The sequence below is a fragment of the Marinomonas aquiplantarum genome, from assembly GCF_003314975.1.
Lineage (GTDB): Bacteria > Pseudomonadota > Gammaproteobacteria > Pseudomonadales > Marinomonadaceae > Marinomonas > Marinomonas aquiplantarum.
In genome coordinates this window covers 57,672-173,014 of record NZ_QNRF01000004.1, presented here as the reverse complement: position 1 = coordinate 173,014, position 115,343 = coordinate 57,672, and the positions used below count along the sequence as shown (strand labels likewise).

Below are 115,343 nucleotides of genomic sequence, written 5' to 3'. Positions count from 1 at the left end.
CATTCTGGGCTCCGTCTCATTGGACATGTTTGCCGTATTATTAGGAGGCGCAACCGCACTGTTACCGATTGTTGCCAAAGACATACTAGAAACCGGGCCATGGGGACTTGGTCTACTACGTTGCTCACCCGCACTAGGTGCCTTGCTCATGTCTATTTACTTGGCCAGACATCCGCTAACTCAAAGTGTTGGCAAAATCATGTTTGCTGCCGTCGGCGTATTTGGGGTGGCGACCATTCTGTTTGGCTTATCAGATCAACTCATCCTTTCCATGTTTGCACTGGTGTTATTGGGTGCTTCCGATATGATCAGCGTGGTGATTCGTTCAACACTGGTGCAATTAGAAACACCAGATGAAATGAGGGGACGAGTCAGTGCCGCCAACTCTATTTTTATTGGCAGTTCTAACCAACTTGGTGAATTTGAGTCTGGCGTCACTGCCGCGTGGTTTGGTGTCGTTCCAGCCATTATTGTAGGTGGTGTCGGTACTCTTGCTGTGGTTGGCATCTGGATGTACTTGTTTCCGACACTCGTGCAAAGAAATACATTGGAAGAAGAAAGCAAATAAAGCGTTTTTCAGGGAGAATCACAAGCGAACGAACGTCAGTTCGCTCGCTTAATAATGACCATAAATAAGATCAGTAACGCCGCGGCATAAACGAAAAAGCTTAAGCTGACAAACATCAAACCAAACTGCTCACCGATTAAACCACTTAAAAATGGCAAGGTCATGGCGCCCATTACGGCGGCACTCATTTGAAACCCAATCGCATAAGTGGCCATCCTTTTACCAACGCGAATCGCGGTTTGAGAAATCATACAAGGAAAAATTGGCGCTGCACAAAAGCCCATTAATGCCAGACCAAAATAGCTAAAATAGGCGTGCATACTATTAGTAAATGACAAAGCGCCTAACACCAAGCCCAGCAAACACAAGCCCAATAATCGATCGATGGAAAACCTTTCTACCAAAAAACCAAAGATGGCTCGACCAAAAGCTAAGGCTCCCCAGTACACAGCTACCCAAGTGCCAGCACTGGCAATGGAAATACCTCTGGTCTCCGTCATAAGCGTAAATGCCCACTGTCCAACTCCGACTTCAACGCCAGTATAGAGTAAAAAAAAGGCAATTTGGAAACGGACAATGGGGTGTTTTAGAGCTTGCCATTGGGTAATGTTTAGATCATCTTCTTGCACCTCTTCAATCGAGGTTTTCGATGCATGTTGGCCGCTTCGCCATAAATGACGACTGAAGAAAAAGACCAATGCCATTAACAACAGAATGCTGCCAATCACCGCATAGGCCAGTCGCCAATGCTGTGAAAAATGCAGTAGTACACTGGTGACAATAATAGGGCCAGCCGTTGCACCAACACCAAACGCGGCATGTAACCAGTTCATGTGCTTAGTGGAAAAATGCTCTGCAGCATAAGCATTGAGGCCTGCATCGATTGCGCCAGACCCTAAACCAATGACCATGGCATACAAAACAAAAATCGTGAAATTGGCACTTATGTAGAAGCCAAATAAGCCAAAACTTACTAAGCCACTGCTCAGCACAAGCAGCCAGCCTACGCCCAATCTGGACAATAGCCAGCCCACAGAAAAACTCGAAATTAAATAGCCAATCCCACCGCCAGCAATCACCAGCCCCAACCACCCTGTTGGAACATGAAACGCTGCCCTGACAAAGGGCCAGTTAATACCGTGTGCCGCATCTGGCAAACCGAGACTTATAAAGCCCAAATAAGCAATCAGTAACAAAATGCCAGAAGTTCGCATGAATACATCCTTTTAAAAGCAAATAATTGTATTTTCTGACAGTTTAAATCATTAATCTGCAATTAAAATCTTTAAATTTACTTAAACCACTTACGTTTTTCTTTTTCAATTGGCTTCCACTTCCAGCTTGGTGGTTCGCCCTTTAAATAGCAAATCAAGATCAAAACTAAGGTGTTACAGGCCACCCAAAAAGCCCATGTCATTAAGGCTTCTTTAGGGTCTACTAGAATGGAAATCAGACACAAGACAAACAAATATAATGACAAGACCAACCAGCCTTGCCAAGTAGTCGGCTTTCCCCATCCCAATCCATTTTCTTTGGCAGGGAACCACGTCTCTTTATCTTTCATGTGAAAAGCCTTTCGTATTAGGTCGATAGAAAGGCACACTTTGCCTGAATTTCAGGCATAAAAAAAGAGCCAATCTTAAAGTATCCCCACAAAGGGTGAAGACTTCAATTTCAGCTCTTTTCGTTTGCTAATGACAACTATTTATTGCGCGAGGAATTCACCACGAGTCTTGTCACTGCGCTTGAACAAACCGCCTAAAGCCGTTGTTTGAGTGGAAGAACTAGCATCCATCACGCCACGCGCTTTCACACAGTAATGCACTGCGCTGATGCTCACAGCCACGTTGTCAGTTTCCAACAGTGCTTGCAAGGTCACCAAAATTTGCTGGGTTAGACGCTCTTGCACTTGTGGACGCTGAGCGAAGAAACGCACAATGCGATTGATCTTCGACAAGCCAATGATCTTATTTTTAGGCAAATAAGCGACCTTTGCCATGCCATCAATGGTGACAAAATGGTGTTCGCAAGTACTGGTAAAGCTGATGTCACTGACTTTCACCATTTCATCGACTTTCATTTTGTTTTCAATCACAGTAATTTTTGGGAACTGTGTGTAATCTAAACCCGAAAAAATCTCTTTGACGTACATTTTAGCAATACGATGAGGCGTCTCGGCCAAACTGTCATCGGTTAAATCCAAACCCAGTGTACTGACCACATCTTCAAAAGCCGTTTTGATACGTTGATATTTTTCTTCCGTGGTCAGACCATTATCAATCATAGGGGTTTCTAACCCACTTTTGATTAGAGCGTCACGAACTTGCTTAGCCTCGTCTGAAAGAAAAGCATGATTTACTGTCGAGTTTTCCGCTATGTTAGCTTTCATATCTTTGTCCTACGTTGCTGTCTCCTGCCTTTCGACTGGAGGCTGTGCTAAAAGAAGTCCCCATTTGGTTACACCAAATGTCTGCCTCCATCCAGAGACAAGGTCCGACCTGTCAAGTAGCCGCTTTCTAATACATACTTAACTGCGAGTACGCCTTCCTGCTCTCCCGGCTCCTTTTGTAACAGTGACTTATTTAACGCTTTCTGTCGGTAGTCATCGTCGTCACTGTCATTAAACATCAATAATGATGGGGCAATGGCATTCACCTTGATCTGAGGTGAATAACGTTTAGCAAAAGAGCAAGTTAAATTTGCCAAACCGGCTTTGCTGGCGGCATAAGCTATGTGTTTATCACTGCCCTTTTCGGCGACATAATCCGTCATATGAATGATGTCGGCGACCCCATCGTCTTTAAAACCTGCACATAATAATCCTTCGAAGGCCAGATTTATACGATAAGGTGCAAATACGTGAACTTGCCACATTTTTTCCATCAATAACGTCGTATCTGAGCAATTTTTCTCCGCTTCCCATTCGGAGGCATTATGAATGATGCCACCAAGGGCATCATAATCTCTGGTTACTTTCTCAATAAAGGCCTCAACACCATCTGATGTTGAAAAGTCAGCCTGCAAACATTGAATTCCAGACGCTTCTATCGTATTAATTTCTTCGCGGTGCCGGCGATATGTAATAATCACCTGATAACCTTGCTCGTGTAACGCTTGAGCGCAGGCTAATCCTAGTCGCTGGCCACCTCCTGTAATAATGATGGGCGATTTTCGCATCATTTACATCCTATCCTTTTTAATGTTTCTGCAAGAATGACAAGCTTTTAAGTATGTAACAAGCCTGAATATGAGACAGCGGCTGACATTTAAGGCTCTGTCTAACATTAGGGTACGCACTTAAACATCGAGACTTTATATACGAGTGTAAACCAAATTTAGATCAATTTTGGCAAATCCCTAAACACCACTAGCATAAAAATTGAACTATCCTGTTCATTACCACTCAAAGATAGGCGTTTTAATGACTGAACTAACCGTTACCTAAAGAAGTGATGAACAAGCCCCATTGGCGTCATCAGGCTTATTAGCCTCTTCTTTAACATTCACTCGACTGAAGAGAAGGAATTGTAATGAATCAAGCAGCTGAAAAAACCACCCCGCAAGTCTCATCTATTCCCCAAGAAGCGTTCGACTGGTATGACGAATACGCTCATGGTGACATCGACCGACGCACCTTCTTATCAAGATTAGGCACACTTGGTGTTACTGGCTTATCTTTGTCAGTCATTGCCAAATCTCTCACCCCAAACTACGCCTTAGCGGAGCAAGTGTCGTTTAATGACCCTGAGATAACCGCATCTTATTTGGAGCTTGAAAGCCCTAGTGGTCATGGCACTGGTCGAGGCTATCTGGTGTTACCAAAAGGGGTTAGTGCGAGTAACAAAGCACCTGCTGTACTGGTTGCCCATGAAAACCGAGGATTGAACCCTTACATCAAAGATGTGGCGAGACGATTGGCAAAAGCAGGATTCATTGCCTTTGCACCAGATGCTTTATTTCCTCTTGGAGGATACCCTGGTAATGATGATGAAGGTCGTGCCATGCAGAAAAGCCTTGATGGCGCGAAAATTGAAGAGGATTTCATGGCGGCCGCACGCTTACTGAAAAGTCATGAACTAAGTAGCGGAAAAGTGGGCATGGTTGGTTTCTGCTTTGGTGGCTATTTAACCAATTCTTTAGCCGCCAATTTGCCTGATGTTATTGATGCTGGAGCCCCTTATTACGGCACGCCTGCTAAAGGCAATATTGATCAAATCAAAGCGCCGCTTCAACTCCATTTTGCGGAGCTCGACAAACGCGTCAATGCCACTTGGCCCGCTTATGAAAATGCGCTAAAGAGCAATCAAGTCACCTATACGGCCTTCACTTATGAAAAAGCCAATCATGGTTTTCACAACGACTCAACTGCACGATATCAAGAGCAAAATGCTGAACTCGCTTGGCAAAGAACGTTAGACTTCTTCAAGACCAATTTATCAGCTTAAAGCGTTGGAAAAACGTGCGACAGTTTATACTGTCGCACGTTTCATTGGACGAGACTTTACCGTTTTTTTCGGCGTGTTGTCGCTAAAATTGATGTTTTTCAGATTAGGAACCTGTTGCCATAATTGGTCACACAAATCCGATAAACTGGAATCATCATTTGTCTGCAACCAACTTACAACGGCCTTCGCGACATTGGGATAGCTGATCTGAACCACTCGACTGCTTTCAAGCCAATCTCGAATGACCTCAGGGTTCAATTCCTGACAGGTTTTAGCAATGTCCAAATACTCTAATGCAATGGCATTGGAATGCTGTTCAATTTGCCCCTGCATTGGCTTGGCTAAAATACGACGCCCTAAATGTAGCGCCTCCGAATTCAATTCAAACCCCGCATTACACAATACCGACTCACACTCACTGAGGTTCTTCTGGAATTGATCTCGGCTGAAAGGAAACACTTCAACATTGCCATACACACCCGGCTCAATGTCTTTGCAATGCAGTCTAAAATGATAGTCTGGAACGGCTTCTAACCAATCTAATACCGCTTCACTGTTCTCAAACGGTAAGTACACTAAAACTTGATTCGGTTGAGGATTATTAGGAGCATCGTGGTTATGGATCAAAGGCGGTAAAATATCATGACCAAAGTGATGCCAATGGGCACCAAGCTGGGTAGCTGCAGGCGCAAAATTAGACATAATCCACTGTGCTATCCAATTTTTCTTGTAGCGTGGAATATCGTACTTAAACGCATATTGATGACCAAAGCCGACACAAGGCACACCTTGATGTTTAGCAGCCCACGCGACAATCGGTTCATAATCCGTAATCACCAGATCATAACCACGCGTGTCTACCGTTTGAATATCACGATACAGTGTATAAAAATTCGCTTTACGAAAGGTCGCATACAAGTCTAATTTGCCATTACGAGCGACAAAGCTTAACCCCTGAAAGGTTCGATAATTGCCGAACACTTCCATGTCAAAATACTCTTCTTCTGGGCGTCCAGAAAACACGAAATCTACTTGAATACCAGCGACATTCATTTCTGCGGCCATGGCCCGAGCGCGAGTAATGTGACCATTGCCTGTGCCTTGAACACCATACAAAATTTTCATGCTAGCACTCCAATCATCGTTGCGGCACAGGCACTTCCTAATAAAGCACCAATCACAGTATCCGTTGGGAAATGCACCCCTAAAAAGATTCGTGACAGCCCCACATTCATCGCCCAAAAATACAACATCATATTCAAGCCTGGGAACCACTCACTTAAACAGTAAGCCATGAAAAAGGCCCCGGAAGTATGGCCTGATGGAAAAGAAAATTGATCAGAAGGAATAATGAAACTATTAAAGTTATCCAAGGCATCCGCAGGACGATTACGTTTAAAACCACGCTTTAAAATCAGATATAAAATTCGCTCAAGGGTAAAACCAAGCACCATGATCATGACTAGAATGTGGTAACCGGTAAACCACAAAATCATTGCCAGTGCGGCATACAATGGTCCATCCGCCGTAAAGGAAACAGCTCGTCCCATGCTAGTCAACTTTGCCCTATGTTTTCGAGCCATACACCAAGAGAAAGTCTGTACATCAAATGCATGAATATTCTGAAGTATGTTCATAGGTGTTCACCTCTCATTTCATCTTACCTTTAAAATAGAACAGTAAAATGTCAGTAAGGTGGCGTTTCGATGACAACTTGATGACAAGCCCAGTGGTACAGATGAGAGGCTTTAAGTGAGAAAGGCGTACAATGATTAAGCAAAAAAATACCCCGCTAAATAGCGGGGTATTCTAATAATTTGACTTTAAAGTATTGGGATTACTTCATGTCATTCATTTTGTGGAACTTAGCAATCATTGCATCTGGACGAACTTTCTTGTTGCTGCTGTTTAGAGCGTATACAACCGTTTCGCCTTTAGGACCTGCACCGATCTCAGTGTAACGTAATGGCACTTCACCGACGACGCGTGCCGTGTTCATCTCTTCTAAAGAACCGAACACATAAATACGACCTTCAGCACGCATTTCACCGTAGAAGTCCTCAGATGCTTCTAGTGAACCGTCATACATATCAACTGATGCGATACCAGACATTTTCTTTTTGTCTTCGTTCGTTAGACCGAATACAAGTGTTTCACCTTTAGGACCAGCACCAATGCGAACTTTACGGAAAGACGTCTCACCAACAGTTAGGAAGTCTTCATACACATCGCGATCATCAAAAATATAGATACGACCTTCATGATGCACTTCATACAAATCATTATTATTCATAGCGGATGATTCTGCCATTGTCTCAGCAGAACCCTTTTTCGCCATTTCACCGCCACAAGCAGTTAGAAGAGTGATTGCCATTAAACCGGTTGCGATTGGAATTAATTTCATTGTTGTACTCCTAGGTTGAATTAACACCTACCTTAAAAGCAAAAAATGACAAAACCATGACACTTGCATGACGATAAGATGTCAATCGTCATGCAATAAGGAAAACTTAAAGCCAATTACTTAGCATGACACCAATCCCCAGCGACTGGGTTTGATGATTGTAATCCAGCAATGACTGTCCATAACCGTTGAAATACTGAATGTAGCCGCGGGTTTTACCCCATAACGGGAAATTGAAGCCCACTTGGATGGCGCCACGATTATTAGACATATCCAGGTTATTTCGAATCATCACATCGATACTGTAATCATCAATCACATGAATCATGCTAAATTCGCCGTAGCCATAATAATCTTCAATATCCGGATTATCGTCTACATCTGAACTTTCAGGAAAACGGTACCAAGGTTTAATGGAAAAGGCGGTATTTTCTGTTTCAAACAAAAAATCGATGTAAAAGCGGTTCCATGAACGCGATAAATCACCAGATTGCCCATTAGACTGATGATTCAATCCATAGGTTACGTAACTGGGTTTAATGCCAAACCAAGCTTCTTTTGGTTTAACCACGATGAAGGCTTCTGGCTCATGGTTGGTGTCTCGAAATGGCGCGGAAATATGGCTGTTATAAGCTTGCCAATAGGCTTGCTGAGTATAGGCAAACCAAAGACTACTATTACGTCCAACAACACCATAAGCCACGGGAAACTTAACGCTTAATTGAAATTTAAATTCCACACTCTGAAGGCTTTCAGAATCACTTTCGTCCCCTAAAAAAGCGCGATCATTTGGGTTCGAGGTATACGCAATAGGCAAGAAATAGTTTGGTCTATGAGGTGTAATCACAAATGGATTATCAACCGTTGCACTTTCTCGAATTTCCCGTTGTTGAAATAATCCATTGGCCTCTTTTGCTCGCTGGCTAATAGATTCAGGAACTTCGGGCTCCTCGGCTTGAAAATAAGACTCACTTTCTTGCTCGGTCTCGACTGGCACTGGCTCCGCCTCCTGAGCCATCAACATACTTGGCAATAATGCCAGACAACACAATAACCGCTTCATTTTTTAAACCTATTTAATACTCATTCATCAAGAAGACAATACAACCTTCTTGCTGTACGTCTCTCGGTCCATGTCACATACCTCGACGGTAAAACTAACATCTTTTAATAAAAACTGTATTAATGCATCCAGCACTAATTGCGAAACTTGCTGTTTTTGCGCTTCTGTTCGCCCAGATAGCATCCGTAACGTCACATGAATAAAAGCATCTTCTTTCCCCGCGGTCAGAAAGCTTTTATAGGGCATAGCCCGTAACTTAATGTCTTCCTGAGTAAACAAGTTAGACGCTATAGTGGCATCTCGAACGGCTTCTAATAAATCCATTGGAGGTAACTCTTGGGCTAAATTCTGGCTAAATTCGACGATACAATGAGGCATGCGTTTCTCCTTTTTAGATTTATTGGTTGCCAACAAAATGAAGACGTATGTTAAAAAAGCTACGAATAAGACAGAAAACAGCGGACTTATTCGTACTTTACTTAATAGCCACGAGTCATGTCGACCGCTGTCGGTATTTGACCTGTCTCGTGATAATAATTGATATTTTTTGCCACTACCTGACAAGCACTCGTCATATGTGTTGGTGCTGAAATATGAGGCAATACGGTCACATTATGCCTTCCCCAATAATCATTATCACTGGCTAAAGGCTCTTGCTGGAACACATCCAATACAGCGTGTGCTAGGTGACCTTGATCAAGTTTTAATTTTAACGCTGAATCATCGATTATCGCGCCGCGAGCAAAATTAATTAAGCAGGCACCAGCGGGTAGTAAGGATAAGGTCTGTTCATTCAATAAGGATTGCGTTGCCGCGGTTAAAGGTAATAAGCAAATTAAAATATCAGAAGATTCCAACAATTGCTGCATACCTTGCTCACCGTGCAAACAGGTTACACCGGAGATCTGCTTTGCTTGGCGACTCCAGCCCGATACATTAAAACCATTTTCGACCAAGCGTAACGCACTGACTTTGCCTAACTCACCTAACCCAAGAATGCCAACACGTCGTTCAACCGCACGCACCATTGATCTAGGTTGCCAAGTCGCTTGTGCTTGCTGGCGAGCATAATATGGCATGTCTCGATGCAAAAACAATGTCCACGCCAATACCGCCTCAGACATGGTCTCTGCTAAATGAGGATCTACTAATCGGACAATTTTAAAGCCAGCTTCAGGGAAAGCCGCAACCATACGTTCCACCCCTGCCCATAAGCTTTGTACCCACTTTAAATTTGGTAAATCCGCAAGCTCATTCGGATCAGGGTTAGCCACAATAGCAAACTCACATGCGGACTTTTGTGCTTGGCTTAACTCAGAAAATAGCCCAAAAGACAGCTCAGGCATGTGTTTTGATAAACTGGCTAACCAAGCTTTTTGTTCCGCTTCCGTTAAAGTTGACACCAAAGGAATCATGACGCGTATACCTGAGTCAGATCTTTAAACCCTTTAAGCTCAATGGCGTTACCACTTGGGTCTTTAAAAAATAAGGTCCACTGCTCACCCGCTTCACCCTCAAAACGAACACTCGGCGCTAAATCAAATGTCACCCCTGCGTGCTCCAAACGATCGGCGATGTTACGCCAATCCTCATAAGCTAGGATTAACCCAAAGTGCGGCATGGGCACTAGATGATCACCTACCTTACCGGTAAGACTGGTGGGTGACGGAGTGCCCAAATGCAAGGAAAGTTGATGACCATAAAAATCAAAATCCACCCAAGTCTCTGTATGACGCCCTTCTTTACAGCCCAACACACGAGTATAGAAATCTCTTGTCTCTGCTAAGGACGTGACATGATATGCGTAATGAAACAGTGCCATTTCCGTAACTCCCTCTCGTCATTTAATACGGCTAACATACCGTACAGCCAGAAAAATAAACAGGGATAGCGAATATCAAGTCTAGAAATGTCTATTGTAAAGGAGTGCCTTCACGGCCTTCTTGTGCAACAAAATTCAGGTATTCCGTTTTCACTTCAGGCAACGGATTTACTTCTGAAAATAACTGGGAGCGACTTTGATTTTCAATGATTCTTACGTGCGAACGGTTCAGCTCTCTAGGTTCTTTGACACCACAGGAATGAGCGATTAAGCCAATACCATGCAATAATTCTTGCGCATAATTTGCCACTCGCTCGGACTTTTCAGTGGCCACCAAACCTTTTTGCAGCTCAGGATTGTGTGTGGTGATGCCAGTTGGACAGGTATTTTTGTTGCACTGCAAGGCTTGAATACAACCAAGCGAAAATAAGAAACCACGGGCAGACACCACAAAATCCGCACCAGCACTTAATGCCCATGCGGCTTTGCCCGGCACAATCAATTTACCCGATGCAATCACCTTGATATAAGGGCGTAAGCCATGTGAAGTAATCGCATTCACGACCAAAGGCAAACTTTCTCTTAACTGCATCCCCACATAATCCATTAAGGATTGCGGTGCCGCCCCAGTACCACCATCTGCACTATCAATGGTAATAAAATCAGGACAATAATCGAGGCCTTTTTTGTGTATCCGTTCACACATTTTATCAAAAAATGAGACATCACCGACCACCATTTTGAAGCCCACAGGCTTACCTGTGACCTTACGGACATGATGAATCATATCCAGTAAATCATCGATTGATTTGATGTCCGTATGACCATTGGGACTAATCGAATCGGCACCAACAGGAATACCGCGAGTATGGGCAATTTCCTCCGTCACTTTAGCACCTGGTAACATTCCTCCTTTACCCGGCTTGGCCCCTTGGCTCATTTTGATTTCAAACATGCGCACATTGTCATGAGCGGCAATGGCTTTTAATCTATCGTCACTCAAATGACCTTGTGCGTTTCGTACACCGTATTTGGCGGTACCGATTTGAAACACTAGATCACAGCCACCTTCTAGGTGATAAGGTGATAACCCCCCTTCCCCAGTGTTTAACCAGATCCCTGCTTTTCGGGCACCATGTGACAATGCCTGAACAGCGGGCTTCGACAAAGCACCAAAACTCATGCCAGAAATATTCACCACAGAACGGGTTCGAAATGGCGAGACAGATGTATGCTCGCCAATACAGACCTCTTTAGGTTGGGCCGCATCTTCTTCCAACGTTGGGAAAGCACAATTAAGAAAGTAGATATCCCCTTGAGTATCTAATGATCGAGTAGAACCAAAAGCGATGGTGGTATCCACTTTTTTCGCCGCTCGATAAGCCCAAGAGCGTTCCGCGCGATCAAAAGGGCGCTCTTCTCGGTCTAAAGCAAAAAAGTATTGACGAAAAAATTCACCGAGATGCTCAAACCAATAACGGAAGCGACCCACGATGGGGTAATTACGACGAATAGTATGGGCCGTTTGATGCGTATCTACCCAATACATCACGACCAATGCCACTAGTAACGCAAAACACAGAACCACAAAAAACAATGCGGCCCAATGAATAGTCACACTCGTGACCGACCATAAAAAATCCATATTTCACCCTTGCCCAGTAAAACGTTTAAACAACTGACTCAATGTCTTTACATGATCATAAATCAAAAACTGGGGGCAATGTCGGGCGAATCATGAACAAAAGAAGCAATAAATTGGTCTGCAGGGGCGGGGCGACCAAAATAGTAGCCTTGATAAAAGAAACACTCGCATTCTTTCAATCGATCAAAATGCGGCAAGGTCTCTACACCTTCTGCTAAGACATTTATTTTTAATGCTTTTGCCATGGCGATCACCGCATGTACTATGGCTTCATCACTGTGATCCGTGAGCAAATCTCGCACAAAAGATTGATCAATTTTCAATCTATCGATTGGTAGGGATTTAAGATATTTCAACGACGAATATCCAGTGCCAAAATCATCAATGGACAAATACACGCCCAAGTCTTTTATTGCCTGCATCTTGGTTAGGCTGGTTGCCCAATCATTCAACAAGGTATTCTCTGTAATTTCTAAATCCACGCACGAAGCGGGCACATGATGTTTTTCCAACTGAGCTTTTAACGTTGGCAAAAAGCTCGCTTGCTGAAACTGTATGGGGCTAACATTGATCGACATGCGCCATGATGGCTGCCATTTTCCCTGCTCTAGCCAAGTTGCTACTTGTGACAAGGCTTCATCCAGAACCCATGTACCAATGTCGACAATAAGACCTATCTCTTCCGCTAAAGGAATAAATTCCGCTGGCGAAATAAAGCCTTTATCAGCATCCCGCCACCTTAATAGTGCTTCGGCTCCAATTAACTCACCTTCAGCATTATTTTGTGGCTGATAATAGAGTTCAAATAATTTGTTTTCAGTCGCATGATGTAGGGCTTTTTCCATTTCCAAACGTGCATCAGAAGCCGCCTGCATTTCTGGACGATACATAGCATAAGTATTTCTGCCTGACTCTTTTGCTCGATACAAAGCCGTATCTGCTTGCTTTAAGATCACCTCAGCACACTGCTCACTTGATTGAAAAACACTCGCGCCCAAACTCGCGGTAATATGAACTTCATGATGTCCTGCTGTTTTCACTTGCTGGCAAGCTAACATGACACGACAAATTAAATCGTCTACTTGCGCTTCGGCTGCCGCTAAATCTTGCCCTAGTGTCGGCAAAAGAAAGGCAAACTCGTCCCCGCCCATACGAGCAAATAACACAGGGTCGGATACGAGAACGGACAAATGCTTAGACACACAACGCAAAAGTTGATCGCCGACGTTGTGCCCTAAAGAGTCATTAATGACTTTAAAGCGATCAATGTCCATGAAAACCACAGCCGAATAGTCACTATCCGTATTACTGGCCTGCAGCCTTTCATTCAACTTATCCGTTAAGTATTGTCGATTAGGTAGATCCGTAACAGGATCATAGTAGGCGAGGTGGTGAATATGATCCTGAGCCTGCTTACGTTCACTGACATCACGCATCAACATCAGGGTTTCCACATTGGATTGCACTTGATACTTCACCAAGCGCACTTCGACAGGCAATGTCTGCCCGTCAATGTAATATTGACTTTCTATAGTGGTTGGATGGTTTAGCGGTAAAGCACTGACTAAATCGACGAAATAAGGCCAATCAGACTCTTCATAGAATGCTTCCAAGGACGTATCAGGCAAATCCTCTTTGTCCAATTTAAGCATGCTTTTGGCAGTGGTGTTGGCAATGCGGATTTGTTGCTGATCATCCAACAATATAATGCCATCTGCTGCGTGTTCAATCATGGCTTTGGTGTGACTGTTACTGCGCTCCAAATCACTCAGGGCAGTATTCAAATTGTCCCATAAATGACTGAAGGTTGCGTGTAACTGTCCTAGCTCATCCGCTTGATGACGACGGTAAAAAGCCCCAAATAGGGGCAGCTTTCGTACTCGTCCTAACTTAGCAAGCGAGCGAGTAAGACGAACCAGAGGATAAGTCACTAGAAAATAAAAAATCAGTGATACAAGGCAAGCAAGCAGAATGTCTTTTGATAAATTAAACAATAAGAGGGGAACATGGGTCGCCAGCAAATTGTCCATTAAATAACGAGTTTCCGGCACCACAGTGAGCAAGCCAGAATTAAAGCTAGGCTGTAATAAAATCAGAGGGCGTTGAAAGGAAGTAAAATCACCAAATAACCAATCTGCCAAAGCTTGTGATGAAGAAAATACTCGGTGCGGCGCACTGGCAGCAACAAACAATTTGCCATTTTCATCGCTGACTTCCACTTTCGCAATGGAGGGCGAATTTAGCAGGCTCTCGACTTGTTGCTTCGCAACAGGGTAATCCAAACGAAACACCGCGCTTGCCAAAGGCTGCTCAACCACACCAAGCAATTGATTGAAGTTGTTTTCAATCATCTTTTTTTGCTGGGTTATACCATCCAGCAATTGAATACTATTGCTTATCAAGCTCAAACTAATCGCTAACAACAAGGTTAATATAGCTTGCTTCACAAACAACGATTTAGAAAAGACCAGACTCATTCATACCTTCTTTGGGCTATCATCCGTTTATGCTTTATCACTAGGAAACTTTGGGTCTGTAAGGAAAACGAACAAAACTGAATATCTGCTCTTATCTTCCTTGAATTTCCGATGAAGTATAATGAAATATTATACATTCATACATTGCTAGTTATGAATATCATGATATGCGTCACAACTAAAGTCTTCAGAACAAAAGAAAATCTAATCTGTCTTTACAACGAAAAAGGCCAACATACTTTCGCATGCTGGCCTGTATTCGCTTTTATCGTACTGGTTACACGATAGCACGACCATCTTCACGTGTGATAGCAATCACACTAGAAAGCGGTGTAGCGCCTGTTGGCCAAGTACCACCTGGGTGCTGAATGCTGACAAACATCGTTGAGTAATCAGAACTCCAAGCCGCGCCAGTCACTTCACACTTAGTTGGGCCGACCATGAAACGTTTGATTTCACCCGTCTCTGTATCACCAACCAACATTTGGTTGTTACCCTGACCAGCAAACTCCCCTTCGTTCGAGTAATTACCATCGGTTTGAATCCACAACAAGCCGTTGCGGTCAAATTTCAAACCATCTGGTGAGTTAAACATGTTGTCTTTGTTCACGTTCGCAGAACCCGCATAAGCATCGTCAAAGACGGCTGGGTTACCCGCCATCACAAACAAATCCCATTTAAAGTCATTCGCTGTGTGGTCTTCGTTGCTTGGTTCCCAACGTACGATCTGACCAAAGTTGTTCTTAACTCGTGGGTTTGGACCTTCTGCTGGTGTCGCATCGCCACCCGCATTTGGTTTCACACCACGGTTTTTGTTGTTGGTTAGACAGCAGTAGGCTTCTACTTTGTTTGGATTGGCAGCGACCCACTCAGGACGGTCCATGGTGGTTGCACCAACTTTAGATGCCGCCTGACGAGTGTGAATGGCAATTTCTGCCTCTGTCATGCCAGTGGTTGCAGGCGTAAGTGCCAACCACTCACCACGATTATTGTCATGGAATTTAGCAACGTACAAAGTACCTTCTGCAAGCAAGTCTGAGTTGTCAGCACCTACTTGGTATTTGCCTTTAGAAACAAAGCGGTAAAGGAATTCGCCACGCTCATCATCGCCTAGGTAAACAACAACATGACCGTTTGCCGCGATCGCGACTTCGGCATTTTCGTGTTTGAAACGACCCAGAGCGGTACGTTTTTTAGGACGAGAGTTTGGATTCATTGGATCAATTTCAACCACATAACCAAAGCGATTTGGCTCATTTGGTTCTTTGGCAAGGTCAAAACGATCGTCTGCCATTTCCCACTTGTAGCGACCTTCAGAAGTGCTCACACCATAACGCTTAAGTTCATCAGGAAGCTGATAGCTGTCATCAGAAGCCGCGAAATAACTGTTGAAGTTCTCTTCACAAGTCAGATAAGTTCCCCAAGGTGTTTGACCTTGACCACAGTTGTTCCAAGTGCCTTTTGCTAATACACCACGAGGATCCGCTGAGGTTTTCATCAAATCGTGACCACGTGCTGGACCAGTGATTTCCATTTCAGTATCTGCAGTGATGCGACGGTTGAATTTAGAGTCTTTAATGATGCTCCACTTACCATCGTATTTAGCCACTTCCATAATGGACACACCGTGTGCAGCTTTGTTCTTGCGCACATCATCTGCCGTCATGGTTTCACCGCCTTCGCGGTTGGCATTTAAGGTTTTTGGATTAACGTATTCGTTGTTAACGGCCAATACAAACACGCCATTGTGATTAAAGAAGGCTAAACCATCGTTATTATCACCAAAAGCCATTTCTTGAGAAGCGCCTGTACCGCCAGTATTAGTATCTAAAGGCACGCCTTTTGACCACAATGGATCCCCCCAAGAAGCTACCACTTGCCAAGTGTAACCTTTTGGCAGGGTAATAGTGTCAGCAGTCGTGGCTTTCACCATATCAAACGCTAAACGAGAAGGTTGATGATGAGCAGCCATAGCCTGAGCAGCACCAAAGGTTGATCCCATCACGAATGCGCTGGCACCGACCGCTGCACCACCACTTAGAAAGCCACGACGCGATACCATCTTGTTCGCTACTTTCTCAAATTCCACCACTTCCGGTGCTGGACGCACTAACTCATCTAGTTCATCAAAGCTCAAATCTTGTTTGCATTCAATTGTCATAATACTGCCCTATCAATAGTGATTTCTTACTGACGAAAATAAGTCAAAACCGCCACCTGTTTTCACTTCTTATAGATGGTGCTCTAACCTGCTGTTTGAGATATTAGAAACGCAGCCTTCCCATGATTGTCGTTTCTAACCTCCCCTGCTTAAGAGAAGTTGACAATTAATCTATAGACAAAAAGTTACACAGAAATGACAGTTAAATGGCATTATTGAATTGTTTAATAAAAAAGGATAAAACTAGTAAGCAGGAAGCAAAATCACTTATAGACAATAATAAAAATAACGCAGATTCCCGAGAGGATACCGCTATGATAGACACCTTAAGAAAAATCCCTATTAAGCACAGATTAATCAGTCTGGTGACTTTTTTTTCCATTGGCTTAATTTTAGTGATTTCGCTTTCGCTTAGTGAGAACAAAACCTCACTCCTTAATGAAAAATACGCGCAAACGAAACACGTTGTTGAAACAGCCACAGGTGTTTTAACCCATTTTCAATCACTCGAGCAATCAGGCGAACTGAGTCGAGATCAGGCTCAGAAATACGCAATGGATACCATTAAAGGCATTCGCTATGCCGGTGCTGAATACTTTTGGATCAATGATTACAATGCCGTCATGGTTATGCATTCAGTTAAACCCAGTCTGGATGGAAAAAACTTAGCAAACCTTGAAGATCCTAACGGAAAAAAACTGTTTTCAGAATTCGTCAAGGTGGTCAAAGCACAACAAGCAGGGTTTGTTGATTACCTATGGCCAAAACCTGGCAGCGAACAACCCGTTGAAAAAATTTCCTATGTACAAGGCTTTGCCCCATGGGGTTGGATTATTGGTTCTGGGATCTACTTAGACGATGTTGATCAGCAGTTTAAACAAGAAATCATCAAATTAGGTAGCATCAGTGCGGCCATTATTCTTTTTGCTCTGTTTATTTCCGTGATTATTCTAAGGTCTATCCTCACACCAATACGTCAAATTAAAACCGCCTTAGAAGATATTTCCCACGGCTCTGGTGATTTAACCGCTCGTCTTCCTGAATCTGGAAACGACCAGTTAACTAAGATCGCCATCTCCTACAATACCTTTGTACAAAGACTTAGCGATACCTTGAACAAAGCAGTATTACTTAACCAAGAAGTGGAATCTAAGAGTAAAGAGCTGAAAATTGCTTCCGCTAAAACCAGAGAAATTAGCCAAGAAAGAGAAGGCAAATTCACTGAAATGACACAAGCTATTGCTGAAGTCGACAGCTTCAAAGATGAAGTTATTGAAAGCACGCAATCGACATTAGATTCCGCTAAAACAACCGTCGAAAAAACCCGTACAGGGCAAGATTCAATACAACAAACCGTTGATTCACTAGATAAACTCTCCAGTGAATTGGAATCAGGGTTGAACACCGTCATTCAACTTGCTGAACAATCTCAAACCATTGGAACAGTATTGGATGTCATCAGTGAAATCGCTGAACAAACTAACTTGCTGGCATTGAATGCGGCTATTGAGGCAGCTCGAGCCGGTGAGCAAGGACGTGGATTCGCCGTCGTAGCAGATGAGGTGCGTGGCTTAGCCAGTCGTACTCAAGCCTCAACAGATGAAATTCAAGCCATGATTAACAAGCTACAGAGTGGCGCAAAAGAAGCGGAAAGCAAAATCACGGAAAGTCATCAGCAATCACAAAAAACCACTCAAGAAATGAGTATGACTGCGCAATATCTTGAAGACATTGCCAGCTCAGCCGAAGGCATTAATCGTGCTAGTAATTCGGTACTACAAAGTGTCACCCTGCAAAGCGATGTAGTACAAAGACTCAATGAGTTAAATGAAAAAGTCGTTGAACTATCTGCCCAGGCAAGTTTGCAAGTTCAGCAGAACAACCAAACGAGTGAATCTCTGGCTCAAACGTCAGAACAGACACAACAGGTCATGTCGGCCTTCAAACTTTAGCCTCTAGGAAATCGATCACGCCAACAAGATGTCCTTCTTGTTGGCGTTTTTTATATCTAACACGCTCTCTTTAGAGCACTTAGCACTCTTGGATATCGCTCCCATAGACGGCGATTTCGCCATGTCGCAACACCAACCCTTCTCTTAAAGATTTTTTCATGCCTTTCACAACCAGAGCATAGGAGTGATCAATCAAACGCTCAATTTCCCCATCTGGCAAACTTCCTTCATACATTACAGAATTCCAATGTCGCTTATTCATATGATAGGCAGGTATCACCTCGTCAAACACATCCCTCAGCTCAATAGCATGATCCGGCTGACATTTCAGATTCAGCAAACCTTTTGCTTGGTAGCGAGTCAGTAGAGCAAACATTTTTCCCTGTACTTTGAACACAGCAGTACGGTTATCAAAAGGATACACTTCCACCGCTTCAGGCTTGGACAATAAATAGGATTTTACACGATCTAGTTGCAAACCAACCTCGCCTCAAAATGTGGGACACAAAGAAACCATCAATAACGTAGCGCAATCGCTTGCTGCAACAATGGCCAAGCTAATAACGCTTGTTGATAGTGTTTAGCCTTATCTGACAGGGGCAGATCATAATCGGCAATACGATAGGCTAAAATGCCGTAAAAAGCATCCACAGCACCAGGACTATCGAACATAAAAGGCCCTTTTGCCTGACAAAAAATTTCATCAACTCTGTTTAGTTCGTGACGTAAATCACTGGATATCTCAGTTAACGGTGTCACAGGCTGTAGTGAAAATGGACATTCTTGACGCAAGGTTACAAAGCCCGCATGAAGCTCGGCACATAAACTTCTCGCCACCGCCTTCTCAAGCGCTGATAATGGATACAAAGCACCATCTGAGAAGTCGTTAAAATATTCCGCGATAGCCAAAGAGTCATGCACGACTATGTCACCAATTAGCAGAGCGGGCACCAAGCCTGTTGGCGACAATTTTCTTAGCTCGGCTTTGTCACTTTCTGATTGCAAATCAATCCCTTGTAACTTAACGTTAGCTCCCGCTAATTGACTGCATAACCAAGCCCGTAAAGACCAAGTTGATAAGGTTCCAACCACTAGTTTCATCACTGCCTCCAAACGCAATGGTTTCCATCACACTGTTTCTGAAAAACTGTTAAAATAGAGTCGGTTAATACTATCAATGAATGACGTCCTCAAAAGGAAGACCATGATCATCACCCTAACGACTCCCGCTATGTTGTTTCCCGCCGTTTCCCTTTTATTGCTGGCCTATACCAACCGCTTCGTGACCCTCGCCTCCATTATTCGGACCTTTGATCCAAAACAAGAAGACGATAACACCACTGAACAAATCGTTAACTTAAGAAAACGCATTTATCTCATTCGACGAATGCAAGAAGCGGGCGTGATAAGCTTTTTTCTCTGCGTCATGTCCATGCTGGCCATCTATCTAGAATACCAACAGGTAGGCAGTTATATTTTCGCTGCTAGCCTAGTTTGCCTTATGTATTCTTTGTACCTATCTGTTCGTGAAATTACCATTTCTTGCGATGCCTTAGAACTTCATTTAAAACACTTTAACGCAGACCTAACACGCAAAAAATCGGTAAAAAAGTCCTACAAGCGAATCGACTGAAGATTAAAACCTTGCAAAGATGAAGACGCATCATACTGAGCAAAGTAGTCGATAAAATCCTCATCCACTACTTTTTGATGCGTCACACTGGCATGGCGAAGAATCAGACGACCATTTTGTCTTAGCACGAATCCTTGATGCGACACATTTAAATTGGTACCTATCCATTTCTTCAGCGCCCAATCAGGACGTACCATATTAATCACACTCCCTGACGGAATGCGATCGAGCAAAGCCTGATTCACTTGTTTATCTGGCCCCACAAATACGGCGGTTAACGGAACATAGGGAATGTCAGCTTGGACCACTTGAAAGTGCTGTCCGGTCCCGTGCAATTTTTCCAAGATCGGTTCACAGCCCTGCTCACAAGCGATGCTTTTCGCACTTAAATGACGATACCAAGCCGCGCGATCAATTTGCGTACTGGCTTGCTGAAATTGTGTTGGAGCGACTTGATCCGTGATGTCTTGCAATATTTCGCGGTTATTCGGCAACCAATCCAAACTGGGAAAATGGTTACGCTGCACAAAATTTACTTGACCATGCTGATAACGAATGTCGATTAAGTTGTCTTTAAAGCTTGCAGCTGAAACGGACTGTATTCCAGCCAACACCGTCTCAACATAGGTCGTGCAATCAAACACATCGAAGCGTATCAGGGGATCTTTATCGAATTGACCACTTTGCCCTTCTCCAGCATTGCCGCCAACATAAGGCACTCCCATAAACAGATGACTTAGTCGCGCGACACGCGTTGCCACCGCCATCGAATCGACTTGAGTGGTTATAGATTGATAAAACACTTGCTCTATTGCTGGGTCATAGATGTACTCGGAATCACTCCCGTTGGCATGGTTATACAAACTACCCACTAAGAGACAGCAGCCTAGCCAATGTTTTTTCATCATCACCTCGTTTGCAATACATCACAAAAATGAACAAAACCCTCACTCACAGCCTAACATCATGTTGCTAAAATACCATGCACAGAAAGAGAGGTTTGCCCATGAAGATACAAAGTCCACCTTTTTTATATGGCCAACAGGGCTTACAACAAAGCCAACGAAACCTTGAACAGGCCAATCAAGAAGTAGCGCAAATGGCTACGCAAACCTTTGATCGAGTGCAGCCCAAAGAACTCGATGCACAGCAGGGTTCTATCGAAGAAAGCTTAATGGAAGCGAGACAAGCCACTCGCAATGCCCAATCAAATGCACAGGTCATTGATGGCTCAAACAAAGCCATTGGTAGCTTAATTGATATTACGGTTTAGGCATTAGAATTTAATCTAGGGTTTTAAGGAAGGTGCGAATTACTGGCTTTTATTCATTGACTGAGGCAAGAGGAGTTGTTCGTACCATCCATAAGTAGACCGTTAGCTTGATTTAAGTCTTCAAGACAAGTAACTCTGACCCAGCGACCAATTTCATGGCCATTTTTTAGTAAAATCAGACTCGGCCATAATTTCACGCCAAACTGGCGCCCCAACCTTTTTCCTTTGCCATCAAACACCTTAACATGAGGCAGAGTCGGATAGGGTTTCATGAAGCATTCAATCACTGGCATAGCGGCTTGACAATGAGTGCACCAAGGCGCACCAAACTCAACCAAGGCATACCCCGTCAGTTGATCTAAAGCCTCTTTGTCAGGCGCTTCTTCTGAGTAATGCTTATTATAGCCAAGCGTCATCGCTAACATATGGAACACCTTATTTAATTTTCCTTAATCCATTCTAAGCTGAGCAAGACCAAAAAGAAAACCGCCCAGTAAAGCGGCTTTCTGACACACATTATCTGACCTTAAAGAAAGCACAGCACTACCTAGGGAAGGTGCGAATAAGTCTTCTGAACATCAGTCTTATCAGAGAAACGGTCTATCAAGGCAAGAGTGAGCAGGAATGTTAATACCTTTCAATCACTCTTAACACAGAGAGGCCGTTTCTCTGAAAGACCCGAAGGGCGTGGTCTAAGCTCTCTTTATTCTTTGTTAAGCTTCTTGCCAATATGCTCAATATTGGACGGCGAAACTTGCCTTGAATAAAAGAGAGTTATCCACACGCTGAAGTCAGTGGACTTGTTCGTACCTTCCCTAGTTCAGGAAATGAGATGCTCTAAACTTTAAATTTCACCACGAGATCATTAAGCTCAACAGCTAAACGAGTCAATTCCGCCGCACTGGCGCTCGTTTGATTCGCACCGACAACGGTTTGTGCTGCTAAATCACTTATATTAGTAATATTCCCATCCACTTCCTTCGCGGTATTTGATTGCTCTTCTGCGGCACTAGCAATCACATGATTACTGTCACTAATTGCGGCAATACGGCGAGTAATCTGCTCTAAAGCCAAAGCAGCTTCTGCCACTACCTGCTTAGCCATGCTGGTTTTTTGACTGGTACTTTCCATAGAAGATACCGCTGCATTAGCGGATGTCTGAACGTCTTTCACCATGGTTTCGATTTCTTCGGTAGACTCTTGTGTTCTATGAGCAAGACTACGGACCTCATCCGCAACTACCGCAAATCCTCGTCCTGCCTCACCCGCACGAGCGGCTTCGATTGCTGCATTCAAAGCCAGTAAATTGGTCTGCTCTGATACAGCACGTATCACATCCAAAATCTGTCCAATAGAAGAAATCTGACTGGCCAGCTGGTTAATCACATTGGTACTGGTTTGCATTTCTTGGTTCATATCCGTAATGACTAAGGTCGTTTCATCCACTTTGCCTTTACCTTCTGACGCCAAACGAGACGATTCATGTGAATCTTGAGAAGTAGTCTGAGCCGTTTTTGCCACTTCATCAATCGCAGAGCTCATTTGTGTAATGGCGGTAGCCGCTTGTTGAATTTCATCACTTTGTAGCTGCAATCCATGGGTTGAACTTTCAGTCACAGAATTAAGTTCTTCTGCTGCTGAAGCCAACTGGCTCGAAGATTCACCAATATGAACGATGGCTTCTCTAAGGTTATTTTGCATAGTGTCTAAGGCCATGGCCAAACGAGTCACTTCATCTTTGCCATCCACCTTCAATGCTTGCGTTAAATCCCCCTGAGCAATTCGTTCAGCCGAATGCATGGCAGCTTGCAGTGGTTGATTAATACTCTTCGCCAAATAAATGGCAATAAAGACAGCAAATATCGCAGCGCCCACAACAATCACACTGATTGCCACCAAACTATTATTATATTCCTGTTTTGAGGCTTCACTCGTTTGATCGGCAATCCTACGATTCTCCTCAACAATGTTATGCAGTGCTTTCACCATCTGATCAGCTGCCTGGTTCATTTTTGGCGTCAGAGCCATAAGCTGAGCGCTATCTTGCTTTAATACTGCTTCTGTCACTTGAGTCTGTAAGCCAAAATAGGTTTTCTCATGCTGCAAAAAACGTTCAAAAAGCTGACGTTCACTCGCGACTTCAATGTGTGATTCATAAGCTTGTTGGTATTGCAGCACTTGCTGTTTTATAGCCTGCAAAGTCGCCAGTGTTTTTTGATTCTGTTCAGAGTCTTCGTTTAATAAGCGCAACGTAAAAATTCGCACTCTCATTAAATTACTGTTCATGTCCCCAAGGCTGGAAATGGCTGGCAGTATGTTCTCCTCGATTTTCTGCGAGTTAGAACGGATATCTTGCATGGTTTTAACCCCACCCCCACCAAGTATTATTAACAACAGCAAAATCACGGAAAACGCGGCAAAAAGACGCGCTCTAATATTCATCTTTCGTAACATATTCGTACCCTTAATTAATAGTAACGTTACTTCTTAAGTGACATATTAACTCGACGTATAACCCCAAGAAGGAACTAAACGGCGAGAGTGGAACGTCAAGCCAGCACTCATACGGACTCAGGACAGGCACACTCAGCTTGTTTCAAACAAACCTTTTTTTATGGCATCCTAAACTTAAGAATTGGAGATTCTCACCTTCATCCACTGCTCAAATTCAGTCGAAGACAAAGGTGGAGAATAGAGAAAACCCTGCATGACGCGATAACCCATCTCAGTTAGCAAAGACAACTGACTTTGCGTTTCCACACCTTCAGCGATAGCTAGAAGGTCAAGCTCTTGCGACATGTTAAAAATAATGCGGCTCAAATGAACGGCCATCTTATGTGGAAATTCATGTACAAAAAAACGGTCTAACTTTAAATGAGATATGGGAAACTTTAGCAACCTCTTGAGGTTAGAATGCTCGGTTCCAAAATCATCTAACGACACTTTCACTCCCATAAAATAAAGCTCAGCTATTTTATCGGCGATATTGATGTCACAAGGAAATGGCGTACGTTCAGTTATTTCAATAATTAAATGGTCAAATGGAATATCTAATTTCGTCAACATGGTTTTTATATGATTCGTAATATTAGAATCACAAAAACTCATGACAGAAAAATTAACGGAAATGTGCGGAATCGATATACCATTTTCTCGCCAATGTACAAATTGTAGGCAGGCTTTATTGAATACCAGTAAATCTAACTCGGAAATAAGTGAATAGCTTTCAGCAATTTTAACAAACACATCTGGGGAGACATCACCAAACTCATCAGAAGACCACCTTGCTAATGCCTCAACACCATAAAGCGTATTATTTGTTACATTAACTTGTGGTTGATAAACCACAGACAGTTTTTCAGCAAATAAATCTTGACGAAGTGAACAAGCCATAAAATCGGTTGATAATTCATTGCTTACGCTTCCCACTTCTTGCTGGCGAAAAATCAAACCAAGGTATTCTTTACCATCAAGAGAAAACGGATCTACCGACACCGTCACTAGAAAAGGCGTCGCTTTTTCTGGTCGATACAATAAGGAAAGTGTCGTACCTGAATATTTTTTAAACTCTTTTAAGAAAAAAGTCCCTTGTTTTTCAAGTGACCAAAAACAATCATCAGGAAATGTGATAGTCTTGTTAGAACAATTAGTTAGGAAAAGTTTCTGAGCACGAGCATTACATGAAACGAGCGTACTTTCAGCATCCAGAACAAGTAAACTGGCACCAAATAGTTCAGATTCACGCCATTCAAGCTTTGTGTTCCAAGCGTCTATTTCCACGAGCAAGTCCTTGCTTTGCATGTTGAAGACAATGGTATTTCGACATCATTATTTGTCATATAGACAAAATGACATACAAATATTGCCTAATAGGCAAATTGAGTCAAGCAAATTGCCTCATAGGTTTTGTCGTACTAGTCTGTCAAAAAGGATAATCTCGTCATGAAGATAGGACAGGTTATCAAAGTCTTGCGCCTACAACGTAAGATGACACAAGAACAAATTGCACTGGAAGCAGATATGGCCACCAGCAATGTGTCTCGCATTGAGAAAGGCCTAAGACAACCCTCTCAAAAGGTCTTATGGAAATTGGCTAAAGCACTGAATACCACGCCCTCTGTTATTTATGCTGCGAGTGAACAGCCTGACGGCAATATTTTAGATTTTCTAGAACAAGTTAAATATGATGGGAAAGGAGATTCACCACTTAATAAAAGCAAAAAAATTGGCAGTTCTATCATTAGTAAAGATGCTCAACTTATATTAAAACTCTACAGCGAACTCTCTCCAAAGAATAAATCTTTATTATTAGAACAACTTAAAACCCTTCATAAATGGCAAGAAAAACCCATCTAAAGCATTTAGGAAGAACACACTTCTGGCGCCACATATTCCAACTTCAATAAGTCAAAATAATTTTGCCCTAATGCAATATTGCGAAATGCTTCATCACTCAGAAATTGATGAATTCGGCCTGTCACTCTCAGCTCTTCTTGATACACAGCAAAACGATTATTACGAAAAGCGACAAAATCCGAACCAGGCAAGATGCGCTTAGAGTATTGATTAAAGAAAGCTACGTACTTTTCTTGATTGCCCCATTGACTAAAATAATAGTCGTCTAAAATGCGCCATGAGGCATCTAACATCAGGTTAGGATACTTATCTAACATCGCGGACAATATAGCGATATGATGCTCCGCTTTCATGTTAGTCAATTCATAGGACATCCCCATGTGCGCCCAAATAATTTTATTGTTTGGGTATAAAGACAATACCTGCTCCATTAATGGAACATATAACCTTGGGTCACTATTATTTCCTAAGTCGGAATGAATGGTAATGGGATAACCTCGCACCTCCAACTCATTCATAAAGCCAGCCCACTGACGAATATCCTGAGGCGTTGCTGGCTCATGACGATTAGCAAACTGAGCTTGCTTAACTAAGTTAACTTCCCCCATCCAGCGAAACATGTCTGGGTACTCTTTTTCATAGAGCGCCATAATAGCCAAGGTGGATTGCGGGTTGGCTAAGTCCGTAAAGGTCATCGATAAAGTTAAATGCAAATCATCTGGGGCATGCTCCAACATATTTGCCGCATTAACAAAATCATTTCGAGTTGTCGGAGAGACTGGTGTACCGGGGCATTTTAAATAATTGGAGCAGCTAGAGTTGGCCGGTAACATTTGCCCAATACCGTACACATTTGCAAAGCGAACGCTGGTTTGGCGCAGAAAGTCATTTACCTGTTGAAACGGTATCGCACGCCCATCAAATGGCCGATAATGAAGATGGCTATCAACTACCGCTGTGTAAGGTTCATTCGCTCGGTCATAACACGCCGCCCCCGCCTTAAAAGACGCTAATGGACGTGATTCGCTTTTAGAGTCATGTGCACACCCCACCAATAAGGAACAAAGCGCAACCGTGACCATCAAAGGATGACAAGACATTAGAATGAATCCTCTTTGTTAAAACAAAAACTTTGACGCTTGCTCATCTAACACGTTATTTTTAAGGTGTTTTTGCTCGTCTACTAATAGGAAAGACCTTACCATGTCCACGCCACACTATCATCATTTACAACAGTACTTTAGTGACCTGATCGCAAGTCAACAGCTGGTCCCTGGAAGTAAGTTGCCATCTGAAAGAAAAATTGGCGAGCAATTTAAACTGACACGAGTCACCATTCGACAAGCCCTTAAAAACCTTGAAGCCGAAGGCCTTATCTATCGACAAAATAGACGCGGCTGGTTTGTTTCACCAGCCGCCGTGATCTACCACCCCGCCAGTCACTTAAGCTTTAATCTATATGTGACAGAACAAGGCTTTTCACCAAGCACTGAGAAATTGGCGCAACAAATTGAACCCGCTAACGAGCGCATTGCACAGTTAATGAACATTCCTGTTGGCAACCCAGTCCTCTATTTGCACCGTCGCCGCTATATTGACCAGCGCCCTGTGCTGATCGAGAAAATGTACATCAATCAAAATTTATTACCTGGTATAGAAGAGGAAGATTTAACTGAATCATTGAGCCAGATTCTTAAACGAAAATATCAGCAAGAATATCGGGACATGGATCTTTCTTTCAAATCGACTTCCCTTCCAGCCCATGCAGCCAACGATCTAGGCATTGCCGCTGGTCAACCAGGGTTGCAGATTGAGCGCATCAACTACACCAGCCACAAGCAAGTTCTTGAGGTCGACTATGAGTTTTGGCGTCATGATGCCGTCACCATTAATATTGCCATTCGAGACTAACCCTTCTCCCGAAACGCTACCAAATTTTTTTTCTATTCCCTTAAAAAGCCGTCAATAACGCCATTTTTCGTGCGCCCTATTAAAAGAATTGTCACATCAATGACATATTTGGCTGTTATTTTGCATTACACAATCTGGTATATACCAGTTGACCAACCTGATGCATGGAGAAGAGAAATGACACATAAGACCCTACTTAAACGTCTGGCTGTTTTAGCAGGCATCACCACGGTTTCAATGGCTGCTCACGCCGCAAAAACAGAACTTACTGTCTACACTGCGATTGAAGCAGAAGACCTTAAGAAATATGCCGCTCGCTTTAACGAAGAGCATCCTGAAATCAAAATCAACTGGGTACGAGATTCAACTGGCATAGTAACGGCCAAATTACTGGCAGAAAAAAACAACCCACAAGCCGATGTCGTTTGGGGCTTAGCCGCCACCAGCTTAATGTTGCTTAAAAGCGAAGACATGCTGCAAACCTATCAACCAGCAGGCTCTGAAAAACTGTCACCAAAATTCAAAGACATGAGCAACAACCCGGTTTGGACTGGTATGGACGCTTGGATGGCGGCCGTCTGCTACAACACGGTAGAAGCAAAGAAGCTAGGATTACCGAAACCTACTTCTTGGGCTGACTTAACCAAGCCGGTTTATCAAGGCCACATCATCATGCCAAATCCAAATTCATCCGGTACAGGTTTTCTAGACGTCAGTAGCTGGTTGCAGATTTTTGGCGAAAAAGAAGGCTGGGCTTACATGGACGGCTTACATCAGAACATTAATCGCTACACACACTCAGGTTCTAAACCTTGTAAGTTAGCCGCCGCAGGGGAGATTCCGATTGGTATTTCATTCGCCTTTCGAGCTGCAAAATCGAAAAAAATGGGCGCCCCACTCGACATTGTCTTTCCAACTGAAGGGTTAGGCTGGGACATGGAAGCGACCGCCATTATCAAAGGGACTGACAAGCTAGCCGCAGCGAAGACTTTGGTTGACTGGACAGCATCACAAAAAGCCAATGAAATGTATAACGAAGGTTATGCGGTTGTCGCCATGCCAGGCATAGCCAAACCTGTAGAGTACTTCCCGGCCAACGCAGAAGCACTAATGATCAATAACGATTTCGAATGGTCTGCCAATAATCGCAGCCAAATTCTCGCTGAATGGCAAAAACGCTACGATAGCAAAAGCGACCCTAAATAGTATCTTACACGGGGAATAGGCATGCCGATTCCCCGTGTTTTTTCATTCAACAGACGTATTCTGCATTAGCCGATTTTTAGCCTGTTTTGTCATATCCACTTACTCTACTTTGCTTTGTGAGTTTAAGAGATGATGACAAAACAGACTCTTATTCAAGGAGAGGATTCTATGTCCAACCAAGCCTACTTAGAACTACAAAACATTCATCAGATGTTTGGCTCACATCAAGCCTTAAAAGACGTTTCCCTTAACATTCAAGAAGGCGAATTTGTCTGCTTTCTAGGCCCATCAGGTTGCGGCAAGACTAGTCTATTACGCATTATTGCTGGGTTGGACACACCGAGTTCCGGCGAGCTTTTTCAAGCGGGCCAAAACATCACACAAACCCCAATCAAACATAGGGATTTTGGCATTGTGTTTCAGTCATACGCCCTATTCCCAAATTTATCTGTTGCTGACAACATTGCTTACGGCTTGGTATCAAAGCAGTTTAGTCAACGTGATAAACAGGCTCGTGTGAGCGAACTGTTAGCCACCGTTGGACTGTCTGGCAGTGAAACCAAGTACCCAGCTCAATTATCTGGAGGTCAACAACAAAGGGTCGCCTTAGCACGAGCCTTGGCCACGTCTCCAGGGCTACTGTTATTGGACGAGCCACTCTCTGCGCTGGACGCTCGTGTAAGAGCGCACCTTCGCCAAGAGATCAAGCAACTACAAGAAAAGCTCGGTGTCACGACTATCATGGTAACGCATGACCAAGAAGAAGCCTTAACCATGGCCGATAAAATCGTCGTCATGAATCAAGGCGTTATTGAACAAATTGGTACGCCACAAGAAGTCTACACACACCCAAATACACCATTTGTCGCAGAATTCGTGGGCGAGATGAACTTCATTGAAGCCAAAAACAGTGGCGATGGTTTAATGCAATCAGGCACTCTGATGTTGCAGTGCGAACCAAGTAGCGAAAGCATGTTTGGAGAAAATGTGAAACTGGCGATTCGCCCTGAAGACATTCGTTTTAATGGTCATGAGGATGATAAAAACAGCCTCAATGCCCAAGTGCTTCATCTAGAGTTCCTTGGTTCTCGAGTGCGCTCTTTATTGCAAATCGATGATCATGAGACACCTCTTATTGCCGACATTTCAATGAACGAAATGTCTGGCTTAAACCTAGCTCAAGGTCAATCCGTACGCTGCCAACTACCAGCTGATCGTCTGCATATTTTCGGAGGTCACGCATGAACCAATCCAGCCTCGCAACAGTTGACCAACCTAAAATCAAAACGTCTCAAGGCAAAGGGTCAAAATGGCTTAGTCACCGCAGTTTGGATGAATGGTCACTTGGTGCTGTGCTCATGATTGGGGTCTTAGCCCTCTTCATATGTGTTGTGCTACCAATCTATACCCTGTTATCAAAAAGTATTGAAAACAAAGCGGGAGAGTTCGTTGGGTTAGCGAATTTCAGCCATTTTTTCGCCACGCCCAGTCTTTATAACGCCATCAATAACTCATTGTTGATCGCTTTCTTGTCGACATTCATTGTCACTACTCTGTCCTTTTTGACCGCTTATGGCATCAGCCGCACACGCATTCCGTTTAAAGGCCTGTTTCGCACTATTCTTGTGTTACCTATATTGGCACCATCACTTCTGCCAGCCATCAGTTTGGTTTACCTCTTTGGTAACCAAGGCATCATTAAAGAATTACTTATGGGCGAAAGCATCTATGGCCCTATAGGGATTGTTATTGGATCCTGCTTTTGGACTTTTCCTCACGCCTTAATGATCATGCTAACCGCCTTAGCCAACACCGATGCTCGTCTTTACGAATCCGCAGAAGTACTGGGTGCGTCCCCAATACGCACTTTTTTTACCGTGACATTTCCAGCCGCAAAATATGGCATTATCAGTGTTGCCTTTGTCGTCTTCACATTGGTTATTACCGATTTCGGTGTTCCAAAAGTCATTGGCGGCCAATTCAATGTCTTGGCAACAGACATATACAAACAGGTTATTGGCCAGCAAAACTTTGAAATGGGCGCGACGGTTAGCGTTATCTTGCTTTTGCCCGCCATTCTTACCTTTATTACAGATCGTTGGTTACAACGTCGACAATCTGCTTTATTGACGTCGAAAGCCGTTCCTTGGGTAGCACCAAAACGCCTTTGGTTAGATCGCACGTTTTTTGCTCTTATGGTGCTGGTTTCTGTGGTGATTGTCGGCATCATACTGATGGCAGTTTATGCGTCACTGGTCACCTTTTGGCCCTACAATCTAAGCCTATCCTTTAACAACTATAACTTTGACCTAATGGATGGTGGCGGCTGGGACTCCTATTGGAACTCCATTCAAATGGCCACCTTTACCGCTCTGATTGGTACAGGTTTTATCTTCTTCCAGTCCTATTTGGTCGCGAAACTAAAAGGCTTCCAATTACTAAAATGGTGCTTTCACCTATTTGCTATCTTGCCGTTAGCCGTGCCTGGTCTGGTACTGGGTTTAGCTTACATTTTCTTCTTTAACGCGCCCAACAACCCACTTAATGGCATCTATGGCACCATGACCATCTTAGTGGTTTGTACTATTAGCCACTTTTATACCGTGTGCCACCTGACCGCAACAACGGCCCTAAAACAGATTGATGCTGAATTTGAATCCGTATCAGCTTCATTAAAAGTGCCGCAAATTAAAACCTTCTGGCGCGTCACCTTGCCAGTGTGTATGCCTGCGGTGTTAGACATTGCCAGTTATTTATTTGTCAACGCCATGACCACAGTATCAGCAGTGGTCTTCCTTTATTCTTACCACACCAGCTTAGCCTCTGTGGCGGTATTGAATATGGACGATGCTGGTGACATTGCGCCGGCTGCCGCGATGGCGGTAATGATTATGTTGACCTGTATGGTGGCACGCTTAGTTCACTGGTTGTTAGGCAACGTATTGCTTAAACACACCCAGTCTTGGCGCCAGAAGTAGGAAACGAACGAAATGAGCCTGACCGCCATTGCTTTAGTTATCATATCGACCTTCATGCATGCGGGCTGGAACTTTTTTGGCAAAAAGACCAGCCCAACATTGGCTTTCTTTTTCCTGACCATGGTCGCTGGCGCGTTGATCTTTTCACCTTTTGTGATGCTTCACGGGTCACTCATTCTCGCGTTCAACCAAGAAATATTGATACTGCTCTTACTGACGGGACTATGCCAATCCATATACCTATGGGGATTAGCCGAAGCTTATAACGCAGGGGATATGTCCATTGCCTATCCAATTGCTCGTTCCTCGCCTTTAATCATTGTGGGCATTTCCACCTTTGTCCTCGGGCAACAAGAAGCGGTTTCACTGCAAGCGGTTATTGGCATGACGTTGATTATACTTGGCTGTCTGTTCATTCCATTACCCAGTTTTAGTGAATTCAAACTGGCTAATTACCGAAATCGGACGACTTTTTTTGCCCTTGTTGCGGCCTTTGCTACAGCCGGTTATTCCTTGGTTGATAACAAAGCCACGCAATTAATGAGGGGGTTAACCGACGCTTCGGGAAATCTGCTCGCTAGCCCAAGTGAAGTTGCCTTGGTCTACGTGACCTTGCAAAGCGCTTTTGCCGTCATCTGGATGATTTGGTTTGTGATTAGCACTCAAACACAACGTCGTGAATGTGCCGAGCTGGTTCGTCATCAATGGCAAGCCGCCCTGCTAACTGGTGGCCTGATGCTGGGAACCTATTCGCTGGTCATTCTCAGTATGGCGTTTGTCGATAATGTCAGTTATGTCGTGGCATTTAGGCAATTGAGCATTCCGTTGGGCGTTCTGTTTGCCGTAATTGGTTTTGGTGAATCTTTAAAGGGCCCGAAAATTCTCGGGGTTCTTATGACGTTTATCGGTTTAATCGCCGTGGCGCTGGGTTAAATCCAAGCGCATCTTTTAACATTACAAGGAGCCAGAATGGCACTCGCATTTTTTGATCTTGATAACACGTTAGTCGCGGGTGATACCGCGCAAGCATTCTCTGAATACATTGCTGCTCACAATAATATTCCCACACCAGACGATTTTCTCGCCCAAAACCTCGCTTATATGGAAGAGTATGACGCAGGCACTTTGGATCTAGCGACTTATATGCGATACACCTTATCCCCACTACGCCACTTAACATTTGATCAAGTCGACACACTGATCCAAGCTTTCATCCAGGATGTCATTATCACTATGGCGTTACCAAAAGCCCGAATGTTATTACAGAAACACCATGATGCAGGCGATCAAGTCATCATCATTTCGGCCACAGGCATTCATTTGGTCGCACCTATTGCTCGCTATCTTGGGGTGAAACATGCCTTAGGAGTCGACATCGACGTTCAAGATGGAAAAATTACCGGTGAAATCATCGGTACACCAACCTTCCGCGAAGGAAAAGTCACACGCGCTCAGGCATGGGCTGAGCAACACGGCGAATCCATGTCAGGGAGCTATTTCTATAGTGATTCTCACAATGACCTTCCGTTACTGGAAAAAGTAGGTCACCCCATTGCCGTTGATCCAGATCCAATACTTACCAATATTGCCCAACAACGCCAGTGGAAGACCCTCAGCCTGAGATGATTCCTTAGGGCGCTTATCTCACTGTTTTTAAGCGCCTTTTTCTTTTTAAAAGCCAAAAATTCGCACCAAAAACACGCACAAACAGAAGCATTGCAAGAAAAATGCACCAAATTTAAACATTTTTTATCCATTTTAACTTGCCTATTTTTTTTTAGACGCTAGTCTTGCTGCCTTTTACAGAATAGTGACTCTAAAAGAATCACTCTTTATTAGACTTTATTGAAGTCTTTCCCCCACCCTAATAATGAAAAACATAAATTTGGGAGTGCCACATGGCGACTATTATTGACTCGTTAAATACCCTATTTTGGGGCTATATTCTAATCTACGGCTTACTGGCTGTTGGTATTTTCTTCACCATTCGTCTTGGCTTTATACAGATACGCCAATTCCCTGAGTTTGTTCGCACCGTTTTCAAGGCACCTCAACATGATCGAGGCGGCATTACTCCCTTTCAGGCACTTTGCACCAGTTTGGCTTCCCGTGTCGGCACAGGAAACATGGCAGGTGTCGCCGTTGCACTGGCTCTAGGTGGTGCGGGCGCGATCTTCTGGATGTGGGTGGTGGCTTTAATAGGCATGGCGACCGCTTACGCTGAAAGCACACTTGCTCAGGTTTATAAAGTCAGAGATCAACATGGTCAATTACGAGGTGGGCCAGCGTTTTACATCAGCAAAGGTCTAAAAGCACCTTGGGCTGGCGCGATTTTTTCTCTGTCTTTGATCTTAGCGTTTGGCTTAGTCTTCAATGCTGTGCAGGCCAACTCAATTGCAGGTGCTGTCGAAGGTGCATTTGGTGTGCCTAAACTCACCACGGGCTTAGTGATTATGGCATTGGCTGCCATCGTTATTTTTGGTGGCATCCGTAAAATCGCTCGTTTTGCTGAAATCGTTGTCCCTTTCATGGCCATCGTATATCTGCTTTTGGCATTTTACATCATCGCCATGAATATCAGCGATGTACCTGCCGCCTTTGCCATGATCTTCAAAAGCGCTTTTGGCTTTGAACAAGCCGCTGGCGGTGTTGCCGGTGCCATGCTAAATGGTATCAAGCGTGGTCTTTTCTCAAACGAAGCGGGTATGGGGTCGGCACCAAACATTGCCGCAGTCGCTACTCCGAATCCACATCACCCATCGTCACAGGGCATGGTTCAGTCATTAGGCGTCTTTATTGACACCTTGCTAATCTGTACAGCCACAGCTCTCATGATTTTGCTTTCTGGTGTAATGGGCAATGGCGAGTCTGGTATCGTTCTAACGCAAACCGCCATGTCTCATCATATTGGTGGTTTTGGTCATTATTTCGTAGCGATCGCTATTTTCTTCTTTGCTTTCACCTCCATCATTGGTAACTACAGCTACGCGGAAAATGCATTAACCTACCTAAAATGGGCTAATAAACCAGGCATTTTCATTTTACGAGTTCTGGCTCTGGCGATGATACCTTGGGGTGCATACGAAAGCGTAGCAATGGTCTTTAACGCTGCAGACGCGGCAATGGGCTTGATGGCAACCATTAACTTAATTGCCATTACACTGCTTTCTGGCTTAGTGGTTAAGCTCACAAAAGACTATATAAAACAGAACAAAACTCATACTCCTATCTTTAACTCAGATGATTACCCTGAGTTGAAAAAGGACATCGACTTGTCTGTTTGGGATGAAAAAACCGAACAAAAATAATCCATACTTATGGATTAAATGAATCCATAAAATGGCATGAGAATACAATTTTTCATGCCATTTTTTTATGCCTAGTACTCTATTAAAATCTAGCTTTCTAAACAGCTTGACTCATATTGTAAAATCCCTTCCTATATCGGGCTGGTTTACGTCGCTTATCAAACTGCCAGCGCGCTACAATCCAAGTTTAAAGTCGCATGCAGGTCCAATCTTAATACGCTGTTTTTGAGGATATAAAAAAGCATGAAAATCGGTATTCTTGCTGCTGGTATCACACCAGAACCATTAAGGGAACATTACCCAACCTACGCGCAAATGTTTGCGGATCAAATGGGTCACATTGATCCGCAGCTCGAATTTGAGATATTTGATGTTCGATTAGATCAATTTCCTGATAACACAGAAATCTGTGATGCTTGGCTAATCACTGGATCAAAGTCCGATGCCTACGGAGACGAGCCTTGGATATTACGATTATGCGACTTTATTCGAGACATCGATGCACGAGGTCAGGTGCTAGTAGGTATTTGCTTTGGTCATCAAATCATCGCCTTGGCACTCGGCGGCAGCGTTACCAAGTTTGAGGGCGGATGGGGTGTAGGCGTTCATCATTATCAAGTACAGGGGACTATTCCTACCCTTCCCAACCAAACTGAAATTGCATTCTGTGCTTTTCACCAAGATCAGGTCATCCATAAGCCAGACAAAATGGCGGTTTTTCTGAGTTCGGAATTTTGTCCCTATGCGGGATTAATCTATCAAGATCGCATTATCACCTTCCAAGGCCATCCGGAATTTTCCAAGGCTTACGAAGCTGATCTGATCACCCTATATGAAGCCACAACACTGTCACCAAACGTGGTGACAGCAGCACGTCAAAGTTTGTCGGAAAGCGATATTCAAAACCAAGCTTTAATGGTCTGGATAACGCAATTTTTGCAATCTTCATAACTTTTAGTGAGACTCTGTTCCAATAAACAGAGTCTTTTTACGACACTAAGGTCGATTCTTATTATGATCTAGGCTAGCATTATATCTTTAGCTTTAGAGTCCAATTCCATGAAAGCCCTGTTTGCACTGATCCTCTGCGTTTTCAGTAGTTTCGTGCTATCCGCTGAGTTAAGCCCTTACCGACAAACACTCCCTATTCCTGATCAAGCTCAAGAATATAGCTTAACCATAAACGGCAAACATTATGGATATGCGGACCTAACGAAATTCCCATTATACCAATCGAATTTTTCGACCATTTGGCGTGCATCTGGCAACTTTATTGGCCCTAAATTAAGCGACCTTTTGCACGATGCAGGGCTTGCAGATTTTCAACAACTTTATCTCGTTGCTAGCGATGATTATGCCGTTATTATGAATGCCGATGCAGTAGAATTACAAACGGCTATGTTAGCCATTGCGTTAGATGGGAAAGCCTTTGAAATCAATGACAAGGGACCGTATTGGTTAGTTTGGCCAGATCGTGAAGAAATGCTAAAACTTGGTATGAATGAAGGTGACCTATGGGTCTGGAGCCTTCACCAAATAGTAAAGGTCAAATAAGTGCAATTGCTAAAGTCCAACCCGATTAAATTCGTTGTTATACCGATCGTCATCTCGGCCTTGGTACTGTTAACCATTGGTTTATGGCGCTTCCAACAAGACATCAAAGACATACACAGACACATAGGCATTACGCCTCATGAAATCCGCTATCAACTCCAACAGAGTAACCTACAAGTAGCCTTAATCGATCAAGAAATCAATTTCACCAAGCAATATCAAGTTCAAAATGATAAACAAGACGTCATTAACCGAGCAGAACAGCTAAAGTATCGTATCGAAAATATTCGTGTCGTTTGGGGAACCCTCAAGTCAGATCTCGACAAAACCGACCTACAAGAAGAGTTAAACACTTTCGAAAGCCACTTAGATGCGTTGATTCAATTACTGAGAATAGGTGACCTCAGTTCGTCTGAGCATCTCGACAAAATATTTGCCGAATTACTGCAAGTGAAAATTTTCAGTGCCGCCATGTACACTCATGGTAGTGCTTTTATCCGAGAGCATACCGATAGATACGTTCAAAAGCTGTCTAAAATAAGTATGGCTATCAACACGTTAATTCTTATTTTCATCTTGTTGTTAGCGGTTCTGTCCTATGCTCTAACACTGATTTTCAAACAGAAGAATGACCTGAATAAACTCTCTATCGAAGACCCACTAACAGGCCTATACAATCGCCGCCAATTCAACCTTCATCTCACTCACGATGTCAGAGAATACAAAGCACAACAAAGCCCTCTTTCACTGATGATTTTCGACATCGACTACTTCAAATTGTTTAACGACCATCTGGGCCACATTGCTGGAGACCATGCCTTACAGCTTATTTCAGAGCACCTAAAAGCCTTGAAAAAAGCCAACAGCAATATTGAGTTCTACCGAGTGGGTGGTGAAGAGTTTGCTTGCCTTTGCCATGAACAAGATTATAACAAGACGCTGGCTATTGCTGAGAAGATTCGTGCTTCCATCGAAGCACTCAATATCGAACACGCGATGAGTAAAGTAGCCGACAACCTAACTATTTCCATTGGTATTGCCTTCGCCGAATCACTCGAAGAATTAAATTCTGACAGTATTTATTCAGCAGCAGACCAAGCCTTGTACGAGGCCAAAAAGCGTGGCCGCAATCAGGCTTATGGCTGTCCTAAAGAGTCTTAGTCCCGCCGCACGGTGGGGCTACCTCCTTCTGAATTAAGCGTGCCTATATCTCAGCAAGGTGCGGACAAATCCTCTGCCTAAGCATGTGTATAAAAGCCTGTTATTCGTATTTTCCTTAACGTCAGCCTATTCCATAAACTGACAACAAACTATTCCTTAAAAAGAAATAAAGCCTTTCAAAAACGACCATTTATTTAATATGGGATAACTTTTAGAGTGACCTTATTCTTTAAGGAAAAATAAACATGACTTCCATCGTAATTCAAAGCCCCTCATCCCCATCACACTTGTTTTTATTATTTCACGGCGTTGGCGCATCTCCTCTGAGTATGGAGCCGCTTGGTAAACTGATTGCCGAACATCAACCTAATGCTGCTGTTGTGTCTGTGGTCGCCCCACAAGCATCAGATTTAGGACAAGGGCTCCAATGGTTCTCCGTACGAGGCGTGACGGAGGAAAATCGTCTGGAAAGAGTTACTGCAGCCTTACCTTCCTTTATTGATTGTGTGCAATCTTGGCAAACCAAATATCAAATGCCTTTTCAGAACACCAGTTTAATTGGTTTTTCTCAAGGGGCCATTATGTCCCTATCAACGACGCAACTTGCTGAACCTATTCTGGCGTCCAGAGTCATCTCTTTATCTGGACGTTTTGCCGCCTTACCGCAAATCGCCCCGCCACAAACTCAAATTGCTTTTTTCCATGGGGAAGCAGATGAAGTCATCCATGTGCAATATGCTAGAGAGGCTTACCAAGCACTCAACGCCTTAGGCGCAGACACCTCATTACAGACTATTGCGCAACTGGGTCATAGCATTAATCAAGCGGAAGCCGCAAAGCTATTATCATTGGTTAAAAACGGATAGCTCGAACAGCAAAACGTACGAAAACGAAAAGCACAAAAAAGGGCATCAACAGATGCCCTTTTTACTTGCGGAAAACACAATCACCTTAGATTGTACCGCCTAAAGACCCTTCTAATTGCGCCAGCTCTTGGCCACCCGCCATTAAATCTTGCAGCTCATCAGAAGTGATTTCACCACGTGCTGCAGTTCCTAAGGTTTGACCTCGATTTAGCACCGTAAAGCGATCTCCCACGGCCAAAGCATGTCGAACGTTGTGACTAATGAATACCACACCGACGCCCTGTTCACGTACTTTGTCTATGGTCGCCAACACATTAGAGGTTTGACGTACCCCTAGCGCAGAAGTCGGCTCATCGAGAATCAATACTTTTGCACCAAAATACACAGCACGAGCGATGGCAACGGTTTGACGCTCACCACCCGACAATGTACCTACGGCTTGATCAGCGCTGCGTAAGTTGATCCCCATTTTTTTCATTTCGGTCATGGTGATTTCATCAGCGTGCTCAGTATCGAATCGTTTCCAAAGAAACTTACCTTTTGTTGGCTCACGTCCCATGAAGAAGTTACGTGCTACCGACATCAGCGGAATCATCGCTAGATCTTGATACACACAGGCAATACCCGCCGCCATAGCATCACGAGGGCTACCGAATTGTACTGGTTTGCCACCCATGTAGATTTGTCCTTGGCTAGGGCGGTAAACACCTGACATGGTTTTAATGAAGGTCGACTTACCTGCCCCGTTATCACCTAACAAACAATGACATTCACCAGGTTTAACATCAAAACTAACACCGTTTAACGCAATGACATTACCAAAATGCTTTTCAATGTTATCCATATGAAGAATTGATTCAGACATATTAGCGCTCCCCTGTCACACGTTTACGAATAGCGTTATTGAAAATAACCGCCAACAACAACATTGACCCTAGGAATACTTGGAACCAATCTTGGTCGATATTGGTGTAAGTCAAACCAATCACCACCATACCGAAGATAATAGAGCCAAAGAAGGCACCAATTGCCGAGCCGTAACCACCGGTTAATAAGCAGCCACCAATTACCGCGGCAATAATGGCTTCAAACTCTTTCATAAAACCACGACGAGCATCGGTACTACCTGCGTCCAGTACTTGAGTAATAGCAAGCAATGCGGCACAAGAAGCCGTTAGCATAAACAATGCAATTTTCACTTTACGAACTGGCACACCAGAGTTAGAGGCAGCTGTTTTGTCACCACCCGCAGCAAAGATCCAGTTACCAGCAGGGGTTTTAAGCAGAACGTACGTTGCCACACCAGCTAAAACGATGAACCAAATAATCTCTACAGGTATACCTGGCACTTTTGGCAAACCGCTGCGGAAAGTGTCAATCCAACCCATAGAAGCAGCCCATTGGAAGAAACCTTGGAAGGCATCGCCACTAAAGAAAGGCGCTAATGGATCACCTTCTACCGCATCACGCACACCGCGAAGTTGAGTAGAGCCACCTGTTGCCGCTTTCAAGCCAACTAGCGACAAACCACGTAGAATAAAGAGAAAAGCCAGTGTCACGATAAAAGATGGTAAGCCAGTTCGAAGAACAATTTGTCCATTAACCGCACCTACACCAGCACAGAAAATTAAGGTAATTGGAATGGCTAAAATCAAAGGCAAATCAAAATTGACCACACAAAAACCGAAAACTAAACCGGCAAATGCCACCATAGAACCGATAGAAAGGTCGAACTCACCGCCTATCATCAGTAAGGCGGCAGCAATAGCCAAGATACCTAATTGAGCTGCTGGCGATAGAATGTTTATGATCCCAGATAAGGTGAACATAGAGCCATCAGCGGTAAACATAAAAAAGATGGCAACAAGTAAAGCTCCCGCCACGGCACCAAGCTCAGGTCTTTTCATTAGACGAGCTACGCGGCTTTCTTCCTTCAATCGCTCATCAACTGTCGAGTCATTCTCTAGTGACATAAATCCTCCGGAACGCATTCAGTAAAACTGAAACGGAATACATTAGGGTGTGAAATAGGAAGGCCTTTCGGCCTTCCTGATTTTATAGAAGTATTAGCGAATACCTTTCGCAGATAGGTCGATTACTTGCGCGGCTTTTTCCGCTGTAATCAGGTTTGGACCAGAGGGTACGTTACCACCAGGCATTAAGCCGTAGTCAGCGTTAAGTGCTAGGAAGTCAACCGCCATGTAACCTTGCAAAAATTGTTGCTGGTCAATCGCAAAGGTTGCATCGCCATCTACAATGGCTTTTAGGAAGTCTGCCGAAAGATCAAAAGACGCGACTCTCACATCACCTGATAGGCCAAGAGATTTCACTGCCGCAACCGTTGGTTCACCCGCTGTAGAAGCACCCAATGCCATGATAGTGTCTACGTCTGGGTTAGAATCCAATGCGGCACGAACTTTAGACTCTATTTCGGAGGGATCATTCGTCGTTGGTAGAATGGCCACATTACCACCAAAACCTTCTGTGAAACCGGCACAGCGTTGGTCTAGGGATACGTTACCCACTTCTTGGTTAACACAAATACCTTTTTTGCCGCCCATTGCTTTTAGTTTCTCACCCGCGACTTTACCTGCATCGTACTCTTCTTGACCGATGTGTAATAAAGCACCAAGAGATTTGGAAACATCTGAACCTGCGTTAATGGAAATAACAGGAATACCTGCATTCACAGCACGACGAATAGAGGGTCCTAATGCATCTGCATCAGGGATAGACACCACCAAACCGTCTGGTTCTTGGTTCACTGCTGCATCAATTAACTGTGACATAGCGACCATATCAAAGGTCTCAGGGGCACGGTAATCAACGTCTGCGCCAGTGTGCTCTGCTGCCATTTCCACACCATTCTTCACCACAGACCAGAACGGATCGTTCGCTTGTCCATGTGAAACCACAATGATGTTGGCTGATAAAGCGATACTGGAGCATAACCCAGCTGAAGTAGCCAATAGACCTTTTATTATTTTTTTCATTCTCTAGCTCCTCTTAGGATAGTAGTTGGACGGCAAATAGCATTCGCCGTTAACCTTGGTAGTCACACCAAAAGTTAATATCTAGTTTAGCCAACTAAGAAAAAAAAGCTATAGAAAATAGAACAAAAATTGCAAAAAAATTAAAAGATGGAATAATTCGTTCAAAATTCAGATATTTAGCGTCCTAATCATCACTTTGATACTTTTTACAACCATCATAAAAATTAATAAAATCCTTATTATTCAATAATTTAGCTGTCAAAAACTCACCAATCGGTCAGATAAAAATTACGGCTAATATGACTATTTGAAATGAAACATGATCTGAAAAATGCCATGTAATGCCAGACAAAGCGCTTGCTAAAGCCACATTTTTGGCAAAGTTTCGCACAAAAAAGTGTCATTTATCACCTTTGAAACAAGTATTTTATGGCACTGGAATTGGCGTTTTACAAACACACTGTTAGCTTGCTCGGAGAACAAATAAGAAAAGAAAAACAATCGAGTACTGAGCACTCGATGCACTATTATTTTTACTTTTTGAAAGGTGAACCTGACCGTAATTGCGGATGAATTCGCCCAATATGAAGCAAACTTACTAATTTAATGGCGGGTTTGATCAAGAGTTGGGCACTGCCTAAAATAAACAACCAAGTGCCATCCTCAACTAAGGCATCACTCAAAAAGAAAAAGCTGCCAATAAGAAACCAAATACCAATCAATAAATCATTGAGAGCGCCGATCGCTTCATACCGCCGTTGTACAATAAGATGTTTTTGACCTAGCTGAATATCAAATTGATTAACCTGTTTAGATTCGGACATTATGGGTTACGTACCTTATTCTGTGGTTGAATTGTGATTCCGTTGCCCAAGTGTATCACTTACTAACGTCACTTCTTCTGATATCCCATAGGGTTATCTCACGGTCTGTAGACACCAACAAAAGAAGGCGCTTCAAAAAAATCTCACCCAGCCAACCAAGACACTGGCCTGCCATTAAGAATCGAAACTGGCTTTTGCTTTGTACTGCGGACGATTCGTCTACATCTCCTCCTCCGCAATACCTTGATTCAATTCACGATACAGGGTTGACAGAGAAAGCTTGATCCAGAGACAACAAAGACACTCGGGAAGACAGCCCATTCAATGCAATATTGTGGATCATTTCATCAACCGTGGTACAAGCTTCAGCAATAACAGACACCTGGTAGGGTTCAGCTGCTTTAGACAAGGCAGTATGAGTGACACAGTTTTGTGTCATCATGCCACACAAAAGGATGGATTCGACGTGCAGATCACTCAACAAACTTTGCAGATTGGTCTGCTCGAAACTGTCGGCATAATGCTTAATGACTAAGTGTGATGAGTCGAGCAAATCCGTTAATGCCGAATGAACCTCAACGCCTTTTGTTCCTTCATTAAAAAAAGGCGCAATGCCTTTTTCAGCCTTAACCACATGCTGAATAAAAATGATTGGCATCCCTTGTTGTTGTGCTTTCGTCATCGCAGCTTGAACCTTTTGCAATGTCTCTTCCGCCTGCCATAAGGGGTAATGCCCACCTGGGAAATAATCATTTTGTAGATCAATAACCAATAATGCTGTGTTCGCCATGATGCGTCTCCAGTCGTGTTTAAAAGAGACAAGAGTATGGCAAAATGCTCTGCATTCACTTAGAGTCAAAAATGACAGTTTTAAGGCAAAAAAAGACAACCCAATATGACACACATTCAAATCGGCATTTGCCAGCACTCAGTGGCGCTAAAATCAGCGGTGTATGGATTAGAAGAATTATTCCTGCTAGCCAACCGAATTTGTGAAGAGCATCAGCTCAACACAAGGTTTTCTCCGAGCCTAGTCACAGACCAACGAACAGACGAAAAAGCCTATGACATCATTATTTTACCACCTTGTATGGCTGGCCAAAGCGAGCCAACTGATGAACACTTAATCCAATGGTTAGTCCATCAACACCAACAAGGTAGCATTCTTGCTTCCGTCTGCGTTGGCGCATTCACCTTAGCCGCAACGGGTTTACTAGGTCATCGCACTGTCACCACTCACTGGTCATTTGAAGACGCTTTCCGTCAGCAATTCCCAGATCAAGCAATTGATGTCCAGCAGATCTTAATTGATCATGGCGACATCATCAGTGCTGGCGGAGTAATGTCATGGTTGGATTTAGGACTGGCACTGATTACGAAATACTCATCGCCCTTTGTCCGCAGACAAATAGGCAAGACACTTGTCATCGACACCATGTCTCGAGAACAAAGCTTCTATCAACAATTCTCGCCCTCTTTCAGTCATGGTGATCAAGTGGTGATCCAAGCACAACAATGGCTTGCACTCCATTACTCAGAAGACGTATCAATAAAAGCACTAGCGCAACATAGCAACTTAACAGAACGCACCTTGCTGCGCCGTTTTGTCAAAGCAACTCGACTCACTCCAAACCAATATCTACAACGACTCCGTATCCAAATGGCTTGCAATCTACTTGAAAGTACTCGCCAACCATTTGAATCCATTGCTTATCAAGTCGGCTACCTAGACAGCAGCGCTTGTCGTAAAGTGTTTGTGAAAATTATGGGGTTAACCCCCACCGACTACCGAAAAAGATTTTAATACGGCACATCTCAATGGATCACCCCCCTTAGCTAACCTCGACTAGAATAATACTCATCCCATGCGCTGTTGAGCTTTCAGCCGTACGCTCTTATCAAACTTTTCTACTGACCAATCTGCCGTTATCGCGTGCAACATCAGTTGTTGAAAAGTCTCAGGGGACAAGCCATTTAAAGGAGGATCTTGGTCCAAATTAGTTGGGAAAGCATAGCCTTCTGCTGTCGCTTGAATCACCGCTTGAACCTCAGACAAGGTTAACTGCTTAGCATGCCAGGCTGATAAAAGAGCAGGATAAATCGCCAGCATCATGCTATTTCTATCCACTGCTTCCATTGCCCGCCCAAATGCCGAAGAGATTTGCAGTAAATTCGCTACCCTGTGTTTATCATCTGTTATGTTGCTTCCCGCTGCATGAAACAAAGCAGGATTAAAAAATAACATATCGCCTTTTTCTAAAGGCAATTGAACCGCATGCGTTTCAAAGAATTGTTTAACGTCTTGTTCTCGATACGCTAAATAACCAGCCTCATATTGCTGTGAATAGGGTAATAACAGAGTTGGACCCGTTTCAATCGGCATATCAGTATGAGCTACAGCACCTTGCAATGTTAAATAGCCAGATAAGAAATGAACTATTTTTGGATAGGCCTGAACGGTTTCATTACTTTGAAAGCCTAGGTGATAATCTCGATGGACCTGTTGCGCTTGGCTGCCAGGAGGCACGCTATTCACTTGCGAAGTTAGCTGCCACCCAGGCCCCAACCAAGCTTCTGCAGCCAAGCCAATTAATTCATTGGAATAATAAGACACATAACTTTTCGGATCATACAAAGCGCATTTTTGCAGGGCATTCCAAATTCTACCGTTTGCTCCCGCTGCCGCAAAATGATCCGCCCCCCCAAGTGTCGAGGATTCACTTTCTAATAGTGTTTGATAAATGGACGTCTGTTCATCAATCACAGCAATATTTGTCATCGCCTGCTTTATGACAAACACACCGGGCCCTGAGCTTAAAGCATGATGTAGCTCCGACATAATTTGCTGACGGTTTTGTTTTGCAGCCTTTGTCAAAACATCGGCTTGGTAAATAAGCACTTGCTCTTTCACACCTGCTGCAAAAGGGTATTTAGCCAGATCGGTTTTTCTACTCACGACCTTTCGTAATAACTCGATGTCATGAGATTGAAGGCCTAGATAGGTTTTATTTTGATAATTCATAACGGACGTCTCACTTGAATACGATGCAACTCATCAACTATGCCTTTTCCTGTTGCACGGTTTCCTCTTCTAATGATTATTTTTTAGAAAGCCTTTATCGAACAGCTCACCTCTCGCTTGCGTTCAACACAATTGATGCTAGCATCTAGATTGACTCAAAAAAGCACAAAAAGACCTCAAAAAGACCTCAAGAAAGCATGAAAAAATTCTCAGTAAAACAAATTGCAACTCAGGCAGGCGTCAGTAAAGCAACAGTAGACCGGGTTTTACATGGGCGAAATCATGTTCACCATCAAACGCAAAAACGCGTGCAACAAGCCATTAAAGAACTAGAAATACAGGAGGCTTATAGTCTTGCCGTCGGTCAAACCTTCCATTTTGATGTCATAATGCATGCCCCAAAGCGCTTTAGCTTGGCGGTACAAGAGGCCATCAACTCTCAAATTGGTAACCTTGGACCATTCCGAATTCATATGCGGTTTCACCTCTTTGAAGAGATTTCCTTAACAGAAATCCAATCACTGATGCAACAAGCCATGTGTAATGGCAGCCAAGGTGTCATCCTAAAAGCCGCCAATGAACCCATTATTCAGCAGACCATTAACCAACTCTCAGAAAATAGAATACCCGTCATTACCCTGGTCACTGACGTCCCGCAAAGCCAACGTATTGCCTATGTTGGTATAGACAATGTTATGGCAGGAAGAACCGCCGCTTATTTGAGTCATCTTGCTCTTAGAAGCCACTCTTTAGTTGGTGTGGTGCTAAGCAGTGAACGCTTTCAAGGAGAGGAGGAAAGAGAATTAGGGTTTCGTATGTGGATTAAAGAACGGGCCCCAGCAATCACTAGTCTGACCATTAGCGGTGGTTTCGGCATTTACGATCATACCCTAGCGCTCATCAAAGACACGCTAAAAGCACAGCCTAATTTAAACGCGATATACAGTGTCGGTGGCGGAAATCGTGCCATTGTCGAGGCGTTTCAACAACTTAATCGCCCTCTAGACCTGTTCATAGGTCATGATCTAGACCGAGAAAATAGACAACTACTAGCAGAAGAAAAAATAAACATGGTACTCAGTCATGACCTCGCCATTGATGCATACCATACCTTGCTACATCTATTGCAGTTTCATAGACAAAAACCAAAAACCTTTCTCCCCCCATCTCAAGTTCAAGTCATTACGCCATTTAACTTAAGATAAAATGTCTTTAAAAATTAGGCATTAAAGTGCCCTTGTTGCGCTCCCCACTTAAACAAAATAATAGGCTAAAAGCGCACCACACAAGGCCATAAAAATGGTCTCGCTTACCAATAGAACGAGAGGGGCCATACCCACTTCTTTGAGCTTATTAAGCTGTGTACGCATGCCAATGGCAGCAATAGCAAACACCAAACTCCAGCGAGATAAATCCGCCAAAATATTCACCATCAGCGCAGGAAGCCAGTTCATCGTATTCATGACAACCAGAGCAATAAAAACAAGTAAAAATGGTGGAATAGGGAACCTCATTGCAGCCCCCTGCCCTTTGTTTTTACGAGCCAACATAAGCGCTAAAACAAATACGATAGGAGCTAACATAGCCACACGAAACAGTTTCACCACGGTAGCATTGTCGCCAGCATAGTCAGATACCCCGTAGCCAGCCCCCACTACTTGAGCCACATCATGGATAGTGGCACCAAGGAAGAAGCCTGTTTGGCGTTCGTCTAATCCCAGCCAGTTGGCAAACATGGGATAGACTATCATGGCCGCGGTACTCATCGCGGTAATCCCGACTATGGTAAACACCACAGAGCGGTTGGTGTTTTGATTTTTCGGTAGTTTCAGCAGTCGACCTGCCAACACACCAGTCATAATCACGCTTAAAATCAAAGCCGCCGTCAGCAGGAGAGTCGGCCAGCCGAAGTCCGTTAATGAACTAATAGTGATACGAGCCCCAAGTAAGGCTACCCCAATGCGTAGTAATGACGTTGCGCTGAACTCTAGCCCTTGACCGGTTTTTTCCGAATCAGACATGAAGTTAAAACTCATTCCCAGTAGCAAAGCCATCAGCATAACCGGAGCACCATAGTGCTCACTTAGGAAGGCAGCAGACAGCCCCATGACCATGGCAAGCATGATTCCGGGGACATTAGGCGCAAAGGTTTTCACTGGGTTAAACATGACGTACCCATATCCGTTCATTCAGCAGTAAGAGAGGAAAGGGACGGAGAGTTCCGTCCCTTTGATTAGAGTCGCCCTAGGGCTTATTTCAAATCCGCGTCATATTCCGCTTGGATTTTTTGTTCAGCGGCTTTCGCGGCGTCATTAAGTCGCTTGTACCACTTTTCGCCGTCTTGGATGTTTTCTTGGAACCAAGCGTAAACTGGTTCAGCGGCTTTAGCGAACTGCTGTTTCTCTGCAGGAGAAGGCACGTATAGTTCGCCACCCGCTTCATTGAAGGCTTGGTATGCAGCAATAGACTTACGTTTCGGCGAAGCAAAAGTGGCTTGCTGCAGAGCGGAGAAGCCATCGACCACTACGCGACGCAAGTCTTCTGGCATATCCATAAAGACCTCATTGTTCATGTACCACAAAGCTGACATATAAGCGTGGCCGTCTAGAGTCACGTGTTTTAAGCCTGCATCGGTAAACTTCATGCCCATAATGTCAGTGATGCCGTTTTTAGAGCCTTCTACTACGCCTGTTTGGAATGAGGTAAACAAGTCACCCCATGGAATTGGCGTTGGACTCGCGCCTAACGAACGCACCAGTTCCTGTGGTAGATCAGACACTACGGTACGAATTTTCAAACCTTCTAGGTCTTCAGGTGTTTTCACTGTGCGCTTAGTGTTAGCAAAGTTACGCCAGCCACCTGTGTTACCAATGGTCATCAAGCGAACCGTGTCTCCTGAATCGGCTAAGATTTGCTCACGAAGCTGACGAGTGAAGTCCCCAGTGAACACTTCTTCCGCAACACGGTCATCACGCAATACATAAGGCAAATCCAGCACCTGTACGTATGGATACATGGCTGAAGCACCGCCTGAGGTGGAAATATAAATATCCACCGAACCGTACTCAACCGCTTCAAGACACTCAACACCATTGCCACAAAGCTGGGTTCCCATGAAGATATCCACGGCGATTTTGCCGTTTGAATGGGATTCTACAAAGTCCTTAAAGACCACTAAGCCATCATAGTCTTCATCGTTCTCGTTGGAGTTTGCTACGGCGCGCAGATTAAAATCCGCTGCTTGTGCCAAGCCACTTAACATGACTCCAGCACCGATTAACGTCGCGGCAATTACACTATTTATTTTTTTTTTCGTGAACATGTAACAGTCCTCTTTAATGGTTTTGCTTTGCGTTTGCACCTATCCAGCCACCAGCCCGAGCATGCGCGGTAAGGTCATGGATAGAGATGGGAAAAAGGTCACCAAGAAGATCACTAAGACCTCCACGGCTAAGAAGGGCAAGATCGCCTTGGAAATGGTTTCGATGCGCTCGCCAGACACACTGGACGCCACGAACAAGACTAGCCCCATGGGCGGTGTCGCCAGCCCTACGGTCAAGTTAACACTCATGATGATGGCGAAATGTACTGGGTCGATGCCTAAGTTGATAAAAATTGGTCCTAAGATTGGCCCTAAGATAATAATGGCTGGGCCTGCATCTAAGAACATACCCACCACAAATAACAGTAGGTTAATCAAGAACAGCAGCATCAATGGATTCTCACTGATGGTCAGTACCCAGTCAGCCAAGATTTCAGCACTGTGGGACAAGCTCACCACTGTCTTAAAGGCAATGGCAGAGCCAACCAACAAGAGCACCACAGCCGAAGCTTGTGCGCCCTTGATGAAAATGTCTGGCAGATCTCTCAATTTAACGGTTTTCATCACCCAAACACTGATGATCAAGGCATAAGCGGTTGCAATGGCAGAGGCTTCGGTTGGCGTAAAAATCCCCCCTATGATGCCTCCCAAGATGATCACAGGGGCAAACAGCGGAAAAATCGCATTACGCGTCGCTGTGCCGCGCTGCTGCCAAGTGGATTTAGGGCCAGCCACAGGGAAATCATATTTCTTCGCCATCAGCGCGATCATGATCATCAAACCGCCACCAACCATGATGCCCGGCACAATACCCGCCGCAAACAAAGCGGCCACAGACACTTCCATGGTATAAGCATAAATAATCATAATGCCAGACGGCGGAATAATCGGGCCAATGACAGAAGACGCCGCGGTAATCGCAGCAGCGAACTTACGGCTGTAGCCATTCTTCTCCATGGCAGGAATCATCATGGAGCCAATGGCAGAGGTATCCGCTACCGCCGAGCCTGAGAGGCCCGCAAACAACATACTGGAAAGCACATTTACATGAGCCAAACCACCACGCACATGACCGATAAACGCTTGTGAGAACTGCACTAAATTCATGGTGATGCCACCACGGTTCATTAGCTCACCGGCCAACATGAAGAATGGAATGGCCATCAAAGGAAAGGAATCAATGCCATTATAAATATTTCGGAACAGCAAAGAAATGTCTCGCTCCATGCCCGTCACATAAAGCATGGCACCGGGTGCTGCCAACATGGCGAAAAACACCGGCATACCGATCAACAGCAAGATTAAAAATAAAGGTAAAAACAGAGCTAACATAATGTGCGTCTCTTGTTATTATTGTTCTAAATAAGCGCCGTCAAACTGCGACCTGACTATTCGGCGGGGGCATCCGCACGAACTTCCGTGGGCAGGGCAAAATGCTTATGGCCGAGCAAGCAGCCAATTTCCCGCAGACATAACTCGATGTTTGCCAACAACATAGTGAAAAAACACACTGGCATTGCGAGGTAAATCCACGCCCGAGAAATATGAATCGACGCTGCTCGAGAACGGAAACCTCGATCAAAGAAATCGATACCCAAAAAAGTTAATTTCACCAGCACGGCCCCTGCGACCAGCAACAAGATCAATTTCAGTACACTTGACGCTCGTTCAGGTAACGCGCTTAAGAACATATCAATAGCAACGAATGAACCACGTCGGTAAGCTTCTCCAGCCACCACGGCCATCATCCAAATCATCAAAGCACGCGCCGCTTCTTCTGGCCACGGCAGGGCATTGCCCAGCACATAACGACAGAAGACTTGCAGCAAAATCACACTGATCATCAATGTCACCAACACCCAAGCGATGTTTCGCCCGATGCGGTTGAGCAGCATATTGATGGCGGTAAAGCAGGACACTAGCATTCTAAGAATGGCCATGTGTTACTCCCTCAAAAACCTATTGTTATTATTATCGTCTATTATCGTTTAAGGGACTTCATGTCCGGCTGCCGCGGTCCAAAGTTCAAACCAAGTTTCGCGGTCAATTTGAATATCCAAGATATTTGAAAGATCTTTGATACGCTCAGGATTATTGGTTCCTACTACAGGCAAGATGTTAGCTGGATGCGCTAATAACCAAGCTAGAGCCACATGATCAGAAGATGCCCCCTGCTCTTTTGCCAAACGTTCAAACAAAGGTGACAAACGGCGAGTTTCAGGCGTATCAGCAAACAAGGCACCGCCACCTAAAGGCGACCATGCCATAGGCGTAAGTTGATCTAACTGCATGGCACTCAAGCTACCATTGGTAAAAGCATCTCGCTGCAGTAGGCTTAATTCCACTTGGTTAACCACCAGCGGATGACGCATATTGGCTTGCAGTAAACGCCAATCCCAAACGTCAAAGTTAGACACGCCCACCGCGCGAACTTTACCGTTATCAATTAAAGCATCTAACGCCGCGCCAGTTTCGGCGGCATTCATCAGGGGATCAGGACGGTGGATCAATAATAAGTCGAGATAGTCCGTGTGAAGATTGTTAAGGCTCTGTTCAACACTGGCTGTAACGTATTCAGCACTGGTGTCGTAAAACTTCACTCGACGATCAGGGAATTTTTCTGACATCAGGGCAATGTCACATTTTGAAATAAGCTGCATTTTAGAACGCAAGCTAGGGTCTTGGGCTAAGGCTTGACCGAATAGTTTTTCACATTCGTAATCGCCATAGATATCTGCGTGGTCGAAGGTGGTAATGCCTTGCGAAAGGCATAGGTCAATCTTCTGTCTGACATGGGCGAGGGACACATCACTAGCGTCTGCTAAACGCCAAACACCGTACACTAAACGGCTAAACTCAAGGTCAGATTTGCCAATTTGAACCATTCGCATTGTTTTTCTCTCCGAATTTTGAGCGCTACTGGCTGCCATAGGACGCTCAGAATTTTTGTTTTTATTTTGTACTCCTCGTAATGGCAGCTGGTCAAAACCGCTGCCATTACGAGAGGTTGTATATTTACACTAACAGTGTATTCTTATGATGTAAATCAATAGTGAATGAATTTTCTCAAATATTTCTTTCCTCTTTCCAAACCTTGCTTGGCTTGGTGAGCGCATACTCTGCGAAGTCAGTCAGTTAGAGCAGTTTAGCTACTTACATTTGCTCGTTTGACTTGTAAGATAAGGATACACATTGCGCAGGATTAGGTGAAAAAGTGGAAAAGAAAAATAACACTAAACAGTTACCGCTCTATATCCAAATTAGCGAATTATTGAATCGCGAGATTGCAGCGGGACATTGGTTACCGGGCGACCGACTGCCTATCGAAGCCGAGCTTGCTGCCAAATTAGGCGTGGCCATTGGCACCCTTCGTAAGGCATTAAAGAAGCTTGAAGAAGATGGTTTTTTAGAGCGTCGCCAAGGCTCAGGTAACTATGTTAAACGCGCGCCTGGCGGTCGCGCTATTTATCAGTTTTTCCACCTAGAAACCTTATCAGGTGGTGGTGTGCCAACGGCTGATATTTTGTCTATCACAGTTGATGAGGATGAGTTTGTAAAACAGCAGTTAAATGTCGAAGCAGATGGCAAGCTTTGGTGTATCAAACGCGCTCGCTATCTCAATCGTGAACTGGTCGCCATGGAACAGATTTGGTTTAAACATGCTCATGCACCAAGTCTCAAACCCAAAGATTTGCACGAGTCACTTTACCTTCACTATCGGGATCACTTTTCCTTTTGGATCAGCCGAGTGGAAGACGAAGTGGATTGTGCCCCCGCACCTAAGTGGGTGACGGATAACCTGGAGTTGGCTCCAGAAACAACTATGCCAAAGGTGCATCGTAGAAGTTGGTCAAACGAAGGCGTTATCGAAGAGTTTTCGTTTACGTGGTATAACCCGGCCAAATGTCGTTACGTTGCTCGGTGGCACTAACATTTAATAAAAACAAGAGGTTAGAAAAAATGGGCAAGTCGGTACGATATGGCATCCTAGGCTGTGGAATGATGGGGCAAGAACACCTCAGAAACTTAGCCTTGATCGATGGCGCTCAGGTGGTCGCGATCACTGAACCCAATCAAGACATGCAAAAACGCTGCGCAGAGCTCGTACCTGATGCGGAGTTTTTCAACAATCTGGATGACATGCTTAACGCTGACCTCAGTCTCGAAGCCCTTGTCATCGCCACCCCCAATTACCAACACGCCGATCAATTACTTGAGCTATTTGAGCGCACCACTCTACCTATCTTGGTAGAAAAACCCGTAGTCAGTGATATTAGCCAAGTGGCTAAAATTCGCGATGCCGCAGCCAAACACCCTGCGCCTGTATGGGTTGCCATGGAGTACCGCTACATGCCTCCGGTTGCTCAGTTTCGTAAACAACTTTTAGAAGGGGATATTGGCGACCTAAAAATGCTTAACATTCGTGAGCATCGTTTCCCATTTCTAGAAAAGGTGAATGATTGGAACCGTTTTAATCACCAAACCGGTGGCACTTTAGTCGAAAAATGCTGTCACTTTTTTGATCTGATGCGCCTATTAATGCAAGGAGAAGTAAAACGCGTTTACGCCTCCACTGGGCAAGATTACAACCATCTGGAAGAGCGTTATAACGGAGAAGTACCAGACATCATCGACAATGCTTTTGTCGTAGTGGACTTTGAAAATGGCCAACGCGCCTGCTTGGATCTCAACATGTTTGCAGAAGGCTCCCGTTATCAAGAAGAAATCTGCGCCATTGGCCCGCAAGCCAAACTGGAATGTTTCGTGCCTGGGCCAGGACGCTTCTGGCCAACAGACACCCTAGGCGCAGCCCCAATTCCGAAAGTGGTTCTTAGCCCACGTGATCCAAAAGGCCCAATCGAATCAGATATTTCAGTAGATCCGACGTTACTCGATGCGGGCGATCATAATGGCTCTACTTTCTACCAACACCTAGGCTTCTTCAAAGCCATCACAGAAAAGGCGCCAGTAGACGTCACGATAGAAGATGGTTTGAAAGCAGTCGTGATAGGTTTAGCCGCTCAACACTCGGCACAAACCGGTCAAGCAGTCACCATCACAGATTCCGGTTACGCTTTCGCGTAAATTAATTCCACAAAACAAAATCAAGCAAATCAATAAGTAATGAATTATTAAGGCGTTTCACAAAGAAAATTCATTTACTATTGATTTACTTTTAAAGCTCATATGATTAGAGTAAATTAAATTCATTCACCATTGATACACATCAATATATGAGTCTATGACAACACCATGACCTAAATCGGGAGTAAATATGAGTGTGGTAATTTCCAAACTAGAAGAACAAAAACAAGTAAATGGGTTGGATTTTCCATTGCTAGTAACGCCTCACAATGCGGATGTTCAAAGCAATAAAACAACTTTTTTCAACTGGGTTGAAGACAACAAAGCTGAGCTGCATGACTTATTAATTAAACACGGCGCGGTACTATTCCGTGGTTTTCCAGTCGAAAACTCCGACGAATTCGAGAAGATGCTCGATCAAACAAACTACCAGAACATGCCTTACGTAGGTGGCGCTGCGCCCCGTGCTCAGGTTACCGCATCGCGCATAGTGACTGCCAACGAGTCGCCTGCATCAGAGACAATTCCCTTTCACCACGAAATGGCGCAAGTACCAACGCCTCCAGGCTACATTTTCTTTTACTGCGAAACCTCAGCCGCAAAAGGCGGTGCGACGTCTATTCTGCACTCTGGCGAAATCTGTAAAAAGTTTTTTGAGATCGCGCCAGATTTTGCCAAAAAAGTCGAGGAACAAGGCGTGCGCTATGTTCGCGTGATGCCAGAAATCACTGACAACACTTCTGCCATAGGGCGCTCTTGGAAAGACACCTTCCACGTTGCTACTCGCGAGGAAGCAGAAGAAAAAATGCGCGAAGCCGGTATGGATTGGCAATGGTTAGACAATGGCGATGTGCGCACAGAAACTCGCGTGTTGCCAGGCATTCGCTTTGATGATGAAACCCAACAAAAAACCTTCTTTAACTCCATTGTGGCGGTATTCACCGGCTGGAACGATTCCCGCAATCAAGGAGAAAAAGCCGTCACCACAGCAGATGGTGAGCCAATGGACGCAGACGCGCTTGCACAGCTCGTTAAAGCCATGGACGAATTATGTGTGAACTTTAAATGGCAGTCAGGCGACGTACTATGGATCAATAACCATACGGTATTGCATGCTCGCCAACCGTTTGAAGGCGAACGCCGCATCTTGGCGTCTATCTCTTTTAAATAAACGATTCTATCTCAGTAAAGCGCAAATAAGCTCTTTGAAAGAGCTGCCTTATCAGAGATAAAGGTCTATCAAGGGATAATCCCCTCCGAAAATTCGAATTTGGGCTGATATTAATTTTCGGGGGGGGGACATATCGACACTTCAAACTTTTTAGCGTATTCACCAAGCCAATAAGCATAGGCTTTCATGTCTTCATCGCAGGCAAAAATGGGCTGGCGGTTATTACCACACTGGATGATATGCTCGGCATAACCTGGAATAGAAACTCTCGAACGACGTGGCATGGAGACTCCTTCCTCTCATACTTTGAGTATAAAAAAGGATAGCACGAAGAAGGATTCTCTAGAGAGTTAGTTTAATTTTACTCTGACCCCAATTATCGACCCCAATTATCGACCCCAATTATCGCAAATAAATCTGTGCGGACAAAAATAAAGAAAAAAACCATATTTTTAAAATATATAAATTATTCACCATTTACTTCCCTATTTATATCAGACCAAGAGTTACTACTATCCATTTTACCGTGATCTCCTATAAGTTCACCCCATATATATGCACCTGTACAGCCTGTGGCACAAGATCTTGAAGAGGAGGTGTACTTTCAACTTCTATTTCTATGTCAGTGAAAGCTCCCAAATCATTAGATGACCCCTTGAACAATGCCCCTAAATCATCGACTAATTCTGATCGATCATAAGCATTTTAGCCGGAGCGTCCATATATGGACTAATAAGCTCGCCCCCAATTATCCAGTTATCCTTAAACTCTTCTATAAACTTCTTCGCCACCTAACCTCCCAGTAAATTATATGAAAAAAAACTAGCGGAAAAAATAGTTCCGGAACTCCAAAAATCGGAGGAAAAACTGATAGAAAATAAAAAACATCAACCTTATATCCTCCCAAAAAACCTTTTAAAAAAAAGGATAATAAATTACAAAAAAACACATATAAAAAGTTAATAGCATATAGAAAAACAAAAAAAATAATAACTATAACAGCTAACCACTTATTTTCACCCTCAAGGAAGTTTTTATACAAAACCATTCCAAAAAAAACACCCAGACATGATATTAAATCAAAAGTTAAATTGAGATCTTTAAGAAATAAAACCTTCACCTACTCACCTCCAACCAAACCTCTTTGCTATCCATATTAGAATGATCATCAAAAAACTCAGCTTTTAAATAATTAATAGGATATTTAACAACATCCATAATAGATTTTATTTTAATGTCATTTTTTACTTCTAGAATAATTGGGGTCAGAGTAAAATTAAATCAATACGACTATTCATCATCACAATGGTTACGCCAACCCTCTTTTCTTCCGCGCTTTAGTTCAGTTTGCCGTTGTCCTGTTAGTAACGCTATTTGCTCTTTGAATTTATCATTTCCTAACGCCAACCCTTTATTTGCCGTTAAACGAATATCTTCTAATAATTTATCATCTACCTGATACTGAAACATATCTCGATAAACATTACACCGCTCTTCTTTTGTTCTTCCCAGTGACTGGTAGAGTTGATGTGGTGTCAGTAAATCACTACTCGCACCTAAACCGTTGCACTGGTAACTCGTAATAATTGGGGTCAGAGTAAAATTAAATCCTTACAATTATTAGTCATCACGATGTTTACGCCAACCCTTTTTTCTTCCCCGCTTTGCCTGCGTTTGCCGTTGTCCTGTTAATAAGGCTATTTGCTCTTTGAATTTATCATTTCCTAACGCCAACCCTTTATTTGCCGTTAAACGAATATCTTCTAATAATTTATCATCTACCTGATACTGAAACATATCTCGATAAACATTACATCGCTCTTCTTTTGTTTTTCCCAGTGACTGGTAAAGTTGATGCGGTGTCAGTAAATCACTACTCGCACCTAAACCGTTGCACTGGTAACTCGACCAAGAATAATCTGCTGGATCTTTCACCATATCTGCTCTAACTGGGTTCAGCTCAATATAACGGTACAAATGAAAAAGGTAACTTTGGTCTTGTACCAAACAAGACTTAAAACGCCCTTCCCATAAAGTACCTGTACGTTGATAGGTATAATTGAAATATCGAACGTATTGTCTGCCCAGCGACTGCATCATGCTTGAAATACTTGCTGGGTTACTGGGTGTACACAATAAATGAACATGGTTGGTCATAAATACCCAAGCATGTATCGACACTTCAAACTTTTTAGCGTATTCACCAAGCCAATAAGCATAGGCTTTCATGTCTTCATCGCAGGCAAAAATGGGCTGGCGGTTATTACCTCGCTGAATAATGTGTTCGGCATAACCTGGAATAGAAACTCTCGGACGACGTGGCATGGAGACTCCTTTCTCTCATACTTTAAGATAAAAAGGATAGCACGAAGAAGAATTCGTCAGAGAGTAAATTTAATTTTACTCTGCCCCCAATTATTTAAATTTAATTTTACTCTGACCCCAATTATTAAGGCTCGCACGGCCAAGTAGGTGTCCGCATAGGCGTTTTTCACACCCACGGTTAAGGTCTTGGTTTTGGTGATGCTGTCTTAGCTTTTGAGGAGAGTAGTCATAGGAGCCTTACCGACCGCCAATGACCCTCTTAACTTATTGGAAAAATAAATATTTAAGATAGATGTCTTGTTACATTCTCTTGATAATGCACCATGATTATAGTTCGATGTAGATCTCTTCACGTTACAGATGTAGTATAGCAATTTATTCAAATAGAAATATTGAGGCGCTTGGTCAAATAGCATGATAGAGAGTATTACCGAAATCACTAGCACTGGATACAAATTGGAAGAAGGAGAAAAAAACCTACTTCTTGCCAATTTAAGCTTTCAAGAACGCTTAGATAAAAATAGAGAGATAGGTAAGACTATTCAGCTAAAATGGACATCTGAAAACTTAGAAAGAAGCATCAGCTTCAGCCAACCAATAGATTCATTTTGTCTTTCAGACAGCAGAGGTTACATCGCCGTTTCATTAGAATCAGGTATATTTCTATATTCCAGAAGCGGCGAATTAATAGACTCAATCAGCTATCCATTTACCTTCGGAAAAATCGACATTAAAAAAGGAAAGATAAGATTAAAAAAAGCAAATGAAAGCTTTCTAAAGTTCAAAGTCATAACAGATGAGCACGATTTTTTTACTATATACTCTTTGAGCGATAAAGTGATAAGAAGTATCGAATGGATGCGGTAAAATTAACAATATCACTAATAGAAAGGTAATCCCACCAAAAATTCTCCGTTTTATAACTTTTAAATGGCAGCTCAACCTTTTCTGCAGGAACCTCTTTAATACCCTGTTTCGCTAATGCCTGACGATGATGTCCATCTACTAAGTGTTTTTCCCGTTCCGTCCAACATAATTCAGTGATTCTGTAATTTCTCCGACTTCATCAATTTCATTACTAAGTCGTTTCATCTGCTTTCTTGATTTAGTTAACAGCTGCGTTGATATTAAATCGTTAGGGATAGAGAACATAACGAATTATGTTCGTATAAAAGCGATCCGAACTTTATCGCACCATTGACACCGGCTGACTTATGGGTAACCCCTTTGATTTTGCTGTGGTTAAATAATTAGACCGCGGATGCGGGCTACAATTCAGCTAGATCAGTTACCTTGGGCAGAAACCTTTATATCTTCACACGGTATATTTAAGTTAATCCAATCGCCATCTTTAACTTTCGAATCACCCGAATCAATCATTATTAGGCAATCTTGGGATAAGCGTATATAGGCCATGCCATCTTCTTCAACAAATTCAACCTCACCATTCATAATCGTAGAGTCATCCCCAATGGACATTGAATATCGCCCCTCGTTGTTATTTTTGCTACTTTTCACCTGGTCTATAGATTTCTCAATGTCAATTTCAACATCGTACTCATAGTTTTTAACAGGTTCTTTTGCACCAACCCACGTAGCGACACCATTCCCCACACTTGAATTAAAATTTACAACCACATTTCCATCGACGGTTTCAAAACTGGTTATTCTAATTTTCACTGGGGAATCCTCAGTAATACATTTTCTACTTTATCTTCATGCCAAGTTTCTTGATGGTAATGAAGTTTATTTGGCTTACTATTCATTTCATGTTCACCAAACCTAATGCTTCTCTTACCATCTGCCGACCAAATTCGATCTGGGTCTGGCAGTCCATCTCTAGGATCTATATTTGTTTGCTTATCACCTAAAAAATTATCCCACTCATCAGTCGCGTTTTTCTGCTTTACAGCCTTGCCACTCCTAGTTTCTAATTCAGTGCGGTCATAAGACAATTGGGGTCAGAGTAAAATTAAATCTCTACGACTGTTCATCACCACGATGTTTACGCCGCTCCTTTTTTCTTTCACGTGTTCCATCCTAAAATAGAAATCGAATTACATTCCAATTATCTTCTTCAATATCTAATTTTTAGCTTCCATTACTTTCTTTATTAAGCGTTTTAATTCCACTCTTTTCTCGAGCCTCTTAACCTTCTGCACAGCATCTTTTAATCCTTGTTCTGCAGAAAGTTGATACCAATAATAAGCTCGCTCTTCGTCTTTTGGTACAGAGTAGCCAAATTCATAGAATATCCCTAGGTTAAACTGACCTTGTTCATCGCCCTGTTCAGCGGCTTTTACATACCATGAAAACGCAGTAGCTAGGTTTTTCTCAACCCCCAAGCCATTTTCAAAGGCATAACCAACATTGACTTGTGCCGCAGGGTAATCTTGTTGAGCGGCTTTAAGATACCAATCGAATGCTATCTGATGATTGATTACAACACTTCGACCATCACTGTAAAAGTTACCTAACTTATATTGTGCATAACGGTAACCTTGCTTTGCCGCCTGCAAATACCAATCAAAGGCTTGTTTGTCATTTTGCTCTACACCTAAGCCCTTTTCATAGCTATAAGCCAAATTGTATTGCGCTCTGTCGTAGCCCTGTTGGGCTGCCTTATTATTCCAATAAACCGATGCTTGGTAATTTTGCTCTACTCCCAAACCATCATCGTATAAATCGGCAAGATTGGCTTGTGCGTACATGTAGCCTGCATCAGCGGCTTTTTGATACCAGTCTTTTGCTTGTTGGTAACTCTGTTCTACGCCCAAGCCATCTTCATATAAATAGGCAAGGTTATTCTGTGCTCGAAGGTTGCCTTGCTCCGCCGCTAGACGATACCAGTACGCAGCCTTACTATTGTCCTGAACAACCCCCATGCCCTTTTGATACACATAACCTAAATTCACTTGCGCTTGCGCATTACCCTTTTTGGCTGCCTCATCATACAAAGCAGCGGCTTTAACAAGGTCCTTTGCTACACCTAATCCTTGCTCATACAAATAACCAAGATTGACCATAGCTCGACCGTCGCCCAACGCACTGGCTTTTTGGTACCAATGAAGCGCCTTGGCATAACTCTGCTCTACGCCAATGCCCTCTTCGTACAAATACCCTAAATTCGTCTGAGCATAAGCATAGTCACGTGCTGCGGCTTGTTCATACCAATGAATGGCTTGTTGATAGTCTTGTTCAACGGCGAAACCTTTTTCGTAAAAATAGCCTAAATTCGCCTGCGCTTTTACTTCTCCAGCATCGGCCGCCAATCGAAACCATTTCTCAGCTTCTTGATAATCCTGCGTTATCCCCAAGCCATCACGTAATAAATAGCCATAATTGGTTTGAGAGGAAGCATGCCCTTTCTGCGCGGCGAGCAAATACCATTTCGCTGCCTGTTCATAGCTTTGCTCTACGCCTGTACCTTCTTCGTACATCACCCCCAAATTATTCTGCGCATGGAGATTGCCTTGATCTGCCGCTAGCCGATACCAAGAGACGGCTTTTTCATCATCTTCTGCAACGCCTACACCGTCATCATAGAGATACCCCATAACATTTTGTGCTGGTGCGTAACCTTGTTGTGCCGCTTTCAAATACCACTCACGAGCTATGTCATAGTCCTGCACAACCCCTAAACCTTTGCGGTACAAGCTCGCCAAACTGTATTGGCCACTCATATCCCCTTGATCGGCGGCTTGACGGTATAACTCTTGCGCTTTGCTATAATCTTGTTCAACACCCAAGCCATATTCATAAAGATAACCAAGGTTTACTTGTGCTCGGGGAAAATTACGCTCTGCAGCTTGCTGATACCAAAATACCGCCTTGGTGTAATCTTGCTCCACACCGTTACCTTCTTCATACAGGTAACCGAGATTGGTTTGCGAATAATAATCCCCTTCTTGTGCCGCAATGCGATAAAAATCGGCGGCTTTGGCAAAATTCTGTTCAACCCCCAAACCGTTTTCATAGAGATAGCCTAAGTTGGCATTCGCCATGTACTCTTGGTGCTCTACCGCTTTTTGAAACCAGGAAATGGCCTGTTGATAGTCCACTGGCACTCCCATGCCATATTGATGTAAATAGGCCAAATTAAATTCTGCACTGCCATAACCCTGCGCCGCTGCCAGCTCATACCAGTGTTTTGCAACTCCATAATCTTGTTCAACTTTTAAGGCGTCTTCATACCACCAACCAAGATTATTTTGCGCTTCCGCCAATCCCGACTCAGCAGCCAAGGTCATCCACTTAAGCGCCAAGCCCATATCCTCAGGCACCTGCTTTTCACCAAAAAACAATCTACCTAAATACATTTGAGCCTTTGCATCGCCTTGCTCGGCGGCGGCCTGACAAAAAGCTAGAGCCTCAATATAAGCGTCACTGTCGTAGAGGAAATAGCATTGCCCTGACTGGGATACCAACATCTGATCTGCCACCATTTCCTGCGTTATTTCAGGAAGAGGCTCAATCACAGGCTGCGGTGATTTACTGACACAAGCACTCAACACTATTAGACAAATAGAAGAAAAAAGACAAACATAGAAAAAACGTAGCACCAAGTGCAGTTTGAAGTGAAGCATTAGATATCCTTGCTGATCCGACTCATACTTCCATGAAAAGAAGCCCAAACATACTTAAAAAAGAAATTGTTTACTAAGCATCATGTTTTACTAAACCCACGCGCCAGTGCGCAAGTGGCTTTGGTGTTTTTTCTCTTGTTTACTACAAGCTCAGGGGAAGCGTTGGAGGCGTTTTGTGCGGCAAGTAGCGCAGCGGATTCGGCCACGCCGTAGACGCCGACAGTATTGAAAACGTATTCCGAGCGGGTGCTGAGCAGGGGTTCCATAGCCATTAGTGCATCCGCAGAATAGGTATGGAAAGGCCATTGGTATTTTTGTGCCAAGGCGATCAGTTGGGTTTCATCGGCTTTGATGTCGATGCTGTTTAAGGAAGCAATATCGTTGGGCGTCAGTCCTTTTTGTTGCAAGGTTTCCAGCATTATGTCTTCTAGATAAGACAAAGGACAGTTCCGCTCGCAGCCCATACCCAGAGTATAAACAGGGTTAAGGTAGTCTTTGGCGGTGGTCATGACCAGTTGCGCTTGGATTTTTTTCGCGATTTGCGCAGCCCATTCGTTCGCACCACCTTCGTGGCCCGACAACAAAGGGATCACAAATTGCCCTAGTTCATCCATTACCAATATCGGTGGGTCTTGGTATTTATCTTGTAGAACTGGCGCTAAAGTACGCATCACAATGCCAGTAGCACAGATAAAAATCATCGGCTCTTGTGCAATGAAAGCCGCTTGTACTTGCTCTGCAAAAGGTTTGGGCTTGTAATCCAATGTGCCATTAGGGTAATGCTGCAAAATCCGCTCAGCCAGTGCTTTACCCGCCGATGTTAAAGCGATGATGCGCATCAGCGAGTACCTCGCTCCGTTTTGGTAACAACAAATAGGGAGAAATACGGCCCGGCTTTGTCTTCCAACTGACTCACGTCTTCGACAATTCTCTCGTTATCACGACCTATGTATTCCAAATACTTTGCTTCTTCTAGGCGCTGGGTTTTGCGCAATGCGGTGAGGATTTTTGGTCGTGCACGGCCCGCTTTCATGATCACCACAGTATCGTGCTCCGCCAACGCCGTATCGATCTGTTTAGCAGAGTGACGCCCACTGACTACGGCAAAGGATTCTTTTAGCACCGTTAATGGATGACGAAGCGCAGAAGCCGCCGCATTAATGGAGGACACTCCTGGCACCACCTGACATTCAAATGAATCGGTAATGCGCTCTAAAAGATACGCAAATGAGCCAAAAAACAGCGGATCGCCTTCACATAAAAACACCACATCTAGCCCTTTTTCTAAGGCTTGGGTAATGCGCTTAGCACCATCATCATAAGCTTGATTGGCTAACTCTCTGTCGGTGGACATGGGCATATTGATGGCAATTTCTTGCTGCGGGTGCTGCACCGCTGAAAACGCTTCCCGAGCAATACTTTTTGCCTGAGATGTGCCTTGATCATTCGCCAGAAAACTCACTACCTGGGCGTTTTGAATCAAACGTAAGGCTTTCAGAGTAATCAGCTCTGGGTCCCCAGGTCCAACACCGACACCAATAAAACGGCCTTGGTTGGTTGACTTAGGGTTGTGAATAACAGTGCTCATTAACTCTTTCCTATTTTAGAAAATACAACTCAATAAGGTCACTCAAGAGCACAATAAGGCTTTCGGGAAAAGGTGAACTTACGCTTTCGTAGGATTGACATCATTTGCAGAAACAATCCACTGTAAAAAAGCGATGGCAGGATCTGACAAAGCTTGCTGATTTGGTGTGACCATATAATACCCGCGTTCGGAAGCCACAGCAAAATCCTCTAACGCCACTAACACACCACTTTTGATAAAATCATCGAGTAATGGTGACCATCCCAATCCAACGCCTTGCCCAGAAATGACGGCTTGTACCAATAAAGTGTAGTTATCAAACTCCATCACTGGTTCTGGCGGCGCCATATTCGAGTTGTTAAGGCGAAATACCGTTGCCCAATCCATCCACTGCTGCCCCGCTTCCAAGTTCAATTTTAGCAAAGGCAAAGCCGACAATTCCTTAAATGTGCCCACAGGATCTTTGCCGTCTAATAACTTTGGGCTGCACACAGGGTAAACACGTTCCGCTAGCAGCTTCTCACTGCGATACCCTTGGTAATGGCCATCACCAAACAAAATGGCAATATCCGCTTCTGTAGAGGCCAAGTCCACTTCCGACTGTGATGCCTGAATGCGAATATCAATATTAGGGTACTGTTTGCGGAACTCGGGTAACCTCGGCATAAGTCTAAAAGCGGCAAAGGCGAAATCCGTTGCGACATTAATCCGTGGATGGCGATTTTTTTGTTTCATTTTTTGCAACGCATCACGTAATTCTTTGAGATGCTTTTGGGTCATCTTCAGTAAACTGTGACCCTCATCTGTGAGTCTCACACCACGATAAATGCGTTCAAACAGCGTTACCCCTAATGCCAGCTCAACACTACGTATTTGCTGGCTTACTGCAGGTTGCGTCATGTTTAATTCTTTTGCCGCCGCCGTAAAACTGAGCAAGCGAGCCGCAGTTTCAAATACGACAAGGGATTGCAACGGGGGTAACTCATCACGCTCTAACATAAGTAGAACTAATCCTATCCATAACTTTATAGCCAGTTTACAGGCTAATTGAATGGGTGCAATCCTATAAAGACTCAGAAGCGCCTCTAATCACATTAAAACAACTTATTTTATTTTGTATAGGAATTGCTCTTTATGTCACAGCAAAGTACGCCTTCAAACTCGCCTAATATTCTCTTTATCATGGCGGACCAATTGGCCGCTTCGGCTTTATCCGCTTATGGTCATACCGTCACTAAAACCCCTAATTTAGACAAATTGGCCAAACAGGGTGTGGTGTTTGATTCCGCTTACTGCAACAGCCCCTTATGTGCCCCTTCTCGTTATGTACTGATGACAGGCCAACTGCCGAGCAAAATTGGCGCCTTTGATAATGCGGCGGACTTTCCAGCGGACATTCCAACCTTTGCCCATTATTTACGCGCACAAAACTACAAAACCGCTTTGTCTGGAAAAATGCACTTTTGCGGACCTGACCAACTTCATGGCTTCGAGGAACGTCTGACGACAGATATTTACCCAGCCGATTATGGCTGGTTCCCCAATTGGGATGACCCAGATACTCGCCCTACTTGGTACCACAATATGTCGTCTGTTACCCAAGCAGGTCCTTGTGTGCGCAGTAACCAACTCGACTTTGACGATGAAGTGGTGTTCCATGCGCAGCGATATCTGTACGACTATGTTCGACGTGAGCAGGATCGCCCCTTCTGTTTAACCGTCTCTATGACTCATCCCCATGACCCTTATGCGATTCCCCAAGAATACTGGGATAGATATCAAGACGAAGACATCGATCTACCGAAAGTGACCATAGCTAAAGAAGATCAAGACCCCCATTCAGCAAGGTTACAAGAGGTCTATGCCTACTACGATCAAGAACTAAGTGAACAACAGGTTCGTAATGCTCGTCGAGCCTACTATGGCGCCATTAGCTACGTGGATGATAAAATTGGCTTATTACTCAAGGCGTTAGAAGAAACAGGCTTAGATGAAAATACCATCATTGTGTTTTCTGGTGATCACGGAGACATGCTAGGAGAACGCAATTTATGGTACAAAATGTCCTTCTTTGAAGGCTCAGCTCGGGTGCCTATGATTGTTCACGCACCAGAGCGCTTTGACCCCAAACGCATCAAGCAATCGGTTTCCACCATGGATTTGTTGCCCACCTTTTTAGACATGGCTTGCGCTGATCACAACACGGAATTTGCCATGCCTATTCAAGGACGAAGTTTATTACCACACCTCACAGGTAAAAACGATGGTCATGACGAAGTCATTGGCGAGTACTTTGGCGAAGGCACACTAGCGCCTCTGTTTATGATTCGCCGCAAACAATACAAATACGTTTGCTGTACCCTCGATCCAGAGCAGTTATTTGATCTAGAAAAAGACCCTCTGGAACTTAACAATTTAGCAGAACAAACAGAATACCAAGAGATATTGATGGCGTTCCGCAAGGAAGCCGCTAGTCGCTGGAATTCAGATGCACTAAGCCAGCAAGTAATCATCAGCCAACGCCGAAGACGCCTGATTGTAAAAGCATTAAACAAAGGCAAAAAAGTCGCTTGGGATCATCAACCTATATTCGATAGCAGTGAGATGTATATGAGAAATCATATTGATTTGGACGACCTAGAAAGTCGCTCTCGCTTCCCTAAAGTGAGTTAACCAATATTTCATTGCCGAACATAAACACTTATTAATCAAAAGGAGCATCATCGTGAGCAAGTTTTTCACATCCAAAAATGGCTTAAAAACACTTGGCGCCACCGCTGTTATTGCCTACAGCGGTATGGCTTTAGCAGGTGATCCCGCTAGTTGTCAAAACGTTACCTTTAGCGATCCAGGCTGGTCAGACATTGGCGTCACCAATGCCATCACCACCAGCTTGCTTAATGCCATGGGTTACGAAACGAATGTACAACTACTGAGCGTGCCAATTGGTTATGAAAGCATCAAAAACGGTGGTGTGGATGTGTTTATGGGCAACTGGATGCCTGCCCAAAAACACTTTATCAATCAGTACAAAGACAACTTAGATGTGGTGAAAACCAATCTCACTGGCGTGAAGTTTACCCTTGCGGTGCCCAGCTATGTTTATGATGCAGGGGTAAAAGACTTCAAAGATCTGGAAGCCCACGCAGGTGATTTTAACTATCGAATTTATGGTATTGCAGCCGGTTCCCCTGCTAATGAAAATCTGCAATCCATGGTCGACAAAAATGACTTTGACCTAGGCGATTGGAAAGTGGTTGCGTCCAGTGAACAAGGCATGTTGTCGCAAGTATCTCGTGCGGTGAAACGCGATAAGTTCATCGTTTTCTTAGGCTGGGAACCACATCCAATGAACGTCAAGTTTGATATGAAATACCTCAGCGGCGGCGATGACTATTTCGGCCCTAACTACGGCGGTGCCACCATTCATACCGTGACTCGTAAAGGCTATTCAGAGGCGTGCCCCAATGTGGCTAAATTGTTGACCAATTTAGAATTCAGCCTAGACATGGAAAACAGCATCATGACCACCGCCACCGACAAAGGTGAGCCCATCGCAAAAGCGGCCACTGATTGGCTGATGGCAAACCCTCAAGCTTTGGACAACTGGTTAGAAGGCGTGACGACCTTATCTGGTCAGCCCGCGTTAGGCGTGGTGAAAGAGAAAATGGGCTTATAGTCGTTTAACAAACTGCCATAAAGTCACCGGCAAGTTAGGTCGATAGAGGGTTTGTCCCGCCAAAGACTGCGCTTTAGACACAGCCATTTCTATGCTGGTTTGATGTGCGTCTTGGGCCTGCTCTCTTTGTTTTGCGAAGGCACTGACTTGCCACTTGGTGTCTTCCGTCACCGCACTCACCACCAGCACGCCATTCTCAGGTAACAATGACCAAGCTTGATTCAAGAGTGCATCTAACTCCCCATCACTACCGCCAATAAACACCTTATTGGGCGTGGGTAAATCCTTCAAAATGTCAGGCGCTCGTCCATTAACGAGATGCAGGTTTTGCATGACACCAAACTTTTGCTGATTGGCTTGCAAGCAAGCCCAACGAACATCATGATGCTCCACTGCATAAATATCAGCATCAGGATGCCAATAGGCCAACTCGACACTGACCCCACCGCAACCTGCACCAATATCCCAAACCACATCTTTCGCCGCCAATTGCAGATAAGACAAAATCATCAAACGCACTTCTCGCTTGGTGATCATGCCTTTGCCTTCTTCTTTGTCGGTCACGAACAAAGCATCGGCAATGCCAACCGAAGCAGGATAAAGGCTCGTTTGAGCAGAGATTTCCAACACCACCACATTTAGAGGATCAAAGGTTTGCTGAGATTGACTGAGTTCATCCGCAGCAAAAGAGGTGATTTTTTCGTGCGGATAACCCAAGGCTTCACAGACAGTGATTCTGCTTTTGTCCAAGCCTGCCTGTACGCATTCTTGCGCAATGGCGGCGGGATGACTTTGCCCATCGGTCAACAAAATCAGAGTTTTATTGGCCTGTAAATGACGACGTAATGACGGCAAAGGCCGACCATGCACACTCACCACCTGCACCTGTTGCAGCGACATTCCCAAACGGTGGCACGCCACCTGTACACTGGACACATTAGGGTAAAAAATCACTTTATTGGTAGCAAAGTGTTTTACCAACCAAGTGCCAATGCCATAAAACAATGGATCACCGGATGCCAATACAACGACAGTATTAGTGCCTTGCGATTGCCATTGATCAAACTCAGCAGACAACTGCGACAGCTTTGGCAAGACTTTCCTTTGCCCTGACGTCACATATTCCGCGACGGTTTCTTGTTGCCTTGGAGATCCTAGTATCACATCTTGCTCGCCCAAGGAGGCAAAAACAGACTGAGCTTTAGCATCCAAATTCGCCTGTTCATTAACGCCTAAGCCTATTACATGAATTTGCATCAGTAATACTCACCTATATTACAACGCAATAAGGCATTACAACTGGCCGAGGTCACCGCGCTGCCGCCCATTCGCCCCAGTAAAGTAATGCATTCGACTCCCAAATCTCGATGCGCTTGCCACAAAGCGTCTTTGGATTCCGCGGCGCCGACAAAACCCACCGGCATGCCGATGATTAAAGCGGGTTTTGGTGCGCCTTGAGCAATCATTTCTAAGAGTCGAAACAGAGCCGTCGGCGCATTACCAATCAAGACCACACTACCAGCAAGATGATCTTGCCAAAGGGACAGAGCCGCCATAGAACGAGTCTCGCCTTTTTGCTTGGCCAGCTCAGCCATTTTTGGGTGATTTAAGAAACACAAGGGCTCTTGCTCTATCATGCGCTTGGTCACCCCTTGCTTAACCATTTCTACATCACAAAGAATGGCGGCATGTTTCGCTAAAGCATCTCGCCCAGCTTGCGTGGCGTGTTCACTAAAACGCACCTGCTCAGCCACTTCTGGCAAGCCCAAACTATGCACAATACGCATCACCACTTGCTGTTGATCCAGATCCCAAGCTGACAAGTCCGTTAATGCGCGAATCTGACGAAAGCTGTCTTGCTCAATCGCTTTGGGATCTGGCTGGTAGTGAAAATGGTAATCTGAAGAAGGTGGTGTTTTTTGCATACTATAAGGGTCTTTATTCCAATCTATTGTTATGATGAATGGCAAAGCAAAAGGCCATCAATTTGCCCAAGCTTGTTGGCAAGCCTGTAAGCAGACTGCTAGGTCATCAAACTCTTTGTCTGCGGGCGATAACTCCGGCCGCGCCTGTAAATACACAGGCAAATTCAGTTTCCGCGCGGCAACAAGCTTAGCATAGGTTGCTTTACCGCCGCTGTTTTTACTGACGATCACATCAATCTTATGCTCTGTTAATAACGCTAGTTCGTCCTCATAAGCAAAAGGACCAATGGCTTTTAACCACACCACTTTGTCCGGTAAGGGAAACTTGGCAGTCACAGCGGTGCGCCAGATTATATTGTCCATTTGGGGGTGAGCCGCTAAGGTCTGCAGCCATTCTTGTGTCATTTGTCCGGCACTTAACAATGGACGCTGGTAGTTAGCGAATGCAGACAACAAATCCTCTTCGCTTTGATAGAAATGCCAATCATCCCCCGTTTCCTGTTGCCATGCGGGGCGATGAAAACGCCAACAGGGTATGCCAACTTGCTGCGCCGCCAAGACGGCTTTGCTGCTCATGGTTTGCGCGTAAGGGTGAGTCACATCGACAATAGCATCTATGGCTTTACCTTGCTCTGCTTGGCTTTGTAAGTAGTTTACTAGACCGCCAAACTGGCTGAAGCCACCGACCAAAAGTTCACAATCCACTTGAGGAATCCGCACCAATCCCGCCAAACTGTAAATCACCTGAATACCGGATTGGTGTAAAGCATCGGCCAAGCGCCGCGCATCGGCGGTGCCGCCTAATAATAAGATACGCTTCATTCAGGCTTATCCTTAGCATCGTCCTTAGCAAAGCCCACAAACTGACCTTTTCGATCAATGGCCCACACTTCCAATGCAATGTGCTGGGGAATATAACGACGTGCAAAGTCCACCGCTTGAGCACACACTGCATCGGCTAAAGGTAGCTTCTCTTGCTGAGCAAAACTCAAGGCTTCAACACTGGTGTTGGCCCTTCGCATACGCTCTTGCAATTCTTCACTTGCCCCTAAAGTGGCTGCCAAAGCCGCCAACGCAGGTAAATCAATACTAGAAACACGACTGTTGAGATCCATATGCTGTTGCGCCAGTTTACTGATTTTGCCAAAACCGCCGCATAAACTCAGCTTAGTCAATTGTGGCTGTTGCGAATTTTCTACCTTACGAAGGTGTTTTAGCACGGCCCCAACAAAATCCCCCATTTCCAACAAAGCCATGTCGTCTAAGCCATAATACTGTTTGATGGCAGTTTCACTGGCATTACCTGTGGTGGCGGCCAGATGGGTCAAGCTATTGGCACGTGCTACATCGATGCCCTGATGAATAGACGCAATATAAGCTGCACAGGAAAAAGGTCGCACTATGCCAGTGGTGCCTAAAATGGACAACCCACCCTGAATGCCCAAACGCGGATTCATGGTTTTCAAGGCAATGGCGGCACCGTTTTCAATACCAACCGCCACCTTAAAGCCACCTTGATACTGGTAAGTCTCAGCAAAGCCCAATAAATGCTCCGTCATCATTTGACGTGGCACGGGATTAATCGCTGGCTCCCCAACCGCCAAGACCAATCCGGTTCGCGTCACTGTGCCGACACCATCTGCCGCGTAAAAATGCACACCGGGATCAGCGCACAAAGTCAGCTCCACAAAAATTCTCGCACCGTGGGTCACATCAGGGTCATCCCCTGCGTCTTTTATGGTACTGGTGCGAACACCATTGGCTATGACTTGATAAGATTCAATCACCAAATCAACCGATTTACCTTTGGGTAGCACAATACTGACCGTTTCATCTTGGCGCTGAGCAAATACGTATTGCGCCGCCGCCACGCAACAAGCGGTGGCGCAACTGCCTGTCGTCAGGCCAGTGCGCAGTGGTGCATTGTCTTCACCGCTTTCAGGCCACACTTTAGCAAGCCTCGTCCATGCTTGCCGAAGTGCCAAGAAAAACGTGCGCGATGGCTTCTGGATTAGATGGAAAGAACAAATGCAAATAGCTCGCCGTGAGTCCGCGCGTTTGGTAAATCGCCTCACCAGGGGCTGGGTGTCGTTGACGACGACCGTGAGCCACAGGCTCTGGTGTATTGGCGCTACGAGATCTGTGATGCGCATGGGCTCGCACTTCCCCTTGTGGCAACACAGCGGTTTGCATGCCTTGGCAACCTCGCTTACCGCGCATGGCACCTTGGCCGCTTAAAATCCCCAACATAGAATAAGTGTTCTCTTCTAAATCCGTCAGACTTTCCAAGCTATACAGCATACCGCCACATTCCGCTAAGATGCCTTTGCCCGATTGGAAAAAGGCTTGAATCGCCACCAGCATACTTTGATTCTCTGCTAACGCTTGCGCATGAAGTTCTGGGTATCCGCCTGGTAACCAAAGAGCATCGGCAGCGGGTAAGTCTTGATCATGCAAAGGCGAAAAGAACACATAATTAGCGCCTAACGAGGTTAGCGTCACCAAGTTGGCATCGTAAATAAAGCTGAAGGCTTCGTCTTTCGCAATGGCAATGGTTTTGCCTTGTAAAGATTGCGTTACCGAACGGGTCGAAAGACTTTTTTCACTGGGCGAAAACGCCACGGCTTTAGGTAAAGACAGCAAGGCATTATCTTCTGAAGACTCAAGCCATGACACGGCAGCATTAAATTTCTCTTCCAGCTCATGTGAGACTTCATGAGCCTGCACCAAGCCCAAATGGCGCTCAGGCAAGGTAACTTCTTCATCGCGCTTTAAACTGGCCAATAAAGGCAGATCACTGGGTAAGGCATCACGAATCAGTTGCGCGTGGCGTTCACTGCCACAACGGTTGGCAATCAAACCGGCGACCGTCACATCTTGACGAAAATGAGCCAAGCCGGTTGCCAATGCGGCTGCGGTTTGCGCCATGCCTTTTACATCCATCACGATGACCATAGGCAAACCAAAACGGGCAGCCAAATCCGCACTCGATGGCTCGCCATCAAACATGCCCATGGCGCCTTCAACCAAAATCAAATCCGCTTCTAAAGCCGCTTGATACAGTTTGTCTTGGCAGTAGTCTTCCCCTGCCATCCAGATATCTAACTGCTCGACAGGGTGCTGTGAAGCTTGCGCCAAGATTTGCGGATCCAAATAATCTGGCCCGGTTTTAAACACACGAACACGCTTACCTTGCTGAGTAAAATAACGTGCTAAGGCCGCGGTAATGGTGGTTTTGCCTTGATTTGACGCCGGTGCAGTCAAAAATAAAGCGGGGCAATGTGCCACAGAAGTTGTCATAGTTCGGTCTCAAACAAGGAATCTAAAGAAACATAATGGGCATTCAAGGATTGGGCAATGTCGCCACCTCGGCCGCGTTTAATCGCAGAGGCTTCGGTATCAATCAGGGCTAACGCTCCGGGTAAAATGACATCAGCCACGTCCGCTTGAGTGCGTCCATCGGTTAATAAATAGGTCTGGCTGTAAAGCTCAGGCTCTCTTCTATATTGTTGTTGTAAATAACTCTGCGCTTGCAGTAATGCATCTCGAAATGGCGTACCGCCACCAGCGGGCACCTCATCTAACCATTTAGCAATGTCTTTTGGTGCGCGGCCTCTGGACATCAGCTCACTGACACCGTCTTGCCCAAAACCCAAAACGGTTAAATGTTCACGGGCCAAATAGGCTTGTTGCGCTATGTCCAAAATCACCGCTTTGGCCTTAGCCAAGGTATTCTCTTGCAAGGTTGACGCTGAAGTGTCCAATAACACCAAATGCAGTACTGTTTGTCCGGTCTTCGCCGTTTTGAAACTCAAACTCTCAGGCGGCCATTGTTGTGGCTGACGAGCCACGCTGCGAAACCAATCCACACTTTGCGAAGTTTGCTGCGCATCATGACGATAACCGCCACGATGCGACCCTTTAGACTTTCCCGGCGTTACCTCGCGCAGGCTGTGACGGCTAGGATTCGTGACCTGCTTTGATGCGGACATAGGCACTCGAATGGCCTGATCCGCCGCCAGACTTTGTGGTGGCATACTGCCCCATTCTCCTTGGGCTTGTTCTGGATTGTCATCTTGTTCAGGCGCTTTATTTTGCTGAGATGACGATTGACCTTGGGAGGAATCAAGTTGTGGCGGTTTACTGGCTTCTGGGCGTCGTGAAGGCGGTGGTGTTGGCGCACTGACATCCTGACGACGATGAGCCAAGACTAATTCGGCTACCGCTTGTACATCTTCTAAAGTGACACTTTGTCGATTACGCCAAGCCGCATGAGTCATGGCCGCCCGAACCCAAACAATGTCTCCACGAACCCCATCAATATTGGCTTGCTGGCAAAGTTCAGCGATGTTAAAGCGCATTTCATCTGTACAACGTACTTGCTGTAACTTTTCTCGCGCCTGCAAAATACTCTGCTTTAGATTGCGTTGTTTGTATTTAAAGGCTTCACAAAATGCGCTTGGGTCTTGGTCAAATTCATCACGCAAACGCACAATTTGCACACGTTCTTCAATGCTGTATTGGTTACTAAGATTGACCATAAAACCAAATCTGTCTTTTAGCTGTGGACGCAATTCCCCTTCATCAGGGTTCATGGTGCCAACCAACAGAAATTTGGCTTCATGCTGATGACTCAAACCGTCACGCTCTACTCGATTGACGCCACTGGCCGACACGTCCAGTAATTGATCCACCAAATGATCCGCCAGCAGATTCACTTCATCCACATACAAGACGCCACCATGAGCTTCGCTTAACAAGCCTGGCTGAAAAGAAACTTGCTTGTCTTGCAACACTTGCTCTAAGTTCAGAGCCCCCAACAATCTGTCTTCGCTTGCGCCTAAGGGCAAAGTGGCAAATGGTACATCTCCTTCAGTAATAAAGGCTGGCATCACCCCCGCTAAACCTCGCGCTAACGTTGATTTAGCCGAACCTCGTGGACCGCTGATTAAGACACCACCAATCAAGGGGTTCACTGCATTGAGAAGCAAAGCCAATTTAAGTCGCTCTTGTCCAGCAATCGCGGTAAAAGGGAAGTCAGGTGTGCTATTTGATCTCATTCAACAGTCCGTGGGTTAGTGCAAGATTGTTACCTTGGTTGACCTTATCCGCAGGGTCAATTCCTGTCAAACGCAAAGCACTCAGTCGAGGGTGAAAATTCTACATCTAAGGGCATTTTACTGGTCGCTTTGGTAACGCTTAACCAGTTGCTCTACTAAACCAAAATCAAAGGCGTTAATCGCTTGCTGAAGACGGCGATAATCTTCGTCGATTAACTGGCCCTGTAATGCCACAAATGCAGCCTCGGCAGCCTCTACATCACCATTTTGCGCGGCGACTAATAATGGCTGCCAATCCGTCTCTTGCAACGCCTTTAAGTCGAATGATTGATCTGCTGTTACGACATGATTATCGGTTTTATTTGAATCCCTATAATGGCCATCAAATTGTGAAACGAACTGCACTTTCAAATGACGGGTTAAGGCGCGATAAATGTCTTCTATTTGATAAGGTTTGGCCACCACTTCCCAAAAGCCTTGATCTAACAACGCTCGTTGCTCATGTTCTAATGTCGATGCCGTGACAGCAATCACAGGGATGGCTTCTGCTCCCTCTTCTTGCTGTATTAAAGACAACAAATCCACTCCCGACTTTTTCGGCATGCGGATGTCTGTCATAACAATATCTGGTCGATGCAATCGAAAAGCTTGAATGGCTTCTTCACCATCTTCTGCCTCCATGATCTGGCAACCGGCTTTTTCAAGTAAAGACACCAAGATGTCACGTGACCAATCATCGTCCTCGGCGACCAATACCCTAATCGGATCATTGAGCCTCATTCCCATTGAAAACTCATCCGTTGGCAACTCATCATCAAGGGCATCTTCCACTAATAACAATGGCAAATCGACTAATATTTGCGTCCCCGCTCCAACGTTACTTTTGACACTAAGCTTGCCATCCATTAGCTTTATCAAGGTAGTAGATAACGTCAATCCAAGGCCAGTACCGCCGGATAACTCACCCGCCTTACCTTGCACAAAGGGCGTAAACAGATGCTCCATTAACTCTGGCTCAATCCCAGGGCCAGAATCTTCTATCAAAATATGAATACGTTCATGCTGGATAGCGACAGAGACACGGACATAGCCTTGTTGGGTAAATTTCACTGCGTTACCAACTAAGTTAGTCAGTATTTGGTGAAATTTAATCGGATCAGACCACACCATTTGCCGTTCCTGTAAGTCACAGGTCACTTGGAACGTCAGCCCCTTCGATTCAGCTTGGCCTTGCAGTAACTTACCAACTTGCTTGACCTCTTTACACAAGTCCATCTTTTGCTCTTGTAATACCAAACGGCCTGATTCAATTCGAGCAATGTCCAAAATATCATTAATGAGGTTTAATAAACGTTCTCCCGCGGAGGCAATCGCCACAAAACGATTTCGCGAGACACCTGTGAGGGCATTTTCTTCACTGATCAACTGCGCGTATCCAATGATGGCATTTAGCGGAGTTCGAATCTCATGACTCATGTTCGCCAAGAAATGACTCTTCGCTTGATTCGCCTGTTCCGCGGCTTCTTTTGCTTGCTCAAGTTGTTGTGAGACTTGTTTTTGCGTCGTAATATCACTCATGATGTTACCGACAAAAATCGAATCTCCCTGCTCATCTTTCAGAATAAAATAGATTTCATAAGTTGGGAAAACACGACCATCTAAGCTTTTCGCTCGCAACTCACCTTGCCACACCCCGTGCTCTCTCACATAAGGAATCACAGTTGTCTCAATATATTCGTGGATGGATTGCGGATAAAAATCCAGGTAATGGAATTGGCTCAGCTGTTTGTCGGTGATGTCTTCAGCCACTCCCAGCAGAGCACGAATGTATTTATTAAAGTAGCTTACTTGCCCTTCCAAACTGCCCATGGCAAAACCTTGCGCTGAGTTGTCTGCAAAGCTTTTGAACAGTTTAAGCTGATTGATCAGATCATGACGTTCTGTAATGTCTCGAGCAATACTCAAGGTGCCACGAAAATTAATTGCGGGCTCGATGACCGGCACACGATGAATTTCAAACAGTCTGTCTTCCTGTAAAGATTCCGAGTATCCCCAAGATTGATCTTGAATGGTTTGCCCTGACACTAAGGCCGATTGATCTCGCTGATGGTATATTTCACCAATATCATCAAGATTCAATTGAATATCGGTTTTACCCTGAACGTCCTCCGCTGGCATGCGATGAAAGTCAAAGAAAGCCTGATTACAATTCAAATAACGGCCTGCTTCGTCCTTATACCACACCACATCCGGCATATTATTCAATAACGTAGATAAAGTAAGCTCGCGCTGTTGTGCTTGCTCACGTGCCGCAATCAGCTCATTTTCTGTGTCCACCCAATAACCAATGTCTTCCATAATGCCCGCAATACTTTTGACGCCATAACGTGCATCACGACGTGCTACACGGCCACGAATTTCAATCCAGTATCGCTGCTGTATTGGGTTCAGCAACTGTAATCTGAGGGTAAATACTTTATGACTATCTGGGCCATTCTCGAGCATACGTTTTTGCCAATCCGTGAAGGTACACTTATCTTCCTCAGATAAGAGATCCAACCACTCTGACAGCCGTTTAGGTGTCTGGCTTTCCGCAAAACCCAATTGCAAGAAGAACTCGGAAGACATATACAGACGGTTGGTCGCAGGAAACCATTCCCACACACCACCTTTGGTGGCTAACACGGCTCTGGAATAACGGCGCTGCAGATGCTTAAAACGCAGTAAAGTAATGAGTTGAAAAATGGCAAACACCAGCAAGGTAGCCAAGAAGGCCGCTGCCAACAGGTAAAACAGCTCAGCGAATCCCATTAACGCGACTCTCCTTAGCAAATGCTTAAATAGATCTATGGATCACAGCTTTTCAGGCTTATGAAAATGGTAACCTTGGCCCCATTCCACACCCAATGAGGTCAATTGATCAACAATGGTTTGGTTTTCAACAAACTCTGCTACTACAGGTTTATTGAGCATTTTTGCCAGTTTGACGATGGAGTCTACCATACCAAAATGAATGTCATTGACGTGCATATCCTTAATGAACATGCCATCAATTTTGATCAAATCAAAAGGTAAGTCCATCAGGTAAGCGAAGGAGGAAAAGCCAGTCCCAAAATCGTCTAAGGCAATGCTGCAACCCTGTTCGTGCAATTTAGACATGAAGCGACGAGTGTCCGTGAAGTTATTCAACGCTTCCGTTTCCGTCACTTCAAAACAAAATTTACGTCCGTCTAATTGATATGTGTCTAACTGCTCAAGTATAAAATCTGAGAAATCCGCCTGACGAACAGACAAAGCAGACACATTAAGCGCCACTTGATCTACTTCATCCCATAGTTCGGTGCGTTCAGACAACTCTGCCATAGTATGTTGAATAACCCATCGATCAATCTTAGAGATGATGCCAAAGCGCTCAGCAGCACGAATAAAATCGTTCGGATAAATTAAGTTACCGCTCGCTTCGTCTCTTAAGCGCACCAAAATTTCGATTTTCTTTTTAGGTGCTTGCTGAACTAACGAGCACACTTGTTGGAAGTGCACTTCGAATAAGTCTTTTTCAAGGCCGTCAATAATACGCAGCCCCCAATTTAAATTGCCTCTGTGCTCTTCGTAAGCCAAATCTTGAGCATTGCGAATGACCCGAGAATGAATACCCGCTTTTTTACTGGAGTAGCAAACTTCATCTGCTAACATGACGACTTGCTCAAAAGACACCATATCCTCGGTGATCGGCATGGCAACCTGAGTCACGCTCATACGGAAATGACGATCGTCCCAAATAAACACAAAGTCTTCTAGCAATTGATTAAAGGCACGGAAAAACGACTCGACAGCAGGTACGCCACCATCACGTAAAACAATGACAAATTTATCGCCACTCAAACGGGCACCAAAATCGCTTTTAGGATCAATTACCCCGGTAATTAAGGCCGCTATTTGGTGTAACAATTCATCACCAGCGATGCAACCGCAAGAGTCATTAATCAAGCGAAATTCATTCACATCAATCATTATAAAGTACGGTACTTGTGTGGTTTGATCTGATTGCACGGTGGAAATTAACAGCGACACGTGCTCATCTAGAGCATCGCGGTTGTAGAGTTGAGTAACGAAGTCATGTTTAGCCAGGTACTTTAAGCGGTCCTGCATATAGCGACGCTCATTAACCTCTTTGCGTAAATTCCGATTAACTAGGTTCAAGTCCGCCGTACGTTCACGAACTTTGTCTTCAAGACTAGTGGTTAAGGCTTTCAGCTCATTAAGGAGTTGAAACTTTTCTAACTGGTGAGAGACCCGCGCACGCACTTCTTCCACTCGAAATGGTTTGCTAATGTAATCGTGGCCGCCGGCCTCAAAGCCTCGACTAATTTCGTCAGCTAAAGCCGTCACAAAAATGACAGGAAGATCTTTACCATTGGGAAGAGCTCGTATTCGTCGACAGGTTTCAAAACCATCGATACCACCCATCATGACATCCAACAGCACTAGACAGGGCTGGGTTCTTTCCAGCAATTCAAGCGCCCGCTCTCCTGAGTTAGCCACCAGCAACTGACAATCCAATGAAGAAATTACGTCTTTTAAAATACGTAAATTTTCCGGTACATCATCTACTATCAAAACCGTCGGAACAAAATCATCCATTAAAGACGCCACCTAGTCTGTCCAAAAAACCATCGATTTAAGTTACAAATAATACTCTTCTTCAATGTCCAATATCTACAGAAGTTACCAATCGAAACATGAAAGTAGCGTTGCATAAAAATATGAAATTAATACGAATTGCCTGCTTTATTCACGAAATTGCAAATTAATTCACCATTTACCTAAAACTCCCATACGCACAAAGTATGATTTCAGTTTATGATTAGACATCATCAGAATGGAATGGAATAAAAGCTAAGGAAGCTGATGCAACACTCTATTTTCACTTCTTTCGTTTTTCTGAATGCAATAAACACAAGGTGCCCCTTTACGAATGAGAATCACACTGAGACAGCTACAAATTTTTGAAGCCGTTGTCCATACCGGTTCAGTCACCGCGGCAGCGGATATGGTGTCAATCAGCCAACCTGCTGCCAGCCAAGCGTTGAGAGAGTTAGAAGCGTTACTTGGTCGACCTTTATTTCGTCGTCATGGTAAACGCCTGCAAATCACCCCTCAAGCAAGGCACCTTTTGCCACAAGCCAGGTCAGTGTTGAGTCAGATAGAACAAATTGAAAGCATGGGAAATGAAGATGAATTAAGTGGCTCTCTTCACTTAGCAGCCAGCGTCAGCGTCGGTAATTATTTATTACCAAAGCAGATGTCGAGCTTTAAGCAACAGCATCCGAACATTCGTTTCAATCTCGATATTGGCAATACGCAAAGCGTCATTCAACAGCTGTTAACAGGGAAGGCCGAAGTCGGCTTCATTGAAGGGTATTGCCAGCACGCTGAGCTAATGACTCAAGTCTGGTTACAAGACGAACTTGTGGTGTTTGGCTCTACCAAAGAAGATCGCCCGGAAATGCTTTCGTGGGACGATTTGAAACAAGCAAATTGGGTGATGCGTGAGTCCGGCTCAGGCACACGCAATATTCTCGAACAAGCCACTGGCGCGGAAATTCCGCAATTAAATGTGGTGCTATCCTTGGCGCACATGGAAGCAGTAAAACAAGCGGTGATTCATCAAATGGGCTTAGGCTGTTTGTCTCGTATGGCAATTTCGCAAGAATTAAACGCAGGTTTAATCAGGCTGTACCAAACCCCATTAAAATTAAATCGCAATTTATTAATCGTTACCCCAAGAAATACGGCGTTAACGCAAAATGCACAACGTTTTATTGACCTTTGTCGCGCCATTCCAGCGCTAACAAATGTGTAACAGCCATAACAACGGATTCAATAATTAAACTCCTATGAATATTAATAAGATCGACCTGAACCTGCTGATTTACCTCGATGTACTATTAAGAGAATGCAATGTGACAAGGTCAGCCAACAAGCTCAATATTACTCAGCCAGCCATGAGTAATGGTCTTAAACGTCTTCGTGATTTATTAAATGACCCATTATTGGTGCGCACTAGCGAAGGCATGAAGCCGACCGAAAAAGCGTTACGACTTCAACCCATCGTCCGCAAAGTTTTACTGGACTTAGAAGAAGCCTTACAGCCTGAAGCCGACTTCAACGAAAGCACCAGTACCCGCGTCTTTCGCATTATGGCAAGTGACTATGCTGCCTCTACTGTTATCCCACGTTTGCTCAACCGCCTACGTGAATATGCGCCAGGTATTACACTCGATATCATGACTCCAAGCGATGTGACCTTTCACGACGTAGAAGCCGGCAAAATAGACATGGCTATCAACCGCTTTGAAGAATTACCACAATCCTTCCACCAAAAAAGCGTTTGGCTCGATACTTTCGTTTGTATGATGAGTGTAGACAACCCGATTAAAGACGAATTCGACTTGGAGGCTTACTTAAAAGCCCAGCACATTTGGGTGAGTAAAACGGGCTTTGGTATTGGCGTCGGCATGGACCCAACCGATGTACAGAAACTGGGTTGGGTTGACGAAGCCTTACAAGCCATTGAACGTAAACGCAGTATTCGTGTCTTTACTCGCAGTTATCACACGGCGATGCACCTTGCTCTAGAACAAGACTTGATTGCTACGTTGCCGAAAAAAGTCGCCATGGTGAACAAGAAAAACCCAGATTTGGTGATTTTAGAGCCACCCTTCGATATCCCCAAAATCGAGCTAAAAATGATATGGAGCCCATTATTGCATCATGATGCAAGTCACATATGGTTTAGACGGCAGGTGATTGATGTGGCCAATGAATTTAACGCTCAAGCCAGTAAAAAATAAACGCCAAAGTAATATGCAGAAAGTACCCTATGCTTAAATTGTCAAACATTCATCATGTTGCCATCATCTGTTCAGATTATGCTGTTTCTAAACACTTTTATCATCAGATATTAGGTCTAAAGATTATTCGTGAAACCTACCGAGAAAATCGCCAGTCTTACAAGCTTGATCTGGCAATTAATGACAGCTCGCAAATCGAACTTTTTTCCTTTCCTAATCCGCCTGCTCGCCCCTCAAGGCCAGAAGCCCAAGGCTTACGTCATTTGGCCTTTGCCGTAGAAAACTTAGACGACAGCATCGATTACTTACAGCAACAAGGTGTCGCAACAGAACCGGTTCGAGTCGATGAACTGACCGGTAAACGCTTCACTTTTTTTGCCGATCCAGACGAGCTACCGCTTGAACTCTACGAAGTCATCTAAGCTAAGCCTCAGGCAATAAAAAAGCGCACATCAAATGATGTACGCTTTTATTAGATTATCGCTTTATACAAGCACAATCTTATAGAGATTTAGCACTCTCAGCTAGGTAAGAAGCCACACCTTCTGGTGATGTTTCCATGCCTTTATCGCCTTTATTCCAACCTGCAGGGCAAACTTGACCATTTTCTTCAAAGAATTGAAGCGCATCAACAACACGAACAAGCTCATCCATGTTACGACCGATAGGCTCATCGTTTACAACCTGTGAACGCACAATGCCTTTTTGGTCAATTACGAAAGACGCACGCATTGCTACGCCTGCAGGGTAGTAAGAGTCACCACCTTCAGATTCGATACCGTATGCTTTGGCAATTTCGTGATCCATATCCGCAGCAAGGGTGTACTCGACAGCACCAATACCACCCTGATCTACAGGTGTGTTACGCCAAGCGTTGTGAGTGAAATGTGAATCGATAGACACACCAATCACTTCTACACCCATTTCACGGAATTTTTCCATACGGTGAGACATAGCAATGATTTCAGACGGGCAAACGAATGTGAAATCCAATGGGTAGAAGAATACGATCGCGTATTTACCCTTGATGGTTTCTGCTAAGTTGAAAGAATCAACGATCTGGCCATCCGCAAGTACGGCTGGAACAGTAAAATCTGGTGCTTTTTTTCCGACTAAAATAGACATGTTAAGCGTCTCCTTTGATTTGCTTAGTTTGAATCTTTATTTGGTATTCTCTGAATATAGGTGCTTATTCTTCAGACTCACCAACAGCATTTTTGATTAATTCTTGTAACTCACCATTACCGGCCATCTCAACGATAATGTCACAACCGCCAACCAGCTCGCCTTTTACCCATAATTGAGGGAATGTTGGCCAATTCGCGAATTTTGGTAACTCAGCGCGAATGTCTGGATTGTCTAGAATGTTCACAAAAGCAAAACGCTCGCCACAAGACATCAGGGCTTGAACCGCTTGTGAGGAAAAACCACACTGTGGTGCACGAGGATTCCCCTTCATGTACAACAAAATATCGTTATTGCTAATCTGCTCTTTAATTGTTTCGATTGTGTTACTCACGCTAAAAACCTCGCTTTTTTGCTATACCAATCGGGACTTTAATTTGGCTCAATGAAGCGGCCGATAAAAGTCGTTGTCGATTGCTCTTTAAAGTTGCATCAGTTTATGAGGTCTAATAGGCAATTTACAACCCCATAATCCGGCTTTCGTTACACATTATCCCATCAAAGCCCCTTTACTCACATAGTCTAGTGTATTAAATTGGTCGATTCCCTTTTCAAAAGACAATTAAGGAGTCATCACGTGTCGCCAAGACATTTTCTTACTCTGAAGGATCTATCCTCCGATGAGTTAAAACAATTACTATTACGGGCTTCTGAGCTTAAGAAAATTCATCGTGAAGGCACTTTATTTCAACCCTTAAAAAACCGTGTATTGGCGATGATCTTTGAAAAGTCATCGACTCGAACTCGAGTATCTTTTGAAGCTGGTATGGCGCAATTTGGTGGCCACGCCCTGTTCTTGTCACCAAGAGATACCCAATTGGGTCGTGGTGAACCGGTAGAAGACAGCGCACGGGTTATCTCCAGTATGGTTGATGCGGTCATGATTCGTACATTTGATCACAAGACAGTAGAAACCTTCGCTAAATACTCTTCCGTTCCTGTGATCAACGCATTAACGGATGATTACCACCCTTGCCAGCTATTGGCCGACATGCAAACCTACCAAGAACATCGAGGCTCAATCGAAGGTAAGAAAGTCGTTTGGGTTGGCGATGGCAACAATATGTGTAACTCCTACATAAACGCCGCCGCTTTATTAGACTTTCAACTGGTTGTCGCTTGCCCTAAAGGTTACGAGCCTAGCGCAGAATTGGTGGCAGAGCATCAGGATCGCGTCACTATTCTTCATGACGCACACCAAGCAGCCACCGATGCTGATTTGATCGTGACCGATGTGTTTGCTTCTATGGGGCAAGAAGACGAGCAAGAGCAACGCTTAAAAGATTTCGATGGCTTTCAGGTCAACGCGGATTTGATGTCAAAAGCGAACTCAGATGCCCTTTTCATGCATTGTTTACCAGCTCATAGAGGCGAAGAAGTCTCAGCTGAAGTCTTAGACCATCCAGACTCAGTTGTTTGGGATGAGGCTGAAAATCGACTGCATGCTCAAAAAGCATTACTTGAATTTTTAATCCGTCACTAAGACAATAGACAAGCTCGTTCCCATATTGATGTGAACGGGCTTTTTTACATTTCAAGTATTGAATAAAACTCATCTATAGTGAACTACCATGAGCATCATTGAAGTTAGGCATTTAAAAACACTCACCGCACTGAGAGAAACAGGCAGCTTAGTGGAAGCCGCAGAGCGAGTTCATTTAACTCAATCCGCTCTCTCACATCAGTTAAAAGACCTAGAAGAAAAGCTTGGATGCCCACTTTTTATTCGTAAAACCAAACCGGTTCGCTTTACCAGCGCAGGTCTGCGCTTGCTGCAATTGGCAGACGATGTATTGGTATCATTCCGTTCTGCTCAACGCGACATTCAACGCTTTGCCGAAGGTGAAAGCGGCCGTTTGCACATCGCGATCGAATGTCATAGTTGCTATGAATGGTTAATGCCAACCATTGATCACTTCCGCGAACACTGGCCAGATGTGGAACTTGATTTGTCCACAGCATTTGGTTTTATGCCGCTGCCTGCGCTCGCACGTGGGGATTTGGATTTGGTTGTCACCTCTGATCCACAAGACCTACCCAATATCGAATACATTCCTTTGTTTCAATACGAATCTCAAGTCGCCTTGTCACGTCATCACGCTCTTGCTAAAAAAGACTTTCTAGTGCCAGAAGACTTTCTCGAGGAAACACTGATTAGCTACCCTGTTGAGTCTGAGAGATTGGACATATTCAAGCATTTCCTCAACCCAGCAGGAATGGCACCGGCGAAGATACGCCACAGTGAATTGACCTTAATGATGATGCAATTAGTCGCCAGCGGTCGAGGCGTATGCTGTTTACCAAACTGGGCTCTAACCGAATACACCAATCGTCAGTACGTAATCACTAAGTCGCTGGGCGAAGAAGGTGTTTGGTGCAAACTCTATTTGGCAATCCGTAAAGATCAAAGAGAAAACGCCTACATGGAAGATTTAATTAATACGGCTTCTAAGACATGCTTTAAGAATTTGAAAGGCATTTTAGCGCCAGAGCTATAACAACCAAGCAACAATGGGGAAGTCAGCATTAAGACAAGGTTGTTTGATGCTGACTGCGTGACCAGATTAAACTGAATTTTGCACCGCCTGATTCACTGGCATCAATCAATACTGCGCCACCATGCCAAAATGCAATACGCTGTACAATAGCTAAACCAAGTCCGTAACCACCAGAAGCGCGCGTTCGGCTGTTGTCCAAACGCTGAAATGGAATAAACACTTTATCTCTGTCTTCAAACGCGATTCCTGGGCCATCATCTTCAATGTCAACTTGCCAACGTTCAGAGTCTTGCGAAAAGGTGATGGTGATCTTACCTGCTGCGTATTTGGCTGCATTCAAAATCAAGTTTTGTAGCGCTCGATTCAAATGGTGCTCGTCCGCTACCACAAGGTCATTTTCATCCATTCGGACTTCTACTTCCAAGTGTTTTAATAATGGATTGTTATGCTGCAAAATTCCGTCAATAAGGTCCGTCATGGCAATTTCATTGAAGTTTAATGCCAACGAGCCGTCTTCCAACTTACCATAAGTTAACACCTCATCAACCAATGTGTTTAGCTCTTCCACATCCCCTTCTAAGGCTTCAACGGTGGTGGCAACGTCTTCATCCACTTCATCTTTCATCACTTCTAACCCAAAACGAAGACGAGCAATCGGCGTTCTTAACTCATGAGAAATGGCATTAATCATTTCACGCTGAACTTTTAACAGGCGCTGAATATGAGAAGACATGGAGTCAAAGGAATAAGCTAGCTCTTTTAAAGTACCACTGCTATCAGGAATGCCTTTTGGTAAACCGCTGCGACCACGAGCAATTTGCCGTGTAATACTTTCAAAGGTTTTCCGCTTAAAATCGAGAGTCAGTAACTCACGCCAAATCAGCACCAGCATAATAGCCATACCAATGCCAGAAACAGCGACAACCGTAAAAGTTAAAGAAATATAATCTCTGTCTGCCGCCGATAAATACACAGGCTCTGGGGCTTCTGCATCCTTCCAGATAAAGCCGTATTCGCTGTAAATACCATGAATTCGTGCCACACCAGTAAGCTCAGCAGTCACTTGCTGCGTTGAAGGCACCATGGAGACACTAGACATGCTTTCGAATAGGGCTTTTTTGTCTTGATAAGAAAACAGATCCGCAAAAATAAACTGGTCCAGCAAAGGCTCAATTCTGAAGATAAACGGCCCTGCTTTCGTGCGACCAATGAGAAGAGGTGTTTCAACAGGACCAAGCGCGACTTGGTAGCTACCATCAGGCAATTTCAACCAGCTTTTGCTTTTAAGTAAAGACGTGATTTCATCAACGCTAAAGCGTTCGGAAGGCCGTACTGTCCAGTCAAAGCGAGAACTGGGTAGATCTCGACTTACACCGGACAGGAAGAGTACCGCACTGAGCTCTGCATCCACAGAAAGTAGCTGCTCAGTCCGCGTGGTCTCGTAACGAATTTGCGTGAATTCCATGACAGCAAAACAAGCTGCTACGACCAAGACACCACCAATAATGAGGTGTCGATAAAGTCGCCACATTTCTTCACGCATAAAAGCCTTATACTTCTTTTACGAATAAATAACCTTTACTACGAATGGTCTTTATTCGGCGGGGATGAATCGGGTCATCACCAATTTTTGAACGAATACGTGAAATACGAACATCGACTGAGCGATCTTGGCCATCGTATTCAATACCACGTAATTCACCGAAGATTTCCTCACGACTCAGGATTCGACCAGCACTGCTCGCCAATAACCAAAGGAGATCAAATTCCGCACTGGTGAGTTCCACTTCTTCATTCGACAACCAAGCTTCACGACGAGAGTTATCAATTTTCAGTGGACCAAAAACCAGATTCTGCTCTTCTTTCGTGGCATCAATGGTCAGATCAACATCTTGCGTGCTTCGACGAAGCAAAGATTGGACTCGTGCTAGTAAGACACGCGGCTTCGCTGGCTTGGATACGTAATCATCTGCGCCAATTTCTAAGCCAAGAATCTGATCCACATCGTCACTGCGTGCGGTCAACATCAAAATTGGCCCCTTGTATTCATTACGAACACTACGGCATACCGTAAAACCGTCTGCACCTGGTAGCATCAAATCCAAAATAACAAGGGAAGGTTGTTCATTCACAATTCGACTAATGGCTTTACGGCCATCAGGCTCAACGCTCACATTAAAACCATTTTTTTGTAAATATTCTTGGGTGAGCGAGGCCAAGCGCTCATCATCCTCAACAATCAGAATTGTTTGGTCTTCATTCACACTCATGGGCAGTCCTCGTCCAATTTCTGCTTTAGTTTTAATTACTTATAAATCAACAAGCTTAACTTCAATCTACTAGAAGATCTTGAATTTGTCTAACTCTGTCACGATTAATTCCAAAATCAGAATAACCAACACGTGATGCCGATCGAATATGTACAACACTGTCGCTTTTCGGTAAATAAAACTCAACATCATCAATATAGCCGACAATGTCACTTTCTACCTCAAAGTGCGCATAACCTAGCGAATGATCAACTAATTTAGCACCTTGTCGCAGCATATAAGCTTCAATTCTTAGCTGCACATCTTGACGACGACCGGAATACACCAGAGGCTCTGCAAAGTGAGCCTCATCGGTTTGGTCTGCTTGGGTGGAAACACAATTTGGAGCGCCGGAACAAAGCTTCAACTGTCCATTTGTAACGCCTAATCCTTCTGGCATCTGATTGTTCATTTTGACGTAAACAAAAAAGCCTGCGAGCAATACTACTACCAACAAAATCATCCAGCGAACCATGCTTATTCTATCTCCAACCGTGACGGGTATTTATCGAAATGATCTTTTGCCAGGCTTTTTCGGCTTAAACTCTGGTTTTTCACTTGATTGCCAATCAAAGCCTTTGGCACGACGAGCACCACCTGCCGTCGCTTTATTCTTGTTACGCTTCATGTCCAGCTTTTGCTGCTGAGTCTTAGGCTGAGTTGATGTAGATGGTAAATCGACCAGATCGCATAACGCGTTCACTTCATCGTTTTCCATCTCAACCCAACGACCAACCTTTGCTTTCGACGGTAAGAAAACCGGACCAAAACGAACACGTTTCAAACGGTTTACTTTCACACCTTGAGACTCCCAAAGGCGACGAACCTCTCGGTTACGACCTTCCATCAGGCAAACATAAAACCAATGGTTAATGCCTTCACCACCACCGTCGACGATATCGGTGAATTTTGCCGGACCATCTTCAAGGTTCACACCTTTTTTAAGATTGTCTAAATTTTCATCCGTCACCTCTCCCATCACTCGCACCAAGTATTCTCGGTCGATTTCAGTGGAAGGGTGCATCAAGCGATTGGCCAACTCGCCATCCGTTGTAAACAACAACAGACCAGAAGTATTAATGTCTAATCGGCCAACGGCAATCCAGCGCTCACCACGTAATTTAGGCAGCTTTTCAAATACGGTTGTGCGACCTTCTGGATCTTTACGGGTACAAACTTCGCCTTCTGGTTTGTTGTAAATGATGACTCGACGATTAGCACCGGCTTCTGTCGCCACAATGGCATAACCATCAATAGTAATAGAATCCGTGATACTGACGCGATCACCCAGAGTCGCGACTTCGCCATTGACCATGACGCGACCTTCGCGAATACGATTTTCCATTTCACGTCGAGAACCTTGTCCTGCACGCGCTAATACTTTCTGTAACTTTTCGTCCATTACGAACCTCTTTTGGGGAATGCTTCTCAGCAACCTATGTCAACAAAATTCAATACTTAATACCCTGTATTATAGGCCAGACAAACAGGGCCTAACAGCTGAAAATACAACAATTTACGTAAATGGTGCTGGATCACCTGCTCCGACTCGAATGACCTCAATATTATCGGCCTCCATTGCTACCACTGTGGTTGGTTGGAAGCCACAAAAACCACCATCAATCACTAAATCTAGAGCATGTTCCAAAGTATCGCGAATATCATACGGATCCGTCATAGGGTCCGTTTCACCAGGTAAGATCAAAGACGAGCTCATAATCGGCTCACCCAATTCCTCTAACAAAGCAGAGACAATGCGATTATTTGGTACACGAATACCAATGGTTTTACGTTTTGGATGCAATAAACGTCTTGGCACTTCGGAAGTTGCCGAAAAAATAAAGGTGTAAGGGCCTGGCGTATTACTTTTTAGCAATCGATATAAACGATTATCAAAACGAGCATAGGTCGAAATTTCAGATAAATCTCGACACACTAGGGTAAAGTTGTGTTTGTCGTCTAAGCGCCGAATGGCACGTATTCTGTCCAACGCCGATTTATCTCCTAGGTGACAACCCAAGGAGTAGCCACAATCCGTTGGATACGCAATCACACCACCTTGACGAATCACTTCTGCCGCTTGTTTTATCAAGCGAACTTGTGGATTCTCTGGATGTATTTGAAAAAATTGACTCATACTTCTCTCCACCTCAAATAAGAGGTTGTGCTGCCCTGATAATGCTCAATGCCAATGCTGCCAAACCAAATCCACCTGACTTTCATGAATTTGAGTAAACTTACCGACCTGCATCCAAGGACCAAAAGGCCCATGATAGTCACTGCCTGCAGAGGCTTTTAAACCAAAGGTTGTGGATAAGGATTCTAATAGACGAACATGATCCGGACGTTCATTCCCGGAAGCCACTTCTATACCAGTTCCCCCCCACTTACTAAAATCCCCTAATAAGCGTCGTAACTTGGTGACTGTTAATGGGTAACGTTTTGGATGCGCCAAGATCAGCTCCATCCCCTGTTCAGCCAACGCCCCTAAGACATCCTCAAGTTCTGGCCAAACATCCCTTAATTTGCCTAAACGCTTATTACCTAAATAACGATCAAACGCTTTATTGGCGTCCTTCACAAGCCCTTTTTCCACCAACAACTGAGCAAAATGCGGCCGCCCTAATTGGCTCTCTCCTGCAAGCGTGCTCGCTTCATCAAATAAGTCCGGCAAGCCTTGTTTTACCAACAAATCCGCAATGCGTCGTGCTCTGTCCAAGCGAATGCTTTGATTTTGTTTCACTATCGCTTGTAACGCTGAATTATCATCACTGAAATTTAAAGCCACCATGTGTAAGGGAATGCCATTCCACTGGGTCGATAATTCCACACCATTGATAAAGCTTAGCTCATGCTCTGCCGCTCGTTGGCGCGCTTCACTTAAACCATCTAAGGTGTCGTGATCAGTCAACGCAAATAAACTCACTTTTTGCTCAGCCGCCAAATCAATTAATTGTGTCGGTGAAAGCTTGCCATCGGAACGTGTGGAATGGGTATGTAAATCGACTTTTCGGTAACTCGCAGCTTCTGGCATAGACGGACTGTTCTTTAAAAGGAATGATGGTTATTATAAGCCAGCATACATAAATTGGTTTTTATATGAAATTACTATTCGACTTTCTTCCCATTGTTATCTTTTTTGTTGTCTACAAAATGACAGGCGACATCATTTTAGCGACCGCCGTCTTAATTCCGGCAACCCTTCTGCAAGTTGGCTACACTTGGCTAAAACACAAAACGGTGGAAAAAATGCACCTGGTGTCCTTAGCCCTGGTTGTGCTTCTTGGGGGCGCCACCGTTCTCATGGGCGATGGCGATTTTATTAAGTGGAAGCCCACCATAGTGAATGGATTATTTGCCATCGTGTTTTTTGGCAGCCAGTTCATTGGCAACAAAAACATCATTCAACGCATGATGGGAGACAAATTGGATTTACCCTTTAAGGTTTGGCGCACCCTAAACCTCGCTTGGGTTGGCTTCTTCATTGTATCTGGTGTGACCAACCTCTATGTGGCCTTCAATTTCAGTGAAGACATTTGGGTAGACTTTAAACTCTTCGGCCTTTTGGGGATGACGGTGGTATTTATTATCCTGCAAGGCATTTACTTGTCATCACACTTACAAAATAAGGAATAACCATGCTGTACTCCATTGTTGGGCAAGACGTTGCTAACAGTTTAAGTGCACGTCAATCGGTACGTCCTGCTCATCTTGAGCGCTTAGAAGCTTTGCAGAAAGAAGGTCGATTGGTATTGGCCGGCCCGAATCCTGCGATTGAATCCGATAACCCGAGAGAAGCAGGCTTCACTGGCAGTATCATTATTGCTGAGTTTACTGACCTAGAAGCAGCAAAATCGTGGGCCGAAGCCGACCCTTATGTGGCGGCGGGCGTCTATCAGTCAGTTGAAGTCAAACCTTTCAAGCAGGTTTTTCCGAACTGACCATCCCTATGCTTTAATAGCCATAGAGATTCAAATAAAAAAGCGAAGAGACTCATCTTCGCTTTTTTATGCCTAAGATTCAGTATTAAGAGGCTTCTTATCTTTTACGTCTGAATGACCAAGATCTCGCTCTGGATCAATCACATCCCGCAATCTTTGCTTAAGCACTTTGGCTTCTGGAAACCCCTCTTCCGCTTTACGACACCAAATTTCTTCACCGTTTACTCTGACTTTAAAAATACCACCTTGACTCGGCAACAAGGTCACACTTTTGATATCATCATCAAACGTTGTCAGCAGCTCTTGTGCTAACCAAGCCGCGCGCAACATCCAACGACATAAAGTACAATATTCAATTTCAACCACTGCCGTTCGCATTTGCTTTCTCCAACAAGTAAATAAATGGCCATACAGACAAACGCCTCATGTTTAGAGGCCAAACCTAAAAGGAAACCGTTTCATGCGCCACCTTATTTTGACTGCCCTCGCCTTACTGGCTTTCAGCACCCAAACTCACGCGACACAAGTGGATATTGTAACGTCACAGGGCACAATTCGAGTAGATTTAAATGAGCAAGCCGCACCCAAAACGGTGGCCAATTTTTTGCGCTACGTGGATGAAGGCTTTTACAACGACACCATTTTCCATCGTGTTATGCGTGGCTTTATGATTCAAGGTGGTGGTTTTACCCAAGACATGGGGCGCAAATCCACCCACAAAGCCGTTGCTTATGAAGGCGACAATGGCCTTGCTAATAATCGTGGCACCTTGGCTATGGCGAGAACACAAGATCCAAACAGTGCCACTTCACAATTCTTTATCAATCAAGTGGATAACCATTTTCTGAATCACGGTGCGCGTGGCGGTGCAGGCTATACCGTTTTTGGCTCTGTGCTAGCAGGTATGGAGGTGGTTGATGAGATCGCCGCAAGCAATACCCGTAAAGTAGGTCCTTATGAAAATGTCCCTAGCACACCGGTTATGATCGAGAGCATCAAACGTGTTGAATAGTTATCGCCTTGATTCTCCAAAGCTGGATTGGAGCGCAGAAGGTGCGCCCATATCCAGTGAATTTGATGATGTCTACTTCGATCGAGAGTCCGGCTTAGAAGAGACCCGATATGTATTCTTAAAGCATAATCATTTGCCCGAACGTTGGTCAGCCATGACACAAGGTCATTTTGTGATTGCAGAAACTGGTTTTGGCACAGGGTTAAATTTTCTATGCGCTTGGCAAAGTTTTATCGAAAACGCGCCGAACGATAGACAACTGCATTTCATCTCAGTTGAAAAGTTTCCCATGAGCAAAGATGCCTTGCGCTCTGCACTCAAAATGTGGCCATCATTACAGACTTATAGTGACGAGCTTATTGCCGCGTATCCTGAGCTTTGTCATGGTTTACACCGTATTCAGCTCGCCCAAGGTCGAATCCAACTTTCCTTATGGTTTGGTGAAGCTGAAGACGGTTTTACAGCCCTTGACGCCGATGTGGACGCCTGGTTTCTAGATGGCTTCGCACCGAGTAAAAACCCTGAAATGTGGAGTGACAAACTCTTCCATCACATTCATCGTCTGAGTCATCAAGGCACTACTTTCGCCACCTTTACCGCCGCCGGCATTGTCCGCAGAGGCCTTCAAAATGTGGGTTTTGAGGTCAATAAAGTAAAAGGGTTTGGTCATAAAAGAGAAATGGCCATTGGCCAACTCCCTCATTCCACCTCGTTACCAGAACGCATGTCACAAGGCCAAGCTTGGTTTAATGTCAGACCCAGCAAACCCAGCCACATTACCAAAGTCTTAGTGGTTGGCTCAGGTTTAGCTGGAGCCAATACCGCCCGCGCTCTAGCAGAACAGGGTGTGAAAGTAATCGTATGGGAACAGGATAATCAGGTCGCTAATCGGGCTTCAGGTAATCCTCAAGGCATGCTCTATCCCAAATTGGCTTCTCAGGATACGCCTGTGAATCGCTTTTATCTCAGTGCTTTTTTACACGCTACACGACACTATCAACAGCTGGATCAAAAGAACGCCTTTTGGGGGAATTGTGGGTTAACGCAAATCCCAAAAAACGACCAAGAAAAGCAACGATTTAAGAAACTGCTCGACGGCAAACTTTACCCAGAGTCAGTGCTACAAACCTCTAAAGACAGAGACGGTAGCCTTTATCTGCCTTTATCTGGCTGGGTAGCACCAAACCCTTTGTGTCAAACCCTGCTCGATCATCCAAATATTACAGTACAACTAAATACCCGTTTAGAAGAATTGGTTGCCGTAACGGATCAAGCCAAACTCGATCTGGGTGAGCGATGGATCGCGAAACATAAAGACAATAACGATGTCTTCTCTCATGTGGTGGTTTGCACAGCGAATGACACGGACAAAATTGCCGCCATTCCAGCCACACCGGCTTACGCCATTCGAGGTCAAGTTGCCAACATCGCCCTACCTAAAGCACAACAAAGTTGTTTGCAGGCCATTGAGCATGACGAGCCTCTACAACTAGACAAGGTGTTGTGTGAGTTTGGCTATGTTTCACCGCCACTAAACAATAAAGTCCATTTTGGCTCAACATACGATTTGAATGATCAAGACCAAACCGTTCGTATTGAAGGGCATCAACGAAATATCAAAATATTAGAAAGCTTATTGAACTTACCCAGCGAGACCTTTAGCCCAGAAGACTGTGAAGGTCGCGTCTCGTTTCGTTGCGCAGTACCGGATTACACGCCAATTATTGGCCCTGTTCAATCGCCACAAGCGCTGCGACAACATTATGGTCAATTAAGTCGAAATGCGAAATGGCAATGCAACGACATTGCCGAACAAGCCAGTCAGCTGTATATAAACATAGGCCACGGTTCCCGAGGCTTAGTCTCTACACCTCTGAGTGGTCAATACTTGGCAAGTTTAATTTTGGGGACACCTTCGCCATTGGAGCAAAAGGTCAGCCATATATTGCACCCTAGCCGCTTTTTGATTCGTGAAATGAAGCGCAGTCAATAACATTAAAAAGCCTCACTTTGCTTCTTGATCAAGGCTAGCCTTAGAGGAAGTAAAAGTTGAGGCTTTTTTATGGGTGGTCAATTTTTTTTAAGATTCAAACAGCTCGCAAGCACTCGGAATCAAATCAGCAAAACGATTCGCTGTCTGTGGACGCATGACAATTTCATTGAGGTTAGGCGACAGGGTTTGCAACGTTTTACTGAGTTGTTGCAAACTCGGATTCATTGGTTCATAAGGGTATTCGTGATCCTGTAAACTCAGCTTATGCAACTCGTCTAACTCGTCTTGCAAGATGGATTTCATGGCAAAAAAACGATCTTTTTGATCGATATTATTGGTTTCCCAATACGCATCTGAAAAACAGGCATTTAGTTCATAAAATATGTGCAATGCATCAGCAACATTTTTTTTAGTCATATTATCTCCAACTTTGTTGAGCAATCTAACACTTGCCCCTTGTAATGTTTAACCCTAACCTTATAACCTACATTCTAAACTTGAATTAATATAGGTGAATACCCCTTGAGCGCATCAATGAGTCATGCTGTGACATCTGACAATTTATGGCAATCTTTACAGGCTGAAGCTAAAAAGCTAGCCCAAGATGAACCCATCCTGGCCAGTTATTTTAACACGACCATATTACGTCATGACTCTTTGTGTTCCGCGTTAAGCTTTTTGCTCGCCAGCAAGTTAGACAGTATTTCCATTCCCGCCATGGTGTTACGAGAAGTTTTCGAAGAAGCCATGGCCGACACTCACTCTGGCATTGTCCGCTGCATCGAGCAAGACATTTTGGCGATTAATGAACGTGATGCCGCTTGCGACGGCTTCACTACGCCACTGTTATTTTTTAAGGGCTTCCACGCTTTGCAAACCTATCGAGTGGCAAACTGGCTATGGAAAAATAATAGAAGAAGCTTGGCATTATATCTACAAGGCCAAATGTCGATGGCATTCAGTGTCGACATTCACCCTGCAGCCACCATAGGCTGCGGTGTCATGCTTGACCACGCCACAGGCTTGGTCGTCGGTGAAACCTGTGTCATTGAAGACAATGTGTCGATCTTACAATCGGTTACCCTCGGCGGTACTGGTAAAGAGCATGGCGACCGTCATCCGAAAATACGCTCAGGCGTGCTGATCGGCGCAGGCGCGAAAATTCTTGGCAACATTGAGGTCGGTGAAGGCGCGAAAGTGGGCGCTGGTAGTGTAGTGTTAGAACCTGTTGAACACCACACCACAGTCGCTGGTGTTCCTGCCAAAGTGGTCGGTCGAAATACAGAAGAAGAGCCGGCTCTGGTAATGGACCATAACATCAACCATTGCTTGCGAGATTGTGACAAAACAACCTCTTAAAGTTTGACAAAACTCCTCTTAAAAACAATCACGACCTCACATGAGGTCGTGATTTCCTATAGCTGATTTAGATACCATAGTGATGGTTTCGCTTTCTGTATCAAATAACAATACCGCCTCACCGGTTTGCAATGCTCGTAACGCTTGCTCACGCTTCTGAAGCGCCGACAACTCATAATTTCCGTAATCGGTCCCATCTCTAGAGACTATGTCATCCAGAATATTTTCCAGTGTTTCTTTGGTCAGTGAATCATAAGGAATGAGTGTGTCCATTTAGATGGCTCCATATTCTTCAAACAAAGCAATGACACCAGCTTCATCAATGACAGGTACATCCAAAGATTGCGCTTTGGTAAGTTTCGAGCCGGCTTTTTCGCCCGCCACTAAGCAATCAGTTTTTGCTGACACAGAACCACTGACTTTCGCCCCCAGTCCCTGTAGTTTGTCCTTCACTTGATCACGACTAAACTGACTCAAAGACCCTGTTACCACATAGGTTTTACCCGCCAAAGGCAAGTCACCTTGATTAATGGCTTGCTTGGTTTGCCATACCACGCCCGCTTCCAGTAAACCTTGAATTGTTGAGCGATTCACCTCTTGTTCAAAAAACAATCGAACATGTTGCGCCACAATCGGACCAACGTCTTCGACTTCTACCAAGGCGTCTTGATCTGCGTTCATCAAAGCCTCTAATTCGGTAAAGTAGTTAGTCAGAGCACGAGCGGTCGCTTCACCCACTTCACGAATACCTAATGCATAAATAAAGCGATTAAATTGAGTTTGTTTGGCCGCTTCGATGGAGGCCAGCAAATTATCGACCGATTTTTGCCCCATTCGCTCCATGGCCAGCAGTGTTGTTTTCTGATCCACTAAACGGAAAATATCCACCGGTGTTTTAACCAGTTTTTGATCAACTAACTGTTCAATCAACTTATCCCCTAAGCCATCAATGTCCATGGCTTTACGAGACACAAAATGCTTTAAGGATTCTTTCAATTGAGCACCACATACCAGCCCACCGGTACAGCGCACCACGGCTTCCCCTTCTACTTGCTCCACGTCTGACCCACAGACAGGGCAAGCGGAGGGAAATACTACGGAAGACGAATCGTCAGGACGTTTCTCTTGCAGAACTTGCACCACTTGCGGAATCACGTCACCTGCGCGACGAATCACCACATAGTCTTTTACTTGCACCCCTAAGCGCGCAATTTCATCTTTGTTATGCAAGGTCGCATTCGACACCGTTACACCGCCAACAAAGACCGGCTCTAAACGGGCTACTGGTGTAATCGCTCCTGTTCGACCCACTTGAAAATCAATGCCCAGCACTTGAGTCATTTCTTCTTGTGCAGGGAATTTACGTGCAATGGCCCAACGCGGTGCACGCGCAATAAACCCCAACTGATTCTGCAAGCTAATGTCATCGACTTTGTAGACTATGCCATCAATATCATAGGACAAACCCGCTCGCTTTTCGCTCAGCATGTCATAATATTCAATACACCCTTGAGCACCTTTGACTCGTGCCATCAGATCATTGGTACGAAAGCCCCACTCACTCAGTTGCAGCAGGCCATCATAATGACTGCTTGGCTGTTGCCAACCTTCTACATAACCAATGGAGTAAGCACACATCACCAAAGGACGTGATGCTGTCACTTTCGGATCCAACTGTCGTAAGCTACCTGCTGCCGCATTACGTGGATTAACAAAGGTTTTCTCACCCAGTTCCGCCGCTTGCTGGTTCAGCTTATCAAAGCCGTCTTTTGGCATATAAATTTCACCACGCACTTCCAACACGGCAGGCGGAGTCTCTGTTCTTAATTTTAGCGGCACAGAATATAAGGTTTTAATGTTGGAGGTAATGTCCTCACCAGATAAACCGTCCCCTCGAGTAACGCCCCGCACTAAGCGACCATTTTCATAACGTAGACTAATGGCCAAACCATCTAATTTAGGCTCGCAGCAATACACTATTTCTTGTTCAGCACCGAGTAGCTTAGTCACACGCTGATCAAAGTCTTGTAGTGACTCATCGTCAAACGCATTATCAAGGGACAACATGGGCACAGTATGCGCCACATTGGCGAAACCATTATCAGGCTTTTCACCAACACGTTGAGTGGGCGAATCCGTTTGAATCCAATCTGGGTGTTCTGCTTCCACAGCTTGCAATAAGCGATATTGGCGATCGTACTCAGCGTCTGGCACCATGGGCGCATCTTTAACATGATAGGCATAGCTGTAATCGTTCAACTGCTCAATTAGAGCCAGCATTTGTTCACGACTCATTGTGTTCTCTTGACTCATAAATCCACTCAAAATATATCGTCTAAAACAATCAAGGCCCGTTAGGGCCTTGTCGTCTGAATTCAGTTTATTGCTTGTTACGCATTAGTCGACGGCGCTCAAAGTCTCGAATTCGCTGTCGGCAGTGAGCGATGGTTTGATCACTCATTGGGGAACGCCTTTCATCTCTCAATTCCCCACCTAAATTTCGAACTAGGGTTTGCGCTGTTTCCAACATAAAATCAAATGCCTTCATGCTGTTTTTCGGCCCTGGTAAGCCCATAAAGAAACTCACACCTGGGCAATCACTTTCCCCCATGGTGTCTAAGTCAAAGGTACCTGGTTCAATGGCGTTGGCCATACTAAATTGTACGCGCCCACGATCAAAACCATCCTCATGACGATGGAATATGTCCATTTCACCGTAACGCATACCGCAGTTTAAAATCAGTTGCAGTAATTCCATACCAGCAAAATTTTGCTCTTCAGGGGCGAAAATATTAATCACGATGACTTCTTCGATTTCTGCCATGTTGGCATCATCATCTTCGCTTTCATCTTCATCCATGTCATCCAATGAACCTTGCGGTGTTACTTGATCAATATCTACTTCAGAATAACTACGTTCATAGTCTTCCGTATGAAAAATCGTTCTTTGTTCATCGGTATCAGCGACGTCAGCATAACCAAGATCTAATTCATCTTGTTCATAAAAACCATCATCAGAATAATTTTGTTCAGAAATAGCCGAGTCACCAAAATCTCGTTCCGGTACAAGGGAGGCTAATTCGTCTAAATGCAGCTCTTCTGTACGTTGTAACTCAGGACCAGAATCCACTTTATGAGGCACATCCGTCAAAGGCGCTTTGGAGGTTTTACGGGCTGTTTCGAAGGCACTCGAAATAGGATCTTTGTGAGGAGGTTCAGGTTCATCGAGTTCGCTCTCATCAAACTGCACAGAAGATCGATGACGCAAAACGATCTCGTCCGAAGAGCGAGATGAGTTTTGACCGGTTGAATTTGCCTCTTGGCCCTTTTTGTAACGACGAAAACCATCTATTAGGATGACGACAATAATGACGACACCAATTAAGATTAGCCACTCACGCAAGCTAAATTCCATTACTCATTCCGAATTACATTAAGTGAAAGTTGGATATATTATCAGACGAAGCGCATCAGTATTCAATTATAAGGCCAGCTTGATCGTAAAAATCTCTTTACGATTTGTAACCACGCCCCGTTTTGTGCCGATAATTTGACCTTTGGTCAAATCTGCATCCTGTAAGTTGGCTAATTTTACAACAAGATCAACCTGTTCCACCTCTGCTAAATTTGCCGTCGGCATTAATGCATCTAGGTTTGTTAACAGGATTGGACTTGCCAAGTCCTTTGGCAACACTCTTTGTATGGCCACAGGCATTTTTTGTCCAGGCACTTGAGCATACACTAATAGCACATCATTTGGCTGCCATTGCCTGTCTCTAGCTTGCCATGTTAATTGCACCGCAATCTGATCGGTGATGATTGGTGCTAACGTTTGATAACTAATTTTGCCAAGCTGTCTGGCTTTACCAATGGCCGTCAATAAAGCCATTCGCTCTGCAGAGTTAGGGTTATAACGAATGGCCTCTTGCCAAGCTAAAACCGCGCCTAGGTAATTCGCTTTATCAAACTCAGTTACGCCTTTCAACCCCAACGCATTCGGTTGATTCGGCGCAATAGCAAAAATACGTTGTAAGGCTTTTTCTAGTGCTTCTGAGCTTTGGTTTTTGTTCGCGTAAAAAATTGCCTGAGCGTACTCAACCAACAAATTTAACCTATCTTGGCTGTCTTCAGGCAACCTGTCTAACGCTTTTTTAAATGCCAACACCGCCTTGGAATACTGACCGGCTTTTACTTCATCAACCGCTTCATAATACCAATCTTCAGCACGATCATAACGACGACTGCGATATTGCAAGAATGCCGAAACTTGTGATGGCGTCAACGTCTCTGACATCATGGCTTGATGGAATTGAACGTCTTTTGCATAGCCTAAGCCTTGATAAAGACTGATGCTGCCGACAACCGTTAGGATGAAAAACCATAACACACACCACTCTGCAAATCGGTTCTGCACAACTGAACCAAAAGGTGTCTTTGTTTGACTCACTCTTTGCTCAACCATTAAGTCTGCTGCTAGTTGCTGTGACTCTTCCACGGAAAGCTGACCTAATTCCGCCTCATCTGCAATTTCATTTCGACGAATGTCGAAAAACGCCTCATGAGCATGCTTTTCTGATCTTTGTTGCCGCCCCAAATACCAAAAAAAGTAGCCAAAGCAGCTTATTAATAAGGTGACAATAAGGAGGCTCGCAAGCATCATTTGCAGCTCCTACGACGGTTTTTCGTCAGTACGACCACAAATAACACAACGCCACCTGATAGCAGAATAAAGGGACCATACCAGAGCAAAAAAGTGGCTGGCGTATTTTGTGGTCGGTAAAGTACAAAAGTGCCATAACGTGCGACCATGTAATCCACTATTTCTTGATCGGTTTTACCTGTTTCAATCATGTTGTGTACTTGCTGTCTTAAATCCACAGAAATACCCGAATTAGAGTCAGCGAGGTTTTGATTTTGACACTTTGGACAACGTAGCTCTTTAATCAAGCTTTGATAACGCACTTGATTCAATTCAGAACGAAAGGTCATTAGCTCTTCCGCAAACGCAGCATTCACAAAACCAAATAAAGCTAAACAGATCAGGAGTTGTTTCATCATCACAAATACGCCTTGATTACTTGCCAACTTTGCGCATTCAAAACACCCTGTAATCGATAAGCAATTTTCCCTTCTGCATTGATCACAAAGGTTTCTGGTGCGCCCGTCACCCCCATATCTAAACCAAACTGACCTAACTCGTCCATCAACACCAAAGTATAGGGATTGCCTTTGTCCCGTAACCATTGCATCGCCGCTGCTTGCTGGTCTTTGTAATCAATACCAACTATGGTCACCCCTTGCTCAGCTAAGGTCATTAAATATGGGTGTTCAACATGACAAGATGGACACCAGGTTCCCCAAAAATTAATTAAATACGAGCCTTTGGGTAAATCGCTCGTCTGCTTGACTTGCTCTCCCTCTAGGGTCACTAACTGAAACGAAGGAACAGGCTGACCAATCAAAGCTGATGGCATGTATTGGGTGTCTTTACCCAATAAAAAATAGAACACAACCCCCAAAACCAAGAACACCAGAAAAGGCAGGAATAATACAATGCGTCTCATTATGCTCGCTCCCTTTTCTGTCGATAACGTTTGTCAAAAGCCGCTAACATCCCACCCAGCACCATAAATAAGCCACCTAACCAGATCCAACGTACAAAAGACTTAATATGGATACGAACACCCCAAGCACCGTCTTCCAGCTTTTCACCTAATGAAATGTATAAATCACGAGTGAAACCTGCGCCTAATGCCGCTTCCGTCATGACTTGTTGTCGGGTGGTAAAAAAGCGTTTTTCTGGGTATAAATCCGCCACTAGCTGACCTTGCTGATAGACCTGAAAATGGCCTCGATCAGAAAGATAATTCGGTCCTTTTATCAATTCCATAGAATCAAACACAAACACATAACCACCAACTTCAGCTTGACTGCCCGGCGACATTTTCACCATGGCTTCATGACTGTTCACACTCACCATGATGACGCCAACCAAACTGATCGCCATGCCAAAATGCGCAATCACCATCGCGTAATAACGATTGGGTAACGTTCGCCACTGTTTAAGCCTTTGCTTTCCTGACACAAATTGCTTGTTGAACCAATCCAACAAGGTCATAAACACGACCCAAAAAGCCACGCTCAAACTGAACCAAGTAAGCCAATCAAACAGCTGCCAGAACACAATCCCTGCCGCCAAGCCCATTGATAGCAGAGCGGCTCCCAACATGGCTTTCCACCAAGTTGCCAGTTTCGTGTGATGCCACTTAGAAAAAGGCCCAATCGCCATAAACACCATCAGACATAAAGCAATAGGACCAAACACCGCATTAAAATAAGGCGCTCCTACTGAAATCCGCCCCATCCCTAAGGCGTCAAACAAAAGTGGGTACAAGGTGCCTAACAGCACGGTTAACGTCAGCACGCTCAATAAAATATTATTCAACAATAACCAAGCTTCTCGCCCACTGAAGCCAAAACTCACAGACGAACGCACTTGCCCTGCTCGCAAAGCATAAAGCAGCAAACTGCCTCCCACCAAAACAACCAATAGGGCTAGAATAAATACGCCCCGAGTAGGGTCTGCCGCAAAAGCATGCACCGACGTCAGCACACCAGAACGAACAAGAAACGTCCCGAGCAACGACAAACTAAAGGTGAAAATGGCGAGCAATACCGTCCAACTTTTAAACACACCACGTTTTTCCGTTACCACTAACGAATGCAGTAAAGCTGTGCCAGCCAGCCAAGGCATAAAGGAAGCATTTTCAACTGGGTCCCAAAACCACCAGCCGCCCCAACCAAGTTCGTAATACGCCCACCAGCTTCCTAAGGTAATCCCAAAGGTTAATGAAGCCCAAGCGGCAGCTGTCCAAGGACGAGCCCAACGCGCCCAATAAGCGTTTAAATTCCCGGTTATTAAAGCCACCACGGCAAAAGCAAACGCTACTGAGAAACCGACATAGCCCATGTATAAAATAGGCGGGTGTAGAATTAAGCCTATATCTTGCAATAAGGGATTTAAATCTCCTCCGCTAGTCGGTACATCTGGCAGAATCCGAACAAAAGGCGACGAAGTAAACAGCAGAAACGCCAAAAAACCACTCGCCACCCAACCTAGCACCGACAAAACCAAAGGACCAATCGTCTCAGGTAAACTGTCTAACCTCAGCGCCACTGCTAGACACCACAGAGCCAAAATCAACACCCATAATAATAATGAGCCTTCATGCCCCCCCCAAACCGCACTAAACTTGTAGCGCAGCGGTAAGTCCACATTGGAATTCTGGCTAACGTATAAGACAGAGAAGTCGTCCGTGATAAATGCCCAAGCTAACAACAGAAACGCAATCACAACCAAGCATGCCATAACATGCGTCAGAGGACGCGCGGTATTCAGTAACAACAGACTTTGACGGAAATAGCCAACCATGGGCAAGGTCGCCAAGGCGATGGCAAAAAAAAGAGCGAGGATAAGAGAGAATTGACCTATTTCGGGAAACATAAACCGTGTCACAATGTCCTTAATAAGATGATTCTGAAGACATTTGACGAGACTTTAATGCGTCCGTCACTTCAGGTGGCATGTACTTTTCGTCATGTTTTGCTAACACTTCAGAGGCTTCAAAAACACCATCGCCCCTAAGCTTTCCAAGGGCAACAACCCCCTGCCCTTCGCGAAACAAATCAGGCAAAATACCAGTATATTCAATACGTAATGAGTGCTGAAAATCCGTCACATTAAAGGCCAGAGTAAGACTGTCTGGTTGACGAGCCAAACTTCCTTTCTCCACCATACCACCAGCGCGGATCGTCGTTTCCAGTGGCGCCTCTCCAGCGGCAATCTGAGCAGGAGAATAAAAGAGGTTGATATTTTGCTGTAACGCATACAGCACCAACCCTAAAGCAGAAGCCAGCAAAGAAACAATTAACACGATAAACAACAAACGCTTACGACGTACCGCATGCATAATTTATGGCTCTCTCAAAAAACGCTTATGCAACTGACGTCGCACTTTGCGGCGCTCGCGTAAACTCAGAAAAATGAATGCTACCAGCATCGAACCACTTATTCCGTAAGCAGACCATACATACAGTCCATGTTTTCCCATGGCGAAAAAGTCTGCAAAACTATCAAACGCCATCGCTTAACACCTCTTGCTTTAACCATTGAGTTCTCGCTTCACGCCGCATAATCTCGGTTTGCATTCGCCACAGAATGACCGCAGCAGACAACAAGTACAGCCCAATCACTGCAAACAATAAAGGCAACCACATAGCCATTGGCATACTAGGTGGTTCTGTAATCGAAAAGGTTGCCCCTTGATGTAACGTATTCCACCATTCTACTGAGTATTTAATGATAGGTAAGTTCAATAATCCCACTACGCTGACCACGGCTGCGGTTTTGTCTGCTAAGGACCTTTCTTCCAATGCTGACTGTACGGCAATGACCCCCATGTATAGAAACAACAAAACCAAAACAGACGTTAACCTAGCATCCCAGACCCACCAAGTTCCCCACGTTGGTTTCCCCCAGATCGAGCCAGTTACTAAAGCGATAAATGCCATTAATGCCCCAAAAGGTGCGACTGCTTGCAAGAATATAGGAGACATTTTGATTTGCCATACCAGATACACTACTCCCGCCATCCCCATCGCAAAGTAACAAGACTGAGCCAAGATGGCTGCTGGCACATGTATATAGATAATGCGAAAGCTGTTGCCTTGTTGATAATCCGGTGGCGCAATGGCCAATCCCCAGACCATCGCCACCATTAAGCACAAACAAGCCAAGCAAAATAAAGGCTTTGGCCAAGCTTTAAAACGACCATAAAACCACTTTGGTGATCCTAACCGATGTAACCAAGCCCAACTCATTAATTTACACTCGCTTTAATACTGATGGCCGTCATTAATGGCGACACAACCAAACTGACGAAAAAAATCGCGCCTAAAATGGCCAAAGGCGCATCATAAGGTAAGCCTACTTGAGCGGCCTTTGTGACAGAAGTCGCAAAGATAATAATCGGCAAATACAAAGGCAAGACAATCAGTAGCATCAACACGCCCCCTTGACGAAGTGACACGGTGACCGCCGAACCGATCCCCCCCAATAAAAACAAACTGGGAGTAGCCAACATTAGGCTCATAAACAAGGGCCAAAAACTGTTATCCGGCAAGTATAAAACTTCACTCAAAACAGGCGAAAGCAACAACAATGGCAAAGCAATAAACAACCAATGCAGAGCCATCTTGATTAACACCAAGATGGGAACAGACAAGCCACTGACAAGCCATTGTTCTAACGAACCGTCGTGATAATCTTCTTTAAACAGACTTTCAACGGACGTCAAAATGGCCAACGCGGCTGCACACCAAATAATGCCGCTCGCCGCTTTTGATAAAAACATCGGCGTCGCATCAATACCAAGTGGAAACAGCACAACGACCAAGAGAAAAAACAATACACTATTGACCATATTTTGCTTACGTCGCCACACTAAATGACATTCAGCACGAAGAAAAGAAACGTAGGTCATAAGGTTAACTCTATCGACTGGGCATCGATTCTCAATAAAGCTTGATGTGTTGTTAAAATAACAAGCCCTCCGCGCTTAAGCTGCTGTTCTAGCTTACTCTCTAATAAAGCACGCCCTTTCACATCAAGAGAACTAAATGGTTCATCCAATAGCCAAATGGCTTGATCAGATAACCACAAACGAGATAAAGCAACACGTTTAGCTTGTCCAGCGGACAGCTGTTTCACTGGAGTATTTTGATAAGGCAATAGGTCTAACTGAGCCAATGCGCTATGGATATTTTCCCGGGAAGCATTGGGGCAATAACACCGTATGTTTTCTTCGACCGTTAATAACCTTTTAACACCATATTGATGACCAAGATAAAGACAATCCTGCGGCCATTGATTCATCGCTGCGCCAATCACCTTATCATCGAGAAAGATTTCCCCCTCTACGGGTCTCAACAATCCTGCGATGACTTTTAATAAGGAAGATTTACCTGCGCCGTTCTCCCCAACAATTTGATACAAACGACCAAACTGCGCAACCACTGATAACCCCTTGCATAGATCACGCTCTCCACGCTCAATCGAAATGTTCGACAATGTTAAAGATACATAAGACTGCAAAAGATTTATCCATTTTTGCCGATAAAGGGAATAACACAAATTACGCTAAAATAGCTTAGACTCATTATATGAGAATCTTTCTAAAATAACGATCTAATAGGCAGTCAAGATGATCTCTGACATAAAATCCTTAATCAATGGCCGAGCAACCTCATCAGACGGTAGCTCAGTCAATGTCAGTAATCTGGGCACCATTGCTAAATTAAGCAATGAAATGAAACTGATCGAAAACCTAAGTTTGATTAAATTTCAGGGCAGCGAAACCACCTTATTCCAAGGCAAACCTGTCCAGTTGTTGCATGCTTCCAGTCAGCATCAACCCTTCACCTTAATCAACCATGGTACACCAATCGACATCACAGACTTGAACAACGTAAAACTGAACAAAGTGGGCACTCACCAAGCGACGCTTCAGCTACCAGCCGATCAATCGGCAACGAAACTCAGCAACCAAGCCACAACAGGCATACCAAGTCGAACACACAGTCTGAACATGGCTTCGCAAGTCATTCAGCTCACTGTGGTGTCTAGTTTACCAAATTCAGGCGCCAGCCAAGTTTCGCCAAGTGCCACCGCCGTTTCGACAAGTGCAGCAACAACCAATACTGCGCCAACCACACACAGTCATAATACCGGCATAACAACCAATCAAGCGAACATAGGATCGACGTCGGTCACGCCTCCAGCACAGCATCAAACCTCAAACCCAACGTCACCACTGAGTCCGCCGAACTCAACATCAAACCATGTTCCTCCAACAACACAGTCCACCGCATCACAAACGTCACCGTCACAAGGACAAGCGACATCCAATCAGACAACTCAGAACTCAAATAAGGCCAACCAAGCATCGTTCGGGCAGACGAATAATGGATCAGCCAAAGCCACTAGTACGACGACAGTACCAGCGCAATATTCTCAAGCGGCCTCATCACTCAGCAATCAACAAGCACACACTCAGTCGCCCACTGCCTCAACCTCAACGCAAGCTTTAGCTCATGCAGTGAAAGTCACCGATGGTCAAACAGAATTTCAGGTCATCAGCCAAACGCCGCTAAAAAAAGGCGATACCATACGCGTCTTTGTTGATGCAAATAATCAACTACAAGCCTTACCAGCAAAAGAGCAAACGTCCACATTACCGATTCAAACTCAGGCCCTAAGGCAGAGTTTGCCGAAACAATTGCCCGCTGCGGATATGACGCGATTGATAAACCAGTTACAAACACTCGCTGATTCTGCAGATGGAGAAATGCCTCCTCGCACTCAAGAAGCGCTTAAACAACTGGTTCAACACCTTCCTAGCTTGTCACAAATCACTTCTGGGGCTGAATCCATGAAGCAGGCTATGCAAGTCAGCGGCTTGTTCTCTGAGTCCTTGTTATTAAACGACCAGAAATTGCAAATCCCTGCTGACCTTAAACTCAATCTTGAAAGGCTCAAAGACAGTCAAGAAATGCTTCCTACTCAACGCAGTACAGTATCTTTGCCCACTGAGCAAATCGCGAGCGCCATTGAGAGGATCACCACCAACCAACTGCGGCATTTAGCTGAACCAGGTCAGATTAATACACAGATTTACCCACTACAGATTGAGATTCCCATCAAGGAACATCAGCAGCACCGGCTGATTCAAGTTGAAATAGATAAAGACCCCAGCCAATCCGAAGCAACGGATCATGATCGACGCTGGTTAGTGAAGCTGCAGTTTGATTTTGAAGAAACCGGTCGTTTTGATGCAAGAACCAGTATTCAAGGCAATAAAGTGGGTATTTTATTTGCCGCTGAAAGCTTAGATACCGTACAAAAACTACAGAGAAACATGCCTAATTTAAAAGATAAGCTCAGTCAAAAAGACATTGAAATAGAACGCATAGATGCCTTTCAAGCCAACCTTAAAAAGGCCGAGAAAACCAAACACACGAACCAACCTTCTCTGATCGATGTGAGGACATGATGCAAAAAGCCGTCGCTCTAAAATACGATTACAATAATGCGCCAACGGTCGCAGCAAAAGGTAGCGGTTTATTGGCCGAAAAAATCATGGAAGTGGCAGAAGAAAATGGTGTCATGCTGCACCAAAGCCCTGAGCTGGTTGAAATGCTCAGCACCTTAGAACTTGGAGAAGAAATCCCTGAAGCATTGTATTTGGCCGTGGCAGAGATCATCGCCTTTGCTCACCAAATTAAAGACCATCAATGGTAGTCAGAGTTTTTTCGAGACTCTTTTTTCAGTAAGCTAATCAATTCGGCTTCTGCACGAATTAAACCGCACTTAGACACCAAATCGTCGATGGTTGCCCCCATCTCCAATAGCTCCATTGCGCGGTTGTAAGAAACACTGCCTTCTTTCGATAAGATCTCAGATTGCTTCTCAACCGCCAAATTCAATTTCTTCTCAATGGCAACTAACCGTCTTCCCATTCCAATCGAACCAGACGCTAACACTTGCACCTGTTTCTTATGGTCAACGCCTGCTTCCATTTGTTGTATTTTCAGCTGTTTAATTCGTTTGGACATACGAAATACCCAAGTCACCAAAGCCAGCAGCATAACAAACTGCAGAACAAGAATAAGGTTAAACAACCATTGAGATTCCATCAAAAACAACTACCCTAATTTACATTGAAGAGACTTCAGACCACTCATCTTCTGATAACAGCTTGTCTAGGTCAACCAATATCAACAAGGTATCATTTTTGTGACAAACACCTTGAATGAACTTGGAAGACTCATCGTTGCCGACGCTTGGCGTGACTTCAATCTCAGACTGACGAAGATACACAACCTCAGAAACTGCATCGACTAAAATGCCAATAACGTGACCATCCACTTCCAATATCATGATTCGAGTGGCATCGGTGATTTCACCAGATGGCAAACCAAAACGCTGACAGGTATCAACCACTGTCACCACGGTGCCGCGCAAATGGATAATACCTAATACAAAAGTCGGTGCACCTGGTACGGGAGCGATTTCAGAATAACGCAACACTTCTTTTACTTGCATCACATTGACGCCATAAATTTCGTTTTCTAAACGAAAGGTCACCCATTGCAACATTGGATCTTCAGATTGATTGGCGCTCTTTAGCGCGATACTCGTAGACATTATTCATCTCCCAAGATCACACAGTGATCATTAGCCCTACTTTAACGAACCCTTAAAGCCATTTTGAGGGTCATCTAATAATTCAATAAAACCTTGTACATCCAGTATGGCACACATGTGGTCAATTACCGTACCAGCGAGCCAAGGTCGCTTACTTCTATCATTTCGCCACTTCACTTGAGAAGGCTCTAAAGTAATGGCTTCTGCCACTTTTTCACAAGCTACGCCCCAATTCGAACGATCTAATTGAATAACAAACTTGAAATGCTCTTTGAGTTCGCCTTGATAATGATTTGGCATGACCCAACGAGCAGTATCAACGGTTCTGAGATTAAAGTCGCCAACATTAGCAACGCCAATAAACCAATCCGGCTGACCAAATATCGAGGTGATTTTTTCCTCACCACTTTGGAAAATACCACCCAACTCAACTAAAGGCACAGCCATTTTTAGGCCACCAACATAAAACAGCAAACATTCGAATCGACCTTTTGCCCAAGGTAAAGGGTCGGTTTTTGCCACTTTAGGTGTGGGTGTTGGCTCAACAACCTGCTCAATCTCAAGGGTCGGCTCTTGTTCTGGTGTCGCTTCCATTAACAGAGAGGGCTCTGGCTCTGGCTCTGGCTCTGGCTCTGGCTCTGGCTCTGGCTCTGGCTCTGGCTCTGGCTCTGGCTCTGGCTCTGGCTCTGGCTCTGGCTCTGGCTCTGGCTCTGGCTCTGGCTCTGGCTCTATAAGACTCTCTTCTGTTTGCGTTTCCGTCAAGTTTTCTACATGGTCAGATACCGCATCTTCAAAGTCCTTAAAAGACGCATCCACTGAAGACCAATCCGCTTCGGATAATTCTCCATCTGCAACCACTTCTTCTGCGCTCTGTGATTCACTTTCAGTAACATCAACCTCTGGCTCTTCAGAAGTCTCAACAACCTCCTCTTCAACTAGATCGGTTGCTGAGGTGTGTGAATCCTCTTCAGACACATACACTTCTGACGTTGCTTCTTGCAGCAAATCATCCAAATAACGCTGAACCGCGGCCTGTGGTCCAATTAAGGCATCTTCTTTACTTTTCGTGTCTTTCATAAATTCTTACTATCCCGCTGGATTCAACAGAGAATCCATCAGACTGGCGTACGCTTTGATTCCTCGAGCATTTGGATCTAACGCCGATGGTGCTATGCCCGCTGTACTAGCATCCCGCAATTTTGTATCAACCGGTATTACCGAATGCCACACAAGCTCTTCATACAAATCTTTCAAATTTCGCAGGCTCTTGTTAGATGCTTGCGTACGGCGATCAAATAAAGTTGGCACAATCACATAGGGTACAGGGCGCTTTCTCGCACGATTAATCATAGTCAAAGTTCGAACCATTCGCTCCAACCCTTTGATCGCCAAAAACTCCGTTTGTACCGGAATAACCAATTGCTGACACGCAGCCAAGGCGTTAATCATCAGCACACCCAATACAGGAGGACTATCAATTAGCACATAATCGTAATCATCCCACAGGATCGCTAGGGTTTTTGACATGACCAACCCCATTCCACCCTGCGCTTGCGCATGGCGTTCTAAGGTTGCCAAAGCAGTCGAAGAAGGCAACAGAGAAAGATTAGGGTGGCCTGTTTCTAAAATTAACGATGGCGGCAAATCTTCCGGGATTTTTCCGGACACTTGAAAAAGGTTGTAAGCACTGTTTTCAATGGAATCTGGGTCGAAACGAAAATAACTGGTTAAAGACCCATGAGGATCCAAATCAATCATCAAGACGCGGTGCCCAGCATCCGCCAATAGCCCCGCTAAAGACACCACTGTTGTCGTCTTTCCTACGCCACCTTTTTGATTCGCCACTGCCCAAATGTGCACTCTGACTCTCCGCTATCCAAACTATTTCTATGCTTACGAATTCTTTGCAATCAATCATATACAGTAATTGACTACTTAAACAAGTAATCATACAGATTATCAGCCCTTCGCTTACTAATTCGTATAATAACCCGACGATTTTGCTGACGAGCAAAGTCATTGGTGTTTCTTACTTTGGGATGTTCACTGGAAAAACCCATTGGTGCAATTCGTTCTGCATTGAGCCCACGATAAACCAGCTCATCAACAACAGCGGAAGCTCTCAAACTGGATAAATTCCAATTGTTACCAAGACGCTGGGAGTTGATGGGGACATTATCTGTGTGACCCTCCACAATGACAGCCGATGGATAGGCCTGAAGAAGGTTCGCAACCATAATAAGTAACGCCACGGCCTCATTTGTAAGCTCGTATTCTCCCTGCCCAAACAGCAAAGCCGATTTCATTTCTAAACTAACCCAATCAGCAGACTCTGACACCTCTATTTGACCGGTTTGGTGCAAACCTGAAAACTGCTGCTCAACCAATCGACTTAATAGCGCGTACACAGCTGACGACTGATCTTCTTCGACCACTGGCGGACTTTCAGGAATGGGGATGCTTTCAACTAATTCGGAGTCGGCGGGCTCACCCACAATAGGGTCACCAATATTAATGGGCTTAACTGACTTTTGCACCGCATCAAACACTCCTTGCAAACTTTCTTTAAGACGCTCTTCATCATCTGCGTTTTTTAACGATAGAGAGTAAAGGGCAACAAAGAAGGCAAACAATAAAGTAATAAAATCGGCATAAGATAAAATCCAGCGATCTTTTCCTGGCGCGCTTGTCGAAGCTGGCTTGACCAGTTTACGACGTCTTGAGGCACGAGACTCAGCATCACTCATACGTCGCCAACTCGAGTTCAAGTCGGTAAGGGTGTTTACCAATGGCAATACCGCAAATACCGTCAATTAGTAGCTGGTGGTAAATTAACTCTTTATCGACATACGTAGCGAGTTTTTTCGCAATTGGAAAGATCACTAAATTCGCAAATCCTTGCCCGTAAAGTGTTGAGACAAAGGCTACAGCAATACCATGCCCTAAAGCTTCTGGACTGTCGAGATTCGCCATTGCTTGAATCAAGCCTAACACAGACCCCATGATACCTAAGGTGGGCGCATAGCCGCCGATGGATTCTAGGAAGTTAACACTTTTCATGCGCCTCTCGTGGATACGCACTGCATCATCATGAAGACGGTCGGACAGTATATTGGGATCCGTTCCATCGATCGCCATTTGCAAGGCACGAGTCGAGAAAGGATTATTGATTGAATTCACATCTGACTCTAAAGCAAGTAACGATAAACGACGTGCTTTATGAGCTAAATTATTAATGGAAGAACGAGCAGAGTTAAAGTCATAGATAGGAGGGAACAAACTCCATTTCATTAACACTAAAGCGCGTATTGCTTCCTGAATACTGCTCTGGATTAATGTCGCCCCGATGCTACCAACAATCACAATGATGGCAGATGGCAAATTAAGCAGCAGAAATACTTCTCCGCCGCCTAACCAGTTAGCAAGAAATACCGAGCTGAACGCGATTAATAGGCCTGCTAAGGTGACAAAATCCACTAACCAACCTCACGTACAATTCGTTCACCAATGTGATTCAAATCAATTGTTTCGTCTGCCAAGTTGGCTTTTTCTACGGCCATTGGCATGCCGTAAATAACACAGGTCTCTTCACTCTGGATCCATACTTTAGAACCCGAATTTTTCAGCATACGTGCGCCTTCTCGACCGTCAACGCCCATCCCTGTCATGACCACAGACAACACCTTGCCGGGGTAACATTTAGACGCAGAACCAAAGGTCACATCCACTGATGGTTTGTAATTCAAACGCTCATCGCCATCTAAAATACGTACACAACCACCATTTCTAGGGTCTATCATCATTTGCTTACCGCCTGGAGCAAGTAAAGCAACCCCCGGCTCTAATCGATCACCGTCTTGGGCTTCTTTCACCTTAATCTGACAAATGTTATTCAGACGCTCTGCAAAAGCACCAGTAAAGGCGGCTGGCATGTGCTGCACCAACACCAAAGGCGCAGAAAAATCGGCGGGGATTTTACTTAAGACGGCTTGAAGTGCCATCGGCCCACCTGTCGATGTACCAATGGCCACAAGACTTACACGCTTACGGGCACGAGGAATAATAACACCTCGTTCCGTTACAATTGGCTTGTGGGTTTGACGTGGCGCGAGAGGCTCAATGTTCGCAGCACTGCCTGAAAGACGAGTACGAGCTACAGCAAGCACTCTATCGACTAACGCTTTTTTTACCACCGCAGAATCACGAGAGATGTCCTCGAAATTCTTTGGCATGAAATCCACCGCACCAGCCTCTAAAGCATCGAGGGTGACTTTTGCACCTTCGTGTGTCAAAGATGAAAACATAAGCACAGGCGTTGGCTTAATTTTCATAATGTTTGACACTGCTGCGATGCCATCCATCACGGGCATTTCATAATCCATGGTAACAACGTCAGGCGAAAGCGACTGAACTTTATCAATCGCTTCCTTACCATTGTTCGCTGTGCCGACGACGGATAACCTAGGGTCTGCCTCGAATATTTCTACCAATCGGCGTCTGAAAAAGCCTGAGTCATCAACAACCAGTACTTTCACCGGCATATTACATCTCCAAAATGAAAAACTTAGTTGTTACCTTGATGCATAACTTTTTAGCATACTGGGCACATCCAGAATCAATGCAATACGACCGTCACCGGTAATTGTTGCTCCTGCCATACCTGCAGTACCTTGCAACATTTTCCCTAATGGTTTAATAACAACTTCTTCCTGTCCGACCAGTTGGTCCACAACAAAGCCGACTTCATTCATCCCTACCTGAACCACAACAACGTGAGCCTCAGAAGGATTTTCATCTGTTTTCGTGCCTTTTACTAACCAGCTTTTAAGGTGGAATATGGGTAAGGTTTTACCACGAATCACCACCACTTGCTGACCATCTACGATATTGGTTTTCTTCAAATCCAAATGGAAGATTTCATTTACACTAACCAGTGGGAAGGCAAATGCTTGATCAGACAAGGTCACCATCAAGGTTGGCATGATCGCCAAAGTCAAAGGCACTTTAATAATAAAGCGAGACCCTTGACCTAATACTGATTTAATATCCAATGTACCGTTGAGTTGGGAGATTTTGGTTTTCACCACATCCATTCCCACACCACGACCAGACACATCGGTAATTTCGACTTTGGTAGAGAAACCAGGCGCAAAGATCAAATTAAACGCTTCATCATCGGATAAACGCTCTGCAGCATCTGTGTCCATTAAGCCTTTTTCTACGGCTTTTTTACGTAGCACATCTGGGTCCATACCCGCGCCATCGTCTTCAATGGACAGCAAGATATGATCGCCTTCCTGTTCTGCAGAGAGAATAACGGTACCCATTCGAGCTTTGCCATTCGCTTCGCGCTTTTCAGGAGATTCAACACCATGGTCAACCGAGTTACGCACCAAGTGAACCAGTGGATCGGCAAGGGCTTCTACTAGATTCTTATCTAGATCCGTCTCTTCACCTTTGAGCACTAAGTTCACTTCTTTCTTCATGTTACGAGCAAGATCTCGTACCACTCGTGGGAAACGCCCGAATACCTTTTTAATCGGCTGCATACGGGTTTTCATCACAGCATTTTGTAAGTCACCTGTGACCACGTCCAGATTCGCCACAGCTTTACCCATGGATTCATCTTCACTTTGCAGACCCAAACGTACTAACCGGTTACGGACCAGTACCAGCTCACCTACCATGTTCATAATGTCATCGAGGCGTTTAGTATCAACTCGCACGGTGGCTTCTTGAGTAACAGGTGCGTTAGCGGTCTTTTCTTTCGCCGGAGCATCCGCTTCTTTCGCTGCCGCTTTTGGCTTGGGTGCTGCTTTTGGTGCCGCTGGACTTGCTTTGGGTTTCGCAGGTTCAGCTTTTTTAGGCTCGACCTTCGGCTTTTCTTCACTCGCTGGAGAAGCTTTGGCTTGCGCTTTTTGCTCACTTTCTTTTGCTTGCAAACTGTCTAATAAAGATTCAAATTCATCTTCAGTGATGAGATCTGATTCCCCATTAGCTGGCGCGCTGTCTGCTTTAGGCTCCGATGCTGAGGTTTTATCATCCTTAGCAGGTTGATCCGTCGACGCTTTCGCATCGTCTACCCCAGGTGCACTTTCGCCATGAAGGCTGTCTAGTAGTTGCTCAAATTCGTCTTCGGTAATTTCGTCAGATTCTGGTGCTGAATCATTTGCTTGAGGCGCTGTATCTTTTGCCTCTTCGTTTACACCTGGCGCACTACCACCATGAAGTTGATCAAGTAGAGCATCAAATTCGTCTTCAGTGATGTCGTCATCACTTGCTGGAGCACTTTCAGAAGCGGCTTGTTCGGGAGCGGAATCATCGCCTAATGCATCTAATAAGTTTTCAAATTCATCATCAGAAATATCAACAGATGCATCGCTTTCTTGTTTATCGTCAGATGAAGGTGTTTCCACCTCAGCTTCTTCTGGCACAGATTCCTCTACCACTTCAGCTTCTTCCTCTACTTCGCCAGCCAACTCTTCTTCCGTCGGCGGTGTCGCATAGGTACTCAAAGTAGCAATCAATTCGGGATCTGCAGGCTCAGGCTCTCCGCCAGCACGAA

At 44.5% G+C, this 115,343-nt stretch carries 115 protein-coding genes (2 of these 115 cut by a window edge); 37 read left to right on the top strand and 78 right to left on the bottom strand.

Annotated features, from left to right (window positions below; genetic code table 11):
• Positions 1-568: the final stretch of an MFS transporter gene (locus tag DFP76_RS08995; protein WP_113874310.1), read on the top strand. 656 nt of this gene lie to the left of the window's left edge; the window shows 568 of its 1,224 coding nt (coding positions 657-1,224); the start codon falls outside the window, past its left edge; its stop codon occupies positions 566-568.
• Positions 569-603: 35 nt separating this feature from the next.
• Here DFP76_RS08995 and DFP76_RS08990 read toward each other — a convergent pair whose 3' ends face one another.
• The 4 genes from DFP76_RS08990 to folM form a co-directional block, all read right to left on the bottom strand.
• Entirely contained in the window at positions 604-1,782 is a 1,179-nt protein-coding gene (locus tag DFP76_RS08990) for an MFS transporter (protein ID WP_113874309.1), read from the bottom strand.
• Positions 1,783-1,859: 77 nt separating this feature from the next.
• Positions 1,860-2,132, bottom strand: a complete 273-nt coding sequence (locus tag DFP76_RS08985) for a hypothetical protein (RefSeq protein ID WP_113874308.1) — start codon at positions 2,130-2,132, stop codon at positions 1,860-1,862.
• A gap of 141 nt (positions 2,133-2,273) precedes the next feature.
• Positions 2,274-2,957, bottom strand: coding sequence for a GTP cyclohydrolase I FolE (gene folE, locus DFP76_RS08980; RefSeq protein WP_113874307.1), 684 nt, complete (start codon positions 2,955-2,957; stop codon positions 2,274-2,276).
• 68 nt (positions 2,958-3,025) lie between these two features.
• Positions 3,026-3,748, bottom strand: a complete 723-nt coding sequence (gene folM, locus DFP76_RS08975; protein ID WP_113874306.1) for a dihydromonapterin reductase — start codon at positions 3,746-3,748, stop codon at positions 3,026-3,028.
• A 350-nt stretch (positions 3,749-4,098) separates the two neighbouring features.
• Between folM and DFP76_RS08970 the strand changes: the two genes are divergently transcribed.
• Entirely contained in the window at positions 4,099-5,013 is a 915-nt protein-coding gene (locus tag DFP76_RS08970; protein ID WP_113874305.1) for a dienelactone hydrolase family protein, read from the top strand.
• Positions 5,014-5,037: 24 nt separating this feature from the next.
• Here the strand turns inward: DFP76_RS08970 and DFP76_RS08965 are convergent, their stop codons facing one another.
• The 10 genes from DFP76_RS08965 to DFP76_RS08920 all read right to left on the bottom strand — a co-directional run bounded on the left by DFP76_RS08965 (position 5,038) and on the right by DFP76_RS08920 (position 16,585).
• Entirely contained in the window at positions 5,038-6,138 is a 1,101-nt protein-coding gene (locus DFP76_RS08965) for an MJ1255/VC2487 family glycosyltransferase (protein ID WP_113874304.1), read from the bottom strand.
• Positions 6,135-6,650, bottom strand: coding sequence for a phosphatase PAP2 family protein (locus tag DFP76_RS08960; RefSeq protein ID WP_113874303.1), 516 nt, complete (start codon positions 6,648-6,650; stop codon positions 6,135-6,137). Before DFP76_RS08960 ends, DFP76_RS08965 begins: the two co-directional genes overlap by 4 nt.
• 200 nt (positions 6,651-6,850) lie before the next feature.
• Positions 6,851-7,417, bottom strand: a complete 567-nt coding sequence (locus DFP76_RS08955) for a hypothetical protein (protein ID WP_113874302.1) — start codon at positions 7,415-7,417, stop codon at positions 6,851-6,853.
• A gap of 106 nt (positions 7,418-7,523) precedes the next feature.
• Positions 7,524-8,480 carry a phospholipase A gene (locus DFP76_RS08950; RefSeq protein ID WP_113874301.1) on the bottom strand — a complete coding sequence of 319 codons (957 nt, stop codon included), beginning with the start codon at positions 8,478-8,480 and terminating at the stop codon, positions 7,524-7,526.
• Positions 8,481-8,507: 27 nt separating this feature from the next.
• Positions 8,508-8,858, bottom strand: coding sequence for a 5-carboxymethyl-2-hydroxymuconate Delta-isomerase (locus tag DFP76_RS08945; RefSeq protein WP_113874300.1), 351 nt, complete (start codon positions 8,856-8,858; stop codon positions 8,508-8,510).
• A gap of 101 nt (positions 8,859-8,959) precedes the next feature.
• A complete protein-coding gene (locus tag DFP76_RS08940) occupies positions 8,960-9,895 on the bottom strand; it encodes a 2-hydroxyacid dehydrogenase (protein WP_113874299.1) in 936 nt (311 codons plus the stop codon).
• The gene (locus DFP76_RS08935; protein WP_113874298.1) at positions 9,892-10,302 is read right to left on the bottom strand and encodes a VOC family protein; all 411 of its coding nucleotides are present in this window, start codon (positions 10,300-10,302) and stop codon (positions 9,892-9,894) included. The genes DFP76_RS08940 and DFP76_RS08935 overlap by 4 nt, the downstream gene beginning before the upstream one ends.
• Positions 10,303-10,393: 91 nt before the next feature.
• Complete coding sequence (locus tag DFP76_RS08930; RefSeq protein ID WP_113874297.1) at positions 10,394-11,947, bottom strand: FMN-binding glutamate synthase family protein; 1,554 nt, start codon at positions 11,945-11,947, stop codon at positions 10,394-10,396.
• Between the two features lie 62 nt (positions 11,948-12,009).
• On the bottom strand, positions 12,010-14,424 hold the full coding sequence (locus tag DFP76_RS08925) for a putative bifunctional diguanylate cyclase/phosphodiesterase (RefSeq protein WP_113874296.1): 2,415 nt from the start codon (positions 14,422-14,424) through the stop codon (positions 12,010-12,012).
• A gap of 277 nt (positions 14,425-14,701) precedes the next feature.
• A complete protein-coding gene (locus DFP76_RS08920; protein ID WP_113874295.1) occupies positions 14,702-16,585 on the bottom strand; it encodes a PhoX family protein in 1,884 nt (627 codons plus the stop codon).
• A gap of 314 nt (positions 16,586-16,899) precedes the next feature.
• Between DFP76_RS08920 and DFP76_RS08915 the strand changes: the two genes are divergently transcribed.
• Complete coding sequence (locus tag DFP76_RS08915; protein ID WP_113874294.1) at positions 16,900-18,537, top strand: methyl-accepting chemotaxis protein; 1,638 nt, start codon at positions 16,900-16,902, stop codon at positions 18,535-18,537.
• 79 nt (positions 18,538-18,616) lie between these two features.
• Here the strand turns inward: DFP76_RS08915 and DFP76_RS08910 are convergent, their stop codons facing one another.
• Both DFP76_RS08910 and DFP76_RS08905 read right to left on the bottom strand, forming a co-directional pair.
• Positions 18,617-19,015 (bottom strand): MmcQ/YjbR family DNA-binding protein, encoded by a 399-nt coding sequence (locus DFP76_RS08910; RefSeq protein WP_113874293.1) that lies wholly within the window; start codon positions 19,013-19,015, stop codon positions 18,617-18,619.
• A gap of 38 nt (positions 19,016-19,053) precedes the next feature.
• The gene (locus DFP76_RS08905; RefSeq protein WP_113874292.1) at positions 19,054-19,638 is read right to left on the bottom strand and encodes a glutathione S-transferase N-terminal domain-containing protein; all 585 of its coding nucleotides are present in this window, start codon (positions 19,636-19,638) and stop codon (positions 19,054-19,056) included.
• A 103-nt stretch (positions 19,639-19,741) separates the two neighbouring features.
• Here DFP76_RS08905 and DFP76_RS08900 point away from each other — a divergent pair, with 103 nt between their 5' ends.
• Positions 19,742-20,170 (top strand): DUF2721 domain-containing protein, encoded by a 429-nt coding sequence (locus tag DFP76_RS08900; protein WP_113874291.1) that lies wholly within the window; start codon positions 19,742-19,744, stop codon positions 20,168-20,170.
• Here DFP76_RS08900 and DFP76_RS08895 read toward each other — a convergent pair.
• Positions 20,152-21,075, bottom strand: a complete 924-nt coding sequence (locus DFP76_RS08895; protein ID WP_113874290.1) for an N-acetylmuramoyl-L-alanine amidase-like domain-containing protein — start codon at positions 21,073-21,075, stop codon at positions 20,152-20,154. The genes DFP76_RS08900 and DFP76_RS08895 overlap by 19 nt on opposite strands.
• A gap of 101 nt (positions 21,076-21,176) precedes the next feature.
• Between DFP76_RS08895 and DFP76_RS08890 the strand changes: the two genes are divergently transcribed.
• Positions 21,177-21,443 (top strand): hypothetical protein, encoded by a 267-nt coding sequence (locus tag DFP76_RS08890; protein WP_113874289.1) that lies wholly within the window; start codon positions 21,177-21,179, stop codon positions 21,441-21,443.
• A 53-nt stretch (positions 21,444-21,496) separates the two neighbouring features.
• On the opposite strand, the gene DFP76_RS08885 is transcribed toward DFP76_RS08890, so the two are convergent.
• From DFP76_RS08885 to DFP76_RS08875, 3 genes are all read right to left on the bottom strand, one after another.
• Positions 21,497-21,868 (bottom strand): thioredoxin family protein, encoded by a 372-nt coding sequence (locus DFP76_RS08885; RefSeq protein WP_113874288.1) that lies wholly within the window; start codon positions 21,866-21,868, stop codon positions 21,497-21,499.
• 412 nt (positions 21,869-22,280) lie between these two features.
• On the bottom strand, positions 22,281-23,897 hold the full coding sequence (locus DFP76_RS08880) for a methyl-accepting chemotaxis protein (RefSeq protein ID WP_113874287.1): 1,617 nt from the start codon (positions 23,895-23,897) through the stop codon (positions 22,281-22,283).
• Between the two features lie 174 nt (positions 23,898-24,071).
• Entirely contained in the window at positions 24,072-25,223 is a 1,152-nt protein-coding gene (locus DFP76_RS08875) for an EAL domain-containing protein (RefSeq protein ID WP_181799811.1), read from the bottom strand.
• Between the two features lie 162 nt (positions 25,224-25,385).
• On the opposite strand from DFP76_RS08875, the gene DFP76_RS08870 reads away from it, so the two are divergent.
• Entirely contained in the window at positions 25,386-25,799 is a 414-nt protein-coding gene (locus DFP76_RS08870; RefSeq protein WP_113874285.1) for a helix-turn-helix domain-containing protein, read from the top strand.
• Between the two features lie 5 nt (positions 25,800-25,804).
• Here DFP76_RS08870 and DFP76_RS08865 read toward each other — a convergent pair whose 3' ends face one another.
• The gene (locus DFP76_RS08865) at positions 25,805-26,899 is read right to left on the bottom strand and encodes an amidohydrolase family protein (RefSeq protein ID WP_113874284.1); all 1,095 of its coding nucleotides are present in this window, start codon (positions 26,897-26,899) and stop codon (positions 25,805-25,807) included.
• A 103-nt stretch (positions 26,900-27,002) separates the two neighbouring features.
• On the opposite strand from DFP76_RS08865, the gene phnR reads away from it, so the two are divergent.
• From phnR to ypfH, 11 genes are all read left to right on the top strand, one after another.
• The gene (gene phnR, locus DFP76_RS08860) at positions 27,003-27,710 is read left to right on the top strand and encodes a phosphonate utilization transcriptional regulator PhnR (protein ID WP_113874283.1); all 708 of its coding nucleotides are present in this window, start codon (positions 27,003-27,005) and stop codon (positions 27,708-27,710) included.
• A 177-nt stretch (positions 27,711-27,887) separates the two neighbouring features.
• Positions 27,888-28,916: a putative 2-aminoethylphosphonate ABC transporter substrate-binding protein gene (locus DFP76_RS08855; RefSeq protein WP_113874282.1), complete on the top strand. Its 1,029-nt coding sequence runs from the start codon at positions 27,888-27,890 to the stop codon at positions 28,914-28,916.
• Between the two features lie 168 nt (positions 28,917-29,084).
• Positions 29,085-30,161 carry a putative 2-aminoethylphosphonate ABC transporter ATP-binding protein gene (locus tag DFP76_RS08850; RefSeq protein ID WP_113874281.1) on the top strand — a complete coding sequence of 359 codons (1,077 nt, stop codon included), beginning with the start codon at positions 29,085-29,087 and terminating at the stop codon, positions 30,159-30,161.
• Positions 30,158-31,894: a putative 2-aminoethylphosphonate ABC transporter permease subunit gene (locus DFP76_RS08845; RefSeq protein ID WP_113874280.1), complete on the top strand. Its 1,737-nt coding sequence runs from the start codon at positions 30,158-30,160 to the stop codon at positions 31,892-31,894. Before DFP76_RS08850 ends, DFP76_RS08845 begins: the two co-directional genes overlap by 4 nt.
• A gap of 12 nt (positions 31,895-31,906) precedes the next feature.
• Complete coding sequence (locus DFP76_RS08840; RefSeq protein ID WP_113874279.1) at positions 31,907-32,827, top strand: EamA family transporter; 921 nt, start codon at positions 31,907-31,909, stop codon at positions 32,825-32,827.
• 36 nt (positions 32,828-32,863) lie between these two features.
• Positions 32,864-33,520 carry an HAD family hydrolase gene (locus DFP76_RS08835; RefSeq protein WP_113874278.1) on the top strand — a complete coding sequence of 219 codons (657 nt, stop codon included), beginning with the start codon at positions 32,864-32,866 and terminating at the stop codon, positions 33,518-33,520.
• Positions 33,521-33,792: 272 nt separating this feature from the next.
• The gene (locus tag DFP76_RS08830) at positions 33,793-35,202 is read left to right on the top strand and encodes an alanine/glycine:cation symporter family protein (RefSeq protein WP_113874277.1); all 1,410 of its coding nucleotides are present in this window, start codon (positions 33,793-33,795) and stop codon (positions 35,200-35,202) included.
• 243 nt (positions 35,203-35,445) lie between these two features.
• Complete coding sequence (locus DFP76_RS08825; RefSeq protein WP_113874276.1) at positions 35,446-36,153, top strand: glutamine amidotransferase-related protein; 708 nt, start codon at positions 35,446-35,448, stop codon at positions 36,151-36,153.
• 108 nt (positions 36,154-36,261) lie between these two features.
• Entirely contained in the window at positions 36,262-36,756 is a 495-nt protein-coding gene (locus DFP76_RS08820) for a hypothetical protein (RefSeq protein ID WP_113874275.1), read from the top strand.
• Positions 36,757-37,917, top strand: coding sequence for a GGDEF domain-containing protein (locus tag DFP76_RS08815; protein WP_113874274.1), 1,161 nt, complete (start codon positions 36,757-36,759; stop codon positions 37,915-37,917).
• Between the two features lie 245 nt (positions 37,918-38,162).
• Entirely contained in the window at positions 38,163-38,783 is a 621-nt protein-coding gene (ypfH, locus tag DFP76_RS08810) for an esterase (protein ID WP_113874273.1), read from the top strand.
• 85 nt (positions 38,784-38,868) lie between these two features.
• Here ypfH and DFP76_RS08805 read toward each other — a convergent pair whose 3' ends face one another.
• The 5 genes from DFP76_RS08805 to DFP76_RS08785 all read right to left on the bottom strand — a co-directional run bounded on the left by DFP76_RS08805 (position 38,869) and on the right by DFP76_RS08785 (position 43,390).
• The gene (locus DFP76_RS08805; RefSeq protein ID WP_113874272.1) at positions 38,869-39,648 is read right to left on the bottom strand and encodes an ATP-binding cassette domain-containing protein; all 780 of its coding nucleotides are present in this window, start codon (positions 39,646-39,648) and stop codon (positions 38,869-38,871) included.
• Position 39,649: 1 nt separating this feature from the next.
• Positions 39,650-40,756: an ABC transporter permease gene (locus DFP76_RS08800; RefSeq protein WP_113874271.1), complete on the bottom strand. Its 1,107-nt coding sequence runs from the start codon at positions 40,754-40,756 to the stop codon at positions 39,650-39,652.
• 93 nt (positions 40,757-40,849) lie between these two features.
• Positions 40,850-41,776, bottom strand: coding sequence for a sugar ABC transporter substrate-binding protein (locus tag DFP76_RS08795; RefSeq protein ID WP_113874270.1), 927 nt, complete (start codon positions 41,774-41,776; stop codon positions 40,850-40,852).
• A 533-nt stretch (positions 41,777-42,309) separates the two neighbouring features.
• The gene (locus DFP76_RS08790) at positions 42,310-42,600 is read right to left on the bottom strand and encodes a YrhK family protein (RefSeq protein WP_113874269.1); all 291 of its coding nucleotides are present in this window, start codon (positions 42,598-42,600) and stop codon (positions 42,310-42,312) included.
• A gap of 253 nt (positions 42,601-42,853) precedes the next feature.
• Complete coding sequence (locus tag DFP76_RS08785) at positions 42,854-43,390, bottom strand: cysteine hydrolase family protein (RefSeq protein WP_113874268.1); 537 nt, start codon at positions 43,388-43,390, stop codon at positions 42,854-42,856.
• Between the two features lie 105 nt (positions 43,391-43,495).
• Here DFP76_RS08785 and DFP76_RS08780 point away from each other — a divergent pair, with 105 nt between their 5' ends.
• On the top strand, positions 43,496-44,404 hold the full coding sequence (locus DFP76_RS08780) for a GlxA family transcriptional regulator (RefSeq protein ID WP_113874267.1): 909 nt from the start codon (positions 43,496-43,498) through the stop codon (positions 44,402-44,404).
• Between the two features lie 54 nt (positions 44,405-44,458).
• Here DFP76_RS08780 and DFP76_RS08775 read toward each other — a convergent pair whose 3' ends face one another.
• Positions 44,459-45,622: a phytanoyl-CoA dioxygenase family protein gene (locus DFP76_RS08775; RefSeq protein WP_113874266.1), complete on the bottom strand. Its 1,164-nt coding sequence runs from the start codon at positions 45,620-45,622 to the stop codon at positions 44,459-44,461.
• Positions 45,623-45,819: 197 nt separating this feature from the next.
• Here DFP76_RS08775 and DFP76_RS08770 point away from each other — a divergent pair, with 197 nt between their 5' ends.
• Positions 45,820-46,827, top strand: coding sequence for a LacI family DNA-binding transcriptional regulator (locus DFP76_RS08770; RefSeq protein ID WP_113874265.1), 1,008 nt, complete (start codon positions 45,820-45,822; stop codon positions 46,825-46,827).
• Positions 46,828-46,875: 48 nt separating this feature from the next.
• On the opposite strand, the gene DFP76_RS08765 is transcribed toward DFP76_RS08770, so the two are convergent.
• The 5 genes from DFP76_RS08765 to DFP76_RS08745 all read right to left on the bottom strand — a co-directional run bounded on the left by DFP76_RS08765 (position 46,876) and on the right by DFP76_RS08745 (position 51,835).
• Complete coding sequence (locus DFP76_RS08765; RefSeq protein WP_181799810.1) at positions 46,876-47,790, bottom strand: YeiH family protein; 915 nt, start codon at positions 47,788-47,790, stop codon at positions 46,876-46,878.
• An 83-nt stretch (positions 47,791-47,873) separates the two neighbouring features.
• Positions 47,874-48,944: a TRAP transporter substrate-binding protein gene (locus DFP76_RS08760; protein ID WP_113874501.1), complete on the bottom strand. Its 1,071-nt coding sequence runs from the start codon at positions 48,942-48,944 to the stop codon at positions 47,874-47,876.
• A gap of 39 nt (positions 48,945-48,983) precedes the next feature.
• A complete protein-coding gene (locus tag DFP76_RS08755; protein WP_113874263.1) occupies positions 48,984-50,276 on the bottom strand; it encodes a TRAP transporter large permease in 1,293 nt (430 codons plus the stop codon).
• Positions 50,277-50,332: 56 nt separating this feature from the next.
• On the bottom strand, positions 50,333-50,884 hold the full coding sequence (locus tag DFP76_RS08750; protein WP_113874262.1) for a TRAP transporter small permease: 552 nt from the start codon (positions 50,882-50,884) through the stop codon (positions 50,333-50,335).
• Positions 50,885-50,932: 48 nt separating this feature from the next.
• Positions 50,933-51,835, bottom strand: coding sequence for an aldo/keto reductase (locus DFP76_RS08745; protein WP_113874500.1), 903 nt, complete (start codon positions 51,833-51,835; stop codon positions 50,933-50,935).
• 323 nt (positions 51,836-52,158) lie between these two features.
• On the opposite strand from DFP76_RS08745, the gene DFP76_RS08740 reads away from it, so the two are divergent.
• The 3 genes from DFP76_RS08740 to DFP76_RS08730 all read left to right on the top strand — a co-directional run bounded on the left by DFP76_RS08740 (position 52,159) and on the right by DFP76_RS08730 (position 55,200).
• The gene (locus DFP76_RS08740) at positions 52,159-52,875 is read left to right on the top strand and encodes a GntR family transcriptional regulator (protein ID WP_113874261.1); all 717 of its coding nucleotides are present in this window, start codon (positions 52,159-52,161) and stop codon (positions 52,873-52,875) included.
• A gap of 29 nt (positions 52,876-52,904) precedes the next feature.
• Entirely contained in the window at positions 52,905-54,029 is a 1,125-nt protein-coding gene (locus tag DFP76_RS08735) for a Gfo/Idh/MocA family protein (RefSeq protein ID WP_113874260.1), read from the top strand.
• 190 nt (positions 54,030-54,219) lie between these two features.
• Positions 54,220-55,200, top strand: coding sequence for a TauD/TfdA family dioxygenase (locus DFP76_RS08730; RefSeq protein ID WP_113874259.1), 981 nt, complete (start codon positions 54,220-54,222; stop codon positions 55,198-55,200).
• Between the two features lie 110 nt (positions 55,201-55,310).
• Here the strand turns inward: DFP76_RS08730 and DFP76_RS08725 are convergent, their stop codons facing one another.
• From DFP76_RS08725 to DFP76_RS08710, 3 genes are all read right to left on the bottom strand, one after another.
• Positions 55,311-55,484: a hypothetical protein gene (locus DFP76_RS08725; RefSeq protein ID WP_181799809.1), complete on the bottom strand. Its 174-nt coding sequence runs from the start codon at positions 55,482-55,484 to the stop codon at positions 55,311-55,313.
• Positions 55,485-56,490: 1,006 nt separating this feature from the next.
• Entirely contained in the window at positions 56,491-56,670 is a 180-nt protein-coding gene (locus DFP76_RS18255) for a hypothetical protein (protein WP_245931907.1), read from the bottom strand.
• Positions 56,671-56,820: 150 nt separating this feature from the next.
• Positions 56,821-57,525 (bottom strand): transposase, encoded by a 705-nt coding sequence (locus DFP76_RS08710; protein ID WP_113874257.1) that lies wholly within the window; start codon positions 57,523-57,525, stop codon positions 56,821-56,823.
• 414 nt (positions 57,526-57,939) lie between these two features.
• On the opposite strand from DFP76_RS08710, the gene DFP76_RS08705 reads away from it, so the two are divergent.
• Positions 57,940-58,392: a hypothetical protein gene (locus tag DFP76_RS08705; protein ID WP_113874256.1), complete on the top strand. Its 453-nt coding sequence runs from the start codon at positions 57,940-57,942 to the stop codon at positions 58,390-58,392.
• 417 nt (positions 58,393-58,809) lie between these two features.
• On the opposite strand, the gene DFP76_RS08700 is transcribed toward DFP76_RS08705, so the two are convergent.
• The 5 genes from DFP76_RS08700 to DFP76_RS08675 form a co-directional block, all read right to left on the bottom strand.
• Entirely contained in the window at positions 58,810-59,205 is a 396-nt protein-coding gene (locus tag DFP76_RS08700; protein ID WP_113874255.1) for a hypothetical protein, read from the bottom strand.
• Positions 59,206-59,609: 404 nt separating this feature from the next.
• Positions 59,610-62,111, bottom strand: a complete 2,502-nt coding sequence (locus DFP76_RS08690) for an SEL1-like repeat protein (RefSeq protein ID WP_113874253.1) — start codon at positions 62,109-62,111, stop codon at positions 59,610-59,612.
• An 80-nt stretch (positions 62,112-62,191) separates the two neighbouring features.
• A complete protein-coding gene (locus DFP76_RS08685) occupies positions 62,192-62,950 on the bottom strand; it encodes a cobalt-precorrin 5A hydrolase (RefSeq protein WP_342767824.1) in 759 nt (252 codons plus the stop codon).
• Positions 62,950-63,699, bottom strand: coding sequence for a precorrin-2 C(20)-methyltransferase (cobI, locus tag DFP76_RS08680; protein WP_113874251.1), 750 nt, complete (start codon positions 63,697-63,699; stop codon positions 62,950-62,952). Before cobI ends, DFP76_RS08685 begins: the two co-directional genes overlap by 1 nt.
• A 78-nt stretch (positions 63,700-63,777) precedes the next feature.
• A complete protein-coding gene (locus DFP76_RS08675) occupies positions 63,778-64,698 on the bottom strand; it encodes a choline sulfate utilization transcriptional regulator (RefSeq protein WP_113874250.1) in 921 nt (306 codons plus the stop codon).
• Positions 64,699-64,833: 135 nt separating this feature from the next.
• On the opposite strand from DFP76_RS08675, the gene betC reads away from it, so the two are divergent.
• Complete coding sequence (betC, locus tag DFP76_RS08670; RefSeq protein WP_113874249.1) at positions 64,834-66,372, top strand: choline-sulfatase; 1,539 nt, start codon at positions 64,834-64,836, stop codon at positions 66,370-66,372.
• 52 nt (positions 66,373-66,424) lie between these two features.
• Entirely contained in the window at positions 66,425-67,378 is a 954-nt protein-coding gene (gene choX / locus DFP76_RS08665; protein WP_342767823.1) for a choline ABC transporter substrate-binding protein, read from the top strand.
• Here the strand turns inward: choX and cbiE are convergent.
• The 8 genes from cbiE to DFP76_RS08625 all read right to left on the bottom strand — a co-directional run bounded on the left by cbiE (position 67,373) and on the right by DFP76_RS08625 (position 79,004).
• Positions 67,373-68,635 (bottom strand): precorrin-6y C5,15-methyltransferase (decarboxylating) subunit CbiE, encoded by a 1,263-nt coding sequence (cbiE, locus tag DFP76_RS08660; RefSeq protein WP_113874248.1) that lies wholly within the window; start codon positions 68,633-68,635, stop codon positions 67,373-67,375. The genes choX and cbiE overlap by 6 nt on opposite strands.
• Complete coding sequence (locus DFP76_RS08655; protein WP_113874247.1) at positions 68,635-69,303, bottom strand: precorrin-8X methylmutase; 669 nt, start codon at positions 69,301-69,303, stop codon at positions 68,635-68,637. The genes cbiE and DFP76_RS08655 overlap by 1 nt, the downstream gene beginning before the upstream one ends.
• Positions 69,304-69,360: 57 nt before the next feature.
• Positions 69,361-70,125 (bottom strand): precorrin-6A/cobalt-precorrin-6A reductase, encoded by a 765-nt coding sequence (locus DFP76_RS08650; RefSeq protein WP_113874246.1) that lies wholly within the window; start codon positions 70,123-70,125, stop codon positions 69,361-69,363.
• The gene (locus DFP76_RS08645) at positions 70,122-71,252 is read right to left on the bottom strand and encodes a cobalt-precorrin-5B (C(1))-methyltransferase (RefSeq protein ID WP_113874245.1); all 1,131 of its coding nucleotides are present in this window, start codon (positions 71,250-71,252) and stop codon (positions 70,122-70,124) included. The genes DFP76_RS08650 and DFP76_RS08645 overlap by 4 nt, the downstream gene beginning before the upstream one ends.
• 1 nt (position 71,253) lies before the next feature.
• Positions 71,254-72,603 carry a cobyrinic acid a,c-diamide synthase CobB gene (locus DFP76_RS08640; protein ID WP_113874244.1) on the bottom strand — a complete coding sequence of 450 codons (1,350 nt, stop codon included), beginning with the start codon at positions 72,601-72,603 and terminating at the stop codon, positions 71,254-71,256.
• The gene (locus tag DFP76_RS08635) at positions 72,600-74,363 is read right to left on the bottom strand and encodes an ATP-binding protein (RefSeq protein ID WP_113874243.1); all 1,764 of its coding nucleotides are present in this window, start codon (positions 74,361-74,363) and stop codon (positions 72,600-72,602) included. The genes DFP76_RS08640 and DFP76_RS08635 overlap by 4 nt, the downstream gene beginning before the upstream one ends.
• Before the next feature lie 117 nt (positions 74,364-74,480).
• Positions 74,481-77,174: a PAS domain-containing hybrid sensor histidine kinase/response regulator gene (locus DFP76_RS08630; protein WP_113874242.1), complete on the bottom strand. Its 2,694-nt coding sequence runs from the start codon at positions 77,172-77,174 to the stop codon at positions 74,481-74,483.
• A 42-nt stretch (positions 77,175-77,216) separates the two neighbouring features.
• Positions 77,217-79,004 (bottom strand): EAL domain-containing protein, encoded by a 1,788-nt coding sequence (locus DFP76_RS08625; RefSeq protein ID WP_113874241.1) that lies wholly within the window; start codon positions 79,002-79,004, stop codon positions 77,217-77,219.
• A 334-nt stretch (positions 79,005-79,338) separates the two neighbouring features.
• Here DFP76_RS08625 and DFP76_RS08620 point away from each other — a divergent pair, with 334 nt between their 5' ends.
• Genes DFP76_RS08620 through gloA2 form a run of 3 tightly spaced genes read left to right on the top strand, consistent with a single transcriptional unit; the run spans position 79,339 to position 81,639 of the window.
• On the top strand, positions 79,339-80,226 hold the full coding sequence (locus tag DFP76_RS08620) for a LysR substrate-binding domain-containing protein (RefSeq protein ID WP_113874240.1): 888 nt from the start codon (positions 79,339-79,341) through the stop codon (positions 80,224-80,226).
• Between the two features lie 34 nt (positions 80,227-80,260).
• On the top strand, positions 80,261-81,217 hold the full coding sequence (locus DFP76_RS08615) for a LysR family transcriptional regulator (protein WP_113874239.1): 957 nt from the start codon (positions 80,261-80,263) through the stop codon (positions 81,215-81,217).
• A gap of 29 nt (positions 81,218-81,246) precedes the next feature.
• A complete protein-coding gene (gene gloA2, locus DFP76_RS08610) occupies positions 81,247-81,639 on the top strand; it encodes an SMU1112c/YaeR family gloxylase I-like metalloprotein (protein ID WP_113874238.1) in 393 nt (130 codons plus the stop codon).
• A gap of 79 nt (positions 81,640-81,718) precedes the next feature.
• Here gloA2 and DFP76_RS08605 read toward each other — a convergent pair whose 3' ends face one another.
• Together DFP76_RS08605 and grxD are read right to left on the bottom strand one after the other, a co-directional pair.
• Positions 81,719-82,342 (bottom strand): peroxiredoxin, encoded by a 624-nt coding sequence (locus tag DFP76_RS08605; protein WP_063333751.1) that lies wholly within the window; start codon positions 82,340-82,342, stop codon positions 81,719-81,721.
• Between the two features lie 64 nt (positions 82,343-82,406).
• Positions 82,407-82,736 carry a Grx4 family monothiol glutaredoxin gene (gene grxD, locus DFP76_RS08600; protein ID WP_113874237.1) on the bottom strand — a complete coding sequence of 110 codons (330 nt, stop codon included), beginning with the start codon at positions 82,734-82,736 and terminating at the stop codon, positions 82,407-82,409.
• A 243-nt stretch (positions 82,737-82,979) separates the two neighbouring features.
• Between grxD and argF the strand changes: the two genes are divergently transcribed.
• Positions 82,980-83,885, top strand: coding sequence for an ornithine carbamoyltransferase (argF, locus tag DFP76_RS08595; protein ID WP_113874236.1), 906 nt, complete (start codon positions 82,980-82,982; stop codon positions 83,883-83,885).
• A gap of 88 nt (positions 83,886-83,973) precedes the next feature.
• Positions 83,974-84,900 (top strand): LysR family transcriptional regulator, encoded by a 927-nt coding sequence (locus DFP76_RS08590; RefSeq protein WP_113874235.1) that lies wholly within the window; start codon positions 83,974-83,976, stop codon positions 84,898-84,900.
• A gap of 28 nt (positions 84,901-84,928) precedes the next feature.
• On the opposite strand, the gene DFP76_RS08585 is transcribed toward DFP76_RS08590, so the two are convergent.
• The 6 genes from DFP76_RS08585 to DFP76_RS08560 form a co-directional block, all read right to left on the bottom strand.
• Positions 84,929-86,443 carry an ATP-binding protein gene (locus tag DFP76_RS08585; protein ID WP_113874234.1) on the bottom strand — a complete coding sequence of 505 codons (1,515 nt, stop codon included), beginning with the start codon at positions 86,441-86,443 and terminating at the stop codon, positions 84,929-84,931.
• A 7-nt stretch (positions 86,444-86,450) separates the two neighbouring features.
• Positions 86,451-87,170, bottom strand: coding sequence for a response regulator (locus DFP76_RS08580; protein WP_113874233.1), 720 nt, complete (start codon positions 87,168-87,170; stop codon positions 86,451-86,453).
• Positions 87,171-87,231: 61 nt separating this feature from the next.
• The gene (locus tag DFP76_RS08575; RefSeq protein WP_113874232.1) at positions 87,232-87,684 is read right to left on the bottom strand and encodes a DUF1499 domain-containing protein; all 453 of its coding nucleotides are present in this window, start codon (positions 87,682-87,684) and stop codon (positions 87,232-87,234) included.
• 30 nt (positions 87,685-87,714) lie between these two features.
• Entirely contained in the window at positions 87,715-88,611 is an 897-nt protein-coding gene (rluB, locus tag DFP76_RS08570) for a 23S rRNA pseudouridine(2605) synthase RluB (protein ID WP_113874231.1), read from the bottom strand.
• 114 nt (positions 88,612-88,725) lie between these two features.
• A complete protein-coding gene (locus DFP76_RS08565; protein ID WP_113874230.1) occupies positions 88,726-89,346 on the bottom strand; it encodes an L-threonylcarbamoyladenylate synthase in 621 nt (206 codons plus the stop codon).
• A 45-nt stretch (positions 89,347-89,391) separates the two neighbouring features.
• A complete protein-coding gene (locus DFP76_RS08560) occupies positions 89,392-90,243 on the bottom strand; it encodes a PHP domain-containing protein (protein WP_113874229.1) in 852 nt (283 codons plus the stop codon).
• Between the two features lie 65 nt (positions 90,244-90,308).
• On the opposite strand from DFP76_RS08560, the gene DFP76_RS08555 reads away from it, so the two are divergent.
• Together DFP76_RS08555 and DFP76_RS08550 are read left to right on the top strand one after the other, a co-directional pair.
• Positions 90,309-90,845 (top strand): septation protein A, encoded by a 537-nt coding sequence (locus DFP76_RS08555; protein WP_113874228.1) that lies wholly within the window; start codon positions 90,309-90,311, stop codon positions 90,843-90,845.
• A gap of 2 nt (positions 90,846-90,847) precedes the next feature.
• Entirely contained in the window at positions 90,848-91,150 is a 303-nt protein-coding gene (locus DFP76_RS08550) for a YciI family protein (protein WP_113874227.1), read from the top strand.
• Between the two features lie 72 nt (positions 91,151-91,222).
• Here DFP76_RS08550 and DFP76_RS08545 read toward each other — a convergent pair whose 3' ends face one another.
• Positions 91,223-91,528, bottom strand: a complete 306-nt coding sequence (locus tag DFP76_RS08545) for an Rdx family protein (RefSeq protein ID WP_113874226.1) — start codon at positions 91,526-91,528, stop codon at positions 91,223-91,225.
• Between the two features lie 82 nt (positions 91,529-91,610).
• Between DFP76_RS08545 and DFP76_RS08540 the strand changes: the two genes are divergently transcribed.
• Positions 91,611-92,162: a peptidylprolyl isomerase gene (locus tag DFP76_RS08540; protein WP_113874225.1), complete on the top strand. Its 552-nt coding sequence runs from the start codon at positions 91,611-91,613 to the stop codon at positions 92,160-92,162.
• Complete coding sequence (gene mnmC / locus DFP76_RS08535; RefSeq protein ID WP_113874224.1) at positions 92,152-94,155, top strand: bifunctional tRNA (5-methylaminomethyl-2-thiouridine)(34)-methyltransferase MnmC2/FAD-dependent 5-carboxymethylaminomethyl-2-thiouridine(34) oxidoreductase MnmC1; 2,004 nt, start codon at positions 92,152-92,154, stop codon at positions 94,153-94,155. Before DFP76_RS08540 ends, mnmC begins: the two co-directional genes overlap by 11 nt.
• 87 nt (positions 94,156-94,242) lie before the next feature.
• On the opposite strand, the gene DFP76_RS08530 is transcribed toward mnmC, so the two are convergent.
• The gene (locus DFP76_RS08530; RefSeq protein WP_113874223.1) at positions 94,243-94,572 is read right to left on the bottom strand and encodes a hypothetical protein; all 330 of its coding nucleotides are present in this window, start codon (positions 94,570-94,572) and stop codon (positions 94,243-94,245) included.
• A gap of 117 nt (positions 94,573-94,689) precedes the next feature.
• On the opposite strand from DFP76_RS08530, the gene cysE reads away from it, so the two are divergent.
• Positions 94,690-95,514 carry a serine O-acetyltransferase gene (gene cysE, locus DFP76_RS08525; RefSeq protein WP_063333765.1) on the top strand — a complete coding sequence of 275 codons (825 nt, stop codon included), beginning with the start codon at positions 94,690-94,692 and terminating at the stop codon, positions 95,512-95,514.
• Between the two features lie 36 nt (positions 95,515-95,550).
• Here the strand turns inward: cysE and DFP76_RS08520 are convergent, their stop codons facing one another.
• From DFP76_RS08520 to ccmA, 12 genes are all read right to left on the bottom strand, one after another.
• Positions 95,551-95,787, bottom strand: a complete 237-nt coding sequence (locus DFP76_RS08520; protein ID WP_113874222.1) for a YheU family protein — start codon at positions 95,785-95,787, stop codon at positions 95,551-95,553.
• Positions 95,788-97,809 carry an NAD-dependent DNA ligase LigA gene (ligA, locus tag DFP76_RS08515; RefSeq protein WP_245931906.1) on the bottom strand — a complete coding sequence of 674 codons (2,022 nt, stop codon included), beginning with the start codon at positions 97,807-97,809 and terminating at the stop codon, positions 95,788-95,790.
• Positions 97,810-97,894: 85 nt separating this feature from the next.
• A complete protein-coding gene (zipA, locus tag DFP76_RS08510) occupies positions 97,895-98,929 on the bottom strand; it encodes a cell division protein ZipA (protein WP_113874220.1) in 1,035 nt (344 codons plus the stop codon).
• Between the two features lie 66 nt (positions 98,930-98,995).
• Complete coding sequence (locus tag DFP76_RS08505; RefSeq protein ID WP_113874219.1) at positions 98,996-100,174, bottom strand: tetratricopeptide repeat protein; 1,179 nt, start codon at positions 100,172-100,174, stop codon at positions 98,996-98,998.
• Positions 100,171-100,572: a cytochrome c-type biogenesis protein gene (locus tag DFP76_RS08500; protein WP_113874218.1), complete on the bottom strand. Its 402-nt coding sequence runs from the start codon at positions 100,570-100,572 to the stop codon at positions 100,171-100,173. The genes DFP76_RS08505 and DFP76_RS08500 overlap by 4 nt, the downstream gene beginning before the upstream one ends.
• Positions 100,572-101,078, bottom strand: coding sequence for a DsbE family thiol:disulfide interchange protein (locus DFP76_RS08495; RefSeq protein ID WP_113874217.1), 507 nt, complete (start codon positions 101,076-101,078; stop codon positions 100,572-100,574). Before DFP76_RS08495 ends, DFP76_RS08500 begins: the two co-directional genes overlap by 1 nt.
• Positions 101,078-103,018: a heme lyase CcmF/NrfE family subunit gene (locus DFP76_RS08490; protein WP_113874216.1), complete on the bottom strand. Its 1,941-nt coding sequence runs from the start codon at positions 103,016-103,018 to the stop codon at positions 101,078-101,080. Before DFP76_RS08490 ends, DFP76_RS08495 begins: the two co-directional genes overlap by 1 nt.
• Positions 103,019-103,037: 19 nt before the next feature.
• Positions 103,038-103,484 (bottom strand): cytochrome c maturation protein CcmE, encoded by a 447-nt coding sequence (gene ccmE / locus DFP76_RS08485; protein ID WP_113874215.1) that lies wholly within the window; start codon positions 103,482-103,484, stop codon positions 103,038-103,040.
• A 3-nt stretch (positions 103,485-103,487) separates the two neighbouring features.
• On the bottom strand, positions 103,488-103,574 hold the full coding sequence (locus DFP76_RS18385; RefSeq protein WP_245931914.1) for a hypothetical protein: 87 nt from the start codon (positions 103,572-103,574) through the stop codon (positions 103,488-103,490).
• 73 nt (positions 103,575-103,647) lie between these two features.
• Entirely contained in the window at positions 103,648-104,394 is a 747-nt protein-coding gene (locus DFP76_RS08475; protein WP_113874213.1) for a heme ABC transporter permease, read from the bottom strand.
• Positions 104,394-105,056, bottom strand: coding sequence for a heme exporter protein CcmB (gene ccmB, locus DFP76_RS08470; protein ID WP_113874212.1), 663 nt, complete (start codon positions 105,054-105,056; stop codon positions 104,394-104,396). The genes DFP76_RS08475 and ccmB overlap by 1 nt, the downstream gene beginning before the upstream one ends.
• Complete coding sequence (ccmA, locus tag DFP76_RS08465) at positions 105,053-105,667, bottom strand: cytochrome c biogenesis heme-transporting ATPase CcmA (RefSeq protein ID WP_113874211.1); 615 nt, start codon at positions 105,665-105,667, stop codon at positions 105,053-105,055. Before ccmA ends, ccmB begins: the two co-directional genes overlap by 4 nt.
• Before the next feature lie 109 nt (positions 105,668-105,776).
• On the opposite strand from ccmA, the gene DFP76_RS08460 reads away from it, so the two are divergent.
• Both DFP76_RS08460 and DFP76_RS08455 read left to right on the top strand, forming a co-directional pair.
• A complete protein-coding gene (locus DFP76_RS08460) occupies positions 105,777-107,624 on the top strand; it encodes a flagellar hook-length control protein FliK (RefSeq protein WP_113874210.1) in 1,848 nt (615 codons plus the stop codon).
• The gene (locus tag DFP76_RS08455; RefSeq protein WP_013795366.1) at positions 107,624-107,872 is read left to right on the top strand and encodes an EscU/YscU/HrcU family type III secretion system export apparatus switch protein; all 249 of its coding nucleotides are present in this window, start codon (positions 107,624-107,626) and stop codon (positions 107,870-107,872) included. Before DFP76_RS08460 ends, DFP76_RS08455 begins: the two co-directional genes overlap by 1 nt.
• On the opposite strand, the gene DFP76_RS08450 is transcribed toward DFP76_RS08455, so the two are convergent.
• The 8 genes from DFP76_RS08450 to DFP76_RS08415 form a co-directional block, all read right to left on the bottom strand.
• Positions 107,863-108,267 (bottom strand): DUF2802 domain-containing protein, encoded by a 405-nt coding sequence (locus DFP76_RS08450; RefSeq protein WP_113874209.1) that lies wholly within the window; start codon positions 108,265-108,267, stop codon positions 107,863-107,865. The genes DFP76_RS08455 and DFP76_RS08450 overlap by 10 nt on opposite strands.
• A 19-nt stretch (positions 108,268-108,286) precedes the next feature.
• Positions 108,287-108,778: a chemotaxis protein CheW gene (locus DFP76_RS08445; protein WP_063333780.1), complete on the bottom strand. Its 492-nt coding sequence runs from the start codon at positions 108,776-108,778 to the stop codon at positions 108,287-108,289.
• Positions 108,779-108,814: 36 nt separating this feature from the next.
• Positions 108,815-109,855, bottom strand: a complete 1,041-nt coding sequence (locus tag DFP76_RS08440; RefSeq protein WP_113874208.1) for a chemotaxis protein CheW — start codon at positions 109,853-109,855, stop codon at positions 108,815-108,817.
• 9 nt (positions 109,856-109,864) lie between these two features.
• Positions 109,865-110,638 (bottom strand): ParA family protein, encoded by a 774-nt coding sequence (locus tag DFP76_RS08435; RefSeq protein WP_013795362.1) that lies wholly within the window; start codon positions 110,636-110,638, stop codon positions 109,865-109,867.
• Between the two features lie 71 nt (positions 110,639-110,709).
• The gene (locus DFP76_RS08430; protein ID WP_113874207.1) at positions 110,710-111,525 is read right to left on the bottom strand and encodes an OmpA family protein; all 816 of its coding nucleotides are present in this window, start codon (positions 111,523-111,525) and stop codon (positions 110,710-110,712) included.
• On the bottom strand, positions 111,518-112,255 hold the full coding sequence (locus tag DFP76_RS08425) for a flagellar motor protein (protein ID WP_113874206.1): 738 nt from the start codon (positions 112,253-112,255) through the stop codon (positions 111,518-111,520). The genes DFP76_RS08430 and DFP76_RS08425 overlap by 8 nt, the downstream gene beginning before the upstream one ends.
• Positions 112,255-113,319 (bottom strand): protein-glutamate methylesterase/protein-glutamine glutaminase, encoded by a 1,065-nt coding sequence (locus tag DFP76_RS08420; RefSeq protein WP_113874205.1) that lies wholly within the window; start codon positions 113,317-113,319, stop codon positions 112,255-112,257. The genes DFP76_RS08425 and DFP76_RS08420 overlap by 1 nt, the downstream gene beginning before the upstream one ends.
• Positions 113,320-113,349: 30 nt before the next feature.
• Positions 113,350-115,343, bottom strand: partial view of a chemotaxis protein CheA gene (locus tag DFP76_RS08415; protein ID WP_113874204.1) — the 3' portion only. Its footprint extends 316 nt past the window's final position; 1,994 of the gene's 2,310 nt are visible here — the last part of the coding sequence; its start codon lies off the right edge, out of view; its stop codon occupies positions 113,350-113,352.

Bases quoted from the DNA above. Each gene is read 5' to 3' on its own strand.
- DFP76_RS08625 (WP_113874241.1), bottom strand. From the start codon at position 79,004: ATGGATGATTTTGTTCCGACGGTTTTGATAGTAGATGATGTACCGGAA.
- DFP76_RS08705 (WP_113874256.1), top strand. From the start codon at position 57,940: ATGATAGAGAGTATTACCGAAATCACTAGCACTGGATACAAATTGGAA.
- DFP76_RS08620 (WP_113874240.1), top strand. From the start codon at position 79,339: ATGAGAATCACACTGAGACAGCTACAAATTTTTGAAGCCGTTGTCCAT.
- DFP76_RS08755 (WP_113874263.1), bottom strand. From the start codon at position 50,276: ATGTTAGCTCTGTTTTTACCTTTATTTTTAATCTTGCTGTTGATCGGT.
- DFP76_RS08530 (WP_113874223.1), bottom strand. From the start codon at position 94,572: ATGACTAAAAAAAATGTTGCTGATGCATTGCACATATTTTATGAACTA.
- DFP76_RS08805 (WP_113874272.1), bottom strand. From the start codon at position 39,648: ATGTCTGAATCAATTCTTCATATGGATAACATTGAAAAGCATTTTGGT.
- DFP76_RS08780 (WP_113874267.1), top strand. From the start codon at position 43,496: ATGACACACATTCAAATCGGCATTTGCCAGCACTCAGTGGCGCTAAAA.
- DFP76_RS18385 (WP_245931914.1), bottom strand. From the start codon at position 103,574: ATGCTGGTAGCATTCATTTTTCTGAGTTTACGCGAGCGCCGCAAAGTG.
- DFP76_RS08915 (WP_113874294.1), top strand. From the start codon at position 16,900: ATGATAGACACCTTAAGAAAAATCCCTATTAAGCACAGATTAATCAGT.
- DFP76_RS08710 (WP_113874257.1), bottom strand. From the start codon at position 57,525: ATGCCACGTCGTCCGAGAGTTTCTATTCCAGGTTATGCCGAACACATT.
- DFP76_RS08950 (WP_113874301.1), bottom strand. From the start codon at position 8,480: ATGAAGCGGTTATTGTGTTGTCTGGCATTATTGCCAAGTATGTTGATG.
- DFP76_RS08865 (WP_113874284.1), bottom strand. From the start codon at position 26,899: ATGTCTTGTCATCCTTTGATGGTCACGGTTGCGCTTTGTTCCTTATTG.
- DFP76_RS08730 (WP_113874259.1), top strand. From the start codon at position 54,220: ATGAGTGTGGTAATTTCCAAACTAGAAGAACAAAAACAAGTAAATGGG.
- ccmB (WP_113874212.1), bottom strand. From the start codon at position 105,056: ATGACCTACGTTTCTTTTCTTCGTGCTGAATGTCATTTAGTGTGGCGA.
- DFP76_RS08985 (WP_113874308.1), bottom strand. From the start codon at position 2,132: ATGAAAGATAAAGAGACGTGGTTCCCTGCCAAAGAAAATGGATTGGGA.
- DFP76_RS08440 (WP_113874208.1), bottom strand. From the start codon at position 109,855: ATGAAAGACACGAAAAGTAAAGAAGATGCCTTAATTGGACCACAGGCC.
- DFP76_RS08895 (WP_113874290.1), bottom strand. From the start codon at position 21,075: ATGAAAAAACATTGGCTAGGCTGCTGTCTCTTAGTGGGTAGTTTGTAT.
- DFP76_RS18255 (WP_245931907.1), bottom strand. From the start codon at position 56,670: ATGTTTCAGTATCAGGTAGATGATAAATTATTAGAAGATATTCGTTTA.
- DFP76_RS08765 (WP_181799810.1), bottom strand. From the start codon at position 47,790: ATGTTTAACCCAGTGAAAACCTTTGCGCCTAATGTCCCCGGAATCATG.
- DFP76_RS08945 (WP_113874300.1), bottom strand. From the start codon at position 8,858: ATGCCTCATTGTATCGTCGAATTTAGCCAGAATTTAGCCCAAGAGTTA.
- DFP76_RS08840 (WP_113874279.1), top strand. From the start codon at position 31,907: ATGAGCCTGACCGCCATTGCTTTAGTTATCATATCGACCTTCATGCAT.
- DFP76_RS08430 (WP_113874207.1), bottom strand. From the start codon at position 111,525: ATGAGTGATGCTGAGTCTCGTGCCTCAAGACGTCGTAAACTGGTCAAG.
- DFP76_RS08960 (WP_113874303.1), bottom strand. From the start codon at position 6,650: ATGAACATACTTCAGAATATTCATGCATTTGATGTACAGACTTTCTCT.
- DFP76_RS08940 (WP_113874299.1), bottom strand. From the start codon at position 9,895: ATGATTCCTTTGGTGTCAACTTTAACGGAAGCGGAACAAAAAGCTTGG.
- DFP76_RS08880 (WP_113874287.1), bottom strand. From the start codon at position 23,897: ATGTTACGAAAGATGAATATTAGAGCGCGTCTTTTTGCCGCGTTTTCC.
- DFP76_RS08445 (WP_063333780.1), bottom strand. From the start codon at position 108,778: ATGTCTACGAGTATCGCGCTAAAGAGCGCCAATCAATCTGAAGATCCA.
- DFP76_RS08460 (WP_113874210.1), top strand. From the start codon at position 105,777: ATGATCTCTGACATAAAATCCTTAATCAATGGCCGAGCAACCTCATCA.
- DFP76_RS08450 (WP_113874209.1), bottom strand. From the start codon at position 108,267: ATGGAATCTCAATGGTTGTTTAACCTTATTCTTGTTCTGCAGTTTGTT.
- DFP76_RS08650 (WP_113874246.1), bottom strand. From the start codon at position 70,125: ATGAAGCGTATCTTATTATTAGGCGGCACCGCCGATGCGCGGCGCTTG.
- DFP76_RS08520 (WP_113874222.1), bottom strand. From the start codon at position 95,787: ATGGACACACTCATTCCTTATGATTCACTGACCAAAGAAACACTGGAA.
- DFP76_RS08890 (WP_113874289.1), top strand. From the start codon at position 21,177: ATGAAGATACAAAGTCCACCTTTTTTATATGGCCAACAGGGCTTACAA.
- DFP76_RS08760 (WP_113874501.1), bottom strand. From the start codon at position 48,944: ATGTTCACGAAAAAAAAAATAAATAGTGTAATTGCCGCGACGTTAATC.
- DFP76_RS08925 (WP_113874296.1), bottom strand. From the start codon at position 14,424: ATGAGTCTGGTCTTTTCTAAATCGTTGTTTGTGAAGCAAGCTATATTA.
- DFP76_RS08565 (WP_113874230.1), bottom strand. From the start codon at position 89,346: ATGAGTCAATTTTTTCAAATACATCCAGAGAATCCACAAGTTCGCTTG.
- DFP76_RS08785 (WP_113874268.1), bottom strand. From the start codon at position 43,390: ATGGCGAACACAGCATTATTGGTTATTGATCTACAAAATGATTATTTC.
- DFP76_RS08850 (WP_113874281.1), top strand. From the start codon at position 29,085: ATGTCCAACCAAGCCTACTTAGAACTACAAAACATTCATCAGATGTTT.
- DFP76_RS08640 (WP_113874244.1), bottom strand. From the start codon at position 72,603: ATGACAACTTCTGTGGCACATTGCCCCGCTTTATTTTTGACTGCACCG.
- DFP76_RS08545 (WP_113874226.1), bottom strand. From the start codon at position 91,528: ATGCGAACGGCAGTGGTTGAAATTGAATATTGTACTTTATGTCGTTGG.
- ypfH (WP_113874273.1), top strand. From the start codon at position 38,163: ATGACTTCCATCGTAATTCAAAGCCCCTCATCCCCATCACACTTGTTT.
- cbiE (WP_113874248.1), bottom strand. From the start codon at position 68,635: ATGCAAATTCATGTAATAGGCTTAGGCGTTAATGAACAGGCGAATTTG.
- DFP76_RS08490 (WP_113874216.1), bottom strand. From the start codon at position 103,018: ATGTTTCCCGAAATAGGTCAATTCTCTCTTATCCTCGCTCTTTTTTTT.
- folM (WP_113874306.1), bottom strand. From the start codon at position 3,748: ATGATGCGAAAATCGCCCATCATTATTACAGGAGGTGGCCAGCGACTA.
- DFP76_RS08835 (WP_113874278.1), top strand. From the start codon at position 32,864: ATGGCACTCGCATTTTTTGATCTTGATAACACGTTAGTCGCGGGTGAT.
- DFP76_RS08580 (WP_113874233.1), bottom strand. From the start codon at position 87,170: ATGAGTGTGAATGAAGACCAAACAATTCTGATTGTTGAGGATGATGAG.
- DFP76_RS08540 (WP_113874225.1), top strand. From the start codon at position 91,611: ATGCGCCACCTTATTTTGACTGCCCTCGCCTTACTGGCTTTCAGCACC.
- DFP76_RS08830 (WP_113874277.1), top strand. From the start codon at position 33,793: ATGGCGACTATTATTGACTCGTTAAATACCCTATTTTGGGGCTATATT.
- DFP76_RS08655 (WP_113874247.1), bottom strand. From the start codon at position 69,303: ATGCAAAAAACACCACCTTCTTCAGATTACCATTTTCACTACCAGCCA.
- DFP76_RS08550 (WP_113874227.1), top strand. From the start codon at position 90,848: ATGCTGTACTCCATTGTTGGGCAAGACGTTGCTAACAGTTTAAGTGCA.
- DFP76_RS08735 (WP_113874260.1), top strand. From the start codon at position 52,905: ATGGGCAAGTCGGTACGATATGGCATCCTAGGCTGTGGAATGATGGGG.
- DFP76_RS08690 (WP_113874253.1), bottom strand. From the start codon at position 62,111: ATGCTTCACTTCAAACTGCACTTGGTGCTACGTTTTTTCTATGTTTGT.
- DFP76_RS08475 (WP_113874213.1), bottom strand. From the start codon at position 104,394: ATGAGTTGGGCTTGGTTACATCGGTTAGGATCACCAAAGTGGTTTTAT.
- DFP76_RS08775 (WP_113874266.1), bottom strand. From the start codon at position 45,622: ATGAATTATCAAAATAAAACCTATCTAGGCCTTCAATCTCATGACATC.
- DFP76_RS08885 (WP_113874288.1), bottom strand. From the start codon at position 21,868: ATGTTAGCGATGACGCTTGGCTATAATAAGCATTACTCAGAAGAAGCG.
- DFP76_RS08935 (WP_113874298.1), bottom strand. From the start codon at position 10,302: ATGGCACTGTTTCATTACGCATATCATGTCACGTCCTTAGCAGAGACA.
- DFP76_RS08495 (WP_113874217.1), bottom strand. From the start codon at position 101,078: ATGAGACGCATTGTATTATTCCTGCCTTTTCTGGTGTTCTTGGTTTTG.
- rluB (WP_113874231.1), bottom strand. From the start codon at position 88,611: ATGGACGAAAAGTTACAGAAAGTATTAGCGCGTGCAGGACAAGGTTCT.
- DFP76_RS08955 (WP_113874302.1), bottom strand. From the start codon at position 7,417: ATGAAATTAATTCCAATCGCAACCGGTTTAATGGCAATCACTCTTCTA.
- DFP76_RS08920 (WP_113874295.1), bottom strand. From the start codon at position 16,585: ATGACAATTGAATGCAAACAAGATTTGAGCTTTGATGAACTAGATGAG.
- zipA (WP_113874220.1), bottom strand. From the start codon at position 98,929: ATGGAATTTAGCTTGCGTGAGTGGCTAATCTTAATTGGTGTCGTCATT.
- DFP76_RS08790 (WP_113874269.1), bottom strand. From the start codon at position 42,600: ATGTCCGAATCTAAACAGGTTAATCAATTTGATATTCAGCTAGGTCAA.
- DFP76_RS08845 (WP_113874280.1), top strand. From the start codon at position 30,158: ATGAACCAATCCAGCCTCGCAACAGTTGACCAACCTAAAATCAAAACG.
- DFP76_RS08615 (WP_113874239.1), top strand. From the start codon at position 80,261: ATGAATATTAATAAGATCGACCTGAACCTGCTGATTTACCTCGATGTA.
- DFP76_RS08575 (WP_113874232.1), bottom strand. From the start codon at position 87,684: ATGGTTCGCTGGATGATTTTGTTGGTAGTAGTATTGCTCGCAGGCTTT.
- DFP76_RS08725 (WP_181799809.1), bottom strand. From the start codon at position 55,484: ATGCCACGTCGTTCGAGAGTTTCTATTCCAGGTTATGCCGAGCATATC.
- DFP76_RS08505 (WP_113874219.1), bottom strand. From the start codon at position 100,174: ATGATGCTTGCGAGCCTCCTTATTGTCACCTTATTAATAAGCTGCTTT.
- DFP76_RS08590 (WP_113874235.1), top strand. From the start codon at position 83,974: ATGAGCATCATTGAAGTTAGGCATTTAAAAACACTCACCGCACTGAGA.
- DFP76_RS08930 (WP_113874297.1), bottom strand. From the start codon at position 11,947: ATGGATTTTTTATGGTCGGTCACGAGTGTGACTATTCATTGGGCCGCA.
- DFP76_RS08905 (WP_113874292.1), bottom strand. From the start codon at position 19,638: ATGAAACTAGTGGTTGGAACCTTATCAACTTGGTCTTTACGGGCTTGG.
- DFP76_RS08825 (WP_113874276.1), top strand. From the start codon at position 35,446: ATGAAAATCGGTATTCTTGCTGCTGGTATCACACCAGAACCATTAAGG.
- DFP76_RS08800 (WP_113874271.1), bottom strand. From the start codon at position 40,756: ATGTCACTAGAGAATGACTCGACAGTTGATGAGCGATTGAAGGAAGAA.
- DFP76_RS08675 (WP_113874250.1), bottom strand. From the start codon at position 64,698: ATGTTAGAGCGTGATGAGTTACCCCCGTTGCAATCCCTTGTCGTATTT.
- DFP76_RS08685 (WP_342767824.1), bottom strand. From the start codon at position 62,950: ATGCGCATCATCGCTTTAACATCGGCGGGTAAAGCACTGGCTGAGCGG.
- DFP76_RS08560 (WP_113874229.1), bottom strand. From the start codon at position 90,243: ATGCCAGAAGCTGCGAGTTACCGAAAAGTCGATTTACATACCCATTCC.
- DFP76_RS08900 (WP_113874291.1), top strand. From the start codon at position 19,742: ATGATCATCACCCTAACGACTCCCGCTATGTTGTTTCCCGCCGTTTCC.
- DFP76_RS08585 (WP_113874234.1), bottom strand. From the start codon at position 86,443: ATGCGTGAAGAAATGTGGCGACTTTATCGACACCTCATTATTGGTGGT.
- DFP76_RS08970 (WP_113874305.1), top strand. From the start codon at position 4,099: ATGAATCAAGCAGCTGAAAAAACCACCCCGCAAGTCTCATCTATTCCC.
- cobI (WP_113874251.1), bottom strand. From the start codon at position 63,699: ATGAGCACTGTTATTCACAACCCTAAGTCAACCAACCAAGGCCGTTTT.
- DFP76_RS08745 (WP_113874500.1), bottom strand. From the start codon at position 51,835: ATGCGAATGGTTCAAATTGGCAAATCTGACCTTGAGTTTAGCCGTTTA.
- gloA2 (WP_113874238.1), top strand. From the start codon at position 81,247: ATGCTTAAATTGTCAAACATTCATCATGTTGCCATCATCTGTTCAGAT.
- DFP76_RS08605 (WP_063333751.1), bottom strand. From the start codon at position 82,342: ATGTCTATTTTAGTCGGAAAAAAAGCACCAGATTTTACTGTTCCAGCC.
- DFP76_RS08635 (WP_113874243.1), bottom strand. From the start codon at position 74,363: ATGAGATCAAATAGCACACCTGACTTCCCTTTTACCGCGATTGCTGGA.
- folE (WP_113874307.1), bottom strand. From the start codon at position 2,957: ATGAAAGCTAACATAGCGGAAAACTCGACAGTAAATCATGCTTTTCTT.
- DFP76_RS08500 (WP_113874218.1), bottom strand. From the start codon at position 100,572: ATGATGAAACAACTCCTGATCTGTTTAGCTTTATTTGGTTTTGTGAAT.
- betC (WP_113874249.1), top strand. From the start codon at position 64,834: ATGTCACAGCAAAGTACGCCTTCAAACTCGCCTAATATTCTCTTTATC.
- DFP76_RS08795 (WP_113874270.1), bottom strand. From the start codon at position 41,776: ATGAAAAAAATAATAAAAGGTCTATTGGCTACTTCAGCTGGGTTATGC.
- cysE (WP_063333765.1), top strand. From the start codon at position 94,690: ATGAGTCATGCTGTGACATCTGACAATTTATGGCAATCTTTACAGGCT.
- DFP76_RS08965 (WP_113874304.1), bottom strand. From the start codon at position 6,138: ATGAAAATTTTGTATGGTGTTCAAGGCACAGGCAATGGTCACATTACT.
- phnR (WP_113874283.1), top strand. From the start codon at position 27,003: ATGTCCACGCCACACTATCATCATTTACAACAGTACTTTAGTGACCTG.
- ligA (WP_245931906.1), bottom strand. From the start codon at position 97,809: ATGAGTCGTGAACAAATGCTGGCTCTAATTGAGCAGTTGAACGATTAC.
- DFP76_RS08420 (WP_113874205.1), bottom strand. From the start codon at position 113,319: ATGCCGGTGAAAGTACTGGTTGTTGATGACTCAGGCTTTTTCAGACGC.
- DFP76_RS08555 (WP_113874228.1), top strand. From the start codon at position 90,309: ATGAAATTACTATTCGACTTTCTTCCCATTGTTATCTTTTTTGTTGTC.
- DFP76_RS08630 (WP_113874242.1), bottom strand. From the start codon at position 77,174: ATGGGATTCGCTGAGCTGTTTTACCTGTTGGCAGCGGCCTTCTTGGCT.
- DFP76_RS08770 (WP_113874265.1), top strand. From the start codon at position 45,820: ATGAAAAAATTCTCAGTAAAACAAATTGCAACTCAGGCAGGCGTCAGT.
- DFP76_RS08750 (WP_113874262.1), bottom strand. From the start codon at position 50,884: ATGGCCATTCTTAGAATGCTAGTGTCCTGCTTTACCGCCATCAATATG.
- DFP76_RS08990 (WP_113874309.1), bottom strand. From the start codon at position 1,782: ATGCGAACTTCTGGCATTTTGTTACTGATTGCTTATTTGGGCTTTATA.
- DFP76_RS08870 (WP_113874285.1), top strand. From the start codon at position 25,386: ATGAAGATAGGACAGGTTATCAAAGTCTTGCGCCTACAACGTAAGATG.
- ccmE (WP_113874215.1), bottom strand. From the start codon at position 103,484: ATGCATGCGGTACGTCGTAAGCGTTTGTTGTTTATCGTGTTAATTGTT.
- DFP76_RS08855 (WP_113874282.1), top strand. From the start codon at position 27,888: ATGACACATAAGACCCTACTTAAACGTCTGGCTGTTTTAGCAGGCATC.
- DFP76_RS08455 (WP_013795366.1), top strand. From the start codon at position 107,624: ATGCAAAAAGCCGTCGCTCTAAAATACGATTACAATAATGCGCCAACG.
- DFP76_RS08820 (WP_113874275.1), top strand. From the start codon at position 36,262: ATGAAAGCCCTGTTTGCACTGATCCTCTGCGTTTTCAGTAGTTTCGTG.